Annotated in this window: 115 protein-coding genes, 2 pseudogenes and 1 other annotated feature (1 of these 118 only partly in view); of the genes and pseudogenes, 49 read left to right on the top strand and 68 right to left on the bottom strand. The window is 53.7% G+C overall.

Annotation, left to right across the window (positions count from 1 at the left end; translation table 11 throughout):
• From patD to INF61_RS12905, 3 genes are all read right to left on the bottom strand, one after another.
• A protein-coding gene (patD, locus tag INF61_RS12915; RefSeq protein ID WP_193547804.1) for an aminobutyraldehyde dehydrogenase crosses the window boundary here: on the bottom strand, positions 1-1,252 show its 5' portion. Its footprint begins 173 nt before the window's first position; the window shows 1,252 of its 1,425 coding nt (coding positions 1-1,252); its start codon is at positions 1,250-1,252; the stop codon falls past the left edge of the window.
• 139 nt (positions 1,253-1,391) lie between these two features.
• Positions 1,392-2,816, bottom strand: a complete 1,425-nt coding sequence (locus INF61_RS12910; RefSeq protein WP_193547803.1) for a PLP-dependent aminotransferase family protein — start codon at positions 2,814-2,816, stop codon at positions 1,392-1,394.
• A gap of 82 nt (positions 2,817-2,898) precedes the next feature.
• Positions 2,899-3,087, bottom strand: a complete 189-nt coding sequence (locus INF61_RS12905; protein WP_017382267.1) for a hypothetical protein — start codon at positions 3,085-3,087, stop codon at positions 2,899-2,901.
• Between the two features lie 393 nt (positions 3,088-3,480).
• Between INF61_RS12905 and INF61_RS12900 the strand changes: the two genes are divergently transcribed.
• The 4 genes from INF61_RS12900 to hslJ all read left to right on the top strand — a co-directional run bounded on the left by INF61_RS12900 (position 3,481) and on the right by hslJ (position 6,580).
• Complete coding sequence (locus INF61_RS12900; RefSeq protein WP_047747226.1) at positions 3,481-4,875, top strand: cytochrome ubiquinol oxidase subunit I; 1,395 nt, start codon at positions 3,481-3,483, stop codon at positions 4,873-4,875.
• Between the two features lie 5 nt (positions 4,876-4,880).
• On the top strand, positions 4,881-5,891 hold the full coding sequence (cydB, locus tag INF61_RS12895) for a cytochrome d ubiquinol oxidase subunit II (protein ID WP_047747224.1): 1,011 nt from the start codon (positions 4,881-4,883) through the stop codon (positions 5,889-5,891).
• Positions 5,891-6,019, top strand: coding sequence for a DUF2474 domain-containing protein (locus INF61_RS12890; RefSeq protein ID WP_017693358.1), 129 nt, complete (start codon positions 5,891-5,893; stop codon positions 6,017-6,019). Before cydB ends, INF61_RS12890 begins: the two co-directional genes overlap by 1 nt.
• Before the next feature lie 123 nt (positions 6,020-6,142).
• Entirely contained in the window at positions 6,143-6,580 is a 438-nt protein-coding gene (gene hslJ, locus INF61_RS12885; protein WP_015570436.1) for a heat shock protein HslJ, read from the top strand.
• Position 6,581: 1 nt separating this feature from the next.
• Here hslJ and INF61_RS12880 read toward each other — a convergent pair whose 3' ends face one another.
• Positions 6,582-6,848, bottom strand: a complete 267-nt coding sequence (locus INF61_RS12880) for a DUF333 domain-containing protein (RefSeq protein ID WP_003856935.1) — start codon at positions 6,846-6,848, stop codon at positions 6,582-6,584.
• Positions 6,849-7,118: 270 nt separating this feature from the next.
• Here INF61_RS12880 and nifJ point away from each other — a divergent pair, with 270 nt between their 5' ends.
• Positions 7,119-10,643 carry a pyruvate:ferredoxin (flavodoxin) oxidoreductase gene (gene nifJ / locus INF61_RS12875; RefSeq protein WP_193547802.1) on the top strand — a complete coding sequence of 1,175 codons (3,525 nt, stop codon included), beginning with the start codon at positions 7,119-7,121 and terminating at the stop codon, positions 10,641-10,643.
• Between the two features lie 385 nt (positions 10,644-11,028).
• Entirely contained in the window at positions 11,029-12,156 is a 1,128-nt protein-coding gene (gene ompC / locus INF61_RS12870) for a porin OmpC (RefSeq protein WP_017382260.1), read from the top strand.
• 34 nt (positions 12,157-12,190) lie between these two features.
• Here ompC and INF61_RS12865 read toward each other — a convergent pair whose 3' ends face one another.
• The 3 genes from INF61_RS12865 to INF61_RS23030 form a co-directional block, all read right to left on the bottom strand.
• Entirely contained in the window at positions 12,191-12,613 is a 423-nt protein-coding gene (locus INF61_RS12865) for a GFA family protein (RefSeq protein WP_032648425.1), read from the bottom strand.
• A gap of 2 nt (positions 12,614-12,615) precedes the next feature.
• Complete coding sequence (locus INF61_RS12860) at positions 12,616-12,813, bottom strand: hypothetical protein (protein ID WP_000790642.1); 198 nt, start codon at positions 12,811-12,813, stop codon at positions 12,616-12,618.
• A 219-nt stretch (positions 12,814-13,032) separates the two neighbouring features.
• The gene (locus INF61_RS23030; RefSeq protein ID WP_017693355.1) at positions 13,033-13,164 is read right to left on the bottom strand and encodes a hypothetical protein; all 132 of its coding nucleotides are present in this window, start codon (positions 13,162-13,164) and stop codon (positions 13,033-13,035) included.
• A 70-nt stretch (positions 13,165-13,234) separates the two neighbouring features.
• On the opposite strand from INF61_RS23030, the pseudogene INF61_RS12855 reads away from it, so the two are divergent.
• Together INF61_RS12855 and ttcA are read left to right on the top strand one after the other, a co-directional pair.
• Positions 13,235-13,432: pseudogene (locus tag INF61_RS12855) on the top strand (tyrosine-type recombinase/integrase); the annotation flags it as partial.
• A 49-nt stretch (positions 13,433-13,481) separates the two neighbouring features.
• A complete protein-coding gene (ttcA, locus tag INF61_RS12850; protein ID WP_001186974.1) occupies positions 13,482-14,417 on the top strand; it encodes a tRNA 2-thiocytidine(32) synthetase TtcA in 936 nt (311 codons plus the stop codon).
• Positions 14,418-14,460: 43 nt separating this feature from the next.
• On the opposite strand, the gene dbpA is transcribed toward ttcA, so the two are convergent.
• The 7 genes and pseudogenes from dbpA to INF61_RS12815 form a co-directional block, all read right to left on the bottom strand.
• Positions 14,461-15,834, bottom strand: coding sequence for an ATP-dependent RNA helicase DbpA (gene dbpA, locus INF61_RS12845; protein ID WP_058686350.1), 1,374 nt, complete (start codon positions 15,832-15,834; stop codon positions 14,461-14,463).
• 57 nt (positions 15,835-15,891) lie between these two features.
• Positions 15,892-16,038 carry a hypothetical protein gene (locus INF61_RS12840; RefSeq protein ID WP_275427718.1) on the bottom strand — a complete coding sequence of 49 codons (147 nt, stop codon included), beginning with the start codon at positions 16,036-16,038 and terminating at the stop codon, positions 15,892-15,894.
• Positions 16,039-16,318: 280 nt separating this feature from the next.
• A complete protein-coding gene (gene zntB, locus INF61_RS12835; protein ID WP_017382256.1) occupies positions 16,319-17,302 on the bottom strand; it encodes a zinc transporter ZntB in 984 nt (327 codons plus the stop codon).
• 90 nt (positions 17,303-17,392) lie between these two features.
• Positions 17,393-18,523 carry a methyl-accepting chemotaxis protein gene (locus tag INF61_RS12830; protein ID WP_080276444.1) on the bottom strand — a complete coding sequence of 377 codons (1,131 nt, stop codon included), beginning with the start codon at positions 18,521-18,523 and terminating at the stop codon, positions 17,393-17,395.
• Positions 18,524-18,820: 297 nt separating this feature from the next.
• Complete coding sequence (locus INF61_RS12825; protein ID WP_047733282.1) at positions 18,821-19,309, bottom strand: hypothetical protein; 489 nt, start codon at positions 19,307-19,309, stop codon at positions 18,821-18,823.
• A 28-nt stretch (positions 19,310-19,337) separates the two neighbouring features.
• A pseudogene (locus tag INF61_RS12820) lies at positions 19,338-19,478 on the bottom strand (VasL domain-containing protein); the annotation flags it as partial.
• 202 nt (positions 19,479-19,680) lie between these two features.
• Positions 19,681-21,297 carry an ABC transporter substrate-binding protein gene (locus INF61_RS12815; RefSeq protein ID WP_063138314.1) on the bottom strand — a complete coding sequence of 539 codons (1,617 nt, stop codon included), beginning with the start codon at positions 21,295-21,297 and terminating at the stop codon, positions 19,681-19,683.
• A 183-nt stretch (positions 21,298-21,480) separates the two neighbouring features.
• Here INF61_RS12815 and mpaA point away from each other — a divergent pair, with 183 nt between their 5' ends.
• Positions 21,481-22,194, top strand: coding sequence for a murein tripeptide amidase MpaA (mpaA, locus tag INF61_RS12810; protein ID WP_033486875.1), 714 nt, complete (start codon positions 21,481-21,483; stop codon positions 22,192-22,194).
• Here the strand turns inward: mpaA and ycjG are convergent.
• Positions 22,185-23,150 (bottom strand): L-Ala-D/L-Glu epimerase, encoded by a 966-nt coding sequence (ycjG, locus tag INF61_RS12805; RefSeq protein WP_032619607.1) that lies wholly within the window; start codon positions 23,148-23,150, stop codon positions 22,185-22,187. The genes mpaA and ycjG overlap by 10 nt on opposite strands.
• Before the next feature lie 106 nt (positions 23,151-23,256).
• On the opposite strand from ycjG, the gene tpx reads away from it, so the two are divergent.
• The gene (gene tpx, locus INF61_RS12800; RefSeq protein ID WP_003856889.1) at positions 23,257-23,763 is read left to right on the top strand and encodes a thiol peroxidase; all 507 of its coding nucleotides are present in this window, start codon (positions 23,257-23,259) and stop codon (positions 23,761-23,763) included.
• Positions 23,764-23,797: 34 nt separating this feature from the next.
• Here the strand turns inward: tpx and tyrR are convergent, their stop codons facing one another.
• The 3 genes from tyrR to INF61_RS12785 all read right to left on the bottom strand — a co-directional run bounded on the left by tyrR (position 23,798) and on the right by INF61_RS12785 (position 27,897).
• Positions 23,798-25,339: a transcriptional regulator TyrR gene (tyrR, locus tag INF61_RS12795; protein WP_193547801.1), complete on the bottom strand. Its 1,542-nt coding sequence runs from the start codon at positions 25,337-25,339 to the stop codon at positions 23,798-23,800.
• Positions 25,340-25,450: 111 nt separating this feature from the next.
• The gene (locus tag INF61_RS12790; protein ID WP_063134644.1) at positions 25,451-26,503 is read right to left on the bottom strand and encodes a YcjF family protein; all 1,053 of its coding nucleotides are present in this window, start codon (positions 26,501-26,503) and stop codon (positions 25,451-25,453) included.
• A complete protein-coding gene (locus INF61_RS12785; protein WP_023296695.1) occupies positions 26,500-27,897 on the bottom strand; it encodes a YcjX family protein in 1,398 nt (465 codons plus the stop codon). The genes INF61_RS12790 and INF61_RS12785 overlap by 4 nt, the downstream gene beginning before the upstream one ends.
• Before the next feature lie 155 nt (positions 27,898-28,052).
• On the opposite strand from INF61_RS12785, the gene INF61_RS12780 reads away from it, so the two are divergent.
• Positions 28,053-29,063, top strand: coding sequence for a LacI family DNA-binding transcriptional regulator (locus INF61_RS12780; protein WP_023303820.1), 1,011 nt, complete (start codon positions 28,053-28,055; stop codon positions 29,061-29,063).
• A 33-nt stretch (positions 29,064-29,096) separates the two neighbouring features.
• On the opposite strand, the gene INF61_RS12775 is transcribed toward INF61_RS12780, so the two are convergent.
• The 15 genes from INF61_RS12775 to pspA form a co-directional block, all read right to left on the bottom strand.
• Positions 29,097-30,011, bottom strand: coding sequence for an OmpG family monomeric porin (locus INF61_RS12775; RefSeq protein ID WP_023303821.1), 915 nt, complete (start codon positions 30,009-30,011; stop codon positions 29,097-29,099).
• Positions 30,012-30,076: 65 nt separating this feature from the next.
• Complete coding sequence (locus tag INF61_RS12770) at positions 30,077-31,159, bottom strand: ABC transporter ATP-binding protein (RefSeq protein WP_063413252.1); 1,083 nt, start codon at positions 31,157-31,159, stop codon at positions 30,077-30,079.
• Between the two features lie 13 nt (positions 31,160-31,172).
• A complete protein-coding gene (pgmB, locus tag INF61_RS12765; RefSeq protein WP_193547800.1) occupies positions 31,173-31,838 on the bottom strand; it encodes a beta-phosphoglucomutase in 666 nt (221 codons plus the stop codon).
• Positions 31,828-34,107, bottom strand: coding sequence for a glycoside hydrolase family 65 protein (locus tag INF61_RS12760; protein ID WP_193547799.1), 2,280 nt, complete (start codon positions 34,105-34,107; stop codon positions 31,828-31,830). Before INF61_RS12760 ends, pgmB begins: the two co-directional genes overlap by 11 nt.
• Entirely contained in the window at positions 34,101-35,159 is a 1,059-nt protein-coding gene (locus INF61_RS12755) for a Gfo/Idh/MocA family protein (protein WP_101731572.1), read from the bottom strand. The genes INF61_RS12760 and INF61_RS12755 overlap by 7 nt, the downstream gene beginning before the upstream one ends.
• Positions 35,160-35,170: 11 nt before the next feature.
• Positions 35,171-35,959: a sugar phosphate isomerase/epimerase gene (locus INF61_RS12750; RefSeq protein WP_017383087.1), complete on the bottom strand. Its 789-nt coding sequence runs from the start codon at positions 35,957-35,959 to the stop codon at positions 35,171-35,173.
• Between the two features lie 17 nt (positions 35,960-35,976).
• Positions 35,977-37,029, bottom strand: coding sequence for a zinc-binding alcohol dehydrogenase (locus INF61_RS12745; RefSeq protein WP_015570403.1), 1,053 nt, complete (start codon positions 37,027-37,029; stop codon positions 35,977-35,979).
• A gap of 28 nt (positions 37,030-37,057) precedes the next feature.
• Entirely contained in the window at positions 37,058-37,900 is an 843-nt protein-coding gene (locus tag INF61_RS12740) for a carbohydrate ABC transporter permease (RefSeq protein ID WP_015570402.1), read from the bottom strand.
• Positions 37,887-38,768, bottom strand: a complete 882-nt coding sequence (locus tag INF61_RS12735) for a carbohydrate ABC transporter permease (RefSeq protein ID WP_033486867.1) — start codon at positions 38,766-38,768, stop codon at positions 37,887-37,889. Before INF61_RS12735 ends, INF61_RS12740 begins: the two co-directional genes overlap by 14 nt.
• Before the next feature lie 21 nt (positions 38,769-38,789).
• Complete coding sequence (locus tag INF61_RS12730) at positions 38,790-40,082, bottom strand: ABC transporter substrate-binding protein (protein WP_193547798.1); 1,293 nt, start codon at positions 40,080-40,082, stop codon at positions 38,790-38,792.
• Between the two features lie 13 nt (positions 40,083-40,095).
• Complete coding sequence (locus tag INF61_RS12725; protein ID WP_193547797.1) at positions 40,096-41,793, bottom strand: sugar phosphorylase; 1,698 nt, start codon at positions 41,791-41,793, stop codon at positions 40,096-40,098.
• A 195-nt stretch (positions 41,794-41,988) separates the two neighbouring features.
• Complete coding sequence (gene pspD, locus INF61_RS12720; protein ID WP_003856857.1) at positions 41,989-42,213, bottom strand: phage shock protein PspD; 225 nt, start codon at positions 42,211-42,213, stop codon at positions 41,989-41,991.
• A 12-nt stretch (positions 42,214-42,225) separates the two neighbouring features.
• Positions 42,226-42,585 carry an envelope stress response membrane protein PspC gene (pspC, locus tag INF61_RS12715; RefSeq protein ID WP_039270628.1) on the bottom strand — a complete coding sequence of 120 codons (360 nt, stop codon included), beginning with the start codon at positions 42,583-42,585 and terminating at the stop codon, positions 42,226-42,228.
• Entirely contained in the window at positions 42,585-42,809 is a 225-nt protein-coding gene (pspB, locus tag INF61_RS12710; protein WP_003856853.1) for an envelope stress response membrane protein PspB, read from the bottom strand. The genes pspC and pspB overlap by 1 nt, the downstream gene beginning before the upstream one ends.
• A 49-nt stretch (positions 42,810-42,858) precedes the next feature.
• Positions 42,859-43,527 (bottom strand): phage shock protein PspA, encoded by a 669-nt coding sequence (gene pspA / locus INF61_RS12705; protein WP_193547796.1) that lies wholly within the window; start codon positions 43,525-43,527, stop codon positions 42,859-42,861.
• 151 nt (positions 43,528-43,678) lie between these two features.
• On the opposite strand from pspA, the gene pspF reads away from it, so the two are divergent.
• From pspF to sapF, 6 genes are all read left to right on the top strand, one after another.
• Positions 43,679-44,671: a phage shock protein operon transcriptional activator gene (gene pspF / locus INF61_RS12700; protein ID WP_163358567.1), complete on the top strand. Its 993-nt coding sequence runs from the start codon at positions 43,679-43,681 to the stop codon at positions 44,669-44,671.
• An 88-nt stretch (positions 44,672-44,759) separates the two neighbouring features.
• Positions 44,760-46,400 (top strand): ABC transporter substrate-binding protein SapA, encoded by a 1,641-nt coding sequence (sapA, locus tag INF61_RS12695; protein WP_017383082.1) that lies wholly within the window; start codon positions 44,760-44,762, stop codon positions 46,398-46,400.
• Positions 46,397-47,362, top strand: coding sequence for a putrescine export ABC transporter permease SapB (gene sapB, locus INF61_RS12690; RefSeq protein WP_017383081.1), 966 nt, complete (start codon positions 46,397-46,399; stop codon positions 47,360-47,362). The genes sapA and sapB overlap by 4 nt, the downstream gene beginning before the upstream one ends.
• Complete coding sequence (sapC, locus tag INF61_RS12685) at positions 47,349-48,239, top strand: putrescine export ABC transporter permease SapC (RefSeq protein ID WP_003856843.1); 891 nt, start codon at positions 47,349-47,351, stop codon at positions 48,237-48,239. The genes sapB and sapC overlap by 14 nt, the downstream gene beginning before the upstream one ends.
• Positions 48,239-49,231 carry a putrescine export ABC transporter ATP-binding protein SapD gene (gene sapD / locus INF61_RS12680; protein WP_003856840.1) on the top strand — a complete coding sequence of 331 codons (993 nt, stop codon included), beginning with the start codon at positions 48,239-48,241 and terminating at the stop codon, positions 49,229-49,231. Before sapC ends, sapD begins: the two co-directional genes overlap by 1 nt.
• Position 49,232: 1 nt before the next feature.
• Positions 49,233-50,039 carry a putrescine export ABC transporter ATP-binding protein SapF gene (gene sapF, locus INF61_RS12675; RefSeq protein WP_003856838.1) on the top strand — a complete coding sequence of 269 codons (807 nt, stop codon included), beginning with the start codon at positions 49,233-49,235 and terminating at the stop codon, positions 50,037-50,039.
• On the opposite strand, the gene INF61_RS12670 is transcribed toward sapF, so the two are convergent.
• Positions 50,036-50,626: a TetR/AcrR family transcriptional regulator gene (locus INF61_RS12670; RefSeq protein WP_023296707.1), complete on the bottom strand. Its 591-nt coding sequence runs from the start codon at positions 50,624-50,626 to the stop codon at positions 50,036-50,038. The genes sapF and INF61_RS12670 overlap by 4 nt on opposite strands.
• A gap of 132 nt (positions 50,627-50,758) precedes the next feature.
• Between INF61_RS12670 and INF61_RS12665 the strand changes: the two genes are divergently transcribed.
• From INF61_RS12665 to pdeR, 5 genes are all read left to right on the top strand, one after another.
• Positions 50,759-51,160, top strand: coding sequence for a RidA family protein (locus INF61_RS12665; protein WP_023296708.1), 402 nt, complete (start codon positions 50,759-50,761; stop codon positions 51,158-51,160).
• 280 nt (positions 51,161-51,440) lie between these two features.
• Positions 51,441-52,229 carry an enoyl-ACP reductase FabI gene (gene fabI / locus INF61_RS12660; RefSeq protein ID WP_003856831.1) on the top strand — a complete coding sequence of 263 codons (789 nt, stop codon included), beginning with the start codon at positions 51,441-51,443 and terminating at the stop codon, positions 52,227-52,229.
• Positions 52,230-52,381: 152 nt separating this feature from the next.
• The gene (locus INF61_RS12655; RefSeq protein ID WP_033486860.1) at positions 52,382-53,368 is read left to right on the top strand and encodes an oxidoreductase; all 987 of its coding nucleotides are present in this window, start codon (positions 52,382-52,384) and stop codon (positions 53,366-53,368) included.
• A gap of 88 nt (positions 53,369-53,456) precedes the next feature.
• The gene (locus tag INF61_RS12650) at positions 53,457-55,391 is read left to right on the top strand and encodes an exoribonuclease II (RefSeq protein ID WP_193547795.1); all 1,935 of its coding nucleotides are present in this window, start codon (positions 53,457-53,459) and stop codon (positions 55,389-55,391) included.
• 204 nt (positions 55,392-55,595) lie between these two features.
• Entirely contained in the window at positions 55,596-57,587 is a 1,992-nt protein-coding gene (pdeR, locus tag INF61_RS12645) for a cyclic di-GMP phosphodiesterase (RefSeq protein ID WP_193547837.1), read from the top strand.
• Here the strand turns inward: pdeR and INF61_RS12640 are convergent.
• The gene (locus tag INF61_RS12640) at positions 57,584-58,453 is read right to left on the bottom strand and encodes a crotonase/enoyl-CoA hydratase family protein (protein WP_017384209.1); all 870 of its coding nucleotides are present in this window, start codon (positions 58,451-58,453) and stop codon (positions 57,584-57,586) included. The two genes, pdeR and INF61_RS12640, sit on opposite strands and share 4 nt — an antisense overlap.
• Before the next feature lie 191 nt (positions 58,454-58,644).
• On the opposite strand from INF61_RS12640, the gene INF61_RS12635 reads away from it, so the two are divergent.
• The 3 genes from INF61_RS12635 to osmB all read left to right on the top strand — a co-directional run bounded on the left by INF61_RS12635 (position 58,645) and on the right by osmB (position 60,098).
• Positions 58,645-58,827 carry a hypothetical protein gene (locus INF61_RS12635; protein WP_003856825.1) on the top strand — a complete coding sequence of 61 codons (183 nt, stop codon included), beginning with the start codon at positions 58,645-58,647 and terminating at the stop codon, positions 58,825-58,827.
• Between the two features lie 37 nt (positions 58,828-58,864).
• Positions 58,865-59,617 (top strand): DNA-binding transcriptional regulator YciT, encoded by a 753-nt coding sequence (locus INF61_RS12630; RefSeq protein ID WP_048247243.1) that lies wholly within the window; start codon positions 58,865-58,867, stop codon positions 59,615-59,617.
• A gap of 262 nt (positions 59,618-59,879) precedes the next feature.
• Entirely contained in the window at positions 59,880-60,098 is a 219-nt protein-coding gene (osmB, locus tag INF61_RS12625) for an osmotically-inducible lipoprotein OsmB (protein ID WP_017384212.1), read from the top strand.
• Between the two features lie 104 nt (positions 60,099-60,202).
• On the opposite strand, the gene yciH is transcribed toward osmB, so the two are convergent.
• The 5 genes from yciH to pgpB all read right to left on the bottom strand — a co-directional run bounded on the left by yciH (position 60,203) and on the right by pgpB (position 63,851).
• A complete protein-coding gene (yciH, locus tag INF61_RS12620; protein WP_003856822.1) occupies positions 60,203-60,529 on the bottom strand; it encodes a stress response translation initiation inhibitor YciH in 327 nt (108 codons plus the stop codon).
• The gene (gene pyrF / locus INF61_RS12615) at positions 60,529-61,266 is read right to left on the bottom strand and encodes an orotidine-5'-phosphate decarboxylase (RefSeq protein ID WP_058700665.1); all 738 of its coding nucleotides are present in this window, start codon (positions 61,264-61,266) and stop codon (positions 60,529-60,531) included. The genes yciH and pyrF overlap by 1 nt, the downstream gene beginning before the upstream one ends.
• A gap of 184 nt (positions 61,267-61,450) precedes the next feature.
• The gene (gene lapB / locus INF61_RS12610) at positions 61,451-62,620 is read right to left on the bottom strand and encodes a lipopolysaccharide assembly protein LapB (RefSeq protein ID WP_003856819.1); all 1,170 of its coding nucleotides are present in this window, start codon (positions 62,618-62,620) and stop codon (positions 61,451-61,453) included.
• Between the two features lie 6 nt (positions 62,621-62,626).
• Positions 62,627-62,935, bottom strand: coding sequence for a LapA family protein (locus INF61_RS12605; RefSeq protein WP_003856817.1), 309 nt, complete (start codon positions 62,933-62,935; stop codon positions 62,627-62,629).
• A 148-nt stretch (positions 62,936-63,083) separates the two neighbouring features.
• Positions 63,084-63,851: a phosphatidylglycerophosphatase B gene (gene pgpB / locus INF61_RS12600; protein ID WP_003856815.1), complete on the bottom strand. Its 768-nt coding sequence runs from the start codon at positions 63,849-63,851 to the stop codon at positions 63,084-63,086.
• 197 nt (positions 63,852-64,048) lie between these two features.
• Here pgpB and ribA point away from each other — a divergent pair, with 197 nt between their 5' ends.
• Complete coding sequence (ribA, locus tag INF61_RS12595; protein ID WP_003856813.1) at positions 64,049-64,639, top strand: GTP cyclohydrolase II; 591 nt, start codon at positions 64,049-64,051, stop codon at positions 64,637-64,639.
• A 37-nt stretch (positions 64,640-64,676) separates the two neighbouring features.
• Here ribA and acnA read toward each other — a convergent pair whose 3' ends face one another.
• From acnA to topA, 6 genes are all read right to left on the bottom strand, one after another.
• On the bottom strand, positions 64,677-67,352 hold the full coding sequence (acnA, locus tag INF61_RS12590; RefSeq protein ID WP_017693321.1) for an aconitate hydratase AcnA: 2,676 nt from the start codon (positions 67,350-67,352) through the stop codon (positions 64,677-64,679).
• 165 nt (positions 67,353-67,517) lie between these two features.
• Positions 67,518-67,616: a small membrane protein YmiC gene (gene ymiC / locus INF61_RS22900; protein ID WP_032103392.1), complete on the bottom strand. Its 99-nt coding sequence runs from the start codon at positions 67,614-67,616 to the stop codon at positions 67,518-67,520.
• 137 nt (positions 67,617-67,753) lie between these two features.
• Positions 67,754-67,924, bottom strand: coding sequence for a hypothetical protein (locus tag INF61_RS12585; RefSeq protein WP_006810843.1), 171 nt, complete (start codon positions 67,922-67,924; stop codon positions 67,754-67,756).
• Between the two features lie 2 nt (positions 67,925-67,926).
• Positions 67,927-68,067, bottom strand: a complete 141-nt coding sequence (locus tag INF61_RS12580; protein WP_227413487.1) for a YmiA family putative membrane protein — start codon at positions 68,065-68,067, stop codon at positions 67,927-67,929.
• 336 nt (positions 68,068-68,403) lie between these two features.
• Positions 68,404-69,378: an HTH-type transcriptional regulator CysB gene (cysB, locus tag INF61_RS12575; RefSeq protein ID WP_033486857.1), complete on the bottom strand. Its 975-nt coding sequence runs from the start codon at positions 69,376-69,378 to the stop codon at positions 68,404-68,406.
• 186 nt (positions 69,379-69,564) lie between these two features.
• The gene (gene topA / locus INF61_RS12570) at positions 69,565-72,162 is read right to left on the bottom strand and encodes a type I DNA topoisomerase (RefSeq protein ID WP_017384217.1); all 2,598 of its coding nucleotides are present in this window, start codon (positions 72,160-72,162) and stop codon (positions 69,565-69,567) included.
• A 398-nt stretch (positions 72,163-72,560) separates the two neighbouring features.
• On the opposite strand from topA, the gene INF61_RS12565 reads away from it, so the two are divergent.
• Positions 72,561-72,812, top strand: a complete 252-nt coding sequence (locus tag INF61_RS12565) for a YciN family protein (protein ID WP_003856804.1) — start codon at positions 72,561-72,563, stop codon at positions 72,810-72,812.
• A 35-nt stretch (positions 72,813-72,847) separates the two neighbouring features.
• Here INF61_RS12565 and sohB read toward each other — a convergent pair whose 3' ends face one another.
• Entirely contained in the window at positions 72,848-73,894 is a 1,047-nt protein-coding gene (sohB, locus tag INF61_RS12560) for a protease SohB (protein WP_058688675.1), read from the bottom strand.
• Between the two features lie 252 nt (positions 73,895-74,146).
• On the opposite strand from sohB, the gene INF61_RS12555 reads away from it, so the two are divergent.
• Together INF61_RS12555 and cobO are read left to right on the top strand one after the other, a co-directional pair.
• Entirely contained in the window at positions 74,147-74,908 is a 762-nt protein-coding gene (locus tag INF61_RS12555) for a YciK family oxidoreductase (RefSeq protein WP_017384219.1), read from the top strand.
• Positions 74,905-75,495: a cob(I)yrinic acid a,c-diamide adenosyltransferase gene (gene cobO, locus INF61_RS12550; protein ID WP_023303836.1), complete on the top strand. Its 591-nt coding sequence runs from the start codon at positions 74,905-74,907 to the stop codon at positions 75,493-75,495. The genes INF61_RS12555 and cobO overlap by 4 nt, the downstream gene beginning before the upstream one ends.
• 34 nt (positions 75,496-75,529) lie before the next feature.
• Here the strand turns inward: cobO and rluB are convergent, their stop codons facing one another.
• The 3 genes from rluB to rnm form a co-directional block, all read right to left on the bottom strand.
• Entirely contained in the window at positions 75,530-76,405 is an 876-nt protein-coding gene (rluB, locus tag INF61_RS12545; RefSeq protein ID WP_003856794.1) for a 23S rRNA pseudouridine(2605) synthase RluB, read from the bottom strand.
• Positions 76,406-76,502: 97 nt separating this feature from the next.
• Complete coding sequence (locus INF61_RS12540; protein ID WP_003856793.1) at positions 76,503-77,123, bottom strand: L-threonylcarbamoyladenylate synthase; 621 nt, start codon at positions 77,121-77,123, stop codon at positions 76,503-76,505.
• Complete coding sequence (gene rnm / locus INF61_RS12535; RefSeq protein ID WP_047637202.1) at positions 77,120-78,013, bottom strand: RNase AM; 894 nt, start codon at positions 78,011-78,013, stop codon at positions 77,120-77,122. Before rnm ends, INF61_RS12540 begins: the two co-directional genes overlap by 4 nt.
• A gap of 127 nt (positions 78,014-78,140) precedes the next feature.
• Between rnm and trpL the strand changes: the two genes are divergently transcribed.
• The 8 genes from trpL (at position 78,141) to yedF (ending at position 86,428) form a co-directional block, all read left to right on the top strand.
• The gene (gene trpL / locus INF61_RS12530) at positions 78,141-78,185 is read left to right on the top strand and encodes a trp operon leader peptide (protein WP_071524153.1); all 45 of its coding nucleotides are present in this window, start codon (positions 78,141-78,143) and stop codon (positions 78,183-78,185) included.
• Positions 78,162-78,256, top strand: a sequence feature (Trp leader region). (Overlaps the previous gene by 24 nt.)
• A 23-nt stretch (positions 78,257-78,279) precedes the next feature.
• Entirely contained in the window at positions 78,280-79,842 is a 1,563-nt protein-coding gene (locus INF61_RS12525; RefSeq protein WP_017384222.1) for an anthranilate synthase component 1, read from the top strand.
• Positions 79,842-81,437, top strand: coding sequence for a bifunctional anthranilate synthase glutamate amidotransferase component TrpG/anthranilate phosphoribosyltransferase TrpD (gene trpD / locus INF61_RS12520; RefSeq protein WP_033486854.1), 1,596 nt, complete (start codon positions 79,842-79,844; stop codon positions 81,435-81,437). Before INF61_RS12525 ends, trpD begins: the two co-directional genes overlap by 1 nt.
• Positions 81,438-81,440: 3 nt before the next feature.
• Positions 81,441-82,799 (top strand): bifunctional indole-3-glycerol-phosphate synthase TrpC/phosphoribosylanthranilate isomerase TrpF, encoded by a 1,359-nt coding sequence (trpCF, locus tag INF61_RS12515; RefSeq protein WP_017693319.1) that lies wholly within the window; start codon positions 81,441-81,443, stop codon positions 82,797-82,799.
• A 10-nt stretch (positions 82,800-82,809) separates the two neighbouring features.
• The gene (gene trpB / locus INF61_RS12510; protein WP_003856780.1) at positions 82,810-84,003 is read left to right on the top strand and encodes a tryptophan synthase subunit beta; all 1,194 of its coding nucleotides are present in this window, start codon (positions 82,810-82,812) and stop codon (positions 84,001-84,003) included.
• The gene (gene trpA / locus INF61_RS12505; protein WP_015570379.1) at positions 84,003-84,812 is read left to right on the top strand and encodes a tryptophan synthase subunit alpha; all 810 of its coding nucleotides are present in this window, start codon (positions 84,003-84,005) and stop codon (positions 84,810-84,812) included. The genes trpB and trpA overlap by 1 nt, the downstream gene beginning before the upstream one ends.
• 174 nt (positions 84,813-84,986) lie before the next feature.
• Positions 84,987-86,198, top strand: coding sequence for a selenium metabolism membrane protein YedE/FdhT (gene yedE, locus INF61_RS12500; protein WP_047057107.1), 1,212 nt, complete (start codon positions 84,987-84,989; stop codon positions 86,196-86,198).
• The gene (gene yedF / locus INF61_RS12495; RefSeq protein WP_193547793.1) at positions 86,195-86,428 is read left to right on the top strand and encodes a sulfurtransferase-like selenium metabolism protein YedF; all 234 of its coding nucleotides are present in this window, start codon (positions 86,195-86,197) and stop codon (positions 86,426-86,428) included. The genes yedE and yedF overlap by 4 nt, the downstream gene beginning before the upstream one ends.
• 286 nt (positions 86,429-86,714) lie before the next feature.
• On the opposite strand, the gene ompW is transcribed toward yedF, so the two are convergent.
• Positions 86,715-87,347, bottom strand: coding sequence for an outer membrane protein OmpW (gene ompW / locus INF61_RS12490; protein WP_023303840.1), 633 nt, complete (start codon positions 87,345-87,347; stop codon positions 86,715-86,717).
• 282 nt (positions 87,348-87,629) lie between these two features.
• Here ompW and INF61_RS12485 point away from each other — a divergent pair, with 282 nt between their 5' ends.
• From INF61_RS12485 to yciA, 5 genes are all read left to right on the top strand, one after another.
• Positions 87,630-88,034, top strand: a complete 405-nt coding sequence (locus INF61_RS12485) for a YkgJ family cysteine cluster protein (protein WP_023296724.1) — start codon at positions 87,630-87,632, stop codon at positions 88,032-88,034.
• A 25-nt stretch (positions 88,035-88,059) separates the two neighbouring features.
• Positions 88,060-88,803: a YciC family protein gene (locus INF61_RS12480; protein ID WP_015570376.1), complete on the top strand. Its 744-nt coding sequence runs from the start codon at positions 88,060-88,062 to the stop codon at positions 88,801-88,803.
• A 13-nt stretch (positions 88,804-88,816) separates the two neighbouring features.
• Positions 88,817-89,356 (top strand): septation protein A, encoded by a 540-nt coding sequence (locus INF61_RS12475; protein ID WP_003856762.1) that lies wholly within the window; start codon positions 88,817-88,819, stop codon positions 89,354-89,356.
• 180 nt (positions 89,357-89,536) lie between these two features.
• Complete coding sequence (locus tag INF61_RS12470; RefSeq protein WP_032669681.1) at positions 89,537-91,723, top strand: TonB-dependent siderophore receptor; 2,187 nt, start codon at positions 89,537-89,539, stop codon at positions 91,721-91,723.
• A 97-nt stretch (positions 91,724-91,820) separates the two neighbouring features.
• A complete protein-coding gene (gene yciA, locus INF61_RS12465; RefSeq protein WP_003856759.1) occupies positions 91,821-92,216 on the top strand; it encodes an acyl-CoA thioester hydrolase YciA in 396 nt (131 codons plus the stop codon).
• Between the two features lie 37 nt (positions 92,217-92,253).
• Here the strand turns inward: yciA and tonB are convergent, their stop codons facing one another.
• On the bottom strand, positions 92,254-92,979 hold the full coding sequence (gene tonB / locus INF61_RS12460) for a TonB system transport protein TonB (protein ID WP_040117742.1): 726 nt from the start codon (positions 92,977-92,979) through the stop codon (positions 92,254-92,256).
• Positions 92,980-93,200: 221 nt separating this feature from the next.
• Here tonB and INF61_RS12455 point away from each other — a divergent pair, with 221 nt between their 5' ends.
• Complete coding sequence (locus INF61_RS12455) at positions 93,201-93,497, top strand: YciI family protein (protein ID WP_003856755.1); 297 nt, start codon at positions 93,201-93,203, stop codon at positions 93,495-93,497.
• Positions 93,498-93,530: 33 nt separating this feature from the next.
• Here INF61_RS12455 and leuE read toward each other — a convergent pair whose 3' ends face one another.
• The 4 genes from leuE to INF61_RS12440 form a co-directional block, all read right to left on the bottom strand.
• Positions 93,531-94,166, bottom strand: coding sequence for a leucine efflux protein LeuE (gene leuE, locus INF61_RS12450; protein WP_193547792.1), 636 nt, complete (start codon positions 94,164-94,166; stop codon positions 93,531-93,533).
• A 67-nt stretch (positions 94,167-94,233) separates the two neighbouring features.
• A complete protein-coding gene (locus INF61_RS12445) occupies positions 94,234-94,644 on the bottom strand; it encodes an Exc2 family lipoprotein (RefSeq protein ID WP_015570374.1) in 411 nt (136 codons plus the stop codon).
• An 11-nt stretch (positions 94,645-94,655) separates the two neighbouring features.
• Complete coding sequence (locus INF61_RS23125) at positions 94,656-94,781, bottom strand: KPN_01571 family protein (protein ID WP_208971014.1); 126 nt, start codon at positions 94,779-94,781, stop codon at positions 94,656-94,658.
• Positions 94,782-94,898: 117 nt separating this feature from the next.
• Entirely contained in the window at positions 94,899-95,072 is a 174-nt protein-coding gene (locus INF61_RS12440) for a YciY family protein (protein ID WP_017384232.1), read from the bottom strand.
• A gap of 143 nt (positions 95,073-95,215) precedes the next feature.
• Here INF61_RS12440 and cls point away from each other — a divergent pair, with 143 nt between their 5' ends.
• Together cls and INF61_RS12430 are read left to right on the top strand one after the other, a co-directional pair.
• Positions 95,216-96,676, top strand: a complete 1,461-nt coding sequence (gene cls / locus INF61_RS12435; protein ID WP_003856750.1) for a cardiolipin synthase — start codon at positions 95,216-95,218, stop codon at positions 96,674-96,676.
• Between the two features lie 33 nt (positions 96,677-96,709).
• Complete coding sequence (locus INF61_RS12430; RefSeq protein ID WP_003856748.1) at positions 96,710-97,039, top strand: HI1450 family dsDNA-mimic protein; 330 nt, start codon at positions 96,710-96,712, stop codon at positions 97,037-97,039.
• 31 nt (positions 97,040-97,070) lie between these two features.
• Here the strand turns inward: INF61_RS12430 and INF61_RS12425 are convergent, their stop codons facing one another.
• The 7 genes from INF61_RS12425 to INF61_RS12395 form a co-directional block, all read right to left on the bottom strand.
• The gene (locus tag INF61_RS12425; protein ID WP_003856745.1) at positions 97,071-97,907 is read right to left on the bottom strand and encodes an ion transporter; all 837 of its coding nucleotides are present in this window, start codon (positions 97,905-97,907) and stop codon (positions 97,071-97,073) included.
• A 45-nt stretch (positions 97,908-97,952) separates the two neighbouring features.
• Entirely contained in the window at positions 97,953-98,957 is a 1,005-nt protein-coding gene (gene oppF / locus INF61_RS12420) for a murein tripeptide/oligopeptide ABC transporter ATP-binding protein OppF (RefSeq protein ID WP_017384233.1), read from the bottom strand.
• The gene (locus INF61_RS12415) at positions 98,954-99,967 is read right to left on the bottom strand and encodes an ABC transporter ATP-binding protein (RefSeq protein ID WP_017384234.1); all 1,014 of its coding nucleotides are present in this window, start codon (positions 99,965-99,967) and stop codon (positions 98,954-98,956) included. The genes oppF and INF61_RS12415 overlap by 4 nt, the downstream gene beginning before the upstream one ends.
• Positions 99,968-99,978: 11 nt before the next feature.
• Positions 99,979-100,887: an oligopeptide ABC transporter permease OppC gene (oppC, locus tag INF61_RS12410; RefSeq protein ID WP_003856740.1), complete on the bottom strand. Its 909-nt coding sequence runs from the start codon at positions 100,885-100,887 to the stop codon at positions 99,979-99,981.
• A 12-nt stretch (positions 100,888-100,899) separates the two neighbouring features.
• Entirely contained in the window at positions 100,900-101,820 is a 921-nt protein-coding gene (gene oppB / locus INF61_RS12405) for an oligopeptide ABC transporter permease OppB (protein WP_003856738.1), read from the bottom strand.
• 82 nt (positions 101,821-101,902) lie between these two features.
• Entirely contained in the window at positions 101,903-103,534 is a 1,632-nt protein-coding gene (gene oppA, locus INF61_RS12400) for an oligopeptide ABC transporter substrate-binding protein OppA (RefSeq protein WP_003856736.1), read from the bottom strand.
• 770 nt (positions 103,535-104,304) lie between these two features.
• Positions 104,305-104,952: a YchE family NAAT transporter gene (locus tag INF61_RS12395; protein ID WP_017384236.1), complete on the bottom strand. Its 648-nt coding sequence runs from the start codon at positions 104,950-104,952 to the stop codon at positions 104,305-104,307.
• A gap of 480 nt (positions 104,953-105,432) precedes the next feature.
• On the opposite strand from INF61_RS12395, the gene adhE reads away from it, so the two are divergent.
• Entirely contained in the window at positions 105,433-108,114 is a 2,682-nt protein-coding gene (adhE, locus tag INF61_RS12390) for a bifunctional acetaldehyde-CoA/alcohol dehydrogenase (RefSeq protein WP_032103375.1), read from the top strand.
• A gap of 70 nt (positions 108,115-108,184) precedes the next feature.
• Here adhE and tdk read toward each other — a convergent pair whose 3' ends face one another.
• Both tdk and INF61_RS12380 read right to left on the bottom strand, forming a co-directional pair.
• Positions 108,185-108,799 carry a thymidine kinase gene (tdk, locus tag INF61_RS12385; RefSeq protein ID WP_026080678.1) on the bottom strand — a complete coding sequence of 205 codons (615 nt, stop codon included), beginning with the start codon at positions 108,797-108,799 and terminating at the stop codon, positions 108,185-108,187.
• Positions 108,800-108,840: 41 nt separating this feature from the next.
• Positions 108,841-109,029 carry a hypothetical protein gene (locus tag INF61_RS12380; RefSeq protein ID WP_123906382.1) on the bottom strand — a complete coding sequence of 63 codons (189 nt, stop codon included), beginning with the start codon at positions 109,027-109,029 and terminating at the stop codon, positions 108,841-108,843.
• Positions 109,030-109,349: 320 nt separating this feature from the next.
• On the opposite strand from INF61_RS12380, the gene hns reads away from it, so the two are divergent.
• Positions 109,350-109,763 carry a histone-like nucleoid-structuring protein H-NS gene (hns, locus tag INF61_RS12375; protein WP_003856724.1) on the top strand — a complete coding sequence of 138 codons (414 nt, stop codon included), beginning with the start codon at positions 109,350-109,352 and terminating at the stop codon, positions 109,761-109,763.
• Between the two features lie 202 nt (positions 109,764-109,965).
• On the opposite strand, the gene galU is transcribed toward hns, so the two are convergent.
• The 3 genes from galU to rssA form a co-directional block, all read right to left on the bottom strand.
• On the bottom strand, positions 109,966-110,871 hold the full coding sequence (gene galU, locus INF61_RS12370) for a UTP--glucose-1-phosphate uridylyltransferase GalU (RefSeq protein ID WP_003856723.1): 906 nt from the start codon (positions 110,869-110,871) through the stop codon (positions 109,966-109,968).
• 199 nt (positions 110,872-111,070) lie between these two features.
• Positions 111,071-112,084 (bottom strand): two-component system response regulator RssB, encoded by a 1,014-nt coding sequence (gene rssB / locus INF61_RS12365; RefSeq protein ID WP_032669678.1) that lies wholly within the window; start codon positions 112,082-112,084, stop codon positions 111,071-111,073.
• Between the two features lie 89 nt (positions 112,085-112,173).
• Positions 112,174-113,076, bottom strand: a complete 903-nt coding sequence (rssA, locus tag INF61_RS12360; RefSeq protein WP_032653830.1) for a patatin-like phospholipase RssA — start codon at positions 113,074-113,076, stop codon at positions 112,174-112,176.
• Positions 113,077-113,189: 113 nt separating this feature from the next.
• On the opposite strand from rssA, the gene INF61_RS12355 reads away from it, so the two are divergent.
• Complete coding sequence (locus INF61_RS12355) at positions 113,190-113,654, top strand: YchJ family protein (RefSeq protein WP_026094296.1); 465 nt, start codon at positions 113,190-113,192, stop codon at positions 113,652-113,654.
• Positions 113,655-113,695: 41 nt separating this feature from the next.
• On the top strand, positions 113,696-114,538 hold the full coding sequence (purU, locus tag INF61_RS12350) for a formyltetrahydrofolate deformylase (protein WP_003856715.1): 843 nt from the start codon (positions 113,696-113,698) through the stop codon (positions 114,536-114,538).
• Positions 114,539-114,714: the final 176 nt, after the last annotated feature.

Below are 114,714 nucleotides of genomic sequence, written 5' to 3'. Positions count from 1 at the left end.
CGCGTCCGACGTCTTTTGTCCAGACGGACGAGGCCAGGCCGTATTGCGAATCGTTAGCCCAGTTCAGCACCTGCGCTTCATCCTCAAATTCTGTCACACTGACCACCGGGCCAAACACTTCTCGCTGGACGATCGCATCTTCCTGCTTCGCCCCGGCCAGCAGCGTTGGCTGGAAGTAATATCCTGCCCCCTCACTTTTACTGCCACCGGTGACGACGCGGATATGTCCAAGGGTTTTGGCTTCGTCCACGGCAGCGCAAACGCGGGAAAGATGCGCTGCGGAGCTGAGCGGTCCCAGCTCGGTTGACGCATCGTCCGGCGCGCCCATTTTCAGGCTGGCAACGGCTGCGCCCAGCTTTTCGACCAGCGCGGGGTAAATCCCCTTCTGGGCATAGATACGACAGGCTGCGGTACAATCCTGACCAGCATTGTAGAAACCAAACGTACGCACGCCTTCAACCACGGCATCCAAATCTGCATCGTCAAAGACAATGACCGGGGCTTTTCCGCCCAATTCCATATGGGTACGTTTAACTGAAGATGCGGTATGCCCGATAATATGTTCTCCGGTAGCAATAGAGCCGGTGAGAGAAACCATACGGACTTTTTCGTGGCCGGTCAGCGGATCTCCTACGGTTTTTCCGCGACCAAACAGCACGTTCAGCACACCTGGCGGGAAGATATCTTTCGCCAGTTCCGCCAGCTTCAGCGCCGTCAACGGGGTGATTTCAGACGGCTTGATGACGACACAGTTTCCCGCCGCCAGCGCGGGCGCCAGCTTCCACGCCGCCATCATCAGAGGATAGTTCCAGGGGGCAATAGAGGCGACAACGCCAACCGGGTCGCGGCGGATCATCGAGGTATGTCCTTCAAGATATTCTCCGGCAGCCAGCCCGTTCAGGCAGCGGGCGGCCCCGGCAAAGAAGCGAAACACATCGACCACGGCCGGGATCTCATCTCCCTGAACACAGTGCAGCGGTTTCCCGCAGTTAAGGGACTCCACTTTTGCGAACGCGTCAGCGTTGGCTTCTATCACATCAGCCAGTTTCAACAGACATTCGGCGCGCGTTTTCGGCGTCGTTTGTCCCCACTCTGTGAACGCGCGATCGGCAGCATGGACGGCAGCGTCCACCTGTGCTGCCGACGCTTCAGCAATCTCCAGCAGCACTTCACCCGTGGCAGGATTATAAACCGCCTGCTTCTCACCTTCGCCGGTCACCAGTTCACCATTAATCAGCAATTGATTTTGCATAGCATCGTCCTGTTGAAATCGACATTGTTTTCGCTGTCAGCACACGTTCTGGCGGGCAGAAACGTGACAACGTCACGTTAACAATCCGCGCTCCCTTACTAAGGGTAGACCGCGCGTCATGTCGCTTCAGGAATTTTCATCAAGGTGTGACTGGGTGCAGCATCATTTCGCGGATTAACCCCGCCAGTTGGACGACCGCCTGCTCCTCCCGCTCGCCCCAGCCCCATGAGGTATTGAAACGGAAAAACGGTGTCCAGATATTGGAGGTGGAAAACATCTTGCCGGGCGCAATGCTGATTTGATGGGTTAACGCCTTCTCACTCAACCGCCCCGCATCCAGCTGTTCAGGCAGTTCAAGCCATAAAAAGTAGCCGCTGTCGTTATGATGGATTTTGACGCCGGCAGGCATATGACGCAAAAGCGATTGCCAGGCCTGCTGTTTGCGTTCAGCAAGCGTGCGTCGCAGGCGACGAAGGTGGGCGTCGTAACGTTTGGTCGCCAGGTAATCCACCAGCGCCAGCTGCATGGGAGAACTGGTGGACAACGTACTCATCAGCTGCAACTGCTGAATACGGCGCGCATGTTTTCCCGCCGCCACCCAGCCAATACGGAAACCGGCCACCAGACACTTGGAGAATGAGGAGCAGTGCAACGTCATATCCTGCTTATCCCAGGCCTTTGCCGGAAGCGGCTTTTCGCGGCCAAAGTAGAGTTCGCTGTAAACATCGTCTTCAATCAGCGTGACGTTATGCCGGGTGAGTAAGGCCACCAGCTGAGCTTTCTTCTCTGCACTCAGCGTGAAGCCGAGCGGGTTCTGACTGTTGGTCATCAGCCAGCAGGCTTTCACCGGATAATCATTTAACGCCTGCTCAAGGGCACTGAGATCGATGCCCTCACGCACGTCAGTGGCAACCGACAGCGCTTTCAGTTTCAGACGTTCAAGCGCCTGGAGTGCGCCATAAAAACAGGGGTTTTCAACGATAACCCAGTCCCCTGGTTCAGTCACAGCCTGCAAACTGAGGTTGAGCGCCTCAAGCGCGCCCGCGGTGATCACAATTTCATCCGGGGAGATATTCATTCCCTGCTGAGCGTAGCGACGGGCAATGGCATGACGTAAGTCGACGTTACCCGGCGGCAGGTTTTCAATCACGCTCATGGCGGTAGCCGTTTTGCTGACGTTAGCCAGCGATCGGTTGAGTTGCTGAAGCGGGAAAAGGCGCGGATCGGGAAACGCCGAGGCAAAAGGGACAACGGAGGGGTCGCGGCTGGCCTGTAGCACGTCGAAAATATAGGTGTTGATGTCGACCACTTCATCGCGCATCACCTGCGCGGGCGGTGCAGGCTGGTGTGTGGTCGGGCGGGCGGCAACGTAATAGCCTGACTGCGGTCTGGCAACAATGCGCCCCTGACTTTCCAGCATCTGATACGCGTGGCCCACGGTCATAAAACTCATGCCGCTGTTTGCCACCTGCTCTCGCAGAGAAGGCAGCTTATCGCCCGGCAACCATACGCCAAGCTCAATCTGCGAGATAATTTGTTGCGCCAGACGCTGGTATTTTTTCATCAGATTCTCCTTATTGCTGACAGTGTATATCAGCAGGAGAAAAAGAGAAGATTTTGCTAACTGTTATAGGAAACGCGGCAGATTACTTGCGGTACTCTGTAATGTGATTCTGAACAGAACGCGCTGCGGCCAGGTGGTCGAGCGTGATCATCGACGATTTGCAGAAAATGCATTTCGCGCCGAACGGATTTTTGTCAGACACATCAAAAGCTGAGGTGCGGTACTGCGAGCCATGACAGCATGGGCAGCGGAAATGGATATAAGAAGTCATAGGATTCTCCTGTAAACGTAAAAACGTAAATTACTCATGAGCCGATCAGGCAATAAAAGGTTCGATACAAAACTAATCGGAATGTAGATAAAGACCCAAGAGAGGCTGCGGAGAGGCACAACGTGATGAGAACTGCTTTATAAAACTACGTCAGATATTTATTTGGATTCAAAACCAGAAATCCATTAACGCATGTTGCTGGCGACAAAGCAAGCTGATTAATGCGTAAAAATCATAAAAAGAAATTTTTTATTCTTCCTTGTTAACTATATCAGCCAGATAAAGTTAAGCTTTTCCCACAACTGTTATAGATAATTTATCAAATTCTGCTTCTGATATCTCATTTGCCGCCTCTCTATCATAACAGTACACCGTTTAACATTGAGGCAGTGCATGTTTGGTTTAGATGCGTTTCATCTTGCGCGAATACAGTTCGCCTTTACCGTATCCTTTCATATTATTTTTCCGGCGATAACCATTGGCCTGGCGAGCTATCTCGCCGTGCTGGAAGGGCTGTGGTTGAAAACAAAAAATCCCGTCTGGCGCTCGCTGTACCATTTCTGGTCGAAGATCTTCGCCGTCAACTTTGGGATGGGCGTGGTCTCCGGCCTGGTGATGGCTTATCAGTTTGGCACTAACTGGAGTGGGTTTTCCCAGTTCGCGGGCAGTATTACCGGCCCCCTGCTGACCTATGAAGTGCTTACCGCGTTCTTCCTTGAGGCGGGGTTCCTCGGGGTAATGTTGTTTGGCTGGAATAAGGTCGGGCCGGGGCTGCACTTCTTTTCGACCTGCATGGTCGCACTGGGGACCCTCATGTCTACGTTCTGGATCCTCTCGTCAAACAGCTGGATGCAGACACCGCAAGGGTATGAAATCATCAACGGTCAGGTCGTTCCGGTGGACTGGTTTGCCGTGGTGTTTAACCCCTCCTTCCCTTACCGCCTGCTGCACATGTCGATAGCGGCATTTCTCAGCAGCGCGCTGTTTGTCGGTGCCTCCGCGGCCTGGCATTTGCTGCGCGGAAACAATACGCCCGCTATTCGCACCATGTTCTCCATGGCGTTGTGGATGACGTTGATCGTGGCCCCCGTCCAGGCGCTGGTGGGGGATATGCACGGGCTTAATACCTTAAAACACCAGCCAGCGAAAATAGCCGCCATTGAAGGCCACTGGGAGAATCCGCCGGGTGAGCCTACCCCACTGCTGCTGTTTGGCTGGCCGGATATGGAGCAGGAACGGACCCGTTTTGGCCTGGAAATTCCCGCTCTCGGCAGCCTGATCCTGACCCACAGTCTCGATAAACAGGTTCCGGCATTGAAGGAGTTCCCAAAAGAAGATCGCCCGAACGCCACCATTGTCTTCTGGTCTTTCCGCATCATGGCCGGCCTGGGAATGTTGATGCTGCTCCTGGGCGTGACGGCAATCTGCCTGCGTTATAAACAGCGCCTTTATACCTCACGTTCCTTCCTGTGGTTTGCCCTGCTGATGGGGCCGTCCGGGCTGATCGCGATCCTCGCCGGATGGGTAACAACGGAGGTCGGCCGCCAGCCCTGGGTCGTCTATGGTCTACAGCGTACAAAGGATGCGGTTTCCGCGCATGGCGATCTGCACATGAGCGTCAGTTTGCTGGCCTTCTTCGTGGTTTACACCGCGGTATTCGGCGTGGGTTACAGCTATATGGTGCGTCTGATTAAAAAAGGGCCGCAGCCCCATGAATCCTTCGCGACTGAATCCGATGGCCGCCCTGCTCGTCCGCTTTCTGCCGTCACCACTGAATTTAAGGAGTAACCGTAATGGGTATCGATCTTTCCATTATCTGGTCCGTGATTATCGTTTTCGCCACGTTGATGTATATCGTGATGGACGGTTTTGATCTGGGGATAGGCATCCTGTTTCCGGCAACGCCGAATGCGGACGACCGCGACGTGATGGTCAATAGCGTGGCTCCCGTCTGGGATGGCAACGAAACCTGGCTGGTGCTTGGCGGTGCGGCCCTGTTTGGCGCCTTTCCTCTCGCCTATGCGGTTATCATCGACGCGCTAACCATTCCACTGACAATAATGCTGATCGGGCTTATATTTCGTGGCGTCGCCTTCGAATTTCGCTTCAAGGCCACTCCGGCGCACCGCCCGTTCTGGGATAAGGCCTTTATTGGCGGATCAATTGTGGCGACCTTCAGCCAGGGCATCACCGTCGGCGCGGTCATCCATGGGTTCAGCGTCACTGGTCGCGCTTACAGCGGTAGTCCGTTTGACTGGTTTACCGCGTTCAATTTTTTCTGCGGTGCGGGTCTTGTGGTGGCTTACGCGCTGTTAGGTTCAACGTGGCTGGTAATGAAAAGCGAAAATGCCCTGCAACAGCGGATGCGTCAGGTATCGAAAGTGCTTCTGCTCCTGCTTCTGGTATTCATTGCAGTAATCAGTATCTGGACCCCTCTCGCCCAACCAGCTATTGCTGCGCGCTGGTTTACGCTGCCGAATCTGTTTTATCTGCTGCCCGTGCCTGCGCTGGTTGCGATCCTGAGCCTGTGCCAGTGGCGTTGCCTGAACGAACCTGCAAGCCATACTCTTCCATTTATCATGACGTTAGGGCTAATTTTTCTTGGCTTTAGCGGGCTTGGGATCAGCATCTGGCCGCATATTATCCCGCCGGACATTACCCTGTGGCAGGCCGCTGCGCCAGCCCAAAGCCAGGGCTTTATGTTAGTGGGTGCACTGTTGATCATTCCCGTGATTCTGGTCTACACCTTCTGGAGTTATTACGTTTTTCGCGGAAAAGTACAGCATGGGGAGGGTTATCACTGATGCAACAACCTGTATGGAAACGTTTGATGTGGCTTGCCATCATCTGGGGCGGCAGCGTTCTGGCGCTGGCCTGCGTAAGTATGCTCTTTAAAATGCTGATGGCCGCAGCCGGATTTAAATCGCACTAACTCACTGACCGGGTGCGCCGCCGCCCGGTCCCTTCCCGCACTTTCAGATAAACCCCATTAACACCCAGGAGGGTATGGTTACACTGAAAAAATATTTACAGCATTGATAGTTTGAGAAGAAAAATGAAAAAGCTCGCGGCAGTAAGTTTAATCAGCCTCGCACTGGCTGGATGCGTTAATCCTGGTAAAGCCTCCGTTCAGACCGAACAGCTAGAGAATCATCGTTTCGTTCTGGAAAATGTGGATGGCAAAGCGGTTAAAGGCGGGAAAACCCAGCCTGAAATTCGCTTCAGTGCGCAACCCAATATCAGCCTGATTAACAACATTGTCGTCTCCGGCACAATGTGCAACGGCTTCAACGGCCAGGGGAAACTGTCCGAAGGAGAGTTGACGGTCAAAACGCTGGCAATGACGCGGAAACTCTGCACCGAGCCGCAGCTAAATGAACTGGATCAGACCATCGCCGATATGCTACGCACAGGCGCACAGGTAGACCTGACCGAAGACCAGTTAACCCTGGCGACAGCCAATAAAACATTGATGTTTAAGCGAGTTGAATAACTCAGTAGCTTCCGCACGAACCTACGGCAAGCGACTGCTCACTACAGCGTTTGCCATTTGGCAATGCGCACATGCCGATGGCGGAGCCATCGAGCTGACGGGCAACGGAGAGTGAACCGCCGATCATTGCGCAGTTGGCCTGACCTGAACTGGACATAGCCGCCCGCATACCTGGCGTAACGTGTGCCGCTGTCGCCTGCTGTACAGGTTCATTGCTGCATGCCGACAACAGTAACGCGGCACATCCGACCCAAAATGCTGAACGCATACCTTCCTCCCCATAATTAACGCGAAACCTATGCATAATAGGCATCACGCGCCGCATCGTCGAGAGCGGATGTGCGTATTTATGCGCCCTGGTAACAATTTCTCGCAATTTTTTAACGCGAGTAGCCATCGAGTCATTGATACAGCGCATACCAAGGACACAAAAGCGAAAATCGTAAAACCTGAGCTTTGCTAAAATACACAGATAATATTCAGGGTCTGTCGTCGTTTTTCAGGCCCCTCTTTTTGCGCAATGTAAGGGTGTTGTCCTATGCAAACTATTGACGGCAATGGTGCAGTCGCGTCTGTTGCGTTTCGTACCAGCGAAGTGATCGCCATCTACCCCATCACTCCCAGCTCCACGATGGCTGAACAGGCTGACGCCTGGGCTGGTAATGGGATAAAAAACGTCTGGGGCGATGTCCCGCGGGTTGTAGAGATGCAGTCCGAAGCCGGTGCCATTGCCACCGTGCATGGTGCGTTGCAGACCGGTGCCCTGTCGACCTCGTTCACGTCGTCTCAGGGGCTGCTGTTGATGATCCCCACGCTTTACAAGCTGGCTGGGCAATTAACGCCGTTTGTGTTGCACGTTGCCGCACGCACCGTAGCCACTCACGCTCTCTCTATTTTTGGCGACCACTCAGACGTGATGGCCGTGCGTCAGACCGGCTGCGCTATGCTCTGCGCCAGCAGCGTGCAGGAAGCGCAGGACTTCGCGCTGATTTCGCATATCGCCACGCTGAAAAGCCGTGTGCCTTTTATTCATTTCTTCGATGGTTTCCGTACGTCCCACGAGATCAATAAAATCGTTCCACTGCCGGACGACACCATTCTGAATCTGCTGCCGCAGGCGGACATCGATGCGCATCGCGCTCGCGCCCTCAATCCGGAACATCCGGTGATCCGGGGTACCTCTGCGAACCCGGATACCTATTTCCAGTCCCGCGAGGCGACAAACCCGTGGTACAACGCGGTCTATGAGCACGTTGAACAGGCGATGGACGATTTTGCCGCTGCGACGGGCCGCGAATATAAGCCGTTTGAATATTACGGTCATCCGCAGGCCGAGCGCGTGATCGTCCTGATGGGCTCCGCCATTGGCACCGGTGAAGAGGTGGTTGATGAGCTATTGACGCGTGGTGAAAAAGTTGGCGTGCTCAAAGTTCGCCTCTACCGTCCCTTCTCAGCGAAACACCTGCTCGCAGCCCTGCCGGACAGCGCGCGTGCAGTGGCGGTACTGGACCGCACCAAAGAGCCTGGCGCACAGGCTGAGCCACTTTATCTGGATGTGATGACCGCTCTGGCTGAGGCGTTTAACCGCGGTGAGCGCGAAACGCTGCCGCGCGTCATTGGCGGGCGTTATGGATTGTCTTCCAAAGAGTTCGGACCGGAGTGCGTCCTGGCGGTATTTGCTGAACTCCGCGAGGCAAAACCGAAGCCGCGCTTTACGGTCGGCATTTATGATGACGTGACTAACCTTTCTCTCCCCTTGCCGGAAAACACCCTGCCCTCGACTGCGAAACTGGAAGCGCTGTTCTACGGTCTGGGTAGCGACGGCAGCGTCTCGGCGACCAAGAACAACATCAAAATTATCGGCAACTCTACGCCGTGGTATGCGCAAGGGTATTTCGTCTACGACTCCAAAAAAGCGGGCGGACTGACCGTTTCCCATCTGCGCGTCAGCGAACACCCGATCCGCTCGGCATACCTGATTTCTCAGGCGGATTTTGTTGGCTGTCACCAGCTCCAGTTCATTGATAAATATCAGATGGCCGAGCGCCTGAAGCCCGGCGGTATTTTCCTGATCAACACCCCTTACAGCGCCGACGAGGTCTGGGCACGCCTGCCCCAGGAAGTGCAGGCGGTGCTTAACCAGAAACAGGCGCGCCTGTATGTCATTAACGCCGCGAAGATCGCCCGCGAATGCGGCCTGGCGGCGCGCATCAATACGGTTATGCAGATGGCGTTCTTCCACCTGACCAATATTCTGCCGGGCGACAGCGCGCTGATGGAGCTTCAGGGTGCAATCGCCAAAAGCTACAGCAGCAAAGGTCAGGAACTGGTTGAGCGCAACTGGCAGGCGCTGGCGCTGGCCCGCGAATCGCTGTTCGCGGTGCCGTTGCAGCCGGTCAATGCCAGCAGTCCGAACCGGCCGCCAGTGGTGTCTGACGCCGCCCCGGATTTCGTCAAAACCGTCACGGCGGCGATGCTTGCCGGACTGGGCGACACCCTTCCCGTCTCTGCGCTTCCGCCTGACGGAACCTGGCCGATGGGCACGACCCGCTGGGAAAAACGCAACATTGCCGAAGCGATCCCTATCTGGAAAGAAGAGCTGTGCACCCAATGCAACCACTGCGTGGCGGCCTGCCCTCACTCGGCCATTCGCGCCAAAGTGGTGTCGCCAGAAGCGTTAGATGGCGCGCCGGAAAGTTTGCACTCGCTGGATGTAAAATCCCGCGATATGCGTGGTCAGAAATATGTCCTACAGGTGGCGCCGGAAGACTGTACCGGCTGTAACCTGTGCGTCGAGGTGTGCCCGGCGAAAGATCGTCAGGACCCGTCAATCAAAGCCATCAATATGATGTCGCGTCTTGAACATGTTGAAGAAGAGAAAGTGAATTATGATTTCTTCCTCGACCTGCCCGAAATCGATCGCAACAAGCTGGAACGCATTGACATTCGTACCTCGCAGCTCATCACCCCGCTCTTCGAGTACTCCGGTGCGTGCTCCGGCTGCGGCGAAACACCGTATATCAAACTGCTCACTCAGCTTTACGGTGACCGAATGCTGATTGCCAACGCGACGGGCTGCTCGTCAATCTATGGGGGTAACCTGCCGTCTACGCCATACACCACCGACGCGAACGGTCGCGGCCCGGCGTGGGCAAACTCGCTTTTCGAGGACAACGCAGAATTTGGTCTGGGATTCCGTCTGACGGTCGATCAGCACCGCGCCCGCGTAATGCGTCTGCTGGCACAGTTTGCCGATAAGATCCCGGCAGAACTGAATGATGCCCTGCATGCGGAGGCCACACCTGACGTTCGTCGCGCGCAGGTTGCTGAACTGCGCAACGCGCTTCAGGGTGTTGAAGGGGCTGAACAACTCCTGACTGATGCTGACGCGCTGGTTGAAAAATCTGTCTGGCTGATCGGCGGCGACGGGTGGGCCTACGATATTGGTTTCGGCGGTCTTGATCATGTCCTGAGCCTGACCGAAAACGTCAATATTCTGGTGCTTGATACTCAGTGCTATTCCAACACCGGCGGACAGGCCTCGAAAGCAACGCCATTGGGGGCGGTCACGAAATTTGGTGAGCACGGCAAGCGCAAGGCGCGTAAAGATTTGGGCGTCAGCATGATGATGTATGGACACGTCTACGTCGCGCAGATTTCGCTGGGGGCGCAGCTCAACCAGACGGTGAAAGCCATTCAGGAAGCGGAAGCGTATCCAGGGCCGTCGCTGATTATCGCCTACAGTCCGTGTGAGGAACATGGCTACGATCTGGCGCTCAGCCACGACCAGATGCGTCAGCTCACCGCAACCGGCTTCTGGCCGCTGTACCGCTTTGACCCGCGCCGTGCCGATGAAGGGAAATTGCCGCTGGCGCTGGATTCGCGTCCGCCGTCAGACGCCCTTGCCGAAACCTTACTTCAGGAGCAGCGTTTCCGCAGGCTGAACGCTCAACAGCCAGAAGTGGCAGAGCAGCTATGGAAGGATGCGGCAGCGGATCTACAGAAGCGTTATGACTTCCTGGCGCAACTGGCGGGAAAAGCCGAAAAATCGACCAGTGCATAACTTTATGCCCGGCTTGTCCGGGCATTTTTTTGCCAAAAAAAGCCCGATGCACGTGCACCGGGCGAATCCAGAAGATCGGTGAAAATTGCCTCAATGTTCTGAACAATATTCACGTGAATTATGGATGAAAAAATCTTAAAGGCATATAACGGCGTGGAGGTTACCTTGTTTTCCGCGTAATTAATAATTTTTATTTTGTATTGATTATAATAATTCATTCATGACATCTATCGTTATTTCTACCGCATCATTTAGTTTAGATTTTACTTAACCCGTAACAATTATATTTTATTCATCCGCCGTCAGAGTGATTTAGCATGGGACAGCTTTCCAGCCCGGAAAGTTCACGAAGTAATAAAAAAATAACTGCAAAGGAATAATCAAAATGCAAAGAAAAGTACTGGCACTGATGATCCCCGCTTTGTTAATGGCTGGCGCCGCTCACGCAGCTGAAATTTATAATAAAGACGGCAATAAACTGGATCTGTATGGCAAAGTAGATGGTCTGCATTATTTCTCTGACGACGCGTCTAAAGATGGCGATCAAACCTATATGCGACTGGGCTTCAAAGGTGAAACCCAAATCAACGACATGATGACCGGCTTCGCACAATGGGAATACAACATTCAGGCAAACAACACCGAAGGTTCTGACAATCAGTCCTGGACGCGTCTGGCCTTCGCGGGTGTGAAGGTGGGCGATTACGGCTCCTTCGATTACGGCCGTAACTATGGCGTCCTGTACGACGTTGAAGGCTGGACCGATATGCTGCCAGAATTTGGTGGCGACTCTTATACTTATGCCGATAACTTTATGACCGGTCGTGCAAACGGCGTGGCGACCTACCGTAACACCGACTTCTTTGGTCTGGTGCAGGGTCTGAACTTCGCGGTGCAGTATCAGGGTAATAATGAAGGTAATAACTGCGACGAGAATTTCTGCTCTACCAATGAAGGGACCAACAACGGTCGTGATACACGTCATGAAAATGGTGACGGTTACGGTATATCCGCAACCTACGATTTCGGCATGGGCTTCAGCGCAGGTGCGGCATATACTTCATCTGACCGTACCAACGATCAGGTAAATTACACTACTGCGGGCGGCGATACTGCGGATGCATGGACCGCAGGTCTGAAATACGATGCCAACAACATTTATCTGGCGGCAATGTATTCCGAAACCCGCAATATGACGCCGTACGGCGACAATGCAGATGCGGTGGCAAACAAAACCCAGAACTTCGAAGTCACCGCACAATATCAGTTCGATTTCGGTCTGCGTCCGGCTATTTCCTATTTACAGTCCAAAGGTAAAGACCTGGGCAATGGCCAGGACGATAAAGATCTGGTGAAATACGCTGACGTCGGTGCTACCTACTATTTCAACAAAAACATGTCCACCTATGTTGATTATAAAATCAACCTGCTGGATGAAGATGATTCGTTCTACAAAAACAATGGCATCGGTACGGATGACATCGTAGCGTTAGGTCTGGTTTACCAGTTCTAATCCCGTTAGCCCGCAGCGACCTGCGGGCTAATTTTTATCGCTGTTTCGCCTGTTCTTTGCGGAAAGAGAGATAGCCAAATACTCCGCTGTCGCCATCCATAGGGTGATTAACTCCATCCATTACCACCACTTCCGGGAAGTCGAATGGCGTGACATTTTCCAGACAGGCAACATTCACACCATATTCATTGGGATTGGAACGTCGTTGGTGGAACGTGTAAATACCGCAGATCGAACAGAAGAAATGGCGCGCCGTGCCGGTGTTGAAACGGTACTCTGTGAGCGTGTCCGCGCCCTGCGTCACCTTAATGCCCGTCAAAGGCGCTGAAACCACAACCGCCCCACGCATCCTGCAAAACGAGCAGCTACATCGACGTGCGGTATTCAGGCCGTCCGTCAGCTCAACCGTAAATTTCACCGCCCCACAATGACACTGTGCATGACGAATATCAGCCATCGTTATACTCCTTTTCTCACTAACTCAGCCGCTTTTAAAAAGACCTCATCTTCGACACCATCCCCCTTCTGCCTGCCGAGCCTTACCAGCTCAGCGACAATACTTTCACGGTTGATGATCTTCTGGGATGAAACCAGCCCGATAACGGCGGCACCAATCGCCAGCCCAACTAATCCTGTCTGCTCGTCTTTATTTTTCATAGAAGCGCTCCCTTGTCCCCCTCAAAAGCGTAGCAGGAGAAATGTAAAACGCGCTGGTACGCGGGAATGAGATCCGTGCTTTATCTCAGCTGTTCGCCAGGCAAAACAGGAGGGGTTCTGAGCGGTTATCAGACAACGTTGATGAGGACAACATGAATAGCGGTGCGCGTAGAGAGGCCGAATGGGTGTTAAAACCGCCTTCGAAAAGGCGGCAGGTCATTACTCTGGATCTTTATCGCCTGATTCAGGCGCTGAGCCAGGATCATCTTTCGGTTTTTTTCCATCCTTGTCCGGGTTATCCGGGCTGGGATTATAATCAGGATGGTCACCATTAACGGGACGGTCAGTCATTTTCACCTCCGTTTTTACTGCGTAAGCTGTAAGTGTAGACAACCCTTCAGTCTTAACCAAACTTCTCCTGTGGAGCTCATTTGTAAATCGTGCTGGCATTCGGCGCTGCAATCCGTACCATACACGACACACTTTCGCATGCTGGTTTTTACCGGTAGCCGCAAACCCGTCTTTTATCGCTAACCAGATGGGGCACGTACATGCGCAGATGGTGTATGAAATCTATGCTACATGGATAGAAGAGATGAACACGAAGCTGACGCTTTGAAATCGTTTTCCTCACCCTGTGCCCCATTTGAGATCTGAGTAACGAATAGATGCAACAAAATCAAGAAATTAACAAGAAAGAACAGTACAACCTGAATAAACTGCAAAAGCGACTGCGCCGTAACGTGGGCGAAGCCATTGCAGACTTCAACATGATTGAAGAAGGCGATCGCATCATGGTCTGCCTGTCGGGCGGTAAAGACAGCTACACCATGCTGGAGATCCTGCGCAATCTACAGCAAAGCGCACCGGTGAACTTTTCCCTGGTCGCGGTTAACCTCGATCAGAAACAGCCGGGCTTCCCGGAGCATATCCTGCCGGAGTACCTTGAGAACCTGGGCGTTGAGTACAAAATCGTAGAAGAGAATACCTACGGCATTGTTAAAGAGAAGATCCCAGAGGGCAAAACGACCTGCTCGCTCTGCTCACGTTTGCGTCGCGGCATTCTTTACCGCACCGCAACCGAACTGGGCGCCACCAAGATTGCGCTTGGTCATCACCGGGACGACATTCTGCAAACGCTGTTTCTGAATATGTTCTATGGCGGCAAAATGAAGGGAATGCCACCGAAGCTGATGAGCGACGACGGCAAACACATCGTGATCCGCCCACTCGCCTACTGCCGCGAGAAAGACATTGAGCGTTTCTCCCAGGCCAAAGCCTTCCCTATCATTCCGTGCAATCTGTGCGGCTCACAGCCGAACCTGCAACGTCAGGTCATTGGCGACATGCTGCGTGACTGGGATAAACGCTATCCGGGCCGCATCGAAACCATGTTCAGCGCCATGCAGAACGTGGTGCCTTCGCACCTGGCCGACGTTGAACTGTTCGATTTCAAAGGGATTAACCACGGTTCAGAGGTGGTGAATGGCGGGGATCTGGCGTTTGACCGCGAAGAGATCCCGATGCAGCCTGCTGGCTGGCAGCCAGAGGAAGAGGATGCGCAATTCGATGAACTGCGCCTGAACGTGGTAGAAGTCAAGTAACCTGGCAGCGTCTCAGATATCGTTTCTGAGACGCGTTTTAAGCTTATTTGAGCAGTCGAACGCGGCAGGTCTTCCCTTTAATCTTCCCGCCCTGCAACTGCTTCCAGGCCTTATGCGCAACCGACTGGCGAACCGCTACGTAGACATGCGCAGGATGGACCGTGATCTTGCCAATATCTGCCCCGTCGAGACCGATATCCCCAGTTAACGCCCCCAGAACGTCACCGGGACGCATTTTGGCCTTTTTACCGCCGTCGATGCACAAGGTGGCCATTTCCGCCGCCAGCGGAGCGATGCTGATATTACCAGGGGTATTCACCCAGTTGAGTTTCAGTTGCAGCATTTCCGCAAGAATATTGGCGCGCTGCGCCTCTTCAGGTGCGCAGAAGCTGATGGCGAGACCACTGTTACCTGCACGCGCGGTACGCCCGATGCGGTGGACATGCACTTCCGGATCCCATGCCAGTTCGAAATTCACCACCAGCTCAAGCGATTTAATATCCAGGCCACGGGCCGCCACATCCGTTGCAACCAGCACGCGTGCGCTGCCGTTAGCGAAACGCACCAGAGTCTGATCGCGATCGCGCTGTTCCAGATCGCCATGCAGCGATAATGCGCTCTGTCCGGCATCATTCAGGGCATCGCACACCGCCTGACAATCTTTTTTGGTATTACAGAACACCACGCAGGACGCTGGCTGGTGTTGGCTCAGCAATTTTTGTAGCAGTGGAATTTTGCCGTGCTGCGATGTCTCGAAGAACTGCTGCTCAATCGCTGGTAACGCATCGACAGTATCGATTTCAATGGTCAGCGGGTTCTTCTGCACGCGCCCGCTGATCGCTGCAATCGCCTCGGGCCAGGTGGCAGAAAAGAGCAGCGTCTGACGCGTGGCTGGCGCAAAGCGGATCACTTCGTCAATCGCATCGCTGAAGCCCATATCCAGCATGCGGTCAGCTTCATCCATCACCAGCGTTTGCAGTGTATCGAGTGAAACGGTGCCTTTTTGCAGGTGATCGAGCAGACGGCCCGGCGTAGCCACAATGATATGCGGCGCGTGCTGAAGGGAATCGCGCTGCGCACCGAACGGTTGCCCCCCGCAGAGCGTTAAAATTTTAGTGTTAGGCAAAAAACGCGCCAGACGACGCAGCTCGCCCGCGACCTGGTCGGCCAGCTCGCGCGTCGGGCAGAGTATCAGGGACTGGGTCTGAAACAAGGTTGCATCAATGTGTTGTAACAGGCCTAGCCCGAATGCAGCCGTTTTTCCACTGCCGGTTTTCGCCTGCACGCGCACGTCACGGCCTTCAAGGATAGCCGGCAGCGCGGCGGCCTGGACAGGGGTCATAGTGAGGTAGCCCAACTCATTCAGGTTAGTCAGTTGGGCTTCAGGCAGAACGTTCAGCGTGGAAAAAGCGGTCACAATATACTCTCGTGGTAATGATTGCAGTCAGATGGCGCGTATCCTCGCAGATCTGCGCTAACGATGCGACAATTTAATCGGTTCTTCATCGGGCGGCGGATCCGGCATCGGCTGCGGACGTGGGACAGGATCGGGTATCGGCGTCGGATCGGTGGGCACCGGATCGGACTGCCAGGTGTTGAGGCGTTGCAGGGCAAGTAGCATACTCATCTTTTCCTCCAGATTAGGGTGCTTACTCCTAAAGGGTAGACGCAGATAAACAGGAGGCAAAAAAAAGCCGACTATGAAGTCGGCGTCGTACGAATCAATTGTGCTATGCAGTAATTCAAAAAAAGGAAGTAAGACAATATGGAGCGCAACGCCCATCGCTTGACGTTGCATTCACCTGCGGGAGTAATATTGCACCTAACATGGTCGGAGTTTATTGACTTCGCTCAATTAAAATGTCGTTTTGAAGCCGACTCTGCCTCAGAAAAGCGTAAATTTACAGCCATTTACTACGATGCAACCACCATGCAACACCCCCAATCAAAACCACTAACATGACGCAAAACGTGGTGAAGCCATAGTGATATTCACCGCCGGGGATCCCTCCGAGGTTTACGCCAAACAACCCCGTCAGGAAGGTACTCGGTAAAAAGACCATCGCCATCAGCGACATGGTGTACGTTCTCCTGGCTAACGACTCCTGCATCACCTGGGCTATCTCATCCGCCATGACTGCCGTTCTGGCAATACATGAGTCAATCTCGTCCAGTCCACGTCCGAGCCGGTCAGCGATATCCTGCATTCTGCGGCGCTGATCATCGTTCATCCAGCTCATGCGTTCGCTGGCCAGCCGCGCATAAACGTCGCGCTGAGGGGTCATATAGCGGCGCATCACGATGAGCTGCTTACGCAGCAGCGCCAGAAAACCACGTGGGGGGATTTGCTGATCGAGCAGGTTATCTTCCAGATCGATGATTTTATCGTGAAGTTCTTCTATAAACTCGCTGGCATGATCGGTCAGCGCATCACACACATCCACCAGCCAGCTGCCGCAATCCGTAGGCCCCGTGCCCTCTTTCAGATCGTTAATGACGTCATCCAGCGCCAGCACTTTTCTCTGGCGGGTGGAAACAATCAGCCGTTCATCCATATAAACACGCATTGCCACCAGCTGATCCGGACGCTCATCCGTACTGCCGTTTATACAACGCAGCGTAATTAACGTCCCCTCACCCATGCGGCTGACGCGGGGTCTGAGACTTTCTCCCGCCAGCGCATCCCGAACGTTGTTGGGCAGTAGCGGCGTGGACGCGAGCCACTCGGCGCTGTCCGGGTGCGTGTAGTTGAGGTGCAGCCAGCATGGATGTTCGCTGTCGATGTGATCCTGATCTTCAAGCGGCCTTGCGCCGCCTTGTCCATCAAACACCCATGCAAAAACTGCGTCAGGTACGTTAACCTCAGACCCTTTAATGCTCTCCACAGCGCCTCCACCGTTTTATCTCTTTCGGTGTCAGTCTAGCTTGCGCCGAGGGTTAAGCAATAATTATGTGAGGCATCGTCCTGAATACGTTCAGGAATTCACCGCCCATTCGCGGCTTCTTAACGCATTGTCAGTCTGGAACTCATTTTCCAGACGGAAATTACGTGTTCGTGTCTGGAGCTCAATCACCTGATTGCGCAGCACATCTGACGATCCATTGAGTTCCTCAACCATCGACACGTTGCTCTGCGTTACGCGTTCAAGCTCTGACAATGCCTGCGTAATTTGTGAAATACCTTTTTCCTGTTCTGATGTTGAGGCGGATATTTCATCCATCAGTCTGCTCACATTGCCCGAACCGGTAACAATGTCATGCATGTTTTTTTCGGCTTCAGAGACCACGTTAACGCCCTGCGTCACGTTATGGCTGGTAACTTCAATCAGTGACTTAATATTTTTTGCCGCTTCGGCGCTACGATGCGCCAGGCTTCTCACCTCACCCGCGACCACAGAAAACCCTTTACCATGGTCGCCCGCTCTTGCCGCTTCAACGGCGGCGTTAAGCGCCAGAATATTGGTCTGAAAAGCGATACCGTCAATCAGCGAGATAATCTCTGTCATTTGCTGGGCGCAGTCGGTAATCGACTGCATATTGTTCGCGACCTGCCCCATTAATTCTCCGCCTTTACGCGCCTGTAACGTCGCGATATTCGCCTGCTCGCTGGCTAAACGGGTATTGTCGGCATTATTTTTTGTACTTGCAGCCATCTCTTCCATGCTTGCTGCCGTTTGCACCAGCGAAGCTGACTGCTGTTCTGTTTTGACGGAAAGCTGCGCGCTGCGTGAAGAGAGTTGATCTGACAGGGTCATCGCGGTTTGCGAGGAGGCGCGGATCTCACGGACCAGCGTTGCAATGTTGCTGGAGAGACTGTTAATCCCCGGGATCAGTCGTCCCGCACAGTTGTTGCCAAATTCAGGTATCGACACGCCAAGTTTGCCTGACGTCACTTCTTCAATACTTTTTTTCACCGTATTGATCGGCGTCACAAGATATTTGGTCATGTACGCCCAGAGTAAAAATAAGGCGATGAATTGTACAATTATGACTGCAATAAAAAGCGAAGAATTCCGTGAAAATAGCGCTATAACTCCATCACTTACCAAAAATACACATAAAAGGAAATAGACAATGAACGTTCTGACACTAATATTTCTTAGCATACGTTTTCCTGGGGCATTATATTTTGGTTGGCATTAAGGGTTATAGCATTGCCATACAAATTTGTCCTCACGTTCGTCGCTGGTTTGTTGTTTTGCAGTTTGATTTTCGCAGTTTTACTTAAGGCGGACAAAAAGCATGTTTTACGCTAAATGTCTGGCTTGTCGTTTGGTTGCTGATACCCCTTCAAAAATGGCAATTATATATTTAAGGAGGGGTACTGTAGGGCGCCGTTGTTTAGTGGTGCTTAATAAGTTAACGTAGTTAATACGCGCCCCTCCCGTTAGAGTGGCTTACGTTCAGGCCAGATAGTCGATAGTCTGGAAAAAACAGTCCTCATTCATGAGAATATTCTCTTTTGCACTTTGATGCCCGCGACGAATATACCAGCCTGTATCAGGCGCCATGCTTAAATGGAATATCCTCGCCCCCGACAGACTATCGGGGACATTAATACTCATCGTCACACACCCCTTCTCCGGCCCCCTGATCACCTGTTCTGGCATAATGGTGACGCTGCGATCCCCATTTTGCAAAATGATCGTCGTAATAGCATAACGACATATACCGCTACTGAGGCTGTAGCCAACCGTACTTAAATCGGTGATATGTTTTTTAGATAAAATTATTTCAATACCAGAACCTTCAAACCATGTAATGATTTGCTGCGCAAGATCCTCCATCCGCTCACAAAACGTCCTGACTTCGGCCTCAGCCGTATTAACATAGATCGGTTTGTCCCCAATACTTTGCTGCACTTTCTTAAAAAAACGCTCTCTTGCTGACATGTCAACTCCGTGTTTTTCGCCAGTCTCATTATTCTTTTTGGTGCTTCAGCAGGGCATAGTTGGCAATCAACTGCTGAAGATGCTGTTCGGTCTGGTTTAGCTGCGCTGCTGACACGGGTTGCCCGGCAGGTAAAATGGAAAGCAGACGAAGCTGCTCCTCAAGCGGAACGGTATGGCGAATAAATGACTACGCGTTTTTCGATAAACGGGAGGAAGAATCTCTCTGAAGATATTCATCATGACAATGAGTGATGGGCTGATATGAAGGGAATATTCGGAAATAACCAGGCTGTAAAACAATCAACCCTGAGAGCGGGCGCTTATGCGGTTAATGGATGTTAACCATAATCACGTAGCGCCCTGAGCTCTTTTTAGTGCTTTTCAATATACATTGTACGGCTGTACGCAACATCCTCTGGGTTATTTATCGGATAACCTTTAACCCATGGCTTGATGAGACGGCCATTGGTGTACTGATAAATAGGGGCAATCGGTGCTTTCTCGGTGAGGATCTTCTCGGCCATGTTGTAGTCGGCATTACGCGCTTTTTCAGTAGTTTCGAGCGTCGCCTGATGAATAATCTTATCGTAAGCAGGATCGTTGAATCGTGAGATATTCCCGCTGTGGGAGGAGGTCAGCAGCGACAGGAATGTCGACGGCTCGTTGTAGTCCCCTACCCACGATGCACGGATGACGTCAAAATTCCCGGTATTGCGGCTGTCGATGTAGGTTTTCCACTCCTGATTCTGCAACTTAACGTCAACACCCAGATTTTTCTTCCACATGGATGCAACGGCAATCGCAATTTTCTGATGGTTTTCAGACGTGTTGTACAGCAGCGTTAATTTAAGCGGGCGCTGAGGGCCATAGCCTGCCGCCTGCAACAACGTTTTCGCCTGCGCATTCAGCTCCTGCTGAGACATCTGCTCAAATGGTGAGGTTTCCGGCGTAAAACCCGCAGTGACATCGGGAGTAAAATGCCAGGCCGGTTTCTCGCCGGTCCCCAGGACTTTTTCCGCCATAATACGTCTGTCGATAGTCATGCTGAGCGCGAGACGTACGCGGGCATCCGCGGTTGGGCCTTTTTGCGTGTTAAACGCGTAGTAATAGGTCCCAAGCTGTGGCGGTGTATATACCTGTCCCGGAATATCTTTAAGCAGCTTCTGGTACATGTTTTTCGGAAACGATTCTGTAATATCGATATCGCCCGCCAGATAGCGTTTGGTCGCTGAGGACTCCTGGTTGATGGGCACAAAGGTGACTTTTTTAAGCACCGTCCTGGCGTTATCCCAGTAATGAGAGTTCGGCTCAACCACCAGTTTTTCATTCACCACGCGATCTTTCAGCACATAAGCACCGTTGCCAATGAGCGCGCCAGGGCGCGTCCATTCCTTACCGCTCTCCACATTGGCCTTTTGAACAGGATAAAACGCGAAGTTAGCCGTCAGATTACTGAACCAGGGTAGCGGTTTGTCCAGCTGCACGCGCAGCGTTTTAGCATCCACCGCCATCACGCCGAGCGTATCCGGAGCAGCTTTGCCGTCGATGATGGACTGGGCATTGTTAATGCCCGCCAGCGCCGCAAACCAGGCGAAAGGTGACGTTGTTTTAGGATCAACCAGACGACGCCAGCTATAGACAAAATCTTGTGCCGTCACCGGAGTACCGTCGGACCACTTAGCGTTATCCCGCAGCGTGAATGTCCAGACGCGGTTATCATTGCTCTGCCAGCGCGTCGCCACGCCGGGAACTAACTCCCCTTTTTCGTTCTGATTCACCAGCCCTTCATAGAGGTCGCGGATCACCTGTATCTCGGGCAATCCCACCGCTTTTGCCGGATCGAGCGAAGCGGGCTCATCTTTGATATGTCGAACCAGCTCCTGCTTTTGCGCCAGAACCGTTCCTTCGGGAACCTCCGCGGCATATGAAAGTGAAGAAAGCCCGCACAGCCACAGCGCAGTACAAAGAAGCGAAACAGGATGCTTCATACGATCCCCTTAATGATGTCAGGTAACAGGCAGATGCGTAATTATTTGTTTCGAAACGGAGAAATGCAAATGCTTCCTCCGGAAAGTTGATGTCAGGCAATTTTCCACACACACGGAAACTATTTGATTAAGCGCGGCTTTTGCACAACACTGCCAGAAGTGACTTTATCATCAGGGTTTACTATGGCAACTACCCGACCAAGAACGGAACGCGGCGCCTTCCCGCCCGGGACTGAACATTATGGACGCTCGTTTTTAGGCGCGCCGCTGATCTGGTTTCCGGCACCCGAGGCCGATCGCAATAGCGGCTTAATCATTGCGGGCACGCATGGCGATGAAAACTCGTCTGTCGTGACGCTCTCGTGCGCGCTACGTACGCTGGCCCCCGATTTACGACGTCATCATGTGATTTTGACCGTCAACCCGGACGGTTGTCAGCTTGGATTACGGGCGAATGCACGCGGCGTTGACCTGAACAGGAACTTCCCGGCGGCAAACTGGCGCGCCGGTGAAACGGTGTATCGCTGGAACAGTTCGGCGCAGGAGCGAGATGTTGTCCTGCTCACGGGAGACAAACCCGGTTCCGAACCGGAGACTCAGGCATTGTGCCAGCTTATTCATAAGATCCACCCGGCCTGGGTTGTCTCTTTCCACGATCCCCTCGCCTGTATTGAAGATCCTCGTAATACGGCGCTCGGGCAGTGGCTGGCGGATGCGTTTGCTCTACCTATGGTGAGCAGCGTTGGCTATGAAACACCCGGGTCGTTTGGCAGCTGGTGCGCGGACCTTAGCCTTCACTGTATCACCGCAGAGTTTCCGCCAATCTCCTCGGATGAAGCGAGCGAAAAATACCTGCGGGCGATGACAGATCTCCTGCGCTGGCAGCCTCAAAGATGAAGTACACCGGAGGTAAAATTCAGGGCGGGTGATACGTCAACCGCCAGCCAGGTTGGGCCGTCAAGATCGGCAAAACGCACGCTGTTCACCAGCGGGAGCGCAGCGCCGATCGCTCTTGACGTGCACAACATGCAGCCCAGCATCAGAGCAAAGCCTTGCGCCTGCGCATCTTGTGCCAGTGCCAGGGCTTCGGTTAATCCACCTGTTTTATCAAGCTTAATGTTCACCATCTCGTAGCGTCCCTCGAGAGCTGACAGGCTCTCACGGGTATGACAGCTTTCATCTGCACAGACGGGAAGCGGATGAATAAAATTCGCCAGGGCGGCATCGTCTTCTGCCGGGAGGGGTTGCTCCAGCATGGCAACGCCCAGATCGGCAAGCAGCTGACAACGGGCTGCCAGCCCTTCGCTATGCCATGATTCGTTCGCATCGACGATAAGAGTGGCATCAGGCACCGCCGCACGAATGGCGACCATGCGTTCGCTAATCAGACGATCGTCGAGCTTCACCTTTAATAATGTTGCACCGGTGGCATACAACGCCTGAGCGCTGGCGGCCATTTGCTCTGGTTCACCGATGACCACCGTTTGCGCGGTGACGATCGATTGCGGCAGCGTAACGTCCAGCAGCGCAGGCAGCGGTTTTTGTTGTTTCGCCGCTTCCAGACTCCAGAGTGCGCAGTCAATCGCGTTGCGTGCCGCGCCGGCCGGCAACCGAAGCTGAAGAGCCTCGCGCGTCAGACCCGCCTGCAACTCGGGCACCACCGTCATAATTTGCGCCATGACTGACGCCAGGCTTTCTCCGTAGCGAGGATAAGGGGTACATTCCCCGACGCCTTTTACGCCGTCCTCTTCACATTCAACCACGACCACACAGGCCTCATTACGGCTGCCGCGCGAGATCACAAACGGGGTGTGCAATGGCCAGGCTTCTTCATAGACCTTAACGCTTCTCATCACTAACTCCTTGCAGGCCGGAAAGGCAGAAAATTGGTTTGCCGTGCTAACTGCGGATGACATACACTAGCCACGACGTTAACTATTTGTAAACAGGAAGATATCTATGTCACAACTCGTTCATTTCCAGGGCAACCCGGTTGCTGTTGCAGGTTCCATCCCACAGTCTGGCAGCAAAGCACAGCCTTTTACTCTGGTGGCTAAAGATCTGTCTGACGTCACGCTGAGCCAGTTTGCTGGCAAACGTAAAGTCCTGAACATTTTCCCAAGCATCGATACTGGCGTTTGTGCTGCATCAGTGCGTAAATTCAACCAGCTGGCGACCGAAATGGACAACACCGTAGTGCTGTGCATTTCTGCTGACCTGCCGTTTGCCCAGTCCCGCTTCTGCGGCGCTGAAGGCCTGAGCAACGTCATCACCCTTTCCACTCTGCGCAGCCCGGATTTCCTGGAAAAATACGGTGTTGCCATTTCCGAAGGCGCGCTGAAAGGTCTGGCTGCTCGTGCGGTGCTGGTGATCGACGAAAACGACAACGTTGTTTTCAGTGAGCTGGTTAACGAAATCACTACCGAACCGGATTACACCGCTGCACTTGAGGCGCTTAAAGCCTAAACGTAAAAAAGCCTCTGCAAAGAGGCTTTTTTATTTATTCGTCACCCTTCTTCTGATTTAACCCATACTCGCGCAGCTTATTCGCAATTGCGGTATGTGACACCCCAAGACGTTTAGCCAGCTTGCGCGTGCTCGGATAGCTGCGATAAAGCTGCGTTAACACCGAACGCTCGAAACGGCTGGTGATGTCATCCAGCGAGCCTTCCATTGCCTCTTCGCCTACCGAGACCGTCCCGGCATCGTAATCCGGCAACAGAATATCCTGAGGGCGCAGTTCATACCCTTCAAGCTGAGTTAATGCGCGATAGACCGCATTTTTAAGCTGACGAATATTGCCCGGCCAGCCGTAACGCGTCAGCACGGTGCCCAGGTCGGCAGAGAGCTTCGGACGCGGCACGCCCTGCTCGTCGGCAAAACGGGCCACGAACAGTTCTGTCAACGGCATGATGTCCTGCGGGCAATCACGCAGCGGCGGTATATTGAGCGTCAGAACGTTGAGACGATAGTAGAGATCTTCGCGGAATACCCCTTTCTGCACCAGCTCCACCAGGTTTTTCTGGGTGGCGCAGATGACGCGCACGTCCACGTGCACTTCATGATCTTCCCCCACACGGCGGAACGTGCCGTCATTGAGAAAACGCAGCAGTTTCGCCTGCATGCGTGGCGACATTTCGCCAATCTCGTCCAGCAGCACCGAGCCGCCATTCGCCTGTTCAAAGAAGCCTTTTTTACCTTCCGGCGCATGCCCGAACAGCTCACTTTCAACGGCATCTTCAGGAATAGACGCGCAGTTCAGCGCCAGATACGGTTTTGACGCACGCGGGCTGGCCATGTGCACAGCATGCGCCAGCAGATCTTTCCCCGTACCGGTATCCCCGGTAATCAGCAGCGGTGCCGTAAGATTTGCCAGCTTGCGCGCCTGGTCGATTACATGACGCATCTTCGGGCTCACCGCAATAATCTGGCTGAATGCGCCGACGTCCTGGCTGGAAAGATTCTGTAACTGGCGTCCCATGCGCACCGTGGAGCGCAGCATGATCACCGCGCCGGTGAGCACCCGCGCGGCATTTTCCCCTTTCAGGTAGACCGGCGTGATCTCCATCAGGAAATTCTGTCCGTTGATAACGACATGCTCGCTATGGGTATTTTGCGGGTTGCTGTCCAGCCAGCGCTGGAAATTAAAACCGGTAATCAGTTGCGTGGCGTGGTGCCCGATAAGTTTTTCCTGAGTCTGCGCAAACAGCTGGCAGCTGGCCTGGTTAACGCGCTCGACTTTATTTTTCAGATCGAGAGAGAGAAACGGCTCCGGCATTGCTTCCAGCAGCGCGCTCAGCGCAAGATGTTCCCGCTCGGACGGCATCCAGGGGATGGTGCGTACATCCGTAACGCCAGCGATACGGCGGATTTCCGCCATCAGGCTACTGAAGGTATTAAATTCAATTTCGGCAAAATTGAGGTAAATTCGCCCGACAGGGTCGATCTCTATGCCACGTAAATCAATGCTACGTAAAACAAGAAGATCGAGTAACTCGCGGGTCAGACCGAGACGGTCCTCACAAAAGACTTCCAGACGCATGGGAAATTCACCGTTTAAGCCAATAACAGTAAAATGATATGTCAGATCACGGTATTCGGGAAGGTGGCTGTCAACAAATATTGACAGCCCGCACGATTAGTAAACAAAACCTCACTGAGCAGGTTTTTTATTAAGCGTCTCTTTAAGCTGGCCAATCAATTCGCGACGGAAATCCCCCAGCCGCGGCTTATCGCCATCGATCCAGGGGAGTGGACGACAAACCTCCATCGCTTTGATACCCAGGCGTGCCGTCAGCAGACCGGCACCAATCCCCTGCGCCGCCCGGGCAGAGAGACGCGCCGCAAGATCCTGCGACATCCAGTCCATCCCGACCTCCCGCACCAGTTCGCTTGCCCCGGCGAAGGCGATATTCAGCAATACCAGTTTGAACAGGCGCAGCCGGCTGTAATAACCAAGCTCGATGCCATACAGTCTGGCGATGCGGTTGATCAGGCGCAGGTTGCGCCAGGCGATAAAGGCCATGTCCACCATCGCCAGCGGACTGACGGCGATCATCAGGGTAGATTCCGCCGCCGAGCGGCTGATCTCACGACGAGCCTGCGCATCCAGCACCGGCTGAACAATGTGGGCATAGAGCGTGACCACTTCCTGGTCATTCTGGGTTTCGTGGATCGCCGCATACCAGCGCTGAAGCGCCGGGTGAGAGTGATCAATCCCGGCCTTAGCCGCAAGCTTTTCACAAAAAGCACGCCCTTTTCCTGTGCCGTGACTGTGCAGCAGATCCCGCGCTTCATCGCGTTCGTGGGCACGCTGACGCAAACGCCATAGGCGACGCCACTCGGTAACGACCGAGCCAACGCCCGCACCAACAATCAACGCCCCGGCGGCGCATCCCCCCAGCGCCACCCAGTCCTGCGTTTGCCAGGCATTGACGCCCCACTGCACGCCCTGACCGATTACGCTCACACCAAAAAGGGCTAACCCGGCGGTCACCATCTTGCGCCACAGGCTGCGTTTCGGGCGCAGTGCCGCATCAACCACCGCTTCCGCCTGCCCCTCTTCAGCCAACGGCTCGTCTGCCAGCACGGGAGCAAAGTTGTCGGCCTGCGGCCCGCTGAAGGTTTGCGCCGTTTTAAACGCCTCATGCGGGGTCTGCTCAAGCTGGCCGGTAAAATCAATGCGTGGTTTTAACGGTTCCGTCATCGCAATTTATCTCCAATTAAAAACTCCAGCGCGGCATCCAGACGGATATGCGGCAATGGCTGGTCAACGTTCATACTCTGCGGACGGAAGGCTTCGAACTGAAAACCCTGGCTTTGCCAGAAAGCCTGGCCCGGCAGACGCGCCGGAACTTCCCCCGGATAGACCGTGAGCGGCGCACCGTCGCTGAGACGGTTGCCCCGCAGGGCCGGAATTTTCTCGCCATTCAGGTCAATCAACCCACTCTGCGTAGCCTGTACGGACGCCAGCCCCAGACAATCCATACTGATCCCTTCGAAGGCCGCATTCTGCCAGGCATCCTGCACCAGCTGTTGCAGCAGGGATACCATGTTGGCGTGCTGATCGACCGTCACATGGTCAGCTTTTGTGGCGGCAAACAGCAGCTTGTCGATGACCGGCGAGAACAAACGGCGAAACAGCGTACGCTGGCCATAATGAAAGCTTTGCATCAGCTGCGTCAGCGCCAGCCGCATATCATTGAACGCCTGCGGCCCGCTGTTGAGCGGTTGCAGGCAGTCCACCAGCACGATCTGGCGGTCAAAGCGTAAAAAGTGATTTTTATAAAAGCCCTTAACCACCTTCTCACAGTAATAATTGTATCGCTCGCGGAGCATACCGGCGTTGGTGGTCTTGTCCGCCTGCGCCAGTTTCGATTCACCGATGCTGTCAACGTCCGGCCACGGGAAAAACTGTAGCGCGGGAGCACCGGCTAAATCACCCGGCAGAACAAAGCGGCCCGGCTGAATAAAATGCAACCCCTCCTGCTTGCACTGATGCAGGTAATCCGTCCAGGCTTCGGCTATGACGGCCAGACGGTTTTCATCCGCCGGTGCCAGCGGATCCAGTCCTTCGCAAAGCTGGCGCCATTTGGTCGACCACTCTGCCCGCTGCCCCTGCAACAGACCGGTCATCTGTCGGGACCAGCTCAGGTAATCCTGCGCCAGCATCGGTAAATCGAGCAGCCATTCTCCCGGGTAATCCACAATTTCGAGATAGAGCGTGGACGTTTCTTTGAAGTGACGCATCAGGGATTCATTCGAGCGGAAACGAAGCGCAAGACGGATTTCGCTCACGCCACGCGTCGGGGTGGGCCAGGCGGGAGGCTCCCCGTATAACTGCGCCAGACCTTCATCATAGGTGAAACGGGGTATGCCAAAATCACGTTGCGGTACGCGTTTCACCCCAAGCAACCGCTCCTCGCGCACTGCGCTAAGCAGTGGCAGGCGCGCCCCTGCATGCAGGTTCAACAGCTGATTGACCATCGCCGTAATGAATGCTGTCTTACCGCTGCGGCTCAGCCCCGTCACGGCAAGACGCAGATGGCGATCAACGCCACGGTTCACCAGAGAATTGAATTCGTTTTTAAGTCGCTTCATCGCCGTCCTTCATTGCCTGGAACCCTGAAAAAAGTCACTTCAGAATACAGTAAATTGGGGCAGATCGTTGATTATCAATTCTTAATTATTGCTATTGCCGTTTTCTCTCCAGTAAGATGGGCGCAATTGCTGTCCGTCTGGAGTGAGTAAGGTGTATGTCACCCACCATCTATGATATTGCCCGCGTTGCTGGCGTTTCGAAATCAACCGTGTCGCGCGTTCTGAATAAGCAAACGAATATTTCTCCTGAAGCGCGCGAAAAGGTGTTGAAGGCGATAGAAGAATTAAATTATCAACCGAATAAACTTGCCCGCGCACTCACCTCTTCTGGCTTCGACGCCATTATGGTTATTTCGACCCGTTCAACCAAAACCACCGCAGGCAATCCGTTTTTCTCTGATGTACTACATGCCATTACGGCAAAAGCAGAAGAAGAGGGTTTTGATGTTATTTTACAAACGTCCAAAAGCAGCGAAGATGATCTGCAAAAATGCGTAGGTAAAATAAAGCAGAAGATGATCAAGGGGATCATCATGCTAAGCTCGCCGGCGAACGAGTCTTTTTTCGCGACGCTGGACGAATATGGCGTGCCCGTGGTCGTTATTGGTAAAGTGGAAGGCAATTACCAGAATATCTATTCTGTCGACACGGATAATTTCCGCGACAGCGCCATATTAACTGACTCATTTATCAATCATGGTCGCACTAAAATTGCCTGCCTGCATGCCCCGCTCGATTATCACGTTTCTATCGATCGCCTGGCGGGCTATAAATCGAGCCTTGAGAAGCAGGGTATTGCAATTAACCCGGACTGGGTTATTGATGGCGGATACACCCATGAAAGCGCGCTTCAGGCGGCCTGTCAGCTACTCTCTTCAGACAACCCGCCCGATGCGGTTTTTGCGACGGACAGCATGAAATTGCTGAGTCTTTATCGTGCCGCGGATGCGCTAAACCTGACGATCCCCGAACAGGTCGCAATGGCAGGATACAGCGACCCAATGCTATCTCTCATTTTAACCCCTGCGCCTGGCGGCTTTGATATCCCCACCAGAAAGCTGGGCGAAGAGAGCTGCGATGTGTTGTTCAGGTGCATAGCGGGTAAACCTGCCCCGCATAAGATATTGGTTGAAACGCATTTTTCAGATGCGGCTTCATTACGCTAAAAACCAGGGGCAAACGCCCCTGGTGAAGTGTTATCAAAACGCGTAATTCACGCCGATACCGGCATAGTGGAAGCGGTCACTTTCCCCTTCGTCATGGTTTTCCCATTCGTAGGCATATTCCAGCGTCATGGATAAACCATTGTTAAAATCATAGGCGTACAGCATACCCAAACGGTTGAAATCATGTCCTTCACGCTCAGGATCGTCTTGCCAGTCCCAGTTTGACCAGCGATCGAGTCCCAGACGGGTATAAGGCGTTAGCGTCGTCTGACCCAATGAAATCGGCAGATAGGCGCGAATTTCCTGAGTGGAGAATTCACCGTTATTACGTGAACCGTCCATATTAAAACCGCGCTCTAAATAGTAATTAACTTTTGCCGAGACCGTTTCGTTAATTGTCCAGGTAAAACCGGTTTCGGTCTCGACGCGGCTGTCAGAATAGCCGGTTTTTTCCAGATCGTTGGCAAACTGATACATGGCAAACCAGCCGCCAAAACGCCAGTCGTCGGTTAGTTTAATATCCCAGTCAGGCTGAACTTTGTAGCGCTGCATATTAGCACTACCGTCTTTAGCACCATGCTCATCCTTAAAGTGATAGCCATAATTACGGAAGCCACCGGTCAGGCCGAACGTAAAATCATCGGTGCCGATAAAACGATAGCGTAATTCTACTTCAGGACGATCGAAATAGGTGCCGCGCGTCATGCTACTGTAATCGACCGGCCCTTCCTGATACATAGCCAGCGAAATGGTCCAGGCATCCCATGTGGCATTAAACCACACGGAGGGTTCATATAATCCATCTTTATCGTCAGCCTGACCTTCTACGTTTTCAATTTCATACATGGCGCCAATATTAAATTCCCACTGTTTGGCTGATTCTGTTGCTTGCGCGCAGCTCACCCCTGCGCACAGGACGAGCGCAGCACTTCTTAGTAGAGTACTCATTAAAATATTCCTTTATAATTAACACACAAAAAACCGGAAACTTTCATTTCCGGCGAACACCTTTCTTATCTAATAGCTGTTTCAGTATCAGCATCGAAGAAATGGCACTTATTCATATCGAACTGGATGCCGATATTCTCTCCGGCAACGTAATCATCCGCCGCTCCCGCACGGACAACCAGTTCATGCCCACCCACGGTGGCATAAAGCATAAATTCAGCCCCGGTCAGCTCAGCAACGCTGATCTTCGCCGTGATGTTTTCACCGCTTCGCTGTGCGGTGAGAATGTCTTCCGGACGGATCCCAAAGACGACCGCTTTACGCTGGTAACCTTGCGCATTAAGTACGGCCAGAATGTCCTCCGGGATCTCCAGACGCAGCGTTTCGGTCACAAAGTAGCGGCCGTCGATCGCGCCACGAATGAAGTTCATCGCCGGTGAGCCAATAAACCCTGCAACGAACATATTCGCCGGCTCGTTGTATACCTGCTTCGGCGCGCCCACCTGCTGAATGATGCCGTCCTTTAAAATCACGATGCGTGTCGCCATCGTCATGGCTTCCGTCTGATCGTGCGTCACGTAAATCATGGTTGTATTAAGCTTCTGGTGCAGCTTGCTGATTTCAGCGCGCATCTGCACACGAAGTTTGGCATCGAGATTGGATAAAGGCTCATCCATCAGGAAGACCCCCGCTTCGCGCACTATCGCCCTGCCTAACGCCACGCGCTGGCGCTGACCGCCGGACAACGCACCAGGTTTACGCTGGAGATAGTCGCGCAAGCCCAGGATCTGTGCCGCCCAGGTAACGCGTTCTTCAATGACGGAGGGCGCAATTTTTTGCATTTTCAGGCCAAACGCCATGTTGTCGTAGACCGTCATATGCGGATAGAGCGCATAGTTCTGGAAGACCATCGCGATATCACGGGACTTGGCGGGAACATCATTCATGCAAACCCCGTCAATAATCAGTTCACCCGCGCTGATCTCCTCAAGGCCGGCAATCATTCGCAGCGTCGTGGATTTCCCACAGCCCGATGGACCGACGAAGACAATAAATTCTTTGTCTTCAATTTCGAGGTTGAAATCCTTCACCACGTGGACCTGGTTATCATAGATTTTCTGAATGTGTTTCAGAGACAGTTGAGCCATTATTAATTCCTTATCAATACGCCCGGGATGCCCAGAACGCCGTCAGGCCTTCCCAGGTCAGTTCCTGCGTTGAATGAAGTTGTAATCCCGCATGGTTCAGGCCAGGCCCAATCCCGACCGACAGCATTCCTGCGGCGTTAATCGCATCTACTCCTGCGGCGGCATCTTCGATACCAATGGCCTCTTCAGGACGCACGTTCAGTCCTTTACAGGCCGCAAGGAAGATTTCCGGGTCCGGCTTTGAGCGGCAAATGCGCGAAGCATCGGCGCAAAAATCGAAAGCCTGATGAATACCCAACGCGTGCAAAATCCCAAGAGCATTAAGCGATACGGATGCCAGGCCAATTTTGACCTTCGCGGCGCGAATATCCGCCAGCACGTCGCGAATACCCGGCAGCAGCGAATCCTGCGTCAGTGATGCCAGCGACTGGACGTAAAGCGCGTTTTTTTTCGTCGCCAGCGCCAGGCGCTGCTCGTCACTGAACATCCCCTCTTTCCCGCCATGTATCAGAATGCGCTGGAGGGAGTCCATACGGCTTATTCCCTTCAGCTGTTCGTTAAATACTTCGTCGAAGGTGATACCAATCTCCTCCGCCACGGCGCGCCAGGCCAGAAAGTGAAGATGTGCGGTATCGGTGATCACCCCGTCCAGATCGAATACAACAGCGTTAAGCGTCATGGCGCCCCTCCGTGGTAGCGGTCCCATTAACAGATGCAAGAAAGTCCTTATGCGCGCAGACCTTTCGCCCTGATACGTGCAGCGTTTTACCCCACAGCGTCAACGTGACAGGTGCGGTGGTTTCGATGGTTAACTGGCCATCTTCACAGGTAATGTGCATCGTTGCGTCCCGCCACCGCAGCGGAAAGGCGAGTTTCTGCCAGTGAACAGGCAGCTTCGGCGCAAGATGCAGCTCCCCTTCGCTAATGTGCAGGCCAGCAAATCCCTGAATGGCGCCCAACCAGATCGCACCGGTGGCGGCGGCATGAATACCATCATCGCTGCTGTGCGGGTCGTCTCCCAGGTCAATGGCGATACCATCGCGCCAGAAGGCATACGCCCCCTCGGTGTCACCGCAGCGTGCGAGCACAATGCCGTGAATGGCTTTACTCAGGGATGAATCATGGATCGTGCGTGGCTCGTAGAACGCCAGATTGGCGGCACATTGCTGCGGCGTAAACCGTTCCGGCAGCAGGTAGTTAAGCATCACCACGTCGGCCTGCTTCAGGATCTGCATCTCGTTCACTTCCGCGCGAGAGTAATCAAGCAGAATGGTTTGCTTACCCGCTTTGGCTTTATAGCGGCTCAGATCGATGGCAGGTTTTGCCATGAAGGTATCATCCTGCCGGATCACACCCTCTGCGTCGGCCTCTGGCAGCCACAGGCGCGCCAGAAACGTCCCGGCATTCTCCGTAAAACGCGCATCTTCACGCCCAAACATCGCCATAAACTGACGCGCGCAGGCAACGTTGTGCCAGGCCAGATAGTTGGTGTAGGCGTTGTTGTTGACATGCTCGGTGTATTCATCCGGTCCGATTACGTCATGGATCTCAAGACGACCATTAATTTCCGTCGCGCGTCCCATCCAGAACGAAGCGGTTTCCATCAGCAGCGTCAGGCCCTCATTGCGCATAAAGGCATCGTCGTGTGTTGCCTGCCAGTAAGCGACAACGGCACAGGCAATATCTGCCACGATGTGATGTTCAGCGAGTGCGGAGGCGACCTTCTGGCGAACCCCGGTGCGGATGTTAATGGCCGCGAATTCTGGCGTCTCTTCCTGTCCGCTGGCGGCGCTTTCCCACGGGAACAACGCGCCCGGCCAACCGTTACGGCGTGCTTTTTCACGCGCGCCCGAAAGATTGAGCCAGCGATAGCGCAGCAGACTGCGGGCAATCTGTGGACGGGTAAACAGATGGAACGGCAGCAGGAAAATTTCGGTATCCCAGAAGACGTGTCCCTTATACCCCTCACCCGTCAGCCCTTTAGCCGCAATACTGCTTCGCTCATCATGAGCAGGCGTCATTGTCGTCAGATGCCAGACGGCGTAATCCAGCGCCAGCTGATCCTGCTGTTCTGCACAAGTCACTTCCACCCGAGCATCACGCCAGACCGCTTCCCAGGCGTACGCTGAGCTCTCAAGCAACGTATCGTAGCCTCTTGCCGCGCAGACTTTGAGATCGGCCAGCGCGTTGCGGGCGAAAGACTCCTGCGAGAGCGATTTATCGCAGCGATGCGTCAGCCAGACAATTTTTTCAAGCGTGACAGCGTCACCTTGCAAGATAGTCAGAGAATGATGAACGCTGAGGCGACGATTTTTGGCAGTGAAACAGCTATCGCTCTTAGCGGAGAGCTGACAAAACGCCGAAACAACAACTTCAGACGCCCGGTCCTGCGTTTCATACACACCTTGCATGTAGTGCTGGTCAAAGACCCTTACCGAGATTTCATCCAGATGCTGCCTGCCGCTGTTCGTTTGTGTCGCATCTATGCCGGTTTTCAGCACGGCCTGAGCGGCGCCATCAAGCGGTGTGATCGAGAGCTGCATTGCCACTAAGGGCAACTGGTCCAGCGAAACAAAACGACGGCTTTCCAGGCGATAGCGTTTTCCGTCCGGCGAACGCCAGACAACGTTACGATGCAGTTCGCCGTTAGCAAAGGCCAGCTCGCGTTGCCACTCAAGAATTTCGCCTGAAAGGAGCGTGAAATTGACGCCGTTCAGCTCAACTTCAATCCCGGTGACATCCGGCAGATTGATCAGCTCAGTGGTTTCATTGCGTCCCGCGCGATGATACAACCCCGCGAGGTACATGCCTCTGGTCTGCTGGGTGTAATCTTCTTCATGCGTGGCGCGAATGCCCATGTAGCCATTGCCGCAGGCCATAATGGACGCGTACTTATTCAGGCTATGCGGGCAAAAGCCCGGATCGGTTAATACAGACTGGTTCAGCATAACGTCACGCTTTCCCCTGTTTCCGCGGCTTCATATAACGCCGCGACTAATTGCTGGATCACCAGCCCCTGCTCCGCATCGGCAATCATGACCGGCTCGCCCATTACGTGGCGAACAAACGCGTCCATACTGCGCAGATGTCTCCGATCGTCAGCTTCTTCACGCTGGGTCAGCGTCTGCAAAACACCGGCTTCGTCGTTATAAATGTGTGCCGGGAACAGCGTTGCACCCGCCTTCTCACCGCAGAAAGAGACGTTCATGATCGACTGCTCGCGGATATTAAGCGCAAAAGAGGTGTCCAGACGCAGAATGCCACCGTTGCAGAACTCAATCGTGCCAAACAGGGCATCTTCCACGGTAAACTGCGCAGGATCCCATTCGCCAAACTGGCCGGTGTGTTTCCGGTTCCCCAGTCTCTGGAAGCTGTGCGCGGTTACCCGCTTCACGGCCGGGAAGCCCAGCACATACATCGCGGCATCCAGCATATGAATGCCGATATCGATCAGCGGCCCGCCGCCCTGAAGCGATTTATTGGTGAACACGCCCCACCCCGGCACACCGCAACGACGCAGCGCCTGCGCGGAGGTGAAGTAAATTTCACCGAGCGTTCCGTTCATAACCGCATCGCGCAGGAGCTGGGTATCCAGGGCGAAGCGATGGTGAAAATCGTACGCGAGGACTTTTCCGGCCTTGCGCGCCGCCAAACGCATCTCATCCGCCTGGTGCGGCGTCATCGCCGGCGGCTTTTCACACATCACATGACAGCCTGCTTCGAGAGCCGCCATCACATGTTCAAAATGGAACCGGTTAGGCGAACAGACGCTCACCACATCCGGTTTTACTTCCTGCAACATCTCGTGAGCGTCCTGCCATGCCGATGGAATAGCATAACGTTCCGCAAACGCCTGTGCCTGCTCAAGGTGGCTGTCCATGACAGCCACCATTTGAACATCACTGCGCGTGGCGTAATACGAGGCATGCACTTTGTCTGCAACCTGCCCGGCGCCAATGATGGCGACGCGCAGAGGCAAAGGTGTAGAAGCACTCATCACGCTCGTCATCCTTAGCATTCACGCAAGTAAGTGAGAGAGTCCTTATAGGCCTGAGCCGGATCGTCGGCACGCACCCGGCACTCGTACACGACATAACCCTGATAGTTATCGGCACGCAGCTGATCGAACAGGCTGGCGAAATCGAGGCTGCCGCTGCCCGGCTGATAGCGGTGGTTGTCAGCAATGTGCACATGACCCAGCAGGTCGCGGTTGTGATGCAGCGCTTCCGTCAGGGAGTCTTCTTCAATATTCATGTGGTAGAAATCACCGATGATCTGCACGTGCTTCAGGCCGTTCTCTTCGATATAACGACGCGCATCGGCCAGGGTGTTGATCATATGATCCTGATAGCGGTTCAGCGGCTCCAGGTAGACGGTAGTACCGGTGCGCGCTGCCACCTCATCCAGCCAGCGCAGGGAAGCGCTGACCGCTTTGCGATCGCCGTCCAGGCTACGTGGCGAAGTCATTGGCGGCAGACGGAAAGTAAACATCCCCCAGGCAGCCGGAACGATAATCCCCTTTCCGCCCACTTCTGCCAGCGCTTCCAGAATGCGTTCAATCTGCTGTAGACCGTTCAGGCGGCGTTCTTCGATAAAATCCCCGATCCAGCCATCGTATCCGCCACAGGCCGTCGTGACCGGCAGGCCGGTGGCTTTGATAGCCGCTTTTACTTCGTCGAGGTTTTCCACCAGCAGCCGGCCATCAATTTCGTAGCCATCAAATCCCATCGCTTTGATGTATTCGAATTTTTCCATGATAGCGGTCGGGAAAAAGGCCTGGTTTTGTGTTGCGATTTTCATGATTTGCTGTCCTTAGCTTAAAAAGTGACGCCCATTTTGATACTGAGTTCCGGGTGCTGATCGACATACTTCATATAGCTTTCCGGGCTGGTGGTGAAGGTGACGACCGGGTCGATCAGATCTTCGCAATTGAGATAACCGTTCATCAGCAATTCCCAGCAGGTCTCTTCAATACGCTTGCGGCTCCAGCGCGGATAATCCGGGTTGGGTTCACTGCATGCGCGGGAGAAGACAATTTTGGCGTTGTTGAAGTGTGCCTCGCGACCAAGGTTGAAGCCCGCCGCAAACGGCTTGGCGAAGGCCACGTAGGAGATTGTTCCTCCGTAGGCGAGACCGCGCAGCGCAGATTGCAGCGCATCTGCAAATCCGCTGGTTTCGATGATCACATCCGCGCCCTGCTTGCCGGTCAGTTTCTTAATTTCCAGACCGACATCGGTACCGATTGGGTTCAGGCAGTGGTCTGCACCGTGACGGCGGGCGATCTCACAGCGATGTTCGATAGGATCGACACCAATAACCACTGACGCGCCGGCTTTTTTCGCCAGCTGAATCGCAATCTGACCAATCGCGCCCAACCCCACAACCACGACGAAATCCCCTACGCGGACGTTAGCATCACGCACGCCGCTCATGGCGAACTGCGCCGGATCGTAACAAACGGCGTTTTTCCAGGATGCGCCCTGCGGCATTTTGCGCAGCTTATAGTTGTTCACCGCGTTAACAATGACCGTTTCCTGCAACGGGCCGTAGCAGCAGACGCTGTCGCCGATCTGGTATTCCGTCACGTCCGCACCACATTCGATGATGTCGCCGACGATCATGTTCCCCAGCTGGAATTTACCAAATTCGATACCGCGCGCTGCACCTTCTTCACGCGGGGTAAACATCTGCCACTCCGCGTTGAACTCTTCATCGATGAACGGGCTTGCCGCGCGGAAATCCACGACTTCAGTACCGTGTTTCGGGGCGCCATAACGGGCACGAATCTTCACCTCGTGTGCTGCAACAGGACGATCTTCGTATTCCACCAGCGCCGCTACACGAGGCGCTGTCGCAACTAATTTTTTCATGACTGACTCCTTGTTAAAATCGGCCGCCTCAGCCCTTCACGCCGCCGGCGGTCAAACCACTTTTAATGAAACGTTCAGACAGGGCATACATAATGACGACCGGAAGTGCCGTTACCAGCGATGCAGCCATCATGCGACCCCAGATGTAATCTGGCGTACTGAAGAGCGTGTTCAGCCCGACCGGCAACGTGAAGTTGCTGGCGCTGGACAGGAAAATGGAGGCGAACAGATAGTCATTCCACGCCACCATGAAGCAGTAGACAAAGACCGACACCAGACCCGAGATCGCCAGCGGCACGGTGATGCGGAAGATGATTTGCAGGCGGTTCAGGCCGTCCATCATCGCGGCTTCTTCGATTTCGTCCGGGATGGTGTCGAAATAGCTGCGCAGCATAAAGACCGCGGTAGGCAACGTCTGCGTCACCATGGTGATGATCAGCGCCAGTTCGGTGTCATAAATGCCGAGCGCGGTGATGATTTTGAACAGCGGCACCACCAGCAGGATCCCGGAGAACATATAGACGGTGTAGAAGCTCGCATTGATCGTCGTGCGCCCTTTAAAGCGCAATTTGGATAACGCATACGCGCCCAGCGTGCCGAGAAACACCGCAATGACCGAGGAGGTCAGCGACACCACCATGCTGTTACGAAAGTAATCCACAAACGGGAAAATCAGCGGGTTAAAGATGTCGATGTAGTGCTGTAGCGTCCACTCCTGCGGCAGAATGGTCGGGTGCAGCGAGATCGCCTCTTTCGCGCTTTTGAACGACGTCATCAACATCACAAAAAATGGAAACAGCGTGATAATCAGAAATAGCGCCAGTCCCAGATAAAAACCGATACGGCCCAGAACGCGTTTATTTGTTGCCATTGAGGTTTACCCTTTTTCTGGTCAGCAGAATGACAGCGAAGATGATCACAAACAGCACAACGGAAATGGCGGCTGCTTTACCCAGGTCATTGAACGCAAAGGCGGTTTTGTAGAGATATACGCCCAGAATGTCGACCTTGGTGGTGAGCAGATAAACATCCGCAAACATGTAGAACATCCAGATGGTTCGCAGCGTGACCACCGTGGCCAGCACCGGCATGATGGCGGGCAACGTCACGATACGAAAACGCTGCCAGGCATTTGCTCCGTCCATCTCTGCCGCTTCGTACAATGATTTATCAATGGTCTGTAAAATCGCGAGGAACGAGATAAAGGCGTACGGGAAGTAACGCCAGATGGCGAACAGCACAACCAGGACAAAACTGCTGCCAGGATTATCGAACCACAGCGGCGCCTGATCGTAGAGATGCAGCAGATCAACGCCCAGATAGTTCACAATCCCGTAGCCGTTGTTGAACATGTATTTCCAGGCAAATACCAGTGAAATAGACGGCGTCACGTAGGACAGAATCACCAGTGAACGTGCCGTTTTCCGCATGCGGAATTCACGGTTAAAGAAGATCGCTACGGCCAGTCCCAGCCCGGTGCTGCCGAGCACGACCAGCGCCGTATACCAGAACGTCATCCACAGGGAGTGCCAGAACGCAGCATCGCCCAGAATGCGAATGTAGTTATCCAGGCCGACGAACACCGCATCAATACGCGGGTTCAGCGGTAAACGTAAAAAACTGATTTCAATGTTGGAAATCATTGGCCAGGCCACCAGGCACCCCAGCAAAATCAGGCTGGGGGCCAACAGCAGCATGGCGAAAGGCATATCTGAACGACCAGAAAACAACGTCTTCATAATTCCCTTCGCAAAGCGCTCCTATCGTTGTGATATCAGGTCAGTCAGTTTCTTCTGGCTGTTGCTTAACGTCGCACTGAGATCTTTTTGTCCCACCGTCACGTTATGCACCATGGAACTGATAATGCCGGACCCGGTAACATCTCCCATGCGGGTAAAGTTTTTGTCGCCTACGGCGCCAAATACCTGGACGTTCGGGAACTGCGCAATCAGCTCGTAAGGCAGCTGACCAAAGGCTTTGATCACGTCGTTGTTTTTCCAGCTCTCAGTGCCCACCACGTGTTTGTTCACCGGCAGCGCCGCGCCAGGGGACATCATCACCCAGTCAGACGCGTTTTGAGCCTGCTCCATCCAGGTCACAAATTTTTCTGCCGCCTGCGTTTCCTCTTCGGTCTGGCCGGTCGTGATCGTCAACGAGGTGATCATGCCGTACACGGCTGATGATTTTTCCGTCGGGACCACGAACCCCAGGTTGGCCGGATTGCCATCTTTGTAGACCGCGGGCAGGATATAGGTGGAGTAAACGGCCATAGGCGCAGAGCCGTTCATGAAGGCGTCTTTGATCTCCATGACATCATTCGAGCCCGGCATGGTGTTCGCGGCCAGTGCCCGATAAAACGCCAGCGCTTTCGACATTTCAGGGGTATCGATTTTCACGTTGCCGTTTGCATCAAAGACGTTGGCTCCGCCTGACAACGCAAACTGCGAGAAGGCCTGCTCCGTCATGACGCTTTCTGCGGTTGGAAGCGCGATACCGTAATGTTTTTTCGCCGGATCGTTGAGCGCCTGACTGGCTTTCAGCAGTTGCTCCCAGTTGTGCGGTTCTTCGATTCCCGCTGCCGCGAGCGCATCTTTGTGATACCAGACGCCGGACAGCCACGCGCTAACCGGCACCCCCGTCCATGCCTTGCCGTCTTCGGTGCGAACAACGCGTAAAATACCGTCGTAAAAGGTATCTTCACCGACGGCTTTAATCGCGTTGCCGATCGCGTCACGGTCCAGCAGTTGCTCTTTATCCATGACTTTGGCGTAGTCATGGCTGACTTCAATCACTTCCGGCAGCGCGCCGGTACGGGCCAACGTAATGACCTTGGTGTTATAGGCATCTTCCTCAACGGGGACCTGTTTCACCGTAATAGTCGGGTTTTCTTTCTCGAATTTTTCGATCAGTTTCGTAATAACTGCCTGACGCTCCTGTTCTACCGACGAGTGCATAAACTCAATGGTGACCTGAGATGCTTTATCGTCCTTACAGCCTGATAACAGGGCGCACGAAACCAGTGCTGATAACAGCACAATTTTGGGCATTTTCATTTTAGGGTCCTTTTTAGTTTTCTTTAATCCACATTACCTGCCATGGATTGAGGGTCAGTTCCGTACCGCTAATATCTTGTCCTGAGAGTAATTCCCTACCAAAGAGCGATTGTCCATAAACGGTCTGCACTTTATTGCTAAAATTAAATAATGCTGTAATTCGCTCGCCATTTTCAGCAACACGAACAATTTTAAGAATATGTTCACCGATTGCGTCAAAAATAGCCTGACTATCCGGATGGAACGTACGCTCGCCGCGACGAACAGCAATAAGCTCACTCAAACGAGAATAAATCTGATAACGTATACTCTTATTATTATTAAGCTCCCGATCAACCTGACCTGCGGTGTATTTCTTCCTGTTTATCGCGCGGTTATATCCGAGACGTTCGACACCTTCATAATCGTTACGCGAACCAAGAATGCTTTGAATATATACAGCCGGTACGCCAGGAAAACTTAACAACACAGCATGCGCCAGGATGAACCGCGCAATGCGCTCATCATCTGAGCTGTCTCGCAAACTCAACGCATCAAGATAGGTGACATTAATTTCATAGGGGCTTCGCGTTCCGTCGGGATTATTTTTCCAGTTGACCAGTGCGCCTTCCTGCTGAAGCTTATCGACCAGCGAGAGGATCTCTGATTCCGGAAGGATGCCGCGTAATGGGTTCAATCCGATACCATCATGTGAAGCCAGGAAATTAAACCAGGTGGTGTAAGTTGAAGGCAGCGCCAGCGAGCCCGCCCACCGGCACAGGGCTTTAACATCCTGACGATGAACGGCGTGCAGCACCAGCGGTGGTAAGGAAAACTGATAGACCATCTGGGCTTCATTTTCACCATCACCGAAGTAAGAGATATTGTCTTTGTGGGGAACATTTGTCTCAGTGATGATCACCGTTCCAGGCGCCACGGCGTCCGTAATGGCGCGGAACAACTGGATAAGGCAATGGGTTTGTTCAAGATGGATACAGGTGGTTCCCGGGATCTTCCACATAAACCCGACCGCATCCAGACGGATATAACGCGCCCCTTCCATGAGGTAATGGAGCAGAACGTCAACCATGGCAATCAGCACCTGCGGCGAGGCGAAATTGAGATCGATCTGGTCATCGCTGAATGTGGTCCACAGATGACGAACGCTGCCATCATTAAGCGTGAACGGCGTCAGCAGCGGTAATGCGCGGGGACGCGTCACCGCCGATAAATCGGTTTCGGGATCGACAGAAATAAAGAAATCTTCGTAGCCCGGCTTCTGCGCCAGATAATTAGCAAACCATTCGCTTTTCGCTGACATATGGTTGCAAACGAAGTCAAACATTAAGCTGGCAGACTGTTTTAATTCCGCGACATCTCGCCAGGTTCCGGTTTCAGGTGCAACTTCGTGATAATCAATAACGGAAAATCCATCATCCGACGACCACGGATAAAACGGTAACAGATGGACATGAGAAAACGTGCGAGAAAGCCATTCATTATAGAAACGGGTAAATACCGGCAACGCTTTCTCCCCTTTCGCGGAGAACTGATCGGCATAGGTAATCAGCACAACGTCTTTTTCATCCCAGCCTGACTTACGCTTTTCCGTAATATTAACCGCCGCCTTTTCAAGCTTAGTTAATAACACGTTAAGGTGTGCATCTGAAAATGATTCACCGTAAATATGATTGATAAGTTTTTTAATTTTTGCGTTCACATTATTTTCCATGGTAGCGGTCCCACGGATTGGCAATCTACTCCCATGTAAAATATCTGTCAACGGACCCGGGGGCAGAAAGCGGCAATCTCAGCGCAGCGCAACGCATTATTGTGAGCTGCCGCAAAGAAAGCAGAAAAGCATAAGAAACGCAGAAGGGAAAGTCATGCCCCTTCTCTGGGCGAGAAAGGGCTTATGCGGGAGGAACTAGCGTGACAGGTAGCGCCGGGAAACGCGTTTTGCCAGCTTCTGTAACAACGGCTCCAGAGCGACCGCCAGCATCATTCTGACCGGCTTGCGGGCAACAGACTTGATCGCCCAACCCGCTACACCGGCCGGGCCATAACGTAACGCCGTCATCAGAACCAGTTTACCTGCGATTTTCAGGCCGGGTTTTACCTTTTGACCGGCCTGTTGCCAGTTTTGTTTCATGTAAGTTCTCTCTTAAAGCTGACGAAAACGACTTCTCAGCGTAAAGGTATCGGAGGTGACATAACGTTCCATCTCGCGCAATCGCTTCTCCCCTGCGCTCAGCTGTTCATCCACCACGTTCAGGAGATCGCTGCTGGTTGGCGTGTTCTCCGCATCCAGCTCACCTTCCGGCATAGGATCGAGTACAAACGACAGAATGATGTATGCCACAAGCGTAATAAAGGCCAGGCCGAAGAAAATCGACAATACAGTGACCACACGCACCAGTTTTACCGGAACATCCAGATAGTGCGCCAGCCCGGCGCAAACACCCCGAACCATGCCCTGCTGTGGGATCCGCCACAGTTTTTTATTCAGATTCAGTCCAGCCATTACCGTTCCCTCCAGTTCGGGTGTTCCGCGTCCAGGATCGCTTCCAGCGCCTGAATACGTTCGCGCATTTTATTTGCCTCGGCAGAGAGCTGCGCCAGCCGCTGTTGTTCACTCTGCGACAGCTCACCGCGTGAAGAGCGGTTGCTGTAGTGCAGCCATAACCAGATGGGCAGAACAAACAGCACGAAAATGGTCAGGGGTATAGCCAGAAAAAGCGCGCTCATGTGTACTCCTTGTCTTACGATGCGGCACGCTCAGGTGCCGCAGGAATTATTATTGGTTGTCTTGTTTCATTTTGGCTTTCAGCGCAGCCAGTTGCTCGCTAATTTCATCATCGGCTTTCAGGTCAGCAAACTGCTGATCGAGGGATTTCTGTTTACCGATGCTGTGGCTCTCGGCTTCCGCTTCCATGTGGTCGATACGACGTTCAAACGATTCGAAACGGGCCATCGCTTCATCCAGCTTGCCGCTGTCCAGCTGGCGACGAACGTCGCGGGACGAGCTTGCAGCCTGGTGGCGCAGCGCCAGCGCCTGTTGACGTGCACGGGTTTCGCTGAGTTTGTTTTCAAGCTCACCAATCTCTTTCTTCATACGCGCCAGAGTATCATCCACCAGCGTCACTTCGTGTTCCAGCGTGGCAACCATGTCGGTCAGCTTCTGCTTCTCAATCAGCGCAGCGCGAGCCAGATCTTCTTTATCTTTACGCAGCGCCAGTTCCGCTTTTTCCTGCCATTCGTTAAGCTGGGCAGTTGCCTGCTCGATACGACGCGTTAACTGCTTTTTCTCTGCCAGCGCGCGGGCGGAGGTGGAGCGTACTTCAACCAGCGTGTCTTCCATCTCCTGAATCATCAGGCGCACCAGCTTCTGCGGATCTTCCGCTTTCTCCAGCAGCGAGTTGATGTTGGCGTTCACGATGTCGGCAAAACGAGAAAAAATACCCATAATTCAATCCTCATAGTTCTGTTATCGGGCGATGCCCTGCTGAGTAGTTAATACAAATCCCATGCCAACTTTTTATCTTATTGATTTTACTGAGTGTGATTGATATTTATCCAGCCAGCGGCTATTCTCACCTGGTGAATATCACTAAGGAGTGGTTAATTTCATCATGGCTGAATATAAAGATAATTTGCTTGGCGAGGCCAACAGCTTCCTGGAAGTGCTTGAACAGGTATCGCGCCTCGCGCCACTGAATAAACCGGTGCTGATTATCGGTGAGCGCGGAACGGGTAAAGAACTTATCGCTAACCGCCTGCACTTTCTGTCTGGCCGCTGGGACGGCCCTTTTATTTCCCTTAACTGCGCGGCGCTGAATGAAAACCTGCTCGACACCGAGCTGTTTGGTCATGAAGCTGGCGCCTTCACCGGCGCACAAAAACGCCATCCCGGACGCTTTGAGCGCGCCGATGGCGGAACGCTCTTTCTCGACGAGCTGGCGACCGCGCCGATGCTGGTGCAGGAAAAGCTGCTGCGCGTCATTGAGTACGGTGAACTGGAACGCGTTGGCGGCAGTCAGCCCCTCCAGGTCAACGTTCGCCTGGTATGTGCCACCAACGCCGACCTGCCCGCGATGGTGGCTGAGGACAAATTCCGCGCCGACCTGCTGGACAGGCTGGCTTTCGATGTTGTACAGCTGCCGCCGCTGCGGGAGCGGCGCAGCGATATCATGCTGCTGGCCGATCAATTTGCCATTCAGATGTGCCGGGAACTGGGTCTGCCTCTCTTTCCGGGCTTCAGTGAACGGGCCACCGGGACCCTGCTCGGTTACCACTGGCCGGGCAATATTCGTGAACTGAAAAACGTGGTGGAACGGTCCGTTTACCGGCATGGCAGCAGCGAGACCGAACTGGACAACATTATTCTCGATCCGTTTCGGCGCGAGGATAAACAGCTCCCTGCTCCGGCGACGCGCCAGCAGGCTCCGGCGTTGCCGCTCGATTTACGCCAGTTCCAGCATCAGCAGGAGCAACAGCTGCTTGAGCAGAGCCTGAAAGAGGCGAAATATAATCAGAAACGGGCGGCTGAACTGCTGGGCCTGACCTACCATCAGTTAAGGGCATTGCTCAAAAAACATCAAATGCGCTGACATTATCAGCACTTACCCCCAGACATTTTTACGAAGCAGGCGTAAGTGCGATACACTTTGCAGATCGAATCTAAAAACCTTAAAAACTATGCGCCTGGTTTTATCGTCCCTGTTTGCACTCGGTTTGTTCAGCAATCTGGCCTTTGCTGCGCCCGATCGCGCTGTGCCTCCAGATATCCGTGATAGTGGTTTCGTCTACTGCGTCAGCGGGCAAGTTGATATTTTTAATCCGCAAAAAGCGGGGAGTGGCCTGATTGTCGATACGCTGGCCGCACAGCTCTACGATCGCCTGCTCGACGTCGATCCTTATACCTATCGGCTGGTTCCGGAGCTTGCTGAAAGTTGGGAAGTGCTTGATAACGGTGCCACATACCGCTTTCGTCTACGCGATGATGTCGCATTTCAGCACACCCCGTGGTTTACCCCAACCCGTAAGCTCAACGCGGATGACGTGGTTTTCACCTTCCAGCGCATATTCAACCGCAATCATCCGTGGCATAACGTTAATGGCGGGAACTTCCCCTATTTCGACAGTCTGCAATTCGCGGACTCGGTCAAAAGCGTTCGCAAACTGGATAACCGTACGGTTGAGTTTCGTCTGAATCGCCCGGATGCCTCCTTCCTCTGGCATCTGGCGACGCACTACGCCTCGGTCATGTCAGCCGAATACGCGGATCAGCTGACGAAAAAAGATCGTCAGGAACGTCTCGATCGTGAGCCTGTAGGCACCGGTCCGTTCCAGTTAGCAGAGTACCGCGCCGGACAATACATTCGCCTGCAACGCCACGATCGTTTCTGGCGCGGCAAGCCGCTGATGCCGCAGGTTATTGTTGATCTGGGTTCAGGTGGAACAGGCCGACTCTCCAAACTGCTGACCGGCGAGTGCGACGTGCTTGCCTGGCCTGCGGCCAGCCAGTTGACCATTTTGCGCGACGACCCACGCCTGCGCCTGACCCTGCGCCCAGGCATGAACATCGCTTATCTGGCGTTTAACACCGATAAGCCGCCGCTGAATAATCCGGCCGTGCGCCATGCGCTGGCGTTAGCGATCAACAATCAGCGTCTGATGCAGTCGATTTACTACGGTACCGCTGAAACCGCCGCCTCTATTCTTCCGCGCGCCTCCTGGGCCTATGACGGCGAGGCGAAGATTACGGAATATAATCCGGCGAAAGCGCGCGAACAGCTTAAAGCGCTGGGGGCAGAAAACCTGACGCTACAGCTGTGGGTGCCCACCAGCTCTCAGGCGTGGAACCCCAGCCCGCTGAAAACGGCTGAGCTGTTGCAGGCTGATATGGCGCAGGTGGGCGTTAAGGTGATCATCGTGCCTGTCGAAGGCCGTTTCCAGGAGGCGCGTCTGATGGACATGAATCACGACTTAACGCTGGCTGGCTGGTCCACCGACAGTAACGACCCGGACAGCTTCTTCCGTCCGCTGCTGAGCTGTGCGGCAATCAACTCCCAGACCAACTACGCCCACTGGTGTAACCGGGAATTTGATGCCGTGCTGCAAAAAGCGCTGGCGTCTCAACAGCTTGCCTCACGCATTGAGGCCTACGATGAAGCGCAAAATATTCTGGCCAGAGAACTTCCCGTGTTGCCACTTGCCTCTTCCCTGCGCCTCCAGGCCTACCGTTACGATATTAAAGGGCTGGTACTCAGCCCGTTTGGTAACGCCTCCTTCGCGGGCGTGACCCGTGAGAAAGAACAAGAGGTGAAGAAACCATGATTATATTTACCTTGCGTCGGCTGCTGTTACTGCTGGTGACCCTGTTCTTCCTGACCTTTGTCGGCTTTAGCCTGAGCTACTTTACGCCGCACGCCCCGCTTCAGGGCTCATCTCTCTGGGACGCCTGGCTGTTCTGGTTTAATGGCCTGCTGCACTGGGATTTTGGCGTGTCCAGCATCAACGGACAGCTCATCTCCGAACAGCTGAAAGTGGTTTTCCCGGCCACCATGGAGCTGTGTATACTTGCCTTTGGCTTTGCCCTCATGGTGGGGATCCCGGTGGGAATGCTGGCGGGAATTTATCGTAATAAATGGCAGGATAAATTTATTAGCGCGCTTGCCTTAATTGGCTTTTCCATCCCTGTTTTCTGGCTGGCGCTGCTGCTTACCCTCTTCTTCTCACTGACGTTAGGCTGGCTGCCGGTATCTGGCCGTTTTGACCTGCTGTATAACGTGCAAACGGTTAGCGGCTTCGCCATCGTTGACGCCTGGCTTTCTGATTCAGTCTGGCGCGACGAAATGATCGTGAGTGCGCTGCGCCACATGGTGCTGCCGGTGCTTACGCTGGCCGTCGCGCCGACGACCGAAGTGATCCGCCTGATGCGCATCAGCACTATCGACGTCTTCGATCAAAACTATGTGAAAGCCGCCGCCACGCGCGGACTGTCTCGCCTGACGATTTTACGTCGCCATGTGCTGCACAATGCGTTGCCCCCCGTAATCCCACGTCTTGGGCTGCAATTCTCAACCATGCTGACGCTGGCAATGATCACCGAGATGGTTTTCAGCTGGCCGGGCCTTGGGCGCTGGATGATCAACGCCATTCGCCAGCAGGATTACGCGGCGATCTCCGCCGGCGTGATGGTGATTGGCTCGCTGGTCATTATTGTTAACGTTATTTCCGATATTTTGGGTGCCATGGCCAACCCATTGAAGCATAAGGAATGGTATGCCTTACGATAACGTCTACAGCGAAAAGCGCACGCCCGGTGCGCTACGCACCGTGTGGCGTAATTTTTACGGCGACACCACGGCGATGATCGGCTTTTACGGCTGCATTGGCCTCGTGTTGCTGTGCGTTTTGGGTTCGTGGTTTGCGCCGTATGGCATCGATCAGCAGTTCCTTGGCTATCAGCTTTTACCGCCGTCGTGGTCGCGCTACGGGGAGGTTTCGTTCTTCCTGGGGACTGACGATCTCGGACGCGACGTGCTAAGTCGTTTGCTGAGCGGCGCCGCACCTACGGTAGGCGGCGCGTTCGTGGTCACCCTGGCTGCCGCGATCTGCGGCCTGGCGCTGGGCATTTTTGCCGGCTCAACCCACGGGCTGCGGTCGGCCGTGCTTAACCATATTCTTGATACCCTGCTCTCTATTCCTTCGCTGCTGCTGGCGATTATCGTCGTGGCCTTCGCGGGGCCGCACCTCACCCATGCGATGTTCGCCGTCTGGCTGGCCATTCTGCCGCGCATGGTGCGCTCGGTTTACAGCCTGGTTCACGACGAGCTGGAGAAAGAGTATGTCGTCGCCGCCCGTCTGGATGGCGCCACCACGTTTAATATTTTGTGGTTTGCCGTGCTGCCTAACATTGCCGCCGGGCTGGTGACGGAGATCACCCGCGCCCTGTCGATGGCGATTCTGGATATCGCAGCGCTGGGCTTCCTGGACCTGGGCGCGCAGCTCCCCTCCCCGGAATGGGGCGCCATGCTCGGCGATGCGCTGGAGCTGATTTACGTTGCGCCGTGGACGGTCATGCTGCCGGGCGCGGCCATCATGGTGAGCGTGCTGCTCGTTAACCTGCTGGGCGACGGGATCCGCCGCGCAATCAATGCGGGGGTGCAATAATGCCGTTACTCGATATCCGCAACCTCACGATAGAAATTAAAACGGGCGAAGGCTGGGTGAAGGCCGTGGATCGCATCAGTATTACGCTCGCTGAGGGCGAAATCCGCGGGCTGGTGGGCGAATCGGGTTCCGGGAAAAGTCTGATCGCCAAGGCCATTTGCGGCGTGGCGAAAGACAACTGGCGGGTGACCGCCGACCGTATGCGTTTCGACGACATCGATCTGTTGCGTCTCTCCCCGCGCGAACGCCGTAAACTGGTGGGCCATAACGTCTCGATGATTTTCCAGGAGCCGCAATCCTGTCTCGACCCGTCCGAGCGCGTCGGGAAACAGCTGATGCAGAACATTCCCGGCTGGACCTATAAAGGCCGCTGGTGGCAACGTTTCGGCTGGCGTAAACGCCGTGCCATTGAGCTGTTGCACCGTGTCGGGATCAAAGACCATAAAGACGCGATGCGCAGTTTCCCCTACGAACTGACCGACGGTGAATGCCAGAAAGTGATGATTGCCATCGCCCTGGCGAATCAGCCGCGTCTGCTGATTGCGGACGAACCAACGAACGCGATGGAGCCAACCACCCAGGCCCAGATTTTCCGCCTGCTCACGCGTCTGAACCAGAATAACAACACCACCATTTTGTTGATCAGCCACGACCTGCAAATGCTGAGCAAGTGGGCGGATAAAATTGACGTAATGTATTGCGGCCAGACGGTAGAAACCGCGCCAAGCGAGGACCTGGTGACGACGCCGCATCATCCCTACACGCAGGCGCTGATCAGGGCGATCCCGGACTTTGGCAGCGCGATGCCGCACAAAAGCCGGCTGAATACACTGCCTGGCGCGATACCGCTGCTGGAATCGCTGCCCATTGGCTGCCGTCTGGGTCCGCGTTGCCCGTATGCTCAGCGCAAATGCATTGAAACACCGCGCCTGACAGGGCCGAAAAACCATCTGTTTGCCTGTCATTTCCCGCTGAACATGGAGAGAGAGTGAAATGGTCGAAACCTTACTGGAAGTACGTAACCTGAGTAAGACCTTTCGCTATCGCACCGGCCTGTTTCACCGTCAGACCGTCGAGGCTGTTAAACCCCTGAGCTTTACGCTGCGCGAAAAGCAGACGCTGGCGATTATCGGTGAAAACGGCTCGGGCAAATCGACCCTGGCAAAAATGCTCGCGGGTATGGTCGAGCCGAGCGGCGGTGAAATACTGATTGACGATCATCCTCTGGAATTTGGGGACTACTCTTTTCGCAGTCAGCGCATCCGGATGATTTTTCAGGATCCGTCGACGTCCCTGAACCCGCGCCAGCGTATTTCCCAGATTCTGGATTTCCCGCTGCGGTTGAATACCGACCTGGAGCCGGAAGCGCGTCGCAAACGGATTGTCGAAACCCTGCGTCTGGTAGGCCTCCTGCCCGACCATGTCAGCTATTACCCGCACATGCTGGCCCCGGGCCAAAAACAGCGTCTCGGTCTGGCCCGCGCGCTGATCCTGCGCCCGAAGGTCATCATCGCCGACGAAGCGCTGGCGTCGCTGGATATGTCGATGCGTTCGCAGCTCATTAACCTGATGCTGGAGTTACAGGAAAAACAGGGGATCTCGTATATCTACGTGACTCAGCACCTGGGCATGATGAAGCACATCAGCGATCAGGTGCTGGTGATGCACCAGGGAGAAGTTGTCGAGCGCGGCAGTACCGCTGACGTACTGGCCTCCCCGCTCCACGATCTGACAAAACGCCTGATTGCCGGCCACTTTGGTGAAGCGTTGACGGCGGACGCGTGGCGTAAAGATCGTTAGCCGCTGCGTAACCCGCTTGCCAGCAGAGTAAACACCTCTATGGCATGCGGGAGGGTCTTCTGCGGTTCTTCACTCGCGGCAATCAGCAGAGCCGCATTCAGAGCAGCGCCATTCAGCAGATGGGCTGCGACTCTGGCATCCATCTTTTTGATTACGTTGCACTCCATCATTTTTTCGATGGTCTGACGGGTCGACTCAAGGCAGCTGTTCTGGCTGGGCCATTGCGCCGGGTCGCCCAGAACAGCCGGGCCGTCAAGGAGGACGATACGCTGAACTTCCGGAACGAGCGCCATTTTGATATAGGCGATGCCCTCCGCCAGCAGTCGCTCCCAGTCATCTTCGGCGGCGGCGGCAATCGCTTTTGCGTTTGCTGCCATTTCGCTGTCTATCTGCGCGACCACCGCCGCCAGTAGTCCCTTCTTGTCGTTGAAATTATGATATAGCGCGCCGCGTGTTAACCCCACGCTTGCCGTGAGTTCATCCATTGACGCTGCGGCATAGCCTTTTTCAGCAAATGCCTTTCGCGCCGCCTGAATCATTTTCTCGCGATTTTCCTGGGCCGTTTCAGCGCGACGTTTTGTAGCCATGGGACTTCCTTAATTAAGCGATAACTATAATTTGACATACGCGACGTATGTGAATTACATTTTTCACATACATCGCGTATGTTACTTCTACCGCGTAAGCACAACAATACCTCTGACAGAAAAGGAAAAGCCATGCCTTCACGTGATCCCGTCTTCCCGGCTAACCGACATGCCCTTTATGAAGAGCATGGCTATTCAGCTGCAATTCGCTCTGGCGATCTGTTATTTGTTTCCGGTCAGGTTGGCAGCCGCAGCGATGGCACACCTGAACCCGACTTCCCCGCTCAGGTGCAGCTGGCGTTCGATAATTTACGGGCGATCCTGGCAGCCGCGGGATGTACTTTTGACGATCTGATTGATGTCACGACGTTTCATACCGATCCTGAAAACCAGTTCCCCGTTATCATGGAGGCGAAAAAACTGGCATTTCCCCACGCTCCTTACCCAAACTGGACAGCAATAGGCGTTAACTGGCTTGCGGGTTTTGATTTCGAAATTAAGGTTATCGCCAGAATCCCCTCGTCAGCGAATTAAGATCCGGCTGTATAAGCGTGAAGCTCCGGGCAGTCTCTGGTTGGATGAGGCGAACCCCGCGTGCGGTGATATACTGCTGGGATACACACGAAACAGCCTGATGAAGAGACAGTTCGACCTCTTCCGTGAGCCCATTCACGGCGCAGGAGCGAGAAATATCGTGACACAAGGGGCTGTGAGTGGGCTATAATTTCGAGCTAATTTCGAATGATTTTGAAATACTGCCTGTAACGCTATGAATTACAAGGCAAAATAAGCAATGAATATAAGGATTAAAGCTATGGGTTTTCTTTCCGGTAAGCGCATTCTGGTGACTGGCGTTGCCAGCAAACTGTCCATCGCATACGGCATCGCACAGGCAATGCATCGCGAAGGCGCTGAGCTGGCGTTCACCTACCAGAACGACAAGCTGAAAGGCCGTGTTGAAGAATTTGCCGCGCAGCTGGGTTCCAGCATTGTTCTGGAATGTGACGTTGCACAAGACGAAAGCATTGATGGCATGTTTGCTGAACTGGCAAAAGCATGGCCGAAATTCGACGGTTTTGTTCACTCCATCGGCTTCGCTCCTGGCGACCAGCTGGACGGCGACTACGTGAACGCGGTTACCCGTGATGGCTTCAAAATCGCCCACGACATCAGCTCCTACAGCTTCGTTGCAATGGCAAAATCCTGCCGCGCGATGCTGAACCCGGGCGCAGCCCTGCTGACTCTGTCCTACCTCGGCGCAGAACGTGCTATCCCTAACTACAACGTTATGGGTCTGGCGAAAGCATCTCTGGAAGCCAACGTGCGCTACATGGCGAACGCGATGGGTCCTGAAGGCGTGCGTGTTAACGCTATTTCTGCGGGTCCAATCCGTACCCTGGCAGCTTCCGGTATCAAAGATTTCCGTAAAATGCTGGCACACTGCGAAGCGGTTACCCCGATTCGTCGTACCGTTACCATCGAAGATGTGGGTAACTCTGCGGCATTCCTGTGCTCTGACCTTTCCGCGGGCATCTCCGGCGAAGTGGTTCACGTTGACGGCGGCTTCAACATCGCTGCAATGAACGAGCTGGAAATCAAATAAGCTTGTCACTCTCTTCCCGCCAGGGAAGAGAGTTTCCTCCCGCCCCGCCCCTCGTTATTCCGTTCAGCTATTTGTTATCACCTAACAATATTTTTCCCCTCATCCGCCTTACGCCAGGATATTGATCGCCATTTTGAGATCAAGGAACGCCCATGGAACAACGCCGTTTTTCCGGCAAAGGCCACTGGTATCATGAAACCCAGTCGAATCATTCGCAGACGGACGTTCTGCCGCTGGTGCCCGAAGCCGCTAACGTCGACGACCGTTTTTTGCTCGATCTAGCCCTGCCCGATGACATTCTCGCAAGCTGTGCTGGTTGGCTTACGCATGCCCGAACCCTCTGTCATCTTTTGTTCCCACTTGATACTCCCGTGAACCGTCTGCATACGCTCAGCGCCTACGACAGGCTGAGCACGGCATTAACGGTTGCTCAGGCGTGTGGCGTTCAGCGGCTCTGTAACCACTACGCTGCTCTGCTCGCCCCTCTTCCGGGGCCGGACTCCTCCCGGGAAAGCAATCGACGCCTTGCAGAAATTACCCAGTATGCCCGCCAGTTAGCCAGCTCACCCGATGTCATCGATGATAAAGCCCAAAACCAGCTTGATGAGGTTGGACTCACAACGTATGACATTGTGCTCATCAACCAGATCATCGGCTTTGTCGGTTTTCAGGCGCGAGTGGTCGCGGTATTTCAGGCATTGCTTGGCCATCCGGTACGCTGGCTGCCCGGGCATCACATTCAGCCCCATACGCTGCCGGTCAGCTTCAGCAGATGGACCGCCACGCTACCCCCGGTTGAGCTAAAATATGCCAGTGCGCTTCAGCTTGAGGCGCTCTCACGCTGGCAGGCGGAACCGGCGCTTGAAGCGCTTACTCCTGTGCTGTGTCATGAGCCGATGCTGCTTGATCTGACGGGCGAAATTCTGCTTAACCATCCGCGAAGTGAAGGCCCCGCGTCTTCGATGCTCTCAGCCGCTCGTGCGCTGCTTGTCGCCTCTCCGGATCGCTTTAGCGCCGCCCAGTTAACGCCCCTGACCGGGTCAGGTCTCTCGCCAGAGAAGGCCATCAACCTGCTTACCCGAGATGCATTTTATGGCTGGCTGGACCGTCTGCGCGTGGCGCTCGGCAAAGAGGAATAACCATACTCTTTACCTAAAGAGCGCTTGCTGTAGCAGTGAGATTCGCGTAAAACTGTCAGCCGCTCAATGGCTACGAAAATAGAACATTATGTTTCAGGACAACCCGCTGCTAGCGCAGCTTAAACAGCAACTGCATTCCCAGACGCCGCGTGCAGAAGGGGTCGTAAAAGCCACGGAAAAGGGCTTTGGCTTTCTTGAAGTTGACGGGCAGAAGAGCTACTTCATTCCGCCTCCTCAGATGAAGAAAGTGATGCATGGCGACCGCATTTCGGCCGTTATTCATACCGAAAAGGAACGAGAGTCTGCCGAGCCGGAAGCACTGATCGAACCTTTCCTGACCCGCTTTGTCGGGAAAGTGCATAAAAAAGACGATCGTCTTTCTGTCGTGCCGGACCATCCTCTCCTGAAAGATGCTATTCCGTGCCGCGCCGCGCGTGGCGTTGAGCATGATTTTGTTGAGGGTGACTGGGCGGTTGCTGAGATGCGCCGTCATCCTTTAAAAGGCGATCGCGGTTTCTACGCCGAGCTTACCCAATACATTACCTTCGGCGACGACCATTTCGTCCCATGGTGGGTGACGCTGGCGCGCCACAACCTCGAAAAAGAAGCGCCTGAGGGCGTGGCGACTGAAATGCAGGACGAAGGTCTGGAACGTCGCGATCTGACGGCGCTGGACTTTGTCACCATTGACAGCGCCAGCACCGAGGATATGGACGATGCGCTGTATGCCGAAGAGACAGCCGATGGCAAACTGCATCTGACCGTCGCCATTGCCGACCCTACCGCATGGATTGTCGAAGGCAGCAAGCTGGACGAGATGGCCAAAGTGCGCTCGTTCACCAACTACCTGCCGGGTTTTAACATTCCGATGTTGCCGCGTGAACTCTCCGACGATCTTTGCTCGCTGCGTGCGCACAAAGTACGTCCGGTGCTGGCCTGTCGGATGACCATTGCGGCTCACGGTACCATTGAAGAAGATATTGAATTCTTCGCCGCCACCATCGAATCCAAAGCCAAGCTGGCCTATGACGACGTGTCCGACTGGCTGGAGAACACGGGCAGCTGGAAACCCGAGTCCGACAACATTGCCGCACAAATTCGTCTGCTGCACCGCGTCTGCCTGAGCCGCAGCGAATGGCGTCAAACTCACGCGCTGGTCTTCAAAGATCGTCCGGACTACCGTTTTGTGCTGGGTGAAAAAGGTGAAGTGCTGAATATCGTCGCTGAGCCGCGCCGTATTGCCAACCGCATCGTTGAAGAAGCGATGATATCCGCCAACATTTGTGCCGCCCGCGTGCTGCGCGACAAATTAGGCTTTGGCATTTACAACGTGCACACCGGGTTTGATCCGGCGAACACCGAAGCGCTGGCTGCCCTGCTGAAAACCCATGACGTACATGTCGATCCTGAGGAAGTGCTGACCCTGCAAGGTTTCTGCAAACTGCGCCGCGAGCTGGACGCACAGCCGTCAGGGTTCCTTGACAGCCGTATTCGCCGCTTCCAGTCCTTTGCGGAAATCAGCACCGAGCCAGGCCCGCACTACGGCCTTGGCCTTGAGGCTTACGCGACCTGGACCTCCCCGATCCGTAAGTACGGCGACATGGTTAACCATCGTCTGCTGAAAGCGATCATCAAAGGGGAATCTGTTGCCCGCCCACAGGATGATACGACGTTGCAGATGGCAGAACGTCGCCGTCTCAACCGTATGGCGGAGCGTGATGTCGGCGACTGGTTATACGCGCGCTTCCTGAATGATAAGGCAGGGACTGACACCCGTTTCCCGGCTGAAATCATTGACATCAGCCGCGGCGGTATGCGCGTTCGTCTGGTGGATAATGGCGCCGTTGCCTTTATTCCTGCCCCGTTCCTGCATGCCGTTCGCGACGAACTGGTTTGTAGCCAGGAAAACGGGACCGTGCAAATTAAAGGCGAAACGGTTTACAAGGTCACTGACGTGATTGATGTCACCATCGCTGAAGTGCGCATGGAAACCCGCAGTATTATCGCGCGCCCTGTCGCCTGATAACCGCGTAAACTTCCGGCCGTTCCGTTAAGGGGTGGCCGGGAGTTCTCTTCTGTATTATCTCCCGCAAAATCATCGTTTTTTCTCACACTTTTCTGTTTCCCATCGCCACATTTCGCCAGAATTATCTACAGTAAAAGAGAGCCGTCATTGTCGACTGCAAATGAATAATTTGTGCGCTACTCAGCAGCCGCGGGAGAAAACGTGATGGACGATCTGGAGCAGAATTTGCTGTTTCGTTACATGGGTACGCATAGCCCCTGGTGGCGACTGACAGCAGACAGCAATGCTCTGCATCTTGCTGCCAGTGAAAGCGCTGACATCATTCAGGTGGTGGCGCTGGATGATGAGCAGGCCGCGCTGATCCGCCAGCTCACCGTGATAACCTCCAGCATTGCCATGACCCTGCCCTTGTACGGTGTGGACGTTCCCGTTCATCTTGTCGGCCGTAAAATTAACAAAAATGAGTGGGCAGGAACGGCATCAGCCTGGAACGATACCCCTTCCGTGGCGCGCGACCTGGCGCAGGGGCTCTCCTTCGCCGAACAGGTGGTTTCCGAGGCTAACTCCGTGATTGTGATCCTCGACCAGAACGGGAATATTCAGCGCTTCAACCGTTTAAGTGAAGAATATACGGGCCTGAAGGAACAGGAAGTTATCGGGCAAAACGTGTTCAAACTGTTTATGAGTCGTAGCGAAGCCGCGGCCTCCAAACGCAACATCACCGGTTTTTTTCGTAACGGCAGCTCGTACGAAGTTGAACGCTGGATCAAGACCCGCAAAGGGCAGCGCCTGTTTCTCTTCAGAAATAAATTTGTTCACAGCGGCAGCGGGAAAAATGAAATCTTCCTCATCTGTTCAGGTACCGATATAACCGAAGAGCGTCGGGCCCAGGAGCGCCTGCGCGTACTCGCCAATACGGATACGATTACCGGTTTGCCTAACCGAAACGCCATCCTTGAGCTGATCTCTGATGCCATCACCGCTCGGGGTGACACCCAGGTAGGCGTGGTTTATCTCGATCTGGATAACTTTAAAAAAGTGAACGATGCCTATGGGCATATGTTTGGCGACCAGCTGCTACAGGCCGTTGCGCTGGCGATCCTGAGCTGCCTGGACGAAGGACAAACCCTGGCGCGCCTGGGTGGGGATGAATTTATCGTGCTAGCCACCGATACCTCGCAGGGCGCGCTGGAAGCCATGGCATCGCGCATACTGACCCGACTTCGTCAGCCTTTCCGCATTGGGCTGATAGAGGTTTACACCGGCTGCTCGCTGGGCATCGCGCTTGCGCCCCAGCACGGTAACGATCGCGAAAGCGTCATTCGTAATGCCGACACCGCCATGTACACCGCCAAAGAAAATGGCCGGGGCAAATTCTGCGTCTTCTCGCCAGAGATGAACCAGCGCGTATTTGAATACCTGTGGCTGGATACCAACCTGCGTAAAGCGCTGGATAACGATCAGCTGTTAATCCACTACCAACCCAAAATAACCTGGCGCGGCGAAGTCAGAAGTCTGGAGGCGCTGGTGCGCTGGCAGTCGCCAGAGCGTGGCCTGATCCCGCCGATGGAGTTTATCTCCTATGCTGAGGAGTCAGGGCTGATTGTGCCCCTGGGCCGCTGGGTTATGCTTGATGTGGTGCGCCAGGTGGCAAAATGGCGCGACAAGGGGATCAACCTTCGCGTCGCGGTCAACGTCTCCGCCCGTCAGCTGGCGGACCAGACCATCTTCAGCGACCTGAAGCAGGCGCTGAAAGACCTGAGTTTTGAATACTGCCCGATTGACGTGGAATTGACCGAAAGCTGTCTCATTGAAAATGAAGAGCTGGCCCTGTCAGTGATCCAGCAATTTAGCCGCCTGGGAGCGCAAATTCACCTGGATGACTTTGGTACGGGGTACTCTTCCCTGTCGCAGCTGGCGCGCTTCCCTATCGATGCCATTAAGCTTGACCAGGCTTTCGTGCGGGACATCCATAAGCAGTCCATTTCACAGTCGCTGGTGCGTGCGATAGTCGCCGTGGCGCAGGCATTAAATTTGCAGGTCATTGCTGAAGGGGTGGAAAGTGCAAAAGAAGACGCCTTTCTGACGAAGAATGGCGTCAACGAACGGCAGGGTTATCTTTTTGCTAAGCCCATGCCCGCTGCCGCATTCGAGCGATGGCTAAAGCGCTATCAGGCCAGAAATGTCCGTTAGCTGGCTTTGCGTAAGCCCGTCGCCTGATGGCGATTTTGCAGCATAACCAGCCGCTCCATGTAGGCGATATCCTTCGGTTCAAGGCAGAAGGCGGCATCAACCCAATCCTCAGTAATGTCCATCAGCTCGCTTCGTGGAAGTGGCAGCACGCGCGTACGCGCACGCAGCATGGCCCTTACGCCGTTGAGCTTCGGCTGTAGCGTGTCGATAAACGTCCGCACCGAAACATAGCTCTGTAACGGCTCGAATAAGAGATCCACAAGACCATACTGCTCATACCATTCCGCCGTATGCGTCTCACCTTTGTAGATCAGCGCCTCCGCCATTTTCATGCCGGCGCGACGCGCCACCAGTGAATAGCCGCCCATGCCCGGGAACAGATTGAACGCGATTTCCGGAAAGCCTAATCGGGCATCGCGCTGGGCCAGAATGAAATGATGCGCCAGCGCGGCTTCAAACCCGCCCCCTAACGCGCTTCCTTCCACCATAGCCAGCGTGACAGCACCGGTATCAAACCCTCGCGAGGCGGCATGAACGCAGTCCACACAGGCCCGGGCATAGGCGCGTAACGCTTCGCGTCGGTTGTTTTTGATGCACTCAACGAAGAACTGTAAATCACCGCCGGTATTGTAGATGTCGGGGACCAGCGATCCGGTGACCCAAAAATCAACGACAAATCCGGACTGTCGAACCAGCCAGGAGAGATTCATGATCTCCTCGATCAGCGCATGATTGAAGCAAGGCCGTGGCGTGGCACGTAACATCATCCACACCGTACGCCGTTCGGCCTCATAATAAGCCGCCAGTTGAGTGAATCGTTCAGCATCAGTAAACAATGTGCAGGTTGTCTGGTTGATAACTGTCATAGTCGAATTCCTCTTATAAAAAAGCGCGTTGCGCGCAGTTTTAGACTAATCCACCCCTACAACCCGCAGCATACGGGGGCCAAATTTATCACTTTCATTTATGAACTTTGGTTATTGCATTTTTTACCTTCTCTTTTGAATCAATTTTCTGCATCATTGATAATATTAACTTTTCGCTTCAGGGTGAGCTTATGTCTAACATTGATGCAACAGCCGTGGCACAGCGTATTGATACTGTGCTGGATATTCTTGTCGCAGGCGATTATCACTCTGCTATCCGTAACCTTGAAATCCTCAAGTCTGAACTGCTGGCTGAGAACGGCGCTGATAACGCTCCAGAATCCACTCAACCTAAAGCCCCGTGGGAAGTGTAGCCACGTCGTTTCCGCCCTTGCCTTTTAAATGGATGCTATGAATTCCCGACAACAAATCATTTTGCAGATGGTGATCGATCAGGGACGCGTAAGCGTGGTCGATCTCGCTAAAGCCACCGGCGTTTCTGAAGTCACCATTCGTCAGGATCTGAATCTGCTGGAAAAACAGAGCTACCTGCGGCGTGCGCACGGATATGCCGTTCCACTGGACAGCGACGACGTCGAAACCCGCATGATGAACAATTATGCGCTCAAGCGGGAGCTGGCGGAGTTTGCTGCATCCTTAGTGAATAACGGTGAGACCGTCTTTATTGAAAATGGCAGCAGTAACGCCCTTCTGGCGCGCACGCTCGCCGATCAAAAAGACGTTACCATCATCACCGTAAGCAGCTATATCGCCCATCTGTTGAAGGAAACTCAGTGCGAGGTGATACTGCTGGGCGGCATTTACCAGAAGAAAAGCGAAAGCATGGTGGGGCCATTAACGCGTCAATATGTTCAGCAGGTTCACTTCAGTAAGGCATTCATTGGTATTGACGGCTGGCAGCCCGACACCGGCTTTACCGGTCGCGACATGATGCGTACAGACGTGGTTAACGCAGTGCTCGCCAAAGAGTGTGAAGCGATAGTGCTGACCGACAGCTCTAAGTTTGGCGCCGTACACCCTTATACGATGGGTCCGGCTTCACGCTTCAGCCGTGTGATTACGGATGAGCGTTTGCGCGATGAATATCGCCAGCAATTAGAACAAGACGGCCTGACTGTCGATATCGTGAAAAAAACGGCCTGATTATCCTGCTGCGCCCGAATAATGGGCGCACTTAAACCTTTCTCTGAGAGTATTCTGACCCTGCCTTTAAGAGTTTTTACCTGTTGAAACCGTTCTAAACACGTAAAATTAATATTAGCGATATAACAGGAAGTGACTATCACCTGCGTGATGATGAAACACCTGCGCGACCAGCTTTCACGGGAACAGAATTTAAGTATGGATATTGTCTATACTTAAAGTGCATTCCTTTCCGTGAATCGATAATTCAGGAGAAAGTATTATGACCTTTACCAGCAAAAAATTAGCCGCCGCTGTTCTGGCAATCACTGTAGCAATGTCCCTGAGCGCTTGCTCTAACTGGTCTAAACGTGACCGTAACACCGCGATTGGTGCCGGTGCTGGTGCGCTTGGTGGTGCAGTATTAACGGATGGTAGTACGCTGGGTACATTAGGTGGTGCTGCCGTAGGTGGTGTTATCGGTCACCAGGTGGGCAAATAATCACCATAACGGCTCTCTCCGGTATAATAATATATTTTGTATTTTCAGGTCTGACTTACGCACGTAAAAAAAAGAGCCACGGCAATGTCCGTGGCTCATTTATTTTAGCCGCCCGCCAGTTTAACTTTCATTCCTTTGGCTTCCAGCAGCGTTTTAATTAAATCCCGTTTATCACCCTGAATCTCAATAATGCCGTCTTTTACTGCCCCACCGCATCCGCACTTCTTTTTAAGTTCAGCGGCGAGCTTTACCAGGTCTGCATCATCCAGATCAATGCCAGTGACAAGGCAAACCCCTTTACCTTTCCTGCCGCTGGTCTGCCGCTGAATTCGCACGATACCATCGCCTTTCGGACGTTCAGCTTTCTCTTTTGGCTCTTCAATGCGCCCGGTATCCGTTGAATAGACCAGACGACTGTTGGCGTCACGCATTATGCCCCCTTTTTCAGTGATGCATTAATCGCTTTCAGGGTCTCTGCCGGATGAGCGGATTGCGTCACCGGGCGACCAATCACCATATAGTCTACACCCGCGCTCAGCGCCTGCTCTGGCGTCATGATGCGTCGCTGATCCCCAGACTCGCTGCCTGCCGGACGGATGCCTGGCGTTACCAGTTTAAAGTCGCGGCCTAGCTCAGCTTTGAAGCGAACCGCCTCCTGAGCCGAACAGACCACGCCATCGAGACCACACTGTTGCGTGAGGCGCGCCAGACGCTCCGCGTGTTCGGCAGGTGACAACGTCACACCCAGGTCGCGCAGGTCGGATTCATCCATACTGGTCAGCACGGTGACGGCGATCAGAAGCGGAGCGTCATTGCCAAACGGCACCAGCGCTTCGCGCGCAGCCGTCATCATGCGTGCCCCGCCGGATGCATGAACGTTAACCATCCACACGCCCAGTTCAGCCGCCGCAGCTACGGCGTGCGCAGTGGTATTTGGAATATCATGGAATTTCAGGTCGAGGAAAACGTCGAAGCCACGCTGGTGCAGATCGCGGACGATTTGTGGGCCGAACAGCGTAAACATCTCTTTGCCTACTTTCAGACGGCAATCGCGGGGATCAATGCCATCAACAAAGGCCAGTGCGGCGTCACGGTTATTGTAATCCAGAGCGACAACTACGGGAGAATCGGTAACTACGCGGGAAGTGGAGGATGTAACAGACGTCATGACCAGCCCTTTTCGTCTATGGGCGCGCAGCGGCGCGGAACAGATAAACGGCGTGCATTCTACCTGCCCTCGGGGTAAATGAACAGAATCGAATGCTTTTCCTGCCGAACCCCAGACCGCTCGGTGCTGATGAAATTACTACAACCATTAGTATGTTGTAACTAAAATGAGGCGTTTTAAAAAATCACTGCCCGTCCAGACCTCGGATTGGCTTAATGGTGGACCACGCCCGGCAGGAAGGGCAATGCCAGTAAAGCGAATAGGCGGTGAAACCGCATTTCTGGCAGCGATAGCGCGGTTTGCTCCGCACCTGTTCACCCACCATGTCTCGCAGCACCATCAGGCTCTCTTTAGCGCGCCCTTCTTCTGCGTCATTAAGGTGGTAATCCATCAGCTTATGGAATACCCGCATGGTAGGATGACGCTGCAACTGACGGGTAATGTATACCTGGGCGGTATCACTCCCTTCGTGCTCTTCAACGACGTCGGACAGCATCAGTTCGGCTGTGGCACCGGTGTTTTCTTCAACGCAGCGACGCAGAAACGCAACCCACTCGTCCTGCTTACCTAACTGCTGATAGCAGGTTTGCAGCATTTCCAGCGTTTCGCTGACCAGCTCTTTGTCCTGATCGATAACGCGAAGCAGGCTCTCCACGGCTTTGGCGTAATCACCGTTAGCCATAAAGACCCGCCCCATCATGATCGAGATGCGCGCGCTGTTGCGATCGGCCGCAGCGCCTTTCTTTAACAATGCCATGGCTTTATCCATGTCATCGCTACCCATCTGCTGGAGAGCCAGCTCGCAATAGAAGTGGGCAATTTCGACGCGTTGTTTGTCTTTACCGAGTTTGACCAGCCGTTCGGCGGTATCAATCGCTTTTTGCCAGTCGCTGGTGGCCTGATAGATTTGCAGAAGCTGCTGAAGCGCACCGATACGGAAGTCCGTCTCATCCACCAGCTGAGAGAACATATCCTCGGCGCGATCGTAAAGCCCCGCGGCCATGTAATCCCGCCCAAGCTGCTGCACGGCCAGCAACCGTTGCTCATAGGTCAACGAAGCGCTTTCCATCAGGGTCTGGTGGATACGAATGGCACGGTCAACCTCTCCGCGCGAGCGGAACAGGTTTCCCAGGGTGAGATGCGCCTCAACGGTGCCGGTATCCTCTTTAAGCATGTCGAGGAACAGATCCACCGCTTTGTCCTGCTGATTGCTCAGCAGGAAGTTCACCCCCGCTACGTAGTCACGGGAGAGTCGGTTTGCTTCATCCTGTTTTGTTTGTTGCGCGCTTCTGCGGCCCATATACCAGCCATAGGCTGCGGCGACAGGCAAAAGCAGAAACAACAACTCCAGCATATTCGATTATTCCTTGACTACCGGCACACCAGAGCTCGCCGGAATGTCAGACGCAGGCGTAAGTTGATGTTCAAGTCGTTTAATTTTACGTTCAGCGCGAACAAGAGAAACACGAACCTTAAGCCAGAACAGGCCGCATACAAGCCAGCCGATGACAAAACCCGCCGCGAATAACACCGCCAGCAGGCTCGACACCCGGTACTCGCCCTGCGCCAGCAGATAGTTAAAACTTACCTGTTGATCGTTTTGCGCGCCCAATGTGACTGAAATGACAAAAATCGCCAACACCAGTAAGAAAATGAGTAAATATTTCACATGACTTCCCGTTATGTGGTTCGAGCGTATAAAGCGTGTTCAACTCACTGCAATCAGCCTTATAAGCTACCATTTTAGTGGCGGGCGCGAAATGGAAAAAGTAACGCGCCCTACATGGATTTATGGTCAAAATGCGGAATATCAACCTTCAGGTTCCGCCAGACTCCCTTTCGGCTATTTCTTCCTTCTCTTCCGGCGGCGGCGTCAATGGTCCACAAAAACGTTGTGCAAGCCAGGTCGCCAGCGTCACCAGTACCCACGAGATCAGCGTTGCCACCACCAAATCACGCGGCCAGTGCATCCCCAGCAGCATCCGGCTGCCCATTACGCCTGTCGCCCAGACCAGCAAAATCGCAATCGTGAGGGTACGCCGACGCGGCCACAGCAGTCCCACGCCAAGTAGCGCCCAGCTGGCAGCAAACATCGTATGCCCGGAAGGAAACGCAAAGCCGGTCTCTTTTTGCCAGTGTTTGCGTAAAAAGGTCGGGATATCCTGCTGTTCTGCAAGCTGCTCCTTTACCAACGCACCGCGATCTTTACGCTTTAAATTGTAGAACTCATCCACCGGAACATGATGCGTTTTTTCCAGCCAGACGACGAAAGGACGGGGTTCCTGCACACGATCCTTGACCCACGACTTCACCCCTTGCCCGATAAGTATGGCGCCGCCGAGAATAGCGAACAGTACCAGCGCCGCGCGAAGGCGAAAGCGCAGGCACCACAGGAACCAACCACAGAGCAGCACGTGCGTAATAATCCCCCACGGCTGGGTGACCGTCTCGGTTATCCAGTATAAGGCTTTCAGCCACGTCTCGTTTTGTCCGGGCTGCCACATCCAGCCGGAGAACCAAACGACCAGGGGTATAACGAGCAATACGGCGGCTCCTGCGGCCGTTCGTCTGGCAATTGAAAGCATGTCCTCTCCTTTTTCACTAAGCACCACAATCATAACTGAATTTCATCATTCTGGTGGATATGTCGGATTGTGCGTTTAACGTTTGTAAAGCGTGGTGGTGATTAGGTGAAGTTGCCGGGCTTGTGGCAAAATAGTCCGATACAGAAAGCATAATGGGGCAAAGGCACGAAACGTGTCAGCCTGGTCTGGAGAATCACATGCAGCTTAAACGTGTGGCAGAAGCCAAACTGCCAACCCCATGGGGCGATTTCCTGATGGTGGGTTTTGAAGAACTGGCAACCGGGCAAGATCACGTCGCCCTGGTGTTCGGCGACATTTCGGGGCAAACGCCGGTGCTGTCCCGCGTTCATTCAGAGTGTCTGACCGGTGACGCGCTGTTCAGCCTGCGCTGCGACTGCGGTTTTCAGCTTGAAGCCGCCCTTTCTCATATCGCAGAGGAAGGACGTGGCGTTCTGCTGTATCACCGTCAGGAAGGACGCAATATTGGCCTGCTGAATAAAATCCGCGCCTACGCGTTGCAGGATCAGGGCTACGATACCGTCGAAGCGAACCATCAGCTCGGCTTTGCTGCTGACGAGCGCGATTTCACCCTGTGCGCGGATATGTTCAAGCTGCTGGGCGTGGACGAAGTGCGTCTGTTGACCAATAACCCGAAAAAAGTGGAAATCCTCACTGAAGCGGGCATCAATATTGTGGAACGCGTACCGCTGATTGTCGGCCGCAACCCGAAAAACGCGCACTACCTCGATACCAAAGCTGCCAAAATGGGGCATCTGCTGAGCGAGTAAACGCAAAACGCCCGGCACATGTGCCGGGCGAGTTTGATCAGTCCAGCATCTTACGAATCACATAATGTAAAATGCCGTCGTTCTGGTAATAGGTCAGCTCTGTTGCCGTATCAATACGACACCGGCAATCCAGCACTTCTGTCGTTCCATCTGCGCGCGTTAACTTCACCGGAACGGTTTTACCCGGTTGCAGATTTTGCAGACCGCTGATATCAATCTGCTCTTCACCGGTCAAACCCAGCGTTTTACGCGTTACGCCCTGCGGAAACTCCAGCGGCAGGATCCCCATCCCGATCAGGTTTGAGCGGTGGATACGTTCAAAGGATTCGGCAATCACCACGCGAACCCCGAGCAGACGCGGACCTTTTGCCGCCCAGTCGCGACTGGAACCGGAGCCGTACTCTTTACCGGCAATAACGGCCAGCGGCGTACCCTGCTGCTGATACTTCATGGCTGCGTCATAAATTGAAATGACCTCTGTATCCGGCAGGTGGCGCGTCATACCCCCTTCCACGCCTGGGACCATTTCATTGCGAATGCGGATGTTGGCAAAGGTCCCGCGCATCATCACTTCGTGGTTACCGCGGCGCGAACCGTAGGAGTTGAAATCGCGACGTTCCACGCCACGACTTTGCAGATACCGACCTGCCGGACTGTCCGCCTTGATGCTACCCGCAGGGGAGATATGGTCGGTGGTGACGGAATCGCCCAGCATCGCCAGAATGCGCGCGCCGTGAATATCTTTCAGCGGTGCAGGCTCCGCCAGCATTTCGTCGAAGAATGGCGACAGGCGAATATAGGTGGAATCATCCTGCCAGTCATAGGTATCGGAACCCACCACGTCGATCGCTTTCCATTCCGCTGTGCCTTCGAACACTTCCGCATACTCTTTGCGGAACATCTCGGTGGAAACTTTCTCTACCGCGCGCGCAATTTCGCGCGATGATGGCCAGATGTCTTTCAGATAGACCGGTTCATTTTTGCGATCGTGACCAATCGGATCGGTCGCCAGGTTAATGTTCATGTTTCCGGCCAGCGCATAGGCTACAACCAGCGGCGGCGAGGCCAGCCAGTTGGTTTTCACCAGCGGATGAATACGCCCTTCAAAGTTTCGGTTACCGGAAAGTACCGCGCCAACGGTCAAATCCCCCTGCTTGATCGCCATTTCAATAGGTTCAGGCAGTGGACCAGAGTTACCGATGCAGGTCGTACAGCCGTAGCCCACCAGGTTAAAGCCCAGCTCGTCGAGGTAAGGCGTGAGTCTGGCCTGTGCCAGGTAATCGGATACCACTTTCGAACCAGGCGCCAGGGAGGCTTTAACCCAAGGCTGTGGCTTGAGCCCCAGCTCTACCGCTTTTTTTGCCAGCAGCCCGGCAGCCATTAACACACTCGGGTTGGACGTGTTGGTACAGGAAGTGATAGCGGCGATCACCACGGCGCCGTCAGGGAGCTGATACTGATGCCCGTTCAGAACATAGTCCACCGGACGGTGATCTTTTTGCGCGGCGTTAACCTCCAGCTCATTGCTGGCGGCAAAGGCTTTCGGAACGTTGCTCAGGGCGACGCGGTCCTGCGGACGTTTTGGCCCTGCGAGGCTTGCCTCAACGGTGCCCATATCCAGCTCCAGCGTACTGGTAAATACCGGCTCGTCACCCGGGTTACGCCACATGCCCTGCGCTTTGGTGTAGGCCTCAACGAGAGCCACCTGCTCCTCGCTGCGACCACTGAGGCGCATATACTCCAGCGTAACGCTATCAATCGGGAAAAAGCCGCAGGTCGCGCCATATTCCGGCGCCATGTTGGCGATGGTGGCCCGGTCCGCCAGCGGCAGTGAATCCAGACCATCGCCATAAAATTCAACGAATTTACCCACCACGCCATGCTTACGCAGCATCTGGGTGACCGTCAGAACCAGATCCGTGGCGGTAATGCCTTCGGACAATTTACCGGTCAGCTTAAAGCCCACCACATCGGGAATGAGCATTGATACCGGCTGGCCGAGCATGGCCGCTTCCGCTTCAATACCACCGACGCCCCAGCCCAGAACGCCAAGGCCGTTAATCATGGTGGTGTGTGAATCGGTGCCCACCAGCGTATCAGGGTAAGCCACCCACTCTTTATCCTGCAATTCACTCCAGACGGCTTTGCCAAGATATTCCAGGTTGACCTGGTGACAAATGCCGGTGCCCGGTGGAACAACGCTGAAGCGGCTGAACGCCTGCTGACCCCATTTCAGAAATACGTAGCGTTCATGGTTACGTTCCATCTCCAGACGGACGTTTTCGCCGAAAGCATCGTCGTCACCAAAGTGATCGACGGTGACGGAGTGGTCAATGACGAGGTCTACCGGGGACAAGGGGTTAACCTTAGCTGTATCGCCCCCGAGACGCTTTACGGCTTCACGCATGGCAGCTAAATCCACAACCGCTGGCACGCCGGTAAAATCCTGCATCAGCACCCTGGCCGGGCGATAGGCAATTTCTCTGTCTGCATGAGCATTTTTCAGCCACCCTGCCAGTGCCTGGATATCCTCCTCGGTAACCGAGTCGCCATCCTGCCAGCGCAAGAGGTTTTCCAGTAAGACTTTCAACGACTTGGGTAACCGCGAAATGTCCCCAAGCGTTCTGGCAGCCAGCGGTAAGCTGTAGTAGCGCCAGGTTTTATTTTCCGCCTGTAATGTGTCCTTACTGGCTTCGCGTAGGGTTAACGACATAAGCTCCTCCTTAAAAACAGGGATGTCCTGACAATCATCAGGGCTGTAATTAAAGATAACACAAAGATGTCGTAACGTTTTGATAACAACCCAAATTGATAAATTTAGGAATGGTCCAACGCGAGGGATAAAACAAAAAACCCCGCCGTGGCGAGGTTTTACGATTTAGTGCAGGGCCAGCCAGAGGAGCTGACACCAGAAGAGGATCGACGCTGAGAATACGCCGAGCCATGACCAGTATTTTACGGTTGTCATGTTATTCATCATAGGGACACCAGACTTTAATTATTTAAGGTTGCGAGGTCTGCCCTCGTTCTATATTGCTGATGTGTATTTATTAAGGAGTACAAAAGTGCACGGTCTATATTCAGACTATTTGCATCATTACGCAAAAATCAAAATTATTGTTTTTTGGGTTCGTCTTCCGCGAACACATCAATAAAGGCCTGCTGCTGCGGCGTCAGTTTCCAGGAAGCTGGCACGCTGGTTGCTGGCGCCTTACGGGCTTTGTGAGCATTGTCACGAAGCTGACACATCTCTTTTCTCGCTTCTGTACGCACCGTCATGACCATAATCAACCCCAGTAATTCCAGACAAGAAGAGCAACCACCACCCAGAACAAGGCAGAGCCAAGAAAGACCGCCAGCCAGGCTTTACGCTTAAGCGCGGGATCCCTTAGCGGTTCTTCACTTCCTGACGGCATTGCTAACCTCATACAATCGATATCGCTTATCATTTAGAGACCAAACAATTGGCACAAGTAATCATCTGATGAGATAAATCCTAAAGAAACTTTAGCCGAAAAGCCAGTGAATTTACGTATCTGAGCCCGGGAAAATTCAATCTTTTGACCAGAAATAAATAATTGAAAAGAATAATTTGCACAGCTGTAAATTAGTTTCTACTTTTGTCGCAAATTTGCGACAGTAAAACCATAGTCATCAAATGGGTTATGACGATATATGACAGTGGGCGTAGATGATGATAATTCTAATTCAGGTTTAAAGCGGAATGACGGTATCTTTCCGCAAGAGAAAGATACCGGGAGTGATTATTTGGCGGGAAGTTTAATGTCTTTAAACATCTCTTCGATGTCTTCATTGGAGCGTAACGCCACAGCTGTATCCACCACATCGCGCGTTAAATGTGGCGCAAAGCGTTGAATAAAATCATACATATAGCTGCGCAGGAACGTGCTGCGACGAAAACCTATCTTGGTGGTGCTGTGACTGAAAATATCATGCGCATCCAGACGCACCAGGTCCGGGTCTGAGACAGGATCCACCGCCATGCTGGCAATAACCCCAACGCCCAGGCCCAGACGCACATACGTTTTTATGACGTCCGCATCCGTCGCCGTAAAGACAATCCGTGGCGTTAATCCGGCGCGGTTAAACGCGGTGTCCAGTTCAGACCGGCCCGTAAAGCCGAACGTATAGGTCACCAGCGGGTATTGCGCCAGTTCTTCGATTGTCACTTCGTCCTTCCCCGCCAGCGGGTGATCCGGGGTCACGACAATAGAGCGGTTCCAGTGGTAGCACGGGAGCATGACCAGATCATCGTACAGATGGAGCGCTTCCGTCGCGATAGCGAAGTCTGCATTGCCTTTAGACACGGCCTCTGCGATTTGCGTCGGTGAGCCCTGATGCATATGCAGGGAAACGCGGGGATAGCGTTCTATGAAGCCTTTAATCACCCCGGGAAGCGCATAACGCGCCTGTGTATGCGTGGTGGCAATATACAGAGAGCCTTTATCCGGCCAGGTATGTTCCCCGGCGACGGATTTAATGGCGTCGACTTTGGAGAGCACTTCCCGTGCGATGCGTATGATTTCCTGTCCTGCCGGGGTGACCTGAGTCAGGTGCTTACCGCTGCGGGCAAATATCTGAATACCTAACTCATCCTCCAGCATACGCACCTGCTTACTGATGCCGGGCTGAGAGGTATAAAGACCTTCTGCGGTGGAAGAGACATTGAGGTTATGATTGACGACCTCAACGATATAGCGTAGCTGCTGTAATTTCATGCCAGACCATCCGATTTAGCGCATGCGTCAATCGCTTAAGACGATTTGATAATAAGAAACGGGTTAACTATAACCACTATATCATTTATAGCCAGGCTGTATAGTACGGAACAAAAAATAATAACTACGTAATAAAAAAGGGCCGGAAGTCCGGCCCTTTTACAGGTAAGTTACGGTAAGGGAAGATTATTTCTTGCCTTCAACCCATTTCCCGTCGACAAAGAAGGCTGACCATCCGGTCGCTTTGCCCTCTTTCTCTGCCGCCACGTACTGCTGCTTCGTTTTACGGCTGAAGCGCACCACGGTTTTGTTGCCTTCCGGATCCTGCTGTGGCGCATCGGCCAGGTAACGCAGTTTCTCCGGCAGACGGTCGCGGAAGCGGTACAGTTCTTCTACCAGCGGCGCACGGGTTTCGCGCGATTTCGGGAAGGTGTTGGCCGCCAGGAATACCCCGGCAGCGCCGTCACGCAGCACGAAATACGCGTCTGACTTCTCGCACGGCAGCTCAGGAAGCGGAACCGGATCTTCCTTTGGCGGCGCAACTTCACCGTTACGCAGGATCTTACGCGTGTTTTTACAGTCGTCGTTGGTGCATGCCATGTACTTACCGAAGCGTCCCATTTTCAGGTGCATTTCGGAACCACATTTCTCACACTCAACGATTGGACCGTCATAGCCCTTAATGCGGAACTCACCTTCTTCGATCTCATAACCATCACAGGTCGGGTTATTGCCACAAACGTGCAATTTGCGTTTGGGATCGATCAGGTAGCTGTCCATCGCCGTGCCGCATTTCTTACAGCGGCGTTTGGCGCGCAGTGCGTTGGTCTCCGCATCGTCACCTTCCAGCACGTTGAGAACTTCGTTCTCCGGCACGAGGTTGATGGTGGTTTTGCAACGCTCTTTCGGCGACAGTGCATAGCCAGAGCAACCGAGGAACACGCCCGTGGTCGCGGTACGGATCCCCATTTTACGGCCGCAGGTTGGGCAGTCGATGCTCGTCAGTACCATCTGGTTAGGCAGCATGCCGCCCTCTTCAGGATCTTTCTCGGCTTTCTCAAGCTGATTGGTAAAATCGCTGAAGAAGCTGTCGAGAACTTTCTTCCATTCTGCCTTATGGCTGGCAACCTCATCGAGGCTGTCTTCCATCTGCGCGGTGAAGTCATAGTTCATCAACTCACGGAAGTTCGCTTCCAGACGGTCGGTGACAATCTCACCCATTTTTTCAGCATAGAAACGACGGTTCTCGACGCGAACGTATCCACGATCCTGAATGGTCGAAATGATTGACGCATAGGTGGACGGGCGACCGATGCCGCGTTTTTCCAGCTCTTTCACCAGCGATGCTTCGCTGAAGCGCGCAGGTGGCTTGGTGAAGTGCTGAGCCGGGACCAGATCAACCAGCGACAGCTCGTCACCTTTGTTGACTGAAGGCAGCGTTCTGTCTTCATCACCTTTACGTAACGCTGGCATCACTTTTGTCCAGCCGTCGAAGCGCAGAATGCGGCCGCGCGCTTTCAGGCGGAAATCACCCGCGCCGACCGTCAGCGTGGTGGAGTCGTATTTCGCTGGCGTCATCTGGCAGGCTACGAACTGGCGCCAGATCAGCTGATACAGCTTCTGGGCGTCCGCTTCCATATCTTTCAGCGATTCAGCCAGAACAGAAACGTCAGAAGGACGAATCGCTTCGTGCGCTTCCTGAGAATTCTCTTTGCTGGCGTACTGATTAGGCCCGTCCGGCAGGTATTTCTTACCGAAGTTGTCCTCGATATAGCCACGCACCATGTTGACAGCGTCCTGGCTCAGGTTGGTGGAGTCAGTACGCATGTAGGTGATGTAACCCGCTTCATACAAGCGCTGGGCCATCATCATGGTTTTCTTCACGCCGTAACCCAGACGGGTACTTGCCGCCTGCTGGAGAGTTGACGTGATAAACGGTGCGCCAGGCTTGCTGCTGGTTGGTTTATCTTCACGATCCAGAACCTGATAACGCGCTTTTTCCAGCAGCGCCACGGCGGCCATGGTCTGATCGCGATTTTCAGGACGGAACGGTTTGTCGTTGTGATGGCTCACCTGCAACGGCAGCGCATCGCCGCCCGGCGTGGTGACATTCGCATCCACTTCCCAGAACTCTTCCGGGACGAACGCTTTGATCTCGCGTTCACGCTCAACAACAAGACGAACAGCCACAGACTGCACACGCCCCGCAGACAGGCCGCGAGCGACCTTTTTCCACAGCAACGGCGAGACCATGTAGCCTACAACGCGGTCCATAAAGCGACGCGCCTGCTGAGCGTTAACACGGTCGATATTCAGTTCACCCGGCTTTTCAAACGCCTGACGAATCGCATTCTTTGTAATTTCGTTGAACACTACACGGCTGTAGCGTTTGTCATCACCCCCGATCACTTCCCGCAGGTGCCATGCAATGGCCTCCCCTTCGCGGTCAAGGTCGGTTGCGAGATAAATGTGGTCTGCTTTTTCAGCAAGCTGTTTCAGCTCGTTAACGACTTTTTCTTTGCCTGGCAGCACTTCGTAATGTGCATCCCAGTTGTGCCATGGGTTAACACCCATGCGGTTGACAAGCGCGCTACGTTCATCCTTTTTAGGCTTTTTAGCCCCTTTGGTGGAGGTAGAGTCTGCGCTCTTTTTGCTGGCTGAGCCACTGGTCGGCAAATCGCGAATGTGACCAACGCTGGACTTAACCACGTAGTCATTGCCCAGATATTTATTGATCGTTTTGGCTTTTGCCGGGGACTCAACGATGACGAGAGCTTTACCCATATTCACCTTTACCTAATTTAATTCTTCCAGGAATACGCCGCACGTTGATTTCCCTTCCGCTGACGACGAGCCATTGATATTGCGACATCGTCAGGGGATATCAACCCCTATGTGTTACCGAACGTCAGAATGGCGACATCCAGGTCATTGAGTTTTCGGGTATTTTTCTCACATCAAAGTTCATTCGTGACGAATTCCCGGTCGAATGTCAAGCAATTCTGTTGCCAGAATGACGAAAGCGCACACTGTACCTGATAAAATTCGTTACGCAACTTTATTAGCATGCAAAAGCAAATCCCGCCAGCCAGCCCCTGTTTCTTATCCCCTCGGATAACAGGGAAAATTTGCCCCCGAAGCGACCCAGGCGTAGACTATTGTCACTGTTTAAGGAGTGGAATATGCAGAATACGACCCAACCCATTGACCGAGCTTCATTGCTTATCGAAGCAAACAAACTCATTCGCGACCATGAAGACACCCTGGCGGGAATTGAAGCGACTGGCGTGGAACAACGTAATGGCGTGCTGGTGTTCAGCGGTGAATACTTCCTTGATGAACAAGGGCTACCCACCCCGAAAAGCACCGCCGTGTTTAACATGTTTAAATACCTGGCGCATACCCTCTCAGAGAAGTACCACCTGGTCGATTAAAACGAAAACGCGAGGCATCTGCCTCGCGTTTTTCTTTACAGCAGCGGCTTTTGTCCGCGCTGCAACCAGCGTAGCAGCAGGCGATCCGCGCTTTCTGCCGCGCTATTGGTAAAACGGTCGAGCAGGCGCTTACGTCGGGTGAAGCGCACCCCCACCAGCTCACGGCCTTCCATCAGGTTGAGCAGGAGGTCGTCGCTGGTACCCACCTCATCCACCAGCCCTTTCTCCTGCGCCTGCGTGCCGTACCAGTGCTCGCCCGTAGCCACCTGCTCAATGTCCAGCGTTGGGCGCATGCGGTGCACGAAATCTTTGAACAGATGGTGGGTTTCGTTCAGATCTTCCCGGAATTTCTGCCGTCCCTCTTCGGTATTTTCGCCGAGCAGCGTCAGCGTACGTTTGTACTGACCCGCCGTATGCAGTTCGATGTCGATCTCTTTATTTTTCAGGAAACGATTGAAGTTAGGGATCTGCGCGACCACCCCAATCGAGCCGATAATGGAGAACGGTGCCGCGACGATTTTATCCGCCACGCACGCCATCATATAGCCGCCACTCGCCGCGACCTTATCTACCGCAACGGTGAGTGGGATCTGTTTATCCCGCAGACGTTGTAACTGCGAAGCCGCCAGTCCATACCCATGCACTACGCCGCCCGGGCTTTCAAGGCGTACCACCACCTGATCCTGGGCTGTCGCCACGGCCAGCACCGCCGTCACTTCTTCACGCAGAGAGGAGACTTCATGCGCATCCATGCTACCTTTAAAATCGAGCACATAGACGCGCGTTTTTGCGTCAGCCTGTGGCGTGGCGAGCTTAGCTTTCGCCTTCGCGGCTTTGGCGTCCTGCTTATGTTTTTTCTTCTGGGCTTTTAGCCACAACTTCTGTTGATGATCGTCAAGCAGCGCCAGAGACATCTCCTCCTGCATCTCTTTATACTGCTCGCTCAGGCGGGTAATGCGTAACTCACCACGCTGACGCTTACGCTGCGTCAGGTTGACAATCAGGACGGCAATCACCGCGACAGCAATAACCACCGTCGCGATTTTGGCCAAAAACAACCCATACTGAGAAAGTAATTCCACGCGTTCCACCTTGATTTAACCACGAATCTTTCACGCCAGTGTACAACAGCCCTGCGCAGGCGTCTCGCTCTGGACATTACCTCTGCGAGGCGGCTTCAGGAATCCCCCGCTTCTGGTTTAAATCTTTGCAAATTGTTAATTTCCCAGCGTTCTGTCCTGTAGACTGATTGAATTCTGACGCTGTTTCGGGCATAAAGCCGAAAAGTCATAAATAAAGGTGCAAGTCACGCCCAATGCGCCTGAGGAGCCACCGTGCATTATCAGCCACAAAAAAACCTTCTACAGAACCGCATCATTCTGGTTACCGGTGCCAGCGACGGGATTGGTCGCGAAGCGGCGCTGACCTATTCTGAATACGGTGCGAGCCTTATTCTGCTGGGACGTAATGAAGAAAAGCTCAAGGCCGTCGCCCGTGAAATCGAAAACGCCGGCGGTACCCCCACGCCCTGGTATACGCTCGATCTGCTGACCTGCACGCCAGCGTCATGTCAGGCCCTTGCCCAGCGGATCAGCACACATTATCCGCGTCTGGACGGCGTACTGCACAACGCGGGGTTACTGGGCGAAGTGCGCCCGATGGATGAACAGGATCCGGAAATTTGGCAACAGGTGATGCAGGTTAACGTCAACGGGACGTTTTTCCTGACCCAGGCCTTGCTTCCTTTATTACTCAACTCCGATTCCGGCTCGCTGGTATTTACCTCCTCCAGCGTGGGGCGTCAGGGGCGTGCGAACTGGGGGGCTTACGCCGTCTCAAAATTTGCCACCGAAGGAATGATGCAGGTGCTGGCCGAAGAGTACCAAAGCCGCCACCTGCGGGTTAACTGTATTAATCCAGGCGGTACGCGCACCAAAATGCGCGCCAGCGCCTTCCCGACAGAAGATCCGCAGAAGCTTAAAACCCCGGCCGATATCATGCCCCTTTACCTGTGGCTGATGGGTGACGACAGCCGTCGCAAAACCGGAATGACCTTCGATGCCCAGCCAGGCCGCAAACCGGGGATATCGCAATGAGTGATGATCGGCATCAGCAGCGCCAGCAGCGTCTGAAAGAACAGGTTGATGCACGCGTGGCGGCCGCTCAGGACGAGCGCGGTATCCTCATCGTGTTCACCGGCAACGGCAAAGGCAAAACCACCGCCGCATTTGGGACCGCCACCCGCGCAGTCGGGCATGGGCAGAAAGTGGGCGTGATCCAGTTTATCAAGGGTGAATGGCCCAACGGCGAGCGTAATCTGCTCGAGCCGCATGGCGTTGAGTTTCAGGTAATGGCAACCGGTTTTACCTGGGATACCCAGAACCGGGAAACCGATACCGCAGCCTGCCTCGCCGTCTGGGAGCATGCCAAAAGAATGCTTTCAGACCCGTCGCTGAACATGGTGTTGCTGGATGAGATCACCTATATGGTGGCGTATGACTACCTGCCGCTGCAAGCCGTGCTGGAGGCCCTCAGGAACCGCCCTGCACAGCAAACGGCGATCGTCACGGGGCGCGGGTGTCATCGGGACATTCTGGAGTTGGCCGATACCGTCAGCGAGCTGCGTCCGGTTAAGCATGCGTTCGATGCGGGTATCAAAGCGCAAATTGGGATTGATTACTGAAAAAAAAGCCCGGTATATTCACCGGGCTTTTCAATTAACCGTTGTTATTACGGCTGCCAGAGCGGCGATTGCTGCTGACCTGGCTATGACGTTTCACCGCACGGCGGATTTGATTCGCCTTCATGCGACGACGATCTTTCTCTACCGCCACTTTCGACGTGGTTTCTGGCGTCAGGCCAACCAGATCGCGCAGGTAGTTGGTTTGCGTCAGATCCAGTTCGGTATAGCCGCCACGTGGCAGGCCTTTCGGCAGCAGAATGTCGCCATAGCGGACGCGAATCAAGCGACTCACCTGGACACCGACCGCTTCCCACAGTCGACGCACCTCGCGGTTACGTCCCTCTGTCAGGGTAACGTTGTACCACTGGTTAATGCCTTCACCACCGGTAAACTTGATGGTTTTGAACGCCGCAGGGCCGTCCTCCAGCTGAACACCACGCGACAGGTCGCGCAGTTTGTTCTCATCAACCTGGCCGAAAACACGAACGGCGTATTCACGTTCCACTTCACGACTCGGGTGCATCAGACGGTTTGCCAGTTCACCATCGGTGGTGAACAGCAGCAGGCCACAGGTGTTCACGTCCAGACGGCCTACGGCAATCCAGCGGGCGCCACGCAATTTTGGCAGACGGTCAAACACCGTCGGGCGACCTTCCGGGTCGTTGCGGGTACACAGTTCGCCTTCCGGCTTGTAGTAAGCCAGTACGCGGCAGATCTGTTCAGCAGACTCTTTCACGGAGATAAGATGGCCGTCAATGCGGATCTTCAGCCCCGGTACGATTTCAACGCGGTCACCGAGCGTGGCGATTTTACCGTCCACACTCACGCGGCCTGCTTCAATAATGGCTTCGATTTCACGGCGCGAACCGTGGCCGGCGCGCGCCAGCACTTTCTGTAACTTCTCGCTCATTGAGCTTCCTCAGGTGTCGCCTTCACAGGCGTCGAATCAGGTCAAAAGCAGGGCGGCGCCCTGCTTTGATGGCCGCGTAGTATATCTGCTTACACCCTTACAAGAAAGGCTTAACATCGCCCACGCCTTCACGAATCACTTCTGGCGCGTCTTCGGTGAGATCCACCACGGTGGTCGGCTGCTGACCAAGATAGCCGCCATGAATAATCAGCTCCACCACCTTCTCCAGACGATCTTTGATCTCTTCCGGGTCGGACTCGGTAAACTCACTGCCCGGCAGCATCAGCGATGTGGAGAGCATCGGCTCGCCGAGGGTTTCCAGTAGCGCCTGGGCAATCGGGTTCGACGGCACGCGCATGCCGATGGTTTTACGTTTTTCCTGCAACAGACGACGCGGCACCTCTTTTGTCCCCTTCAGAATGAAGGTGTAGTTACCCGGCGTGTTGTTTTTAATCAGACGAAAGGCCACGTTATCAACATAAGCATAGGTCGACAGCTCAGAGAGATCGCGACACATCAGGGTGAAGTTGTGGCCATCCGGCAGCTGGCGGATGCGACAGATGCGCTCCATCGCCCCTTTATCCTCAATTTTACAGCCCAGCGCGTAGCCAGAATCGGTTGGGTAGACAATAACGCCGCCTTTGCGGACGATCTCCACGGCCTGATTAATCAGACGTGGCTGGGGGTTATCCGGATGGATATAGAAAAACTGACTCATACTTCCCTCTCTTCAATTTGCTGTGGCTGTTCCCAGAGCTGCCAGACAGGCTCAACGCCCGCGGGTAACCAGAGCTTGCGCCCCAGTTCAATCCACGCGCAGGGCTGATGGAAATCTGAACCCTGTGACCCAAGCAGACCAAACTGACGGGCGTAGGTCGCGAGCTGCGAACGCTCATTGGGTGCCTGCTGACACTGGGCAACTTCCATCGCCTCACCGCCGCATTCGGCAAAGTGTGCCAGCAGTCTTTTCAGCCATTTAGCAGAAAGATTATACCGCCCCGGATGGGCCAGCACGGCCTTACCGCCAGAATGATGAATCACATCAATAGCTTGTTTTATTGTACACCACTGTGGGGGAACGTATCCGGTTTTCCCGCGCGCCAGATACTTTTTAAAGACATTCGCCATGGTCGTCGCCTTACCGGCATCCACCAGAAAACGGGCGAAATGGCCGCGCGTCACCGCCCCACCGTTCGCCAGCGTTCGCGCGCCTTCCAGCGCACCGGGAATATGCGCTTTTTCCAGACGTTCGCCAATCATCTCCGCGCGTTGATTGCGGCGTGTTTTTTGTTCTTGCAAAAAAGCACGTATGGCCGGATGTTCTGTATCGATATTCAGGCCAACGATATGAATTTCGTGGTTTTCCCAGACCGTCGAGATCTCAACCCCGGCCACCAGATCCAGCGCCAGTCCGCTGCGGGCAATCTCGGCGCGCGCGGCAGGAATGCCGTCAGTGGTATCGTGATCGGTTATTGCCAGCGTGCCGACACGCATTTCAACGGCGCGATGGACCAGAGCTTCGGGTGTCAGCAGGCCATCTGAAGCCTGCGTATGGCTATGTAAATCATAAATTACGGCGTAGGTGATATCGCTCAAAGCACTTCCCATAACAGGTTGGAGACATCCGAAGCCCCTATGATACCGACTAACCGTGAAATACTGAAATCAGGGGTTGACAACACGCCATCGAACTAGTTAACTAGTACGCAAGTTCACACGAGAAAGGTATCTGAAAATGACAGCACATTTCGCTCTGCACGGTTGGTGGCGTACTTCCTGATCTTCGGGCAGTGTCACACGTCTGCGATAAGCAAACAGATACCCGGCCCGCTCCTAAGCGGGCTTTTTTTTGAACAGAATATGAGAACAACAACATGCAAACAGCCAAACCCCACCTCGAACTACTGACCTGCGAGGCGGCCTATCGCCATAACCCTACCGCGCTGTTTCATCAGGTGTGCGGCGCACGTCCCGCGACGCTGCTGCTGGAGTCAGCTGATATCGACAGTAAGGACGACCTCAAAAGCCTGCTGCTGGTTGACAGCGCGCTGCGCATTACCGCGTTAGGTGACACCGTCACTATCAGGGCGTTGTCTGACAATGGCGCGTCGCTCCTGCCGCTGCTGGATGCGGCGCTGCCTTCAGGCATTGAAAATGAACGCCACCCGGACCTGCGTATTCTGCATTTCCCGCCGGTGAGCCAGCTGCTGGATGAGGATGCCCGCCTCTGCTCGCTCTCCGTTTTTGACGCCTTTCGCCTGCTGCAAAATCTGGTGGCCGTGCCGGAAGTTGAGCGCGAAGCAATGTTTTTTGGCGGGCTGTTTGCTTACGACCTGGTTGCTGGCTTTGAAGATTTACCGGAAACCGAGCAGGGAAACCGCTGCCCGGACTACTGTTTCTACCTGGCCGAAACCCTGCTGGTGATCGACCATCAGAAAAAATATACCCGCATCCAGGCCAGCCTTTTCACTCCGTCTGAGTCTGAGAAAAATCGCCTCGCGCAGCGCATCGCCCAACTGCAACAGCAGATGTCAGAAGCACCGCCCGCGCTCCCGGTGCAGCGTGTTGAAAAGATGACCTGCGAGGTGAGTCAGACCGACGATCAGTACGGCGCGGTGGTACGTCAGATGCAAAAAGCGATTCGTGCCGGGGAGATTTTCCAGGTAGTGCCGTCCCGTCGCTTCACACTGCCCTGCCCGTCGCCGCTGGCGGCTTACGATGTGCTGAAAAAGAGCAACCCAAGCCCGTACATGTTCTTTATGCAGGACAATGATTTCACCCTGTTTGGCGCGTCGCCGGAAAGCTCCCTCAAGTACGACGCCACCAGCCGCCAGATTGAGATCTACCCGATAGCGGGAACCCGTCCACGCGGCCGTCGTGCCGATGGCTCCCTGGACCGCGATCTCGACAGCCGCATCGAACTTGAAATGCGTACCGACCATAAAGAGCTCTCCGAACACCTGATGCTGGTTGACCTGGCGCGTAACGATCTGGCACGTATTTGCACCCCAGGCAGCCGCTACGTGGCGGACCTGACCAAAGTCGACCGCTACTCCTTCGTCATGCACCTGGTATCCCGCGTGGTGGGTGAACTGCGCCACGACCTCGACGTTCTGCATGCCTACCGCGCCTGCATGAACATGGGCACCCTGAGCGGCGCGCCGAAAGTCCGCGCCATGCAGCTGATCGCCGAAGCGGAAGGACGCCGTCGCGGCAGCTACGGTGGTGCCGTGGGCTATTTCACCGCTCACGGTGACCTTGATACCTGCATCGTGATCCGCTCCGCCTACGTTGAGGACGGCATTGCCACCGTCCAGGCCGGGGCCGGGATTGTGCTGGATTCTGTTCCGCAGTCGGAAGCCGACGAAACCCGCAGTAAAGCGCGCGCGGTACTGCGCGCCATTGCTACCGCACACCATGCACAGGAGATTTTCTGATGGCTGACATTCTGCTGCTCGATAATATCGACTCCTTTACCTACAACCTGGCAGATCAGCTGCGTGCGAATGGTCACAATGTCGTTATCTATCGCAACCACGTTCCGGCCCAGACGCTAATTGACCGTCTGGCGACCATGCAAAACCCGGTGCTGATGCTCTCCCCGGGCCCAGGCGCACCGAGCGAAGCAGGCTGTATGCCTGAGCTGTTGACCCGTATGCGCGGCAAGCTGCCGATTATCGGCATCTGCCTCGGCCACCAGGCGATTGTCGAAGCCTACGGCGGTTACGTGGGTCAGGCGGGGGAGATCCTCCATGGTAAAGCGTCAAGTATTGAACATGACGGTCAGGCGATGTTTGCCGGTCTGCCGAACCCGCTTCCGGTAGCGCGTTACCACTCGCTGGTCGGCAGCAACATTCCGGCCGGGCTGACCATTAACGCCTCGTTTGAAGGGATGGTGATGGCGGTGCGTCACGATGCGGATCGCGTCTGCGGGATGCAGTTCCACCCGGAATCTATCCTGACGTCCAACGGCGCGCTTCTGCTGGAGCAAACGCTCGACTGGGCGCTACAAAAGCTGGAGCAGACCAACACCCTGCAACCGATCCTGGAAAAACTGTATCAGGCTCAGACCCTGAGCCAGCAGGAGAGCCATCAGCTGTTCTCCGCCGTCGTGCGCGGCGAGCTGAAGCCTGAGCAGCTGGCCGCTGCGCTGGTGAGCATGAAGGTACGTGGCGAAAGCCCGCAGGAGATCGCCGGCGCGGCAACCGCGCTGCTGGAAAATGCCGCCCCATTCCCGCGCCCGGACTATCCGTTTGCCGATATTGTCGGGACCGGTGGCGACGGCAGTAACAGTATCAATATTTCCACCGCCAGCGCCTTTGTGGCCGCTGCATGCGGTCTGAAGGTGGCGAAACACGGCAACCGCAGCGTGTCCAGCCGTTCAGGATCGTCCGACCTGCTGGCGGCTTTCGGTATCAACCTGGACATGAACGCCGAGCGTTCCCGTGAAGCGCTGGATGACCTGGGCGTCTGTTTCCTGTTTGCGCCGAAGTATCACACCGGTTTCCGCCACGCGATGCCGGTTCGCCAGCAGCTCAAAACCCGCACGCTGTTTAACGTGCTCGGTCCACTCATTAACCCGGCGCACCCGCCGCTGGCGCTGATTGGCGTTTACAGCCCGGAACTGGTCCTGCCGATTGCGGAGACGCTGCGCGTCCTCGGTTACCAACGCGCCGCCGTGGTACACAGCGGCGGGATGGATGAAGTTTCCCTGCATGCGCCCACGCTGGTGGCGGAACTGAATAACGGCGAAGTGCTGAACTATCAGCTTGAGGCCGCTGACTTCGGGTTGACCCCGTACCATCAGGACGCCCTGGCGGGCGGCACGCCGGAAGAAAACCGTGACATTCTCACGCGCTTATTACAAGGTAAAGGTGAGGCCGCCCATGAGGCCGCCGTGGCGGCCAACGTAGCCATGCTGATGCGTTTACATGGCGAGGAAGATCTGAAAGCCAACGCCCAAAAAGTTCTGGACGTACTGCGCTCCGGTGCAGCTTACGATCGCGTTACCGCACTTGCGGCAAGAGGGTAAATAATGCAGACCGTTTTAGCGAAAATCGTCGCCGATAAGGCCATCTGGGTGGAAGCCCGTAAGCAACAGCAGCCGCTCGCCAGTTTTCAGAATGACGTCGTTCCGAGCAGCCGTCGTTTTTATGATGCGCTCCAGGGCGCGCGTACCGCGTTTATTCTGGAGTGTAAAAAAGCGTCTCCGTCCAAAGGCGTGATCCGCGACGATTTCGACCCGGCGCGTATTGCCGGTATCTACAAGCATCATGCGTCTGCCATTTCTGTGCTGACGGATGAGAAATATTTCCAGGGCAGCTTCGATTTTCTGCCCGTTGTCAGCGGCATCGCGCCGCAGCCGATTCTGTGCAAAGACTTTATTATCGACCCGTATCAGATCTGGCTGGCGCGCTTTTACCAGGCCGATGCCTGCCTGCTGATGCTCTCCGTTCTGGATGACGAGCAGTATCGCCAGCTCTCCGCCGTCGCGCACAGCCTGAATATGGGCGTGCTGACCGAAGTGAGCAACGAAGAGGAGCTGGAGCGCGCCATCGCGCTGGAAGCCAAAGTGGTCGGCATTAACAACCGCGACCTGCGCGACCTGTCGATTGACCTCAACCGTACGCGCCAGCTTGCGCCGCGTCTGGGCGCGGGCGTCACGGTGATCAGCGAATCCGGGATTAACAGCTACGCTCAGGTGCGCGAACTCAGCCACTTTGCCAACGGTTTCCTGATCGGCTCCGCGATGATGGAACACGACGATCTTAATGCGGCCGTGCGCCGCGTGCTGTTGGGTGAGAACAAAGTCTGCGGCCTGACCCGTGCCCAGGATGCGCAGGCCGCATATGAAGCGGGCGCAATCTATGGTGGTCTGATCTTTGTCGAGTCCTCTCCTCGCGCAGTAAATGAAGAACAGGCGCGCAAGGTGATCGCGGCTGCGCCACTGAGCTACGTGGGCGTGTTCCGCACAGCGGATATTAACGACGTTGCGGCAAAAGCGGACGCGTTATCCCTGAGCGCGGTCCAGCTGCACGGCGATGAAGATCAGGCGTACATCGATGCTCTGCGACATGTTCTGGCGCCTCAGGTTCAGATCTGGAAAGCGCAAAGCGTTGGCGCCACCCTGCCCGCGCGTAACCTGAAGCATGTTGATAAATACGTGCTCGACAACGGCCAGGGCGGCACGGGGCAGCGTTTTGACTGGTCACTGCTGCGTGGCGAAGTGCTGGACAATGTCCTGCTGGCAGGGGGATTAAGCCCCGATAACTGTGTGGAAGCGGCCAAAACCGGCTGCGCCGGCCTCGATTTCAATTCAGGCGTAGAGTCCCAACCGGGCATTAAAGACGCCAGCAAGCTGGCATCGGTATTTAAAACTCTGCGTGCATATTAAGGAAGAGAAGATGACGACATTACTTAACCCGTATTTTGGTGAGTTCGGTGGGATGTATGTCCCACAAATCCTGATGCCCGCGCTGCGCCAGCTGGAAGAAGCGTTCGTGAGCGCACAGAAAGATCCGGCGTTTCAGGCGGAGTTTACCGACCTGCTGAAAAACTACGCCGGTCGTCCGACGGCGCTGACAAAGTGCCGCAACCTGACCGAAGGCACTAAAACTACGCTGTATCTTAAGCGTGAAGATCTGCTGCACGGTGGCGCGCATAAAACTAACCAGGTGCTTGGCCAGGCGCTGCTCGCGAAGCGGATGGGTAAAACCGAAATCATCGCCGAAACCGGCGCGGGACAGCACGGTGTGGCCTCAGCGCTCGCCAGCGCCCTGCTCGGTCTGAAATGCCGCATTTACATGGGGGCGAAGGACGTTGAGCGCCAGTCGCCAAACGTGTTCCGTATGCGTCTTATGGGGGCGGAAGTGATCCCGGTGCACAGCGGTTCTGCCACGCTGAAAGATGCCTGTAATGAAGCGCTTCGCGACTGGTCTGGCAGCTACGAAACCGCCCACTACATGCTCGGTACCGCCGCGGGCCCGCACCCGTTCCCGACCATCGTGCGTGAATTCCAGCGCATGATCGGCGAAGAGACTAAAGCGCAGATCCTCGAAAAAGAGGGTCGCCTGCCGGATGCGGTGATCGCCTGCGTTGGCGGCGGATCTAACGCCATCGGCATGTTTGCCGATTTTATTGACGAAACCAGCGTTGGGCTGATTGGCGTTGAGCCTGCCGGCCACGGCATTGAAACGGGCGAGCATGGTGCGCCGCTGAAGCATGGCCGCGTGGGTATCTACTTCGGCATGAAGGCCCCGATGATGCAGACCGATGAAGGGCAGATTGAGGAGTCTTACTCGATCTCTGCCGGGCTGGATTTCCCGTCCGTAGGGCCGCAGCACGCGTTCCTGAACAGCACCGGCCGCGCGGATTATGTCTCCATCACCGATGACGAAGCGCTGGAGGCCTTCAAAACGCTGTGCCGCAATGAAGGGATCATCCCGGCGCTGGAGTCTTCCCACGCGCTGGCGCACGCGCTGAAAATGATGAAGGAAAACCCGGAAAAAGAGCAGCTGCTGGTGGTAAACCTTTCCGGTCGCGGTGACAAAGATATCTTCACCGTTCACGATATTCTGAAAGCACGAGGGGAAATCTGATGGAACGCTACGACAACGCATTTGCACAACTGAAAGCTCGCCAGGAAGGCGCCTTCGTTCCCTTCGTGACGCTGGGCGACCCCGGCCCGGAGCAGTCGCTGAAGATTATCGACACCCTGATTGATGCCGGTGCCGACGCGCTGGAGCTCGGTATTCCGTTCTCCGATCCGCTGGCGGATGGCCCGACCATTCAGAACGCAACGCTACGCGCGTTTGCCGCGGGCGTGACGCCGAGCCAGTGCTTTGAAATGCTGGCGGCGATCCGTCAGAAGCACCCGACCATTCCGATCGGCCTGCTGATGTACGCCAACCTGGTGTTCAGCCGCGGTATTGATGCGTTTTACGCAGAGTGCGCCCGCGTGGGCGTTGACTCCGTGCTGGTGGCTGACGTGCCCGTTGAAGAGTCTGCGCCATTCCGTCAGGCGGCAATGCGCCACAACGTCGCGCCGATTTTCATCTGTCCACCGAATGCCGATGACGATCTGTTGCGCCAGATTGCCTCTTACGGACGAGGTTACACCTACCTGCTCTCCCGTGCGGGCGTCACCGGTGCGGAAAACAAAGCCGCGCTGCCGCTGCATCATCTGGTGGAGAAGCTGGCAGAATACCATGCTGCACCGCCGCTTCAGGGCTTTGGCATTTCTTCACCGGATCAGGTTACTGCGGCGATTGACGCGAAAGCCGCCGGAGCCATTTCCGGTTCGGCTATCGTGAAAATTATCGAGAAGAACGTGGATAAGCCAGAGCAGATGCTGGCTGAGTTACACGCATTCGTCACATCCATGAAAGCGGCCACGCGCAAGGCGTAACCGTTAACACCGTCTGGCCCCGGCGTCAGGCGGTTTTCCCTTCTCTCTTCCTGAAAGAAGCAGGTCAAAATTGATCCTGTCGATATTTTCGGTGTGAATGACTTTCCAAACTTTCGCGTAAGCGTATGATCTGGGCTCTTTTTAGCGTTACCCTTCTGAGTTCAGAGGTTATTCATGTCATGGCATTCCTTCAAACAGACTTACCTGGTTAAGTTCTGGTCACCTGTTCCGGCCGTTATCGCGGCAGGCATTCTCTCTACTTATTATTTCGGTATTACCGGCACCTTCTGGGCTGTTACGGGCGAGTTTACCCGCTGGGGTGGGCAGCTATTACAGCTGGCAGGCGTCCATGCCGAAGAGTGGGGCTACTTCAAACTGATCCATCTTGAGGGCACACCGCTGACCCGCATCGACGGGATGATGATCATTGGCATGTTCGGCGGCTGTTTTGCGGCCGCGCTGTGGGCCAACAACGTTAAGTTGCGCATGCCGAAAAGCCGCATCCGCATTATGCAGGCCGTGGTCGGCGGCATCATTGCCGGGTTTGGCGCCCGCCTGGCGATGGGCTGTAATCTGGCCGCGTTCTTTACCGGTATTCCGCAGTTCTCGCTGCATGCCTGGTTCTTTGCCGTCGCCACCGCCATCGGCTCCTACTTCGGTGCTAAATTCACCCTGGTGCCGCTGTTCCGCATTCCGGTGAAAATGACGAAAGTTAGCGCTGCCTCTCCGTTAACGCAAAAACCCGATCAGGCGCGTCGTCGCTTCCGCCTCGGTATGCTGGTCTTTTTTGCCATGGTTGCCTGGGCGATTTGCACGGCGATGAATCAGCCAAAACTCGGCCTGGCCATGCTGTTCGGCGTCGGTTTTGGTCTGCTGATTGAACGCGCGCAGATCTGCTTTACCTCCGCGTTTCGCGATATGTGGATCACCGGACGAAGCATGATGGCGAAGGCGATCATTGCCGGTATGGCCGTGAGCGCGATCGGCATCTTCAGCTACGTTCAGCTCGGCGTGGAACCGAAAATCATGTGGGCGGGCCCAAATGCCGTCATTGGCGGGCTGCTGTTTGGTTTTGGCATCGTGCTGGCGGGCGGGTGTGAAACCGGCTGGATGTATCGCGCTGTGGAAGGCCAGGTGCATTACTGGTGGGTGGGTCTGGGTAACGTGATTGGCTCTACCATTCTGGCCTACTACTGGGATGACGTCTCTCCGGTACTGGCAACAAACTGGGACAAGGTCAACCTGCTGAATACCTTTGGTCCACTCGGGGGGCTCCTGGTGACCTACGCCCTGCTGCTTATCGCCTTCTTACTGGTTGTTGCACAAGAGAAGCGCTTCTTCCGACGCGCCACCGCCAAAACTGAAACTCAGGAGAATGCCGCATGAAAGAGATCGTGCCTGATTATCGTCTCGATATGGTGGGTGAACCTTGCCCTTACCCGGCCGTCGCCACGCTTGAAGCGCTACCGCAGCTAAAGAAAGGTGAAATTCTGGAAGTGGTGAGCGTTTGCCCCCAGTCGATCAATAACATTCCTCTTGATGCCAAAAATCACGGCTATACCGTGCTGGATATCCAGCAGGACGGACCAACCATTCGTTATTTAATTCAGAAGTGACTTCACGATCGAAAAAGGCCTCTCAGAGGCCTTTTCTAGTTTACTGGCTTTGGCCACCGTCGTCGTCTGAGCTTCGGCAGGCATGAATGAATGGTGAGACGTGTTCCGCAAACGGAACAGATAGCACCGTGAGGTAGGCTATGTGCTGGGCTGAACGTCGTGAACTGAAACTGTTTACCTGCACAAACCGGACACTCAAATTTGATGTTGGGGATATCCCCTCCAGCCAGGTGTATGGAACAACCACCATACAGCAATCACCGGCTGACAGGGGATATATCTTCTGTCAGAAACGATAGCCTGCTGAGAACATAAATACCCACGGATCCAGTCGGGTATTGATACTTTGCTGCTGCCCGCCAGCTTTAAAGCGCACGTCCGTATCAATGTCCATATACCAGACCGAGGCGTTGATCAGCCAGTCACGGTTAATCAGATAATCCAGACCAACCTGCCCCGCCATACCCCACGAGTCTTTCAGGCTGAGATCGGAGAGCCCGGCCTTTTTACCGGTATCGTTAAATTTCTCATCAAAGAAGGTGGTGTAGTTAACCCCTGCACCAATATAAGGGCGCACCTTGCTGCTGGAATCGCCGAAGTACCACTGCGCCATCAGCGTTGGTGGCAAATGGTGAACCGTGGCAATGTCCCCGGTCGGTCCTAAACCGACGCGGTGACGGAATGGCGTGGCGGCTAAAAGCTCGACGCCAACGTTATCCGTTGCCATATACGTAAACGTCAGGCCTAACTGGGTGTTATTGCTGACGTTAAACCCGCCCATACCCAGTACATTATCAGACCCTTCCGTTGGACGTACCGTTGCCGAACCGGCACGAATAAAGAATTCGCCTGCTTCATGCGCGTACGCGCCGCCAGAGAGACTGCTTAAGATAAGGGCTGCCACCGCTAATTTTTTCATATCCGCTCCATCGTTGTGGTTTTAATTGCGGAGGAGAATATACTCACAAATGAGTAATAAGTGATCTAACACAGATCACATTAAAACCAGTAAGTTAACATTCATTGATCTAGGTTAATTTTTGGTGACGCCTCATAAAGCAATAAGTTGTTACCGCGTCAATTTTTGGCATTTCATGGTTACAAAATTTTCTGTTTTCCCTCTCTTGCGCTTCCTGTAGCGGCTGGATAATTTATCGCTCTCACAATGTGATTTGATGCGTTCTACTTTTGCAGGTGTGCCATGAGTGATCATAACCCGTGCATGACGTGCGGAGCCTGTTGTGCGTATTTTCGAGTCTCGTTCTACTGGGCTGAAGCCAGCGATGGCGGCGGCACCGTTCCGGTTGATCTCACTGAACCCTTAACCCCTTTTCTGCGCTGTATGCGCGGCACCAACCAAAAACAGAGCCGCTGTGTGGCACTGCAAGGTGAGCCTGGGGTATCCACCCGCTGTTCCATTTACGCGGATCGCCCCAGCCCGTGTCGCACTTTCGCGATGTCGGGAAAGGATGGGCAGGTCAATGAGGCATGCAATCGCGCCCGCGCCCGCTATGGATTACCGCCGCTTTACAAAGATATGCTTTTCCATACAAGCCTTGATGCTGCCACCAGCGTGTTATCCGGTGTACAATTGCCGGCTAATTAACACCTGCAATACTCAAGGAGAGTGCATGTCTATCACGGCGAAGTCTGTCTACCGTGACACGGGAAATTTTTTCCGCAATCAGTTCATTACCTTTTTACTGATCGCGTTGTTGTGCGCCTTTATTACGGTGGTGCTGGGTCATGCGTTCTCACCCAGTGATGAACAGATTGCCACGCTGAGCCAGGGGGAAAATCTTGCAGGCAGCGCAGGGTTGTTTGACCTTGTGCAGAATATGACGCCAGAGCAACAGCAAATCTTGCTGCGCGCATCTGCGGCATCTACCTTCTCGGGCCTGATTGGCAACGCCATTCTGGCGGGTGGCGTGTTGCTGATGATCCAGCTGGTGTCTGCCGGCCAACGCGTCAGCGCGTTACGTGCAATCGGGGCCAGCGCTCCGGTGCTGCCAAAACTGTTTATCCTCATCTTCCTGACCACGCTGCTGGTCCAGATGGGGATAATGTTGGTTGTCGTTCCGGGCGTGCTGCTGGCTATCGTGCTTTCATTCGCGCCAGTAATGGTTGTGCAGGACAAAATGGGCATTTTCACCGCCATGCGCAGCAGCATCAGGCTCGCATGGGCCAATATGCGACTGGTCGCCCCGGCCGTTATCAGCTGGCTGCTGGCCAAAACTCTGCTGTTGCTGTTTGCGCCGAATTTTGCGGTGTTAACGCCAAACGTCGGAGCGGTTGTCGCCAATACGCTGAGCAATCTGATTTCAGCCGTGCTGCTGGTCTATTTGTTCCGCCTGTACATGTTAATTCGTCAGTAACTGGGATCGCAGAATGAAGCAGTTTCTTGATTTTTTACCGCTGATCGTATTTTTCGCTTTTTATAAGCTGTACGACATTTATGCCGGCACGCTGGCGCTGATTGTGGCAACGGCTGTGGTGCTGATTTACAGCTGGGTTCGCTATCGCAAAGTTGAAAAGATGGCGCTCATCACCTTCCTGATGGTGGCGGTGTTTGGAGGTCTGACGTTGTTCTTCCACAATGATGAATTTATCAAATGGAAGGTCACGGTGATTTACGGCCTGTTTGCGGGCGCACTCCTCATCAGCCAGTGGGTGATGAAGAAGCCGCTGATCCAGCGCATGCTGGGGAAAGAACTGACCCTGCCACAGGCTGTGTGGGGGCGTCTGAATATCGCCTGGGCGCTATTTTTTATTCTGTGTGGTCTGGCGAATATCTATATCGCATTCTGGCTGCCGCAGAATATCTGGGTCAACTTCAAGGTGTTTGGCCTGACGGCGCTGACTCTTATCTTCACCCTGCTCAGCGGCGTTTATATTTATCGCCACATGCCGCAGGATGACAAGCACTGATCCCTCTGGCCAGATCGCCACGCGGTCTGGCCTCTTTTCCCGCCTTCTCTTTTCTCTACATCCTTCCTGCGAAAATGTCTGAATCATGAAGATTTTATGGAGTTTGCTGTCACTTTATTGTAATGAGAATGACTATCATTAATATTCGTCATCGCATTTTTAACAAATGGAAATGAGTTGATGAATAACATAATAAGATTTGCCCCGGCTACACTTACGCTCGCCATTCTTTCAACGCTTTATCAGAGCGCACACGCAGCGGAAGATCCTCTCGCCGATGGTGAAACAATGGTTGTTCAGGCCACCGCTGAAGAGGCGCTGAAGCAACAGCCGGGGGTTTCCATCATCACGGCAAAGGACATAGAAAAGGATCCACCGGTTAACGATCTTTCAGAAATTATTCGCAAAATGCCCGGGGTTAACCTCACCGGAAACAGCGCGACAGGCAGCCGCGGTAACAACCGCCAGATCGACATCCGCGGTATGGGGCCGGAGAACACGCTGATTCTGATTGACGGTGTGCCGGTGACGTCACGTAACTCGGTGCGCTACAGCTGGCGCGGGGAGCGCGACACCCGCGGGGATACCAACTGGGTTCCGCCAGAGATGGTTGAGCGCATTGAAGTGCTCCGGGGACCTGCTGCCGCCCGCTATGGTTCGGGGGCGGCCGGCGGCGTCGTCAACATCATTACCAAACGCCCGACCAACGACTGGCACGGCTCGCTCTCCCTGTACACTAACCAGCCTGAAAATGATAAAGAGGGAGCGACGAAACGCGCTAATTTTGATCTGAGCGGCCCCCTTGCGGGCGATGCGTTAACGATGCGCCTGTACGGGAATATCAACAAAACTGACGCAGATGCTCAGGACATCAACACCGCGCAAAACGGCTCTTACGCCGCCGGACGTGAAGGCGTGCGCAACAAGGACATTAATGCCCTGCTCTCCTGGAAACTCACGCCACAGCAGATTATCGATTTCGACTACAGCTACAGCCGCCAGGGCAATATCTACGCGGGTGATACTCAATACAGCAACAGCAACGTCAGCCCTGACGGTCTGGTGTCGTCCCTGTATGGACACGAAACGAACCGAATGTACCGCCAGTCTTATGGCATTACGCACAACGGCATCTGGGACTGGGGTCAGTCAAAGTTCGGTGTTTATTATGAAAAGACCAACAACACCCGTCTGGAAGAAGGCTCTACGGGCAAAGTTGAGGGGATGATCAATAGCGATAAATACGATACCAGCCGGCTGGAGTCATACCGTTCAACGGGTGAACTGAACATTCCTTTCTTCTGGCTGGTCGAACAGACGCTAACCGTTGGTGCAGAATGGAACCGTGATGAACTGAACGATCCGGCCTCAATGCAGGCGACAAATGTGTCGGGAGAAGTGATTAACGGCGTTCCCGGTACGGCTTCTGAGCGCAACAGCAAAAACAGCGCTGACCTCACTGGCATCTATCTTGAGGACAATATTGAAGCGCGCCAGGGCACCAACCTGATCCCAGGGCTCCGCTTTGATTATCACAATCAGTTTGGCAGCAACTGGAGTCCTAGCCTGAACCTCTCTCAGGATTTGGGTGACATGTTCAAGGTTAAAGCGGGTATCGCTCGGGTATTTAAAGCGCCAAACCTGTATCAATCCAGCGAAGGCTATCTGCTTTCCACCCGCGGCAATGGCTGCCCGAACAACGTTTCCGAAGGAAGCTGTTACCTGTTAGGTAATCCGGATCTGGATCCTGAAATCAGCGTGAACAAAGAGATTGGCCTGGCCTTTGCGCTGGAAGGCTACGAGGCTGGCATAACCTGGTTCCGCAACGATTACAAAAACAAGATTGTTTCAGGAACGGACGTGCTGGGCCAGACAAGCAGCGGCGCAAATATCCTTCAGTGGCAGAACGGAGGAAAGGCTGTTGTTGAGGGGCTGGAAGGCAACCTCACCGTCCCGGTTATCCGCGACACGCTAACCTGGCGTACCAATGCGACGTATATGATTCAGTCTGAAAGTAAGGACACCGGCAACCCTCTGTCGATTATCCCAAAATATACCGTCAACACGATGCTCGACTGGCAGGTTAACAGCAAACTTTCAGCGAACCTTAGCTGGACGATGTATGGCCGCCAGAAGCCAAGAGAAAATGCTGAAATCCGCAAAGAGCAGAATGCAATGTCAGATAAAGAGATTGGCGCCTATTCCATCGTTGGGATCGGTAGTAACTATCAACTGACAAAAGATCTCCGCCTGAATGCCGGGATCAGCAACCTCTTTGATAAGCAGATTTACCGAGAAAATGACGGTGCATCGACCTATAACGAACCAGGCCGTGCGTATTACGCCGGCGTGACACTGTCCTTCTGACCCTAAGGCGCCTGCTCGGCGGGCGCTAACCCTATTCTCTCCAGCCAGAAATCATAGTAGCATCCCGCCTGAAGTCTTCAGTTACGAGTTTAAAACAATGACAACAAATGACGCCCCACAGGGCGAACTGGTTTTACGCACACTGGCAATGCCTGCGGATACGAATGCCAATGGCGATATTTTTGGCGGCTGGTTGATGTCGCAGATGGATATGGGCGGTGCAATCCTGGCAAAAGAGATTGCACACGGGCGCGTGGTGACAGTCCGGGTCGATGGCATGACCTTTCTGCGCCCTGTCGCGGTGGGGGACGTGGTGTGCTGTTACGCACGCTGCGTAAAACGCGGCAATACGTCTGTCTCCATCAACATTGAAGTATGGGTGAAAAAAGTCTCTTCTGAGCCGATTGGTCAGCGCTATAAGGCGACGGAGGCATTATTTATCTATGTGGCGGTGGATAGCGACGGTAAGCCCCGCCAGCTCCCACGGAGCTGATCCTCAGGTAAAAAAAGCCTCCTTGCGGAGGCTTCTTTTATTCCATCTGTGCCCCGCCGTTCAGGCGGAAGACAATGTTCACAATCAACCCATTGCCGGGTTTACCGGCTTCATAGCGCCACCTGCGCATGGCCGATTTAACTTCGCGTTCAAACATATTCGCCGGCTGTGCGGACAGGATTTCCACGTTATCGACACGTCCATCGGCCGTAACGTCGAATTTCACCCGTACACGCCCTTCAATACGTAACGCCTGGGCACGTGCCGGGTACTGCGGCTGGTTACGGCTCAGCGCGCGCGGGCCCGCGGGCGCCGTTACCGTCGGTTTTGTCGCGGTCGTGGTGTTATTCATCAGCGGACGTGACGGGGCGGCATTTTCAACCGGCTGCGTGGCGCGTGGCTCAACCGGACGCACTTCGCGTTTCGGACGCTCTTCCACCTTTTTGACCGGCTTTGGTTTTGGCTTCGGCTTAGGTTTCGGCTCCGGCTTATGGATCACTACCGGCGCTTCTTTCGGCGGTTCAGGAACCGGCTCGGGCTCTGGCTCCGGCTCGGGTTCAACAACGGGCTGTGGCGGCGGCGCAACCTGCGGCGGCTCAAGATCCGCAGGCGATACCATGGTCACAGAAATTGGCTGCGCAGGCGCCGGCATTTCAATAACCTGATGAACCGAGGTATAGAGCAGACCCGCCACGACAGCACCGTGAATAACGACGGAAAGCAGCGTCGGCCATGGAAAGCGGCGAGGTAAATCAAGGGTCATCGAAGTCATAATCATCAACGTTAAAAAACCGAACCTCGATTTTAAATGCAAATAGCAATCATATTCAATAAGACACTTTGTCCTGGCGCAATTTAAGCGTACATGAGGGCAAAAAAGGGGCATCCAGATCAGGGTTTTAACATTGTTATTATCTTTACATTGCAGTCATTTGTGCTTTCACATAACGTAATTGCCACTTTTACCGGTTAAGGAGCTTTGCCGTGCTTTACGTGATTTACGCTGAAGATGTACCTGATTCTCTGGAAAAACGTCTTTCCGTTCGCCCTGCTCATCTGGCGCGTTTACAGTTGCTACAGGATGAAGGTCGGTTGCTGACCGCAGGCCCGATGCCTGCCGTTGACAGCAACGATCCGGGCGCGGCGGGTTTTACCGGCTCCACGGTGATTGCCGAGTTTGAATCTCTGGAAGCCGCGCAGGCCTGGGCAGAAGCAGACCCGTACGTCGCAGCCGGCGTGTACGAGAAAGTCACGGTTCGTCCGTATAAAAAAGTATTCTGAAACGAAAGGCTCCCTCGGGAGCCTTTTCTTCATTCAGTGCAGCGACGCCAGCCTCGCCGCAAATCCGACAAACAGCAGACCTATCAGCCCGTTCCCCAGCTTCGCCAGTTTCTTTTTGGTTTTGAGGTAACGCGTGACAAACGCGCCTGAGAAAATCAGGAAGCTCATGTACACGAAGCTGATCAGCTCAAGCGTTGTGGCGAGGATCAGGAACGACGTGCCGGTATTCTTCGCATTGACATCAATGAACTGCACGAAGAACGACACGTAAAAGAGAATCGCTTTCGGGTTCGTCAGGCTAAGCACCAGCGAACGCTTAAGGATTGCGCTTGCCGGTTCGGCGCTACTTTCGTGCGCATTTTTTTGACGCGTCATAACGGACCAGAGCATTTTTCCGCCCAGCCACAGCAGATAAAACGCGCCCAGATAGCGGACAATATTAAATAAAACCGGAGTGGTCTGGATCAACGCGGCGACGCCCGCCCAGGCCAGAAACATCAGCACGGCATCACCAATAAACACACCGGTGGCTGCCAGATAGCCTTTCTTAACGCCGTGGCCAATCCCTGTTTTCAGCACAAACAAGGTGTTCGGTCCTGGAACCAGCACGATAAAAAATGCGCCGACAACATAGGTCCAGAAATTCAGTACACCAAACTCCGCAAACACGTCTCACTCCTTTCGCTCAAAAACAGCGGGGATACCGGTAATTACGGTATCCCCTGAATCAGTTGCGCTATTGTACGCCGTTATAGCCATCAAGATAAGTCGCGGCCAGTTCGTTACCAAATAATAGGGCGTCTTTACTGTCCATGTCCGAAGACCATTTATCCTTCGCGTTGCCTGCGAACAATTCCTGCGACTTCGCATTTTCTTTTAGCTGATCGCGAATGCTTTGCGCGTATTCACTGGCTTCAGCCTCAGTCCGCCCTTCCGCGCGGTCAGCTTTGCCCCGGGCATAAAGCTCGCGGAACTGCGCCACGTTCAGCTGATAATTTTTCTGCACGCTGGAGGTGTAGTTGCCGCCAGTAAAGCTGGACTGATGCGACACGAAATAAAACGCGTGCCGTTCGGGTGAGGTTTTGCTGCTGGCACAACCGCTTAATATCGCAATCCCAAAGAGTGCTGCCATTACTTTTCCGTTCATCCTTTTTTCCTTTAATAAAAATGTATTCCCCATGCGAAAACATAATCTGCCAATGAGGAAAATGACGAAAGTCCTAAATCTTCCCTGAGCGCATCCAGCGCCAAAAGTACAATAAAAATCCAGAGATAAGGATTCATCTTTTAATATCATGACGTTATGGGAAGTTAGTATATCGCGGAAGCAGATGGGAAGAGACTGCAAAAATTGATAGCCTGGATGTTTAATGGGCACCTTTACGGTGCCCTTCATGCTTTTCAGATGTCCTGGACCGCGAACAACAGCGCGTTACGGTGTCTGTTCAGGCCACATTTTCTGATGGCGTGGATACGCATATTGCGGCGGGATTGTGCTTCCAGCCAACGAGCCTTACGACGACTCACCTGTCGCAACATGCGCCAGCGCCCAACTTCAGTTCTACTGCGCTTCATGTCTACAACTCTTTCTCTAACAGAGATGCCATTATATGCCTAAGCAGGCGGCAAACCAGCGCTTTTATCTGCCGTTTTTATTTGCCAGATGAATCCTGATGCGTAAACTCATAACAATACGCTTTCAAAAGGATTTTTTATTTATGACAACCTTCTACACCGTGGTGAGTTGGCTGGTCATTTTAGGATACTGGCTGTTAATTGCCGGGGTGACGTTGCGCATTCTGATGAAACGCAGAGCGGTACCTTCCGCCATGGCCTGGCTTCTGATTATCTACATTCTGCCGCTGGTGGGCATCATCGCCTATCTCTCTTTCGGTGAACTTCATCTGGGTAAACGCCGCGCCGAACGCGCCCGCGCCATGTGGCCCTCCACGGCGAAATGGCTTGCCGACCTTAAAGCCTGCAAGCATATCTTCGCTGAAGAGAACAGTAGCGTGGCCGCATCTCTGTTCAAGCTGTGCGAACGCCGCCAGGGGATTGCTGGGGTAAAAGGCAATCAGCTGCAACTGATGACCTCTTCTGATGATGTGATGCAGGCGCTGATCCGTGATATCCAGCTCGCCCGGCATAATATCGAGATGGTGTTTTATATCTGGCAGCCGGGCGGCATGGCGGACCAGGTCGCCGAATCGCTAATGGCCGCTGCACGTCGCGGTATCCACTGCCGCCTGATGCTGGACTCCGCCGGCAGCGTGGCCTTTTTCCGTAGCCCGTGGGCAGGCATGATGCGCAACGCCGGTATCGAGGTGGTCGAGGCGCTAAAAGTGAATCTTTTCCGCGTCTTTCTGCGCCGCATGGATCTCCGCCAGCACCGGAAAATGGTTCTGATCGATAACTACATCGCCTACACCGGCAGCATGAACATGGTTGACCCCCGCTTCTTCAAGCAGGATTCCGGCGTGGGGCAATGGATCGATCTGATGGCGCGGATGGAGGGACCGATCGCGACCTCAATGGGCATCGTCTACTCCTGCGACTGGGAAATTGAAACCGGTAAACGCATTCTTCCCCCGCCGCCGGATGGCAATATCATGCCGTTTGAGGAAGCCAGCGGGCACACTATCCACACTATCGCCTCCGGTCCTGGCTTTCCGGAAGATCTGATCCATCAGGCACTGCTGACCGCCGCGTACTCCGCGCGGGAATATCTGATCATGACCACGCCCTATTTCGTTCCCAGCGACGACCTTCTGCATGCCATCTGTACAGCGGCACAGCGCGGAGTGGATGTGAGCATTATTATGCCGCGCAAGAACGATTCGCTGCTGGTGGGATGGGCAAGCCGCGCGTTCTTTAGTGAGCTGCTGGCCGCAGGCGTTAAAATTTATCAGTTCGAAGGCGGCCTGTTACACACCAAGAGCGTGCTGGTGGACGGAGAGCTGAGCCTGGTGGGTACCGTCAACCTCGATATGCGCAGTCTGTGGCTGAATTTTGAAATTACGCTGGTCATTGATGACGCCGGGTTCGGTGGCGATCTGGCGGCGGTTCAGGACGATTATATCTCCCGCTCACGCCTGCTGGACGCCAGACTGTGGGCGAAACGTCCGCTGTGGCAGCGAATTGCCGAACGACTGTTTTACTTCTTTAGTCCGTTGCTGTAAAACGTGCCCAACGATTTTTAACAGGTAGTCATCATGGAAATGGATCTGAACAATCGCCTGACCGAAGACGAAACGCTCGAACAGGCCTACGATATTTTTCTCGAGCTGGCGGTCGATAATCTCGACCCTGCTGACGTCATTCTTTTCAACCTGCAATTTGAAGAGCGTGGCGGTGCTGAGCTGTTCGATCCGGCTGAAGACTGGGCCGAACATGTCGATTTTGATCTCAACCCGGACTTCTTCGCCGAGGTGGTGATTGGCCTTGCAGATGAAGACGGCGGAGAAATTAACGACATCTTTGCCCGCGTCCTGCTGTGCCGCGAGAAAGATCACAAACTGTGCCATATCCTCTGGCGCGAATAATAAAAAAGGCTGCCCGCGCAGCCTTTTTTATTTAATCCGGTAAGGCATTTCCACAGCGGTGACAAAACCGCGCGCCGGGTTCATGATTCCCCTGCTGACAATTCGGACATTTGCGTTGCTGCTTGCTGTTCTGGAAGGCGCTGCTCATATGGGTGGTAATTAACCCCGTCGGAATCGCTATCACAGAATAGCCGATCAGGATAAGAACCGATGCCACAATACGTCCGAGCGGCGTATGCGGGGTAATATCGCCATAGCCCACGGTGGTCACCGTGACGATAGCCCAGTAAACAGACGCATTAAGCGTGGTAAACCCGTATTTCGGCCCTTCGATTAAATACATCAGGGAGCCAAAAACGATCATCACGATAGCAATAAACGAATAGAAGAGAATCAGCTGGTGGCGGGCGCTGACAATGGCAACCCAAAAAACCCGCAGCGACGGCATAAAGCGCAGCAGTTTGAGAATCCGTAACACACGAATCGCCCGCATTGCACGCCAGGCAAACACATAATTCAGGCTGATCTCAGGCCACAGCCACATGACATACAGCGGCAGGATGGTGGCTAAATCAATAAATCCCCAGAAGCTGAAAACGTATTTCGCCGGATTTGGCCAGCTAATGACCCTCAGCACATATTCCGCAGTAAACACCAGCGTGACAATCAATTCCAGCCAGACGAAAACGTGCCACTCCTCATACGTCATGTGGTACTGCGTTCCGGCGCCGGATTCGATAAAGATAATAATGACGCTAATCAGCGCAAATAAACCACACAGACCTTCGAAGCGGCGACCGGAAACCGTTTCAGGATCAAATAAAAGGTGATACAGCCGCTGACGGGCCGACGTGAATAATCGCGACACATTAACCTCGAAAAATAAGGGCTGACATTATGTCAGCCCTTGCGATTATAACGGGTCTACTTTCAGGCAGGAAACCGCATGTCGGAAACTGCCCTCCAGAACCGGCCGTGTTTTTGCACATTCCGGCCCGGCTATTGGGCATCGAGTACGGAATACGCAGCCTGAAGGCGGGTTGATTGGCGAAGGCAGTTCACCTTCCAGAAGCTGAATGGTTTTATTTTTTTCCAGATCGGGGTCCGGAACGGGAACCGCAGACATCAGCGCTTTGGTATAAGGGTGCAGAGGATTGTGGTACACCTCATCATACGTGCCCAGCTCCACGGCGTGGCCCAGATACATGACCAGCACACGGTCCGAAATGTGTTTTACCACCGCCAGATCGTGGGCTATGAAGATCAGCGACAGCCCCATTTCCCGTTGCAGTTTCTGTAGCAGGTTAACCACCTGGGCCTGGATGGAAACGTCCAGCGCCGAAACCGGCTCATCACAGATAATCAGTTTTGGTTCAAGGATCAACGCGCGTGCGATACCGATACGCTGGCACTGACCGCCGGAAAACTCGTGTGGGTAGCGGTTGATGAGGTTTGGCAGCAGACCCACCTTGAGCATCATCGCTTTCACCCGATCGCGAATTTCCTGGCGCGGCATCTTCGGATGATAGGTGCGCAGCGGCTCGGCAATGATTTCGCCAATGGTCATACGCGGGTTCAGGGACGCAAGTGGATCCTGGAAAATCATCTGGATGTCGCTGCGCACGTCGCGCCATTCATCCGGCTTCATCCCCAGCAGATCTTTGCCAAGCCAGGCCACTTTCCCGTCGGTGGCCTTCACCAGGCCGATGATCGCACGCGCAAACGTCGATTTGCCGCAGCCGGATTCGCCTACCACGCCCAGGGTCTCGCCTTCGTACAGGCGTAGCGTGACGCCATCCACCGCTTTCAGGGTTTTGGCAGGCTGCCAGAACCACTGTTTACCGTCTTTGATATCGAAATGGACCTTCAGGTCAGCGATTTCGAGCAGCACATTTCTTTTTTCGTCGATCGCGTTCATACCAGCTCCTCCAGCGGCTTAAAGCAGGCGCGCAGACGGCCTGGGGCAAACGCTTCCAGCGGCGGTGCGCTGTTACAGATTTCCATCGCATGCGGACAACGCGGCTGGAACGGGCAGCCTTTTGGCAGACGCAGCAGGTTAGGCGGGTTGCCCGGGATAGTCAGCAGCGACTCCCCTTCCGCATCAAGACGCGGAACGGCATTCAACAGCCCGATAGAGTACGGATGGGCTGGCTGGTAGAACACATCGCGGGCATTACCGTATTCCATCGTGCGGCCTGCATACATGACTAACACTTTGTCGCAGATCCCGGCAACGACGCCTAAATCGTGGGTGATCATAATGATGGCGGTGTTGAACTCGCGCTTCAGCTCGTTCAGCAACGTCATGATCTGCGCCTGAACGGTCACGTCCAGGGCGGTGGTTGGTTCATCAGCGATCAGCAGTTTTGGCCGGCAAAGCAATGCCATCGCGATCATAACGCGCTGACGCATACCGCCGGAAAACTCGTGCGGATACATGCGCATGCGCTTGCGTGCTTCAGGCATTTTCACCGCATCCAGCATTTTGACGGACTCTTCAAACGCTTCGGCTTTACCCAGCCCCTTGTGGAGCATCAGCACTTCCATCAGCTGTTCGCCCACCCGCATATAGGGGTTCAGGGACGTCATCGGATCCTGGAAAATCATTGAAATCTGCTCGGCGCGCAGCTTGTTCAGCTCATGTTCCGGCAAATTCAGGATCTCTTTCCCGTTAAACGTCGCCGAACCGCCGATCACGCCGTTTGACGCCAGCAGGCCCATCAGCGCGAATGCGGTCTGGGATTTACCGGAACCTGATTCGCCCACAATGCCCAGCGTTTCACCGGCACGCAGGTCGAAGTTGAGATCGTTAACGGCAGTAACATCACCGTCAGGGGTTTTAAACGTCACGCGGAGGTCTTTAACGTCCAGCAGTGCGCTGGTCCGCTGTTGCGCCTGTGGCGCGGTTGCCGTTTCAATAATGGTCATGACGGCGCTCCTTAACGGTCTTTCGGGTCGAGGGCATCACGCAGGCCATCGCCGATAAAGTTGAAACAGAACAGGGTGACGACCAGGAAGCCCGCCGGATACAGCAGTAACCACGGTGACACTTCCATGGAGTTTGCGCCATCACTTAACAGAGCGCCCCAGCTACTCAACGGCTCTTGCGTACCTAATCCCAGGAAGCTCAGGAAAGATTCAAACAGGATCATACTTGGCACCAGCAGGGAGGCGTACACCACCACCACGCCCAGCACGTTAGGAACGATATGACGCACCACAATATTGGCGGTAGAAACGCCGCCAACCTGTGCGGCTTCGATAAACTCCTTACGTTTGAGGCTCAGCGTCTGGCCGCGCACAATACGCGCCATATCCAGCCAGGACACCATCCCGATCGCCACGAAGATCAGCAGGATATTTTGACCAAAGAAGGTCACCAGCAGAATGACGAAGAACATGAACGGGAAGGAGTTCAGGATTTCTAGCAGACGCATCATCACGGAGTCCACTTTCCCGCCGAGGTAACCGGAAAGCGAGCCGTAAAGCGTGCCGACAATCACCGCCACCAGCGCCGCCGCGATGCCAACCATCAGGGAGATACGGCCGCCAATCGCCACACGCACCAGCAAATCACGCCCGGAGGAGTCGGTGCCGAAATAGTGCCCGGATTCCATATCCGGCGCGCTGGACATCATGCCCCAGTCCGTATCGAAATAGGTGAACTGAGAGAGCATTGGTGCCAGGGTTACGAACAGCGCGATAAGCACCAGCACGACCAGGCTGGCAACGGCGGCACGGTTATGCATAAAACGACGGCGGGCGTCCTGCCAAAGGCTACGACCTTCGACCTCCAGCTTTTCACTGAAGTTTTCCAGCGCCTCGCTGTTTTTCTTACTCAACATCATGGCGTGCTCCAGTTAGTAACGGATTTTCGGGTCGATAACGGCATACAGCACATCGACAACGGCATTAAACAGAATGGTCAGCGCGCCCACGAGGATCGTCAGGCTCAGCACCAGCGAATAGTCACGGTTAAGCGCCCCGTTAACAAACAGCTGCCCGATGCCCGGCAGACCATAAATGGTTTCAATCACCATTGAACCCGTGATAATGCCGACGAAAGCCGGACCCATATAGGAGAGTACCGGTAACAGTGCAGGCTTGAGGGCATGACGGAAAATAATCCGGCGCATCGGCAGCCCTTTCGCACGGGCGGTACGGATGAAGTTCGAGTGCAGGACTTCAATCATTGAACCGCGAGTAATACGGGCGATGCTGGCGATGTAGGCCAGAGATAATGCCACCATCGGCAATATCATGAACTTCAGCGCCCCGCCGTTCCAGCCGCCCCCGGGAAGCCATTTCAGGGTTATGGCGAATATCATGACCAGCAACGGCGCGACAACGAAGCTGGGGATAACCACCCCGGTCATTGCGACCCCCATTACGGCGTAATCCCATCGGGTATTTTGTTTTAGCGCAGCGATAACGCCCGCAGTGACACCGAGAACAACGGCCAGGATAAATGCAGCAGCCCCTAATTTAGCCGATACCGGGAAGCTGGACGCCACCAGGTCGTTAACGGAATAGTCTTTATATTTAAATGACGGACCAAAATCACCGTGTGCAAGCTGCTTCAGATAGTTGAAGTACTGCGTGGTGATAGGATCGTTTAAATGGTATTTCGCTTCGATGTTGGCCATAACTTCTGGCGGAAGCGTGCGTTCACCGGTAAAAGGACTGCCCGGTGCAAGACGCATCATGAAGAAGGAAATTGTAATTAGAATAAATAACGTTGGAATCGCTTCAAGACAGCGACGCAGGATAAATTTCAACATTGCCCGTACCTTCTGGCGTGTGCCTGATGAATGTTACAAAATAGACACAGTGGGGCAAGCTCGCTCGCCCCACGTATTGCCATTAATGCTTGATAATATAAAGATTCTTAACGGAAATATTATCCAACGGGTCTTTACCGGTATAACCCCCTACCCATGGTTTCACCAGGCGGGCGTTAACGTAGTAGTAAACCGGAACGATCGCAGAGTCTTTATCGAGCTGTTGTTCTGATTTCGCGTACAGATCGGCGCGCTGGGCGTCATCTGCCACCTTCAGGGTTTCGCCAATCAGCTTATCAAACGCCGGGCTCTTATAGTGTGCGGTATTGTTCGAACTGTCGCTCAGCATGGTGTTCAGGAATGAGGTCGGTTCGTTATAGTCCGCACACCATCCTGCACGAGCCACGTCAAAGGTTCCCTGGTGGCGCGTATCGAGGAAGGTTTTCCATTCCTGGTTTTCCAGCTTCACGTTCACGCCGAGGTTTTTCTTCCAGATTGACGCGACGGCAATAGCCAGCTTTTTATGCAGATCGGAGGTGTTGTACAACAGGCTAAAGGTCAGCGGCTTGTCGGCGGTATAGCCAGCTTCAGCCAGCAGTTTTTTCGCTTCTTCGTTACGTTTTTCCTGGGACCATTTGAACCATTCAGGTTCAACCAGCTTCATACCGTCGGTGTAAGGCGGGGTGTAGCTGTAAGCCGGCAGGTCGCCCTGATTCTTCACTTTATTCACGATAATGTCGCGATCCAGAGCCAGCTTCAGTGCGGTACGAACACGTACGTCGGTGAACGGTGCTTTCTGGTTGTTAATTTCGTAATAGTAGGTGCACAGATACGGATCGACGTGAACTTCTTTAGGGATCTCTTTTTTCAGCTTCTGGAACAGTTCAATCGGCATATTGTTATAGGTCATGTCGATTTCACCGCTGCGGTAGCGGTTTACGTCCGTCACTTCAGAAGAGATTGGCAGGTAGGTGACCTGATTGATAACGGTCTTCGCATTATCCCAATACTGCGGGTTGCGCTCCAGCACCATACGTTCGTTAACGACCCAGTCCTTCAGCTTATATGCACCGTTGGTCACGATATTCGCAGGCTGCGTCCATTTTTCACCAAATTTTTCTACTGCGGATTTTGGTACCGGGGAGACGGACGGGTGAACCAGCAGCTTATAGAAGTACGGAACAGGTTCGCTCAACGTCACTTCAAAGGTGTTGGCATCGATGGCTTTTACGCCCAGGTCGGTAACTGGCTTTTTACCCGTGATGATGTCATCGATATTGGCAATATGGCCATACTGGAGGTAACTCGCATACGGGGAGGCGGTATTCGGATCCGCCAGACGCTGCCAGCTATAGACGAAATCTTCGGCGGTAACCGGCGTACCGTCAGACCATTTCGCATCTTTACGCAGATGGAAGGTCCAGACTTTAAAATCTTTGTTGTCCCATTTTTCCGCCACGCCCGGAGCCGGGTGGCCGTCTACGTCAGTCACCAGCAGACCTTCAAACAGATCGCGGTTAACGTTAGACTCTGGAACACCTTCAATTTTGTGCGGATCAAGAGACTGCACTTCCGCACCGTTATTACGTACCAGCGTTTGCTTCTCAGCCAGCTGAACACCAGCAGGAACGTCCGCTGCCATTGCAGCGTTGCCCGCGATTAGCGCAGTTAAAATCCCCGCCGCTACCAGACTTTTTTTTGTGATGATGGACATTGTGTTGATACTCCACTCATTATAATGACCGGCCTTCGCCAGTTGTGTAATCCCCTGTTGGGGCCTGTACAGCGCAGGAGTTTTTTTTGCTACTGTCAGGTTCTTTTTTTACTTCTTGCTATCACCGACTTCATTATTACTGACCGCTCGTACGGCGGTCTTGCGTCGATTCTTTACACCTCTCCCCTGTCAGAGAGATGCGTTGGATATCTTATGTGAGGGCTATATGAAAATAGTTCTCATCAACTTGTTTAATGCTGCAAAATATAAGGCCGGAAAGTACCAAATGGTGCCATCTCTCGCCAATACATTTTGCAAATTTGTTAAGCATTTCTCTTTTACGATGGCTGGCATAACTATGGTGCCAACCCTGGCTTACGCCGAAATCAACAAAAAGAGATGTAATTCATACAGATAAGAAATTTTGTTGCTACAAACGCGACGACAAAGCTTAGCTGAACGATTTTTCACGATAATTTAACAATTGATTATTATTTAGCACATTCGTCTGAGTCAGCGTCGAAATTACTAATATCATTTCGGTTATCTGTCAGCAAGCCCCAGAGTATCATGTGAGTAAAATAACAGAGGGTTTGAGGGATTTATGCGCGGCAAGGGGAAATGAAAATAAACAACCCCTTGAAAAACAACAGAAGAGGATTATTAGTAGAACTTATTATGACTGGCGCCTATTTCAACTTTATTTATATGATTTGCAGATAATCACGTAAAAAAAACGGAGCCGCTGGCTCCGCTCTTTCAAATGAAAGTCAGTGTACTAACCCGGGGAATATACTTTTAATACCGGTAACGATAAATTCGATGCCCAACGCCATTAACAACAGACCCATGATACGGGTAATCACGTTGATGCCCGTTTGTCCCAGCAAGCGAACCAGCCATGGCGCCATACGAAATACACCCCAGCAGCACAGCGCGAACAGCGCAATAGCGACGGAAAAGCCAATCAGGTGCATCAGGCTGTGGTAGCGCGTTCCCCAGACAATAGTGGAACTGATCGCCCCCGGGCCCGCCATCAGCGGCAGTGCCAGTGGCACGACCCCGATGCTCTCGCGGATAGCTGTCTCTGATTTTTCCTGCTTGTTCTGTTTATCCTCCCCCAGCTTGCCGCTGATCATCGACATGGCAATCGTCACCACCAGGATCCCGCCTGCTATACGGAACGAATCAATCGAGATGCCGAAGACCTGAAGAATGGCGTCCCCGAGATAAAGAGACGTAAGTAGGATGATCGCCACCGACAGGTTTGCCGTCAGGTTGGTTTTATTTCGTGCCGCAGCCGTCTGATAGCTGGTCATACTAATGAAGACAGGGATGATCCCTACCGGGTTAACCAGAGCAAACAAGCCGATAAAAAACTTGAAATATGTAGGGAAATCAAAGAGCGTTTGAATCACATTAAGCTCCGCAATTGAGCATGGCCAGGGAGAAACTGCGTGTCATGATAAATCCGCGCTGAAGATACGCTTTTTAGCCGCATACTTCACCAGAAATCTGTTCTTAAACGTTATCAATTCATGATGTTAAACATTTGTGTAATCAATGATATCGCTGCTTCCAATAGTTACTTAATTATTTAACAGTAGAATAATTAGCACAAAATAACCCTGCTGAAAGGTATCAGCTTAGGACAAAATTGATCTCGATCATAATTTTCGTACTCAGAAGTGAGTAATCTTGGTTACGCCGCCAGGGAGATCACCTATCAAAAAGGTATGATGCTAAGGTAAGGCTCTTTTAGTAAATTAGTGAGCTGGAGCAGTGAGTAATCCTTTGTTTTACTGTGTGTTACGCAAGTGGGATCGGCTCTGACTATACTGTCAGACGTATCGAGCGCTGGTTTACTAAAAGAGTTTAAACATTATCAGGAGAGCATTATGGCTGTTACCAATATCGCTGAACTGAACGCCCTCGTCGAGCGCGTAAAAAAAGCCCAGCGTGAATATGCCAATTTCACCCAAGAACAGGTTGATAAAATCTTCCGCGCGGCCGCTCTGGCTGCTGCTGATGCTCGAATCCCTCTCGCTAAAATGGCCGTTGCCGAATCCGGCATGGGTATCGTTGAAGATAAAGTGATCAAAAACCACTTTGCTTCAGAGTATATCTACAACGCCTATAAAGATGAGAAAACCTGCGGTGTGCTGTCAGAAGACGATACTTTCGGCACCATCACCATCGCAGAACCGATCGGCATCATTTGCGGTATCGTTCCAACCACTAACCCAACCTCTACCGCCATCTTCAAATCTCTCATCAGTCTGAAGACACGTAACGCAATCATTTTCTCCCCGCATCCACGTGCGAAGGATGCCACCAACAAAGCAGCAGATATCGTGCTTCAGGCTGCCATTGCGGCGGGTGCGCCAAAAGATCTCATCGGCTGGATCGACCAACCTTCTGTTGAACTGTCCAACGCACTGATGCATCACCCGGACATTAACCTGATTCTGGCGACCGGTGGTCCTGGTATGGTTAAAGCAGCGTACAGCTCCGGTAAACCAGCCATCGGCGTAGGCGCAGGTAATACCCCTGTGGTGATCGACGAAACGGCTGATATCAAGCGTGCTGTTGCCTCTGTGCTGATGTCTAAAACCTTCGATAACGGCGTTATCTGTGCATCTGAACAGTCTGTTGTCGTGGTTGATTCGGTATACGACGCCGTTCGTGAACGTTTCGCCAGCCACGGCGGCTACCTGTTGCAAGGTAAAGAACTGAAAGCCGTTCAGGACGTGATTCTGAAAAATGGTGCGCTGAACGCGGCTATCGTAGGTCAGCCTGCATATAAAATCGCTGAGCTCGCTGGCTTTAGCGTCCCTGCTACCACCAAGATTCTGATTGGTGAAGTGAAAGTCGTTGATGAAAGTGAGCCGTTTGCTCACGAGAAACTCTCCCCGACGCTGGCAATGTACCGTGCGAAAGATTTCGATGACGCGGTAGATAAAGCAGAGAAGCTGGTGGCGATGGGCGGTATCGGCCACACCTCTTGCCTGTACACCGACCAGGATAACCAGCCTGAGCGTGTTGCTTACTTCGGTCAGAAGATGAAGACGGCACGTATCCTGATCAACACTCCTGCTTCTCAGGGTGGTATCGGTGACCTGTACAACTTCAAACTCGCACCTTCCCTGACTCTGGGTTGTGGTTCCTGGGGTGGTAACTCCATCTCTGAAAACGTTGGTCCAAAACACCTGATCAACAAGAAAACCGTTGCTAAGCGAGCTGAAAACATGTTGTGGCACAAACTTCCGAAATCTATCTACTTCCGCCGCGGCTCTCTGCCAATCGCGCTGGATGAAGTGATTACTGATGGCCACAAACGTGCGCTCATCGTGACCGACCGTTTCCTGTTCAACAATGGCTATGCAGACCAGATCACCTCTGTTCTGAAAGCGGCTGGCGTCGAAACTGAAGTCTTCTTTGAAGTTGAAGCTGACCCAACCCTGAGCGTTGTACGTAAAGGCGCTGAACTGGCGAACTCCTTCAAACCTGATGTGATCATCGCACTGGGTGGCGGTTCCCCAATGGACGCCGCGAAAATTATGTGGGTGATGTACGAGCATCCGGAAACTCACTTCGAAGAACTGGCGCTGCGCTTTATGGATATCCGTAAACGTATCTACAAGTTCCCGAAAATGGGCGTGAAAGCGAAAATGATCGCCGTCACCACCACTTCCGGTACCGGTTCAGAAGTGACGCCATTTGCCGTTGTGACTGATGACGCAACTGGTCAGAAATACCCGCTGGCTGACTACGCACTGACGCCAGATATGGCTATCGTTGACGCCAACCTGGTCATGGAAATGCCGAAATCACTGTGTGCGTTCGGTGGTCTGGATGCGGTAACTCACGCTCTGGAAGCTTACGTTTCCGTACTGGCTTCTGAGTTCTCTGACGGTCAGGCTTTGCAGGCGCTGAAACTGCTGAAAGAAAACCTGCCAGCTTCTTACAACGAAGGTTCGAAAAACCCTGTTGCGCGTGAACGTGTACACAGTGCGGCAACCATCGCGGGCATTGCGTTTGCTAACGCCTTCCTGGGTGTCTGTCACTCCATGGCGCACAAGCTGGGTTCACAGTTCCACATTCCTCACGGTCTGGCGAACGCCCTGTTGATCAGCAACGTTATCCGCTATAACGCCAACGACAACCCAACCAAGCAGACTGCATTCAGCCAGTACGACCGCCCACAGGCGCGCCGTCGTTATGCTGAAATCGCAGATCACCTGGGTCTGAGCGCACCGGGCGACCGTACTGCCGCGAAGATCGAGAAACTGCTGGCATGGCTGGAGAGCCTGAAGGCTGAACTGGGTATTCCTAAATCTATCCGCGAAGCAGGCGTTCAGGAAGCTGACTTCCTCGCTCACGTAGATAAGCTGTCTGAAGATGCATTCGATGACCAGTGTACTGGTGCTAACCCGCGCTACCCACTGATTTCCGAACTGAAACAGATCCTGCTGGATACTTATTATGGTCGTAACTTCACTGAAAGCGATGTCGCTGCCGTAAAAGTTGAAATCCCCGCAGTTGTAAAGGCTGACAAGAAAGCGAAGAAAAATGCTTGATTGACAGTATGATAAAAAAACCCGCCGCTGGCGGGTTTTTTTATATCTGAGGATCCGTAAAACATTCTTATTATTTTCGATTGTCGCCCTGTAACGCCGTCAGCGAGCCTACAGCCAGCGCCTCTTTATAATGCTTGCGGCAGACCGAGACATAACGTTCATTGCCTCCTATCACCACCTGCTCGCCATCAGCATAGGGTTTACCCGACTGGTCCAGGCGAAGAACCATACTTGCCTTGCGGCCACAAAAGCAGATTGTTTTCAGCTCAACCAGCTTATCCGACCAGGCGAGCAGATACTGACTGCCGGCAAATAACTCCCCACGAAAATCGGTACGTAATCCATAGCAAAGAACGGGAATATCCAGCTCATCAACGACCTCTGAAAGTGCGTGGACCTGTTCTCGGGTCAGGAACTGGCTTTCATCTACCAAAACGCAATGGACAGGCTTGAAGGCATGCTCGGCACGAATGTCCTCCAGCAGGTCCGTTTCAGGGTTAAACAGCCTTGCAGGCGACGAGAGCCCTATTCTTGAGCTCACCTTCCCTGCCCCAAAGCGATCGTCGATTTCGGCGGTATAAACTACGGTACGCATCCCCCGCTCCTGATAATTGTATGAGGATTGCAGTAACGCCGTCGATTTCCCTGCATTCATTGCCGAATAGTAGAAATAAAGTTGTGCCATTGGCCGAAGAACCCTAATCAATGTGTAATATTCCCGATGGATCATTGTACCATATTTTGTACCGTCATCAGCGGCGGGCTGCGCTCTCCAGCCTGCCATGCATCAGTAAATCCTTCGCGAGTGGCGCAAAATAATGCGTTAAAACAGGCAGTAAAGGCATTAAACACTGACAATAAGGTGAGTCCGCAACCAGAGATAACACTTCTTTTTATAGTGTCTTCTTCGTTCATTAAAATTCACTATTTATTAACTATTCTTGTCTTCGCTGCGCTTACTCGGGGTAATACAAAAGGCTGATATTTATCAATCGCAACTATAATTCCTGAGGTAAAAGTCACAAAACATACACGCAAATGACGCGCTTTTGCCGTTTGAAACGATATCTCACAGACCCAACAAACAATGAAATTTAAGTTAGCGTAATTAATAATAGCGTCGTTTATTTTGTATTTTTTGAATTCCTTACATTCCCACCTATTGCACAAGTGAAATTAAGGCTCTATTATTAGGACAACAAACCCACCCCCATTATAAGTTTGAGATTACTACAATGAGCGAAGCACTTAAAATTCTGAACAACATCCGTACTCTTCGTGCGCAGGCAAGAGAATGTACCCTTGAAACGCTTGAAGAAATGCTCGAAAAATTAGAAGTTGTAGTTAACGAACGTCGTGAAGAAGAAAGCGCTGCTGCGGCTGAAATCGAAGAACGTACACGTAAACTGCAACAGTATCGTGAAATGCTGATTGCCGATGGTATCGATCCAAACGAATTGCTGAACAGCATGGCTGCGGCTAAAACCGGTACCAAAGCAAAACGCGCGGCACGTCCTGCTAAATATAGCTACATCGATGAGAACGGCGAAGAGAAAACCTGGACCGGCCAGGGCCGTACTCCTGCTGTAATCAAGAAAGCAATGGACGAACAAGGTAAACAACTGGATGACTTCCTGATCAAGGATTAATCTGGAAAGATTCTGAAAAATCCCGCTTAATGCGGGATTTTTTATGCCTGTAATATTCGCCCGAACATCTCCTTACATTCTGTCATATTGTGAGGCTCCCTATTTAACGTCCTTGACAATCCCCTGCCAATTACGGAGCGACAGGCATAAAAAAACCGGTGGGCATCGCTCCACCGGTCTTGTTCACTGGGCTGTGAGTTTATTACTTAATACCCACGCTACCTTTGAGCCAGGCTTTAAATTCTTCACCCAGGCTGTTATGGCGAATACCATATTCGACGAATGCCTGCATATAACCGAGCTTATTCCCGCAGTCATGGCTCTTACCTTTCATATGGTAGGCTTCCACGGTCTCTTTCTCGATCAGCATATCGATAGCATCCGTCAGCTGGATTTCATCGCCCGCACCCGGAGGCGTTTTCGCCAGCAGAGCCCAAATTTCAGCACTCAGTACGTAACGACCAACGACAGCAAGATTAGACGGCGCGACGTCCGCTTTAGGTTTTTCAACAACGCCAACCATCGGTACGCTTTCGCCAGGTTGCAGGTCAACGCCTTTGCAGTCAACCACGCCGTAAGCGGTCACGTCGTCGACTGGCTCAACCATAATCTGGCTGCTGCCGGTTTCGTCGAAGCGTTTAATCATTTCCGCCAGGTTTTCCTGGGAAAGATCGGACTCGTACTCATCAAGAATCACGTCAGGCAGAATAACCGCGACCGGCTCATCACCCACTACCGGGTGTGCACACAATACTGCGTGCCCCAGGCCTTTCGCCAGGCCCTGACGAACCTGCATAATGGTAACGTGTGGAGGGCAAATAGACTGCACTTCCTCCAGCAGCTGGCGCTTAACGCGTTTTTCCAGCATTGCTTCGAGTTCGAAACTGGTATCGAAATGGTTTTCGATAGAGTTTTTAGATGAATGCGTCACCAGCACAATTTCGGTGATACCTGCTGCAATACATTCATTCACGACATACTGGATTAATGGCTTATCAACCAGAGGCAGCATCTCTTTTGGGATTGCCTTCGTCGCTGGCAACATCCTGGTACCCAATCCCGCCACCGGGATAACGGCCTTTCTGACTTTCGAATTAAGGGCAGCCATTGAAATTCTCCTGAACTGTTCAAGTTTTGAACTTTTATGCATTGAATAACGCGTTGAGTATACAGTCTCAGCCACTAATACGGGTCTGAAAAGAACGCGTTGCCGATCAATTAAGACAAATACGCATGAAACTTGCAGCGATAGTAGCACTGCCAGCAAAAACACAGGTAAAGCAATCTGAAAAATAAAATCTGACTGCTTACTCCGTGGACAACATTAAGCGTAACCGCCCTCCGGCACCCCAAATTTGGCACTGCCAGGAGGTGCAGCGATGGCTAATTTGATTAAGGTAAGTATTTCCCAGCGTACCCAACGGCACGCCGTTGCTCACCTGAATATGGTGTTCGCCAGTATTCAGCGTGGCATTTAAACCCGCAGAGACCAGAATAAGGTTATTCAACCCGCTGTGATAATAGCCAACCAGAAGCGGGAACTGCCCCGGCAAATTGGCCTGGCGAAAAAGTTGGTTGACCTGTTTTAGTAAACTGCCTAACTCAGGAAGTCGTTGCCCCTGATGGGATAATTGTTCCTGTAGCAATCCATTAAACAGCGCACGGAGTAATAAGGCCGCCAGAACGCCGTTATCTCCCGCCCGGGTAACATCCAGGCAATAAAAAGCGAGGTCAGAATCTGATAACGGTGCAATATCCAGCACCAGCCCAGGCTGGTCAGCCGCTACCAGCTGGCGATAATTTACTCTGCAATGAGAGATATTTTGCTGCACCGGCGGCTGAAGTTCCTGAAGCAGCTTCGCGGCCGCGAGCGGATTACTGACTAAAGCATCCCAGTCCTGGAAAAGACGTTCTTCTTCTTCCACCCGGGAATTAAACATATTGGGATACAGGCAGGCCAACACCGTTTCACGCAGACGGTTCAAATCTTTAACCGGTTTGAGCAGAATATCCTGCACACCTAAACGCAACGCCTTAGCAATATCCGCCATATTTTCGGTGGCCGAGATCACCAGTATCGGTGTCTGATAACCTTCATTACGCAGGTTTTCCACCAGCATTAATCCGTCCATGCGCGGCATCTCAAGGTCGCAGATCATCAGATCAGGCGCCGTGCTGGCCATTTTTTCCAGTGCCTCGACGCCATCTTCGGCAAGGGACGTGGTTGCACCCAGTGAGGATAACCACGAATCCAGTAGCGATCGGAAAACGGGCTCGTCTTCAACTATCAAAATATGTTTTCCGGCCAATGGCTGTGTCATGGTTCCTCCCCTGGCTGACAGTTACTCAATAGTGGCATGCTATTGGTACTATCGCCTGTCAGATTTTGCTGAAGTAATCAAAAAAGTGCTCAACGTGCTGTACGCACAAAAGGCAACAGTTCATCTATTTTCTTTTCGACGGCTAACGAGCCCGCTGCTATGGCGGCCTCAGCCCGGTGGAAATCAAGGGTAGAGATTTGTGGACAATAGGGTTGAATAAGAATATCCGGAGGATCGCCAGCCATACGGTTTCGCTTCAGGCGATTCTCAAGGATTTGAATAGAGGTCGTCATGATTTCAATGGCGTTCGGCGCGGTCACCGCGCGACGGGCGGTCAGGCGCCCTATTCTGCCGCGTAATCGCGCATGCCAGGCAAGTTTCTCTTCTTCCGCGTCATCGCTCTGAAGATTAACCGGCATCAAATCTTGCTGCATAAGGTGTGCGTCGTGCTGTAAATCCACGGCAATAACGATATCCGCCCCCATGGCGCGGGTCAGAGAGATGGGTACAGGATTCACTACGCCCCCATCAACGAGCCAGTAGCCGTTGTGAGGCACAGGCGCCATTAACCCCGGCATGCTACAGGATGCGCGAACGGCGAGATGTATATCCCCTTCGGTGAGCCATAACTCCCTGCCCGTACTGAGGTTGGTTGCAACGGCACCGAAAGGCATTTGGCAGTGGCTGAAGTCAGCGAGGGGCATTATCTTACGAAACTGATTGAACACGCGTTCGCCGCGCAGCAGGCCGCCACGCTGCCAGGAGAGATCCATCAGGCGCAGCACATCCCAGTATCTGAAGGAGCGCACCCAGCTTTCAAGCTCCGGGAGCTTACCGCAGGCGTACGCGGATCCGACCAGCGACCCGATAGAACATCCTGCGACAATATCAACGTCAATCCCCATCTGGTTTAAGGTATTGATAACGCCAATATGTGACCAACCCCGGGCTGCACCTGAGCCCAACGCCAGTCCAATTTTTACCTTTCTCATTAGCCCTGTTTTACTTCCCCTGGATTCCTGACATAGCGTCAACGCACCTGCTCAGTTAACATATTGCTACCTTAAGCGTTTAACGCCTTATTTTTTGTTCCAGGAAGAGAATCGTGTCTCAACTCTGCCCCTGTGGTAGCGCTCTGGAGTATAGCCTATGTTGCCAGCGATATCTTTCTGGCGAGCAGGTTGCACCAGAGCCGTCACACCTTATGCGCTCGCGGTATACTGCTTTTGTGATCAAAAACGCAGACTACCTGATTAAAACCTGGCATCCGTCCTGCCATGCTGCCGATTTTCGCCAAGAGATTGAAGCCGGATTTGCCAACACCGTCTGGCTGGGCCTCACCGTCTTTGAAGCCGCTCCCGGCCGCGATGCCAACGAGGGCTATGTTAGTTTTGTCGCCCGCTTTAGCGAACAAAACAAACCCGGCGCCATCATTGAACGCTCACGGTTCTTAAAGGACAGCGGGCAATGGTATTATATTGACGGCACACGTCCGCAATTCGGTCGTAACGATCCCTGCCCCTGTGGTTCAGGAAAAAAATTTAAAAAGTGTTGCGGCAGTAATGCCTGACAACTCAGTCTTCGCAAATACATAAACAGGATTTCCCGGCGATGCAATCATTACAACGTAAAGTTCTGCGCACTATCTGTCCCGATCAAAAAGGGCTGATCGCACGAATTACCAACATTTGCTACAAGCATGAACTGAATATCGTGCAGAACAACGAGTTCGTTGACCACCGTACCGGTCGCTTCTTTATGCGTACCGAACTGGAAGGCATTTTCAACGACACAACCCTGCTTGCCGATCTGGACAGCGCCCTGCCGGAAGGCTCGGTGCGCGAGCTGAACCCGGCGGGCCGTCGCCGCATTGTCATTCTGGTCACCAAAGAGGCACACTGCCTGGGCGATCTGCTGATGAAAGCCAACTACGGTGGCCTGGACGTCGAAATTGCCGCCGTCATTGGCAACCACGAGACGCTGCGTACGCTGGTAGAACGTTTCGACATTCCGTTTGAACTGGTCAGTCACGAAGGCCATACCCGTGAAGAGCACGACAACCTGATGGCAGCTGCGATTGAAGCGCATAACCCGGACTACGTGGTGCTGGCGAAATATATGCGCGTGCTGACGCCATCCTTTGTGGCACGCTTCCCGAACAAAATTATCAACATCCACCACTCCTTCCTGCCAGCCTTTATTGGCGCGCGTCCGTATCACCAGGCATACGAGCGTGGGGTGAAGATCATTGGCGCAACCGCGCACTACGTGAATGACAATCTGGACGAAGGTCCAATCATCATGCAGGACGTGATCCACGTGGATCACACCTATACGGCAGAAGATATGATGCGTGCTGGCCGTGACGTTGAGAAGAACGTACTGAGCCGTGCGCTGTATCAGGTACTTGCTCAGCGCGTCTTTGTGTACGGCAACAGAACGATTATTCTTTAATCCCTCGGAAAATGAATTGATTAGCTTTACGCCTTTACGGATAAAAAGCAGGCAAACAGCTTCATTTTCCTAAAGGAATGCTTTACAGGGGCGTCTCATTTGATATGATGCGCCCCGCTTCCAACAGGAAGCAGGCCAGTTAAAAGTATTACCCCGTGGTGGGGTTCCCGAGCGGC

This window comes from Enterobacter cloacae complex sp. P18RS (genome assembly GCF_014982105.1).
GTDB classification, from domain to species: Bacteria; Pseudomonadota; Gammaproteobacteria; order Enterobacterales; family Enterobacteriaceae; genus Enterobacter; species Enterobacter hormaechei_C.
The sequence above is the reverse complement of the archived record's forward strand: the minus strand, read 5'-3'. Positions and strand labels throughout refer to the sequence as shown.

Coding starts and splice junctions, on each gene's coding strand:
- INF61_RS12415 (WP_017384234.1), bottom strand. CDS start 99,967: ATGACCATTATTGAAACGGCAACCGCGCCACAGGCGCAACAGCGGACC.
- cydB (WP_047747224.1), top strand. CDS start 4,881: ATGGGTATCGATCTTTCCATTATCTGGTCCGTGATTATCGTTTTCGCC.
- INF61_RS12865 (WP_032648425.1), bottom strand. CDS start 12,613: ATGGCTGATATTCGTCATGCACAGTGTCATTGTGGGGCGGTGAAATTT.
- INF61_RS12485 (WP_023296724.1), top strand. CDS start 87,630: ATGAGTGATCATAACCCGTGCATGACGTGCGGAGCCTGTTGTGCGTAT.
- tdk (WP_026080678.1), bottom strand. CDS start 108,799: ATGGCACAACTTTATTTCTACTATTCGGCAATGAATGCAGGGAAATCG.
- INF61_RS12655 (WP_033486860.1), top strand. CDS start 52,382: ATGGAACAACGCCGTTTTTCCGGCAAAGGCCACTGGTATCATGAAACC.
- INF61_RS12785 (WP_023296695.1), bottom strand. CDS start 27,897: ATGAAGCGACTTAAAAACGAATTCAATTCTCTGGTGAACCGTGGCGTT.
- INF61_RS12780 (WP_023303820.1), top strand. CDS start 28,053: ATGTCACCCACCATCTATGATATTGCCCGCGTTGCTGGCGTTTCGAAA.
- INF61_RS12480 (WP_015570376.1), top strand. CDS start 88,060: ATGTCTATCACGGCGAAGTCTGTCTACCGTGACACGGGAAATTTTTTC.
- rluB (WP_003856794.1), bottom strand. CDS start 76,405: ATGAGCGAGAAGTTACAGAAAGTGCTGGCGCGCGCCGGCCACGGTTCG.
- mpaA (WP_033486875.1), top strand. CDS start 21,481: ATGGCAACTACCCGACCAAGAACGGAACGCGGCGCCTTCCCGCCCGGG.
- sapA (WP_017383082.1), top strand. CDS start 44,760: ATGCGCCTGGTTTTATCGTCCCTGTTTGCACTCGGTTTGTTCAGCAAT.
- INF61_RS12470 (WP_032669681.1), top strand. CDS start 89,537: ATGAATAACATAATAAGATTTGCCCCGGCTACACTTACGCTCGCCATT.
- INF61_RS12650 (WP_193547795.1), top strand. CDS start 53,457: ATGTTTCAGGACAACCCGCTGCTAGCGCAGCTTAAACAGCAACTGCAT.
- INF61_RS12815 (WP_063138314.1), bottom strand. CDS start 21,297: ATGAAGCATCCTGTTTCGCTTCTTTGTACTGCGCTGTGGCTGTGCGGG.
- pgpB (WP_003856815.1), bottom strand. CDS start 63,851: ATGCTTTCAATTGCCAGACGAACGGCCGCAGGAGCCGCCGTATTGCTC.
- nifJ (WP_193547802.1), top strand. CDS start 7,119: ATGCAAACTATTGACGGCAATGGTGCAGTCGCGTCTGTTGCGTTTCGT.
- INF61_RS12630 (WP_048247243.1), top strand. CDS start 58,865: ATGAATTCCCGACAACAAATCATTTTGCAGATGGTGATCGATCAGGGA.
- sapB (WP_017383081.1), top strand. CDS start 46,397: ATGATTATATTTACCTTGCGTCGGCTGCTGTTACTGCTGGTGACCCTG.
- oppA (WP_003856736.1), bottom strand. CDS start 103,534: ATGTCCATCATCACAAAAAAAAGTCTGGTAGCGGCGGGGATTTTAACT.
- topA (WP_017384217.1), bottom strand. CDS start 72,162: ATGGGTAAAGCTCTCGTCATCGTTGAGTCCCCGGCAAAAGCCAAAACG.
- tyrR (WP_193547801.1), bottom strand. CDS start 25,339: ATGCGTCTGGAAGTCTTTTGTGAGGACCGTCTCGGTCTGACCCGCGAG.
- INF61_RS12585 (WP_006810843.1), bottom strand. CDS start 67,924: ATGGTCATGACGGTGCGTACAGAAGCGAGAAAAGAGATGTGTCAGCTT.
- sapC (WP_003856843.1), top strand. CDS start 47,349: ATGCCTTACGATAACGTCTACAGCGAAAAGCGCACGCCCGGTGCGCTA.
- INF61_RS12745 (WP_015570403.1), bottom strand. CDS start 37,029: ATGAAAAAATTAGTTGCGACAGCGCCTCGTGTAGCGGCGCTGGTGGAA.
- trpA (WP_015570379.1), top strand. CDS start 84,003: ATGGAACGCTACGACAACGCATTTGCACAACTGAAAGCTCGCCAGGAA.
- INF61_RS12640 (WP_017384209.1), bottom strand. CDS start 58,453: ATGACAGTTATCAACCAGACAACCTGCACATTGTTTACTGATGCTGAA.
- INF61_RS12445 (WP_015570374.1), bottom strand. CDS start 94,644: ATGAACGGAAAAGTAATGGCAGCACTCTTTGGGATTGCGATATTAAGC.
- INF61_RS12475 (WP_003856762.1), top strand. CDS start 88,817: ATGAAGCAGTTTCTTGATTTTTTACCGCTGATCGTATTTTTCGCTTTT.
- cls (WP_003856750.1), top strand. CDS start 95,216: ATGACAACCTTCTACACCGTGGTGAGTTGGCTGGTCATTTTAGGATAC.
- tpx (WP_003856889.1), top strand. CDS start 23,257: ATGTCACAACTCGTTCATTTCCAGGGCAACCCGGTTGCTGTTGCAGGT.
- INF61_RS12525 (WP_017384222.1), top strand. CDS start 78,280: ATGCAAACAGCCAAACCCCACCTCGAACTACTGACCTGCGAGGCGGCC.
- INF61_RS12890 (WP_017693358.1), top strand. CDS start 5,891: ATGCAACAACCTGTATGGAAACGTTTGATGTGGCTTGCCATCATCTGG.
- INF61_RS12635 (WP_003856825.1), top strand. CDS start 58,645: ATGTCTAACATTGATGCAACAGCCGTGGCACAGCGTATTGATACTGTG.
- hslJ (WP_015570436.1), top strand. CDS start 6,143: ATGAAAAAGCTCGCGGCAGTAAGTTTAATCAGCCTCGCACTGGCTGGA.
- INF61_RS12730 (WP_193547798.1), bottom strand. CDS start 40,082: ATGAAAATGCCCAAAATTGTGCTGTTATCAGCACTGGTTTCGTGCGCC.
- yedE (WP_047057107.1), top strand. CDS start 84,987: ATGTCATGGCATTCCTTCAAACAGACTTACCTGGTTAAGTTCTGGTCA.
- INF61_RS12790 (WP_063134644.1), bottom strand. CDS start 26,503: ATGACGGAACCGTTAAAACCACGCATTGATTTTACCGGCCAGCTTGAG.
- hns (WP_003856724.1), top strand. CDS start 109,350: ATGAGCGAAGCACTTAAAATTCTGAACAACATCCGTACTCTTCGTGCG.
- ycjG (WP_032619607.1), bottom strand. CDS start 23,150: ATGAGAAGCGTTAAGGTCTATGAAGAAGCCTGGCCATTGCACACCCCG.
- osmB (WP_017384212.1), top strand. CDS start 59,880: ATGACCTTTACCAGCAAAAAATTAGCCGCCGCTGTTCTGGCAATCACT.
- INF61_RS12830 (WP_080276444.1), bottom strand. CDS start 18,523: ATGCTAAGAAATATTAGTGTCAGAACGTTCATTGTCTATTTCCTTTTA.
- cysB (WP_033486857.1), bottom strand. CDS start 69,378: ATGAAATTACAGCAGCTACGCTATATCGTTGAGGTCGTCAATCATAAC.
- ribA (WP_003856813.1), top strand. CDS start 64,049: ATGCAGCTTAAACGTGTGGCAGAAGCCAAACTGCCAACCCCATGGGGC.
- yedF (WP_193547793.1), top strand. CDS start 86,195: ATGAAAGAGATCGTGCCTGATTATCGTCTCGATATGGTGGGTGAACCT.
- pspC (WP_039270628.1), bottom strand. CDS start 42,585: ATGGCTGGACTGAATCTGAATAAAAAACTGTGGCGGATCCCACAGCAG.
- INF61_RS23030 (WP_017693355.1), bottom strand. CDS start 13,164: ATGACTGACCGTCCCGTTAATGGTGACCATCCTGATTATAATCCCAGC.
- rssB (WP_032669678.1), bottom strand. CDS start 112,084: ATGACACAGCCATTGGCCGGAAAACATATTTTGATAGTTGAAGACGAG.
- trpD (WP_033486854.1), top strand. CDS start 79,842: ATGGCTGACATTCTGCTGCTCGATAATATCGACTCCTTTACCTACAAC.
- purU (WP_003856715.1), top strand. CDS start 113,696: ATGCAATCATTACAACGTAAAGTTCTGCGCACTATCTGTCCCGATCAA.
- INF61_RS12580 (WP_227413487.1), bottom strand. CDS start 68,067: ATGAGGTTAGCAATGCCGTCAGGAAGTGAAGAACCGCTAAGGGATCCC.
- pspD (WP_003856857.1), bottom strand. CDS start 42,213: ATGAAACAAAACTGGCAACAGGCCGGTCAAAAGGTAAAACCCGGCCTG.
- ymiC (WP_032103392.1), bottom strand. CDS start 67,616: ATGAATAACATGACAACCGTAAAATACTGGTCATGGCTCGGCGTATTC.
- adhE (WP_032103375.1), top strand. CDS start 105,433: ATGGCTGTTACCAATATCGCTGAACTGAACGCCCTCGTCGAGCGCGTA.
- yciA (WP_003856759.1), top strand. CDS start 91,821: ATGACAACAAATGACGCCCCACAGGGCGAACTGGTTTTACGCACACTG.
- INF61_RS12380 (WP_123906382.1), bottom strand. CDS start 109,029: ATGAACGAAGAAGACACTATAAAAAGAAGTGTTATCTCTGGTTGCGGA.
- INF61_RS12880 (WP_003856935.1), bottom strand. CDS start 6,848: ATGCGTTCAGCATTTTGGGTCGGATGTGCCGCGTTACTGTTGTCGGCA.
- INF61_RS12725 (WP_193547797.1), bottom strand. CDS start 41,793: ATGGAAAATAATGTGAACGCAAAAATTAAAAAACTTATCAATCATATT.
- rssA (WP_032653830.1), bottom strand. CDS start 113,076: ATGAGAAAGGTAAAAATTGGACTGGCGTTGGGCTCAGGTGCAGCCCGG.
- yciH (WP_003856822.1), bottom strand. CDS start 60,529: ATGCGTGACGCCAACAGTCGTCTGGTCTATTCAACGGATACCGGGCGC.
- ompW (WP_023303840.1), bottom strand. CDS start 87,347: ATGAAAAAATTAGCGGTGGCAGCCCTTATCTTAAGCAGTCTCTCTGGC.
- pgmB (WP_193547800.1), bottom strand. CDS start 31,838: ATGACGCTTAACGCTGTTGTATTCGATCTGGACGGGGTGATCACCGAT.
- lapB (WP_003856819.1), bottom strand. CDS start 62,620: ATGCTGGAGTTGTTGTTTCTGCTTTTGCCTGTCGCCGCAGCCTATGGC.
- ttcA (WP_001186974.1), top strand. CDS start 13,482: ATGCAACAAAATCAAGAAATTAACAAGAAAGAACAGTACAACCTGAAT.
- trpCF (WP_017693319.1), top strand. CDS start 81,441: ATGCAGACCGTTTTAGCGAAAATCGTCGCCGATAAGGCCATCTGGGTG.
- INF61_RS12440 (WP_017384232.1), bottom strand. CDS start 95,072: ATGAAGCGCAGTAGAACTGAAGTTGGGCGCTGGCGCATGTTGCGACAG.
- fabI (WP_003856831.1), top strand. CDS start 51,441: ATGGGTTTTCTTTCCGGTAAGCGCATTCTGGTGACTGGCGTTGCCAGC.
- INF61_RS12825 (WP_047733282.1), bottom strand. CDS start 19,309: ATGTCAGCAAGAGAGCGTTTTTTTAAGAAAGTGCAGCAAAGTATTGGG.
- acnA (WP_017693321.1), bottom strand. CDS start 67,352: ATGTCGTTAACCCTACGCGAAGCCAGTAAGGACACATTACAGGCGGAA.
- INF61_RS12760 (WP_193547799.1), bottom strand. CDS start 34,107: ATGCTGAACCAGTCTGTATTAACCGATCCGGGCTTTTGCCCGCATAGC.
- INF61_RS12750 (WP_017383087.1), bottom strand. CDS start 35,959: ATGAAAATCGCAACACAAAACCAGGCCTTTTTCCCGACCGCTATCATG.
- INF61_RS12670 (WP_023296707.1), bottom strand. CDS start 50,626: ATGGCTACAAAACGTCGCGCTGAAACGGCCCAGGAAAATCGCGAGAAA.
- INF61_RS12735 (WP_033486867.1), bottom strand. CDS start 38,768: ATGAAGACGTTGTTTTCTGGTCGTTCAGATATGCCTTTCGCCATGCTG.
- INF61_RS12665 (WP_023296708.1), top strand. CDS start 50,759: ATGCCTTCACGTGATCCCGTCTTCCCGGCTAACCGACATGCCCTTTAT.
- INF61_RS12775 (WP_023303821.1), bottom strand. CDS start 30,011: ATGAGTACTCTACTAAGAAGTGCTGCGCTCGTCCTGTGCGCAGGGGTG.
- INF61_RS12910 (WP_193547803.1), bottom strand. CDS start 2,816: ATGAAAAAATACCAGCGTCTGGCGCAACAAATTATCTCGCAGATTGAG.
- pyrF (WP_058700665.1), bottom strand. CDS start 61,266: ATGACGTCTGTTACATCCTCCACTTCCCGCGTAGTTACCGATTCTCCC.
- INF61_RS12540 (WP_003856793.1), bottom strand. CDS start 77,123: ATGAGTCAGTTTTTCTATATCCATCCGGATAACCCCCAGCCACGTCTG.
- INF61_RS12860 (WP_000790642.1), bottom strand. CDS start 12,813: ATGAAAAATAAAGACGAGCAGACAGGATTAGTTGGGCTGGCGATTGGT.
- INF61_RS12900 (WP_047747226.1), top strand. CDS start 3,481: ATGTTTGGTTTAGATGCGTTTCATCTTGCGCGAATACAGTTCGCCTTT.
- cobO (WP_023303836.1), top strand. CDS start 74,905: ATGAGTGATGATCGGCATCAGCAGCGCCAGCAGCGTCTGAAAGAACAG.
- sapD (WP_003856840.1), top strand. CDS start 48,239: ATGCCGTTACTCGATATCCGCAACCTCACGATAGAAATTAAAACGGGC.
- rnm (WP_047637202.1), bottom strand. CDS start 78,013: ATGGGAAGTGCTTTGAGCGATATCACCTACGCCGTAATTTATGATTTA.
- INF61_RS12770 (WP_063413252.1), bottom strand. CDS start 31,159: ATGGCTCAACTGTCTCTGAAACACATTCAGAAAATCTATGATAACCAG.
- ompC (WP_017382260.1), top strand. CDS start 11,029: ATGCAAAGAAAAGTACTGGCACTGATGATCCCCGCTTTGTTAATGGCT.
- INF61_RS12740 (WP_015570402.1), bottom strand. CDS start 37,900: ATGGCAACAAATAAACGCGTTCTGGGCCGTATCGGTTTTTATCTGGGA.
- INF61_RS12905 (WP_017382267.1), bottom strand. CDS start 3,087: ATGACTTCTTATATCCATTTCCGCTGCCCATGCTGTCATGGCTCGCAG.
- oppC (WP_003856740.1), bottom strand. CDS start 100,887: ATGATGTTGAGTAAGAAAAACAGCGAGGCGCTGGAAAACTTCAGTGAA.
- INF61_RS12430 (WP_003856748.1), top strand. CDS start 96,710: ATGGAAATGGATCTGAACAATCGCCTGACCGAAGACGAAACGCTCGAA.
- pspA (WP_193547796.1), bottom strand. CDS start 43,527: ATGGGTATTTTTTCTCGTTTTGCCGACATCGTGAACGCCAACATCAAC.
- INF61_RS12840 (WP_275427718.1), bottom strand. CDS start 16,038: ATGCTACTTGCCCTGCAACGCCTCAACACCTGGCAGTCCGATCCGGTG.
- oppB (WP_003856738.1), bottom strand. CDS start 101,820: ATGTTGAAATTTATCCTGCGTCGCTGTCTTGAAGCGATTCCAACGTTA.
- pspB (WP_003856853.1), bottom strand. CDS start 42,809: ATGAGCGCGCTTTTTCTGGCTATACCCCTGACCATTTTCGTGCTGTTT.
- oppF (WP_017384233.1), bottom strand. CDS start 98,957: ATGAACGCGATCGACGAAAAAAGAAATGTGCTGCTCGAAATCGCTGAC.
- INF61_RS23125 (WP_208971014.1), bottom strand. CDS start 94,781: ATGAATCCTTATCTCTGGATTTTTATTGTACTTTTGGCGCTGGATGCG.
- INF61_RS12565 (WP_003856804.1), top strand. CDS start 72,561: ATGCAGAATACGACCCAACCCATTGACCGAGCTTCATTGCTTATCGAA.
- tonB (WP_040117742.1), bottom strand. CDS start 92,979: ATGACCCTTGATTTACCTCGCCGCTTTCCATGGCCGACGCTGCTTTCC.
- sapF (WP_003856838.1), top strand. CDS start 49,233: ATGGTCGAAACCTTACTGGAAGTACGTAACCTGAGTAAGACCTTTCGC.
- trpB (WP_003856780.1), top strand. CDS start 82,810: ATGACGACATTACTTAACCCGTATTTTGGTGAGTTCGGTGGGATGTAT.
- galU (WP_003856723.1), bottom strand. CDS start 110,871: ATGGCTGCCCTTAATTCGAAAGTCAGAAAGGCCGTTATCCCGGTGGCG.